This is a genomic window from Olivibacter jilunii (assembly GCF_900607235.1).
GTDB lineage: Bacteria > Bacteroidota > Bacteroidia > Sphingobacteriales > Sphingobacteriaceae > Olivibacter > Olivibacter oleidegradans.
The window spans coordinates 57,672-173,014 of sequence record NZ_LR027850.1; the positions used below are offsets into that span (position 1 = coordinate 57,672).

Consider the following 115,343-nt stretch of genomic DNA (forward strand, 5'->3'; position numbering starts at 1 on the left):
TCGAGCCAGTAATCGCTCAATTGTTTTTCACCTTTTACATTGGCAAGTTCATCATAAGCGCTTTTCAATACATTCCTACCGGTCACATTAGCTATGCCATAGTACATTTTGGTCATGTTAAACACATCATAGCCTAACCAACTGCGGAGATAGATGCTGGCGTCCCAATTTTTATAGGATATGGCATGATTCCAAGATAACTGTAATTTCGGGATACCATTGCCGATGAAGCGTTTATCATCGAGTTTTTTATCACTTGCCGGAATGACTTCGTTGTTTTTGTTATATAACAGCCATTGACCATCGTCGGTGAAGCCTGCAAATTGCCAGATATAGAATTGGCCAATCGCTTCACCGGGATAAAGGCGTACTGCAGTACCCGGAGATCCAGGTGCGGGGAAGTTTTTATCGTCCATAAAGGTCTGGCTGCCCCAGAGTGTGCGCAAGTTACTTTTATTATGAGAGGCCACAAGGGAAGTAGTGTAAGTCCAATCGTTCTTGTTTACTACATTGTAATTTAATTCAAACTCGAAACCTTGGTTTTCCATGCTGCCCACGTTCATGGTTGTTTTATCATGGATGGCGGGCGGTTGTGATACACTGATTTCATAAATCAGATTGTCTATAACCCGCTTATAGTAGTCGAACCGACCACTTAATTTATTATTCAGAATGGTGAAATCCATTCCGACATTATATTCTTTTTTGATTTCCCAACGGATATTCGGGTTTTGGTTGTGTTTAACACCAAAAGTACGGTTCCAGTTTCCGGCGAACGGCCACCAGGTGTCGGCCGAATACATCCGGGTTGATACCTCGGCACCGAAACCTTCGTTGCCGGTTTCACCGTAACCAGCGCGGATCTTGATGTCGTCAATAAAAGAAAGCTTACGCATGAAAGGTTCCTCGCTGAGTCGCCAACCTGCCGATACACCGGGGAAGGTGCCCCAGCGATTTCCGGGAGCGAATTTGGAAGAGCCCTCGTGACGGAGATTGGCTGTGATGATATAACGATCTTTGAACGAATAATTAACGCGTCCGAAGAAAGCGGCCAGTTTAACCCATGGGTCCTTCCAAGAGCCTAAACCCGCACGGCCATCAGCCAGCCAGGTACCTGAACCCATATCGTGTTCTTCCAGCCCATCAACCGGAAAGTTGGAGTTTTCCGCCCAGAACCCCTGTCCGTTGAAGTCCTGATAACTGTAACCGGCTACCGCGGTGATCTGATGGTTTTCGAAACGCTTGCTATAGTTTACTGTCCACTCGACTATACGGTCTTGCCAACGTTTGTATTCTTGTTTGGCATAGCCATCCACATTTTGTTCACGCGAGACACGGTGCTGCGCCGAACGGAAGAAGCTGGGATGTTCGCTGTTGTTTTTGATACCCACCATAGCGGTTGTATAAAGGTCTTCCGTCAGGTTTACTTTTAAGGTGGCATTGGCCAGTAGGTAGCGATATTGATTTTGTTTTTTACGTAACATCACTTCTGCCAAGGGATTCCAGGTATTATAGCCTCCGGTTAAGACATTATAGCCAGAGGGATCCGATGGGTCGTATGGTGAGATAGTGGGGTCTAAGCCAATGGCGATATTATAGAGGCTGTTGTTTTCATCACGGAAGTTGCCTGGCGCACTGTTCCCGGGGAAATCGGCATCTACTTGATTGTAACTGGCATTGGTGCTCAATTCCGCACGTCCATCGAAGAATTTGAAATTGGTATTGACCCTTCCACCAATTTCCCCGCGTTGCGAACCAATTGATATACCTTTGGCGTCGCGTTTGAAAAAGGTGGTGTATACATTGGCGTTTTCGGAACCACCACTTACATTTACCACTTGGCGGTGACTGAAGGGATTTTTATTTGTGATGACGTCATACCAGTCGGTACGAGCGCCATTGTCTTCTCCAAGGCCATGGGCAAGGTATTCTTCTGCTGAAAGGACATCGGGTCGTTTACGAACACTTTCAATAAAATACTCCGATGTAAAGTTAACGGTTGCCTTACCGGGTTGTGGTCGCTTGGTAGTAACCAAAATCACGCCACCGGAGGCTCGTGTACCGTAGATTGCAGCAGCCGATGCATCTCGAAGTACGTTAATGGATTCAATATCTTCTTTGGCAACGGAATTGATATCGCCCCCGGGAACACCGTCAATAACGACTAAAGGTCCTTGTGAGGCCTTGACCGAATTGACACCACGGAGCTGAATGGAAACGCTGGCGTTCGGATCAGAGCCATTATTGGAAGCGATGTTTAGACCTGGAACCTTTCCCTGAATGGCCAGTAGTGGCGATACCGTACCGGCAACCAAATCACGCTGCTTTAAGTTGGATACTGCGCTGGTAAGCTCACGTTTATCCAACGAGCCATAACCAACCACCACCACTTCTTCCAAGTTGTTTGCATCTTCTTGTAATTGAATGTTTAGATTTTGCTGATCGGTAACAGCAACTTCTTTGGTAATGTAACCAAGCGATGAAATAACGAGGGTTACCGGTACCTGGGGTAAGGCGAGCTCAAAGAGCCCATCTTGATTGGTTGATGTACCTCCCTGCATGCCTTTAATTTTAATACTGGCACCGATCAGTGGCATTGTTCCGTTTACATTCGTGATCTTTCCACGGATCGTCCGCTGCTGAAGCGATGTTTCATAAGCTGACCGAATAACCGGTCGGGCAGCTGCATAAAGGCTTTCCCTAGCCACTGCGCAGCTGAGAATGGGAATGCTGCATAGCGCAATCCATTTGCTGTGTTTTGTCATAAATTTAAGATTTGTTTTGTGTTTATAATGATGTTTAACTAATGGGCACCAAGTTGTTATTCTTCGTAATATGCAATAGAAAATGCTTGAAATCGGTTAAAGGGTCGGTTACAAATGAGGTAATTCGTCGGTTTTTCATTTCGTTCTAAAAAGCTTGGTTAGCTAGCTTACATATGTTGATTCGCTACGAATAGTTTCTTTTTGTTCCTAATTCGATTTAGCAAATGTTTTGCAATATTACGAATTATTTCTTTTTGCCGAGGATAAGGTGTGCCTCTAATCAAATTCCCATATCATTTTTACATTAGCGATCAGTATGAGAAGAGGTTAGGACCTTATGTATATCGATTGGTTAATGCCTCCGGATCCGCTGCCTTAAAATGAAAAACGCCCAGCTTTTGGGGATGCTTGGACGTTTTTCTATTTTTAATCAACCTAAACCTTACTAATAACTAATCAAAGCTTGTGCCAAAAGAAGAATCGCTTTTGTAACAGATTTGTAGCAATCTGCTGTCGGCGATCAGCCATCGGCAGTCAGCTTTGGTTTATGTTAGTCTACTTGCCAGTAGGCAGGTGTCACTGTCACTGCTACTACTTCACTACTTCCAAATACCGTCCGAGCCAGTACGGGAGTAACCAAATATCACCCGCACTAAACTCTTCCGTTCCGTTGCTATCTTCATCCAAAATAAAGGTTGTTCGATTATGTCGGTGGACGGGGCGCTCTTTGGGCGAAAGAACGGCATCCGTGCTTTGATTCATAAAATTCTCCTCCAAGTGCCTGATATCTTTTCGGACACTGTTCGTCACTTGCCAGTTGATCAGATCCAAGGGGAATTCGCGCAAAAACCATAGGGATGCATCCCTGTCAAAGTTCTTTTCGCCAACCATAGCAGCGAAGAAATTCCACAGCGCATCTTTTTCCGGTCGTTCGAATTCCCAGTGATCCAGAATTGCTTTTCGAAAATTATTCTTTAATGTATCATTTAAGGCATAGCGATACAAGCCCCAATAGCCTAAAAAATACATCTCATCGTCGGAGTGATTCCACCTTTCAGAAAGCATCTTGCTATAATCATCAGCTTTTTCATCGGCTTGTCCAATACCTTTCATCGGCCGCATCAGGTTTTCATAGTATCCGTGCCTGTCCATTAATTCCCACGCCTTATCTCGGTATTTTTCTTTTTTAGTGAAGTAATAGGCTGATTGTAACATGGATATGATGTTGGACGAGTTTAATTTTCGATCGCCTATGTTTGTCGGAAATTGATTGACATAAGCGGGGTTCCACTTCCCCCACAACGTCGGCTTTCCGTCATGGTCGACAAGATAAAGATCGTTAGCCACAATATGCGACATCAGGGAATCCATCAGTGTAACGGCTTTTTCTTTCACCCAAGGGTCGTTTACCACCTCGGCCAGCACCGAAAAAACAAAAAGATGACCAATTGCCTCATCACTACTGGTAGTGGATTTCCAGCTCCACCGACCATCAGGCGCATCCAACCAAACCTTGCTATCGGCAAGATCTGTCTTGTGACCGATTCGTTCGAATGATCGTGATGGAAAGCCTTTTAAAGGATTCACGCTATAAAGGCGCTCCATGGCCAATAAAGATTCGCGGCAATTCAGCAAGGCATCGGAATCTTTGGTCGTAGCGTAACGGAAGGCCTCCGCTGCCAGATACATAGACGTCCATAAACCGTCATTATCAGAATCGGACAAAATGCCTGTTCGTAAATTTCCTTCCTTCAAGCCTTTCAGTGTTGCATTCAAACCGTATCGAATATGCCGCTCGCGCACTTGTTTGTCATAATAGGCGGCTTTCTCTTCCAAGCTCATTGCTTTATGGTGCAAGCGGGCCAAACCTTTGTTCGTAGCTATTAACACCGTTGATTCCGGCCCTTTGGCAAGCGAATATACCGTGTCGCCGGGCAACCAGCGGCCACTTTGATAATAATCAAAAGCCCCATTCTCCTGTTGCCTAAAGGCCCCGTGCATCGATCCAAACCAAAGCGTTCCATCGACATACTGAACTGTGTTCACCGGTTGCGCCGGCAGCCGATCATCCCAGTTGCGTTGCTGTATCATCCTCACTTGTCCATCCGTTGACTTTTCTATACTGAATAGGCTATACCGATCTGATTTGGCAAGGACCAGTAGTTTTCCGGTTTCATTAAGCGTAAAGCAGCTAAAATCACTCCCCCGATAAACGGTGTGTACCTGCTTGTTTTGTAAACTATAATTATATAGGGCCTGATTACTGAGCATCCAAAAAAGCTGATTTCGCGTGTCATAGTGTACGGCTTTAATTTTATCATCTACGCGAGCATTTGCGAGCACTTTTCCATCCATCGCATAACATCTGATCTGTTGCCCATCGGTCAGAAAAACGTTTCCCGTTTCGTCCATTTCCAAAAATTTTGCCTTTGGCAAGTGATGTTTAAATAAACAGGTTCCTGCCCAGGCATTGCTATAAACCAGTTGGTTGGTCAGGTACACAAAATTGTTTTGATATAGGATGATATCTCTAAAAGTTTCCAAGGAGTCGTAACGATACGTGATGTCGGCCGATAGCCTGCCTGGAAAGAGCAATTTGCCATCAAAAGGTTTTAATAAACGACCTGCCTGCAAAAATTGAATCCGCCCATTTCGATCACTCAAAACTTTCGCATTATTCGTTTTTCGATCATGGGTGTAATATTTTATGGCATATTCCTGTTTGAACCGATCCTGGGCAATAGCCGTTCGCCATCCAAAAGGTTGAAGAGCCAAACATAGAAGCAACACTTGGTAAATCTTCTTTTTATTTAATATCATCGGGAGAAATTTTTAAATACTTTATTGATTTTTTATCGCTTGTCACATGGTAAGAATAGCTGAGGTGGATAAAGCCATCGGTCGATTGGACGATTGACGGGTAAGAACAGGAAAGTTTTTTCTTGTCGTCTGCTTCAAGCGGGGTGCTGAGTTTCCAGGAAGTGCCTTCGTCCTCGGATAAATACAAACTGAGTTGATAGCGTCCATCATCCACATCGTTACCTACCAATAGCCACCGCCCATCGAGCAAGCGAATGACCTCCACACTGGCGGTATTGGGAATCTCCGTTTTTCTTGCTACCGTCCATGTTTCACCGCCATCCATCGAGATGCTTTGTTGAATTCGTGCGGGTGCATCCCCGCTGTCGCGCATATAAGCTATAATATCGCCCTGTTTCCGTCTTATTAATGCGGGTTGGATGTTTCCCCGGCCCGCGATAGGTTTACTTGGTCGCCAACTTTTTCCATCGTCTTCGGATATGGCGATGAGAGAGCAGTTAAAGCCATCGGAATATAAAGGCAACAATATTTTATGGTCGGCCAATAGCAGGGGTTTAATGCGTGTCATCCAACCGAAGCTACGTTTGGCGGGATCTTGTGCATTGGTTACGATCATTTCATCATAACGTGGTGCGTAGGCTGCCCAGCCATGTTGTTGATCGGACAACATCGATAACTTCTCCTTAAGTTCCTGCACAAAACTGCTATCGGGTTTTAAGAGTATATTGTCCTGCCAGCCCCAGTTGGGGGCCGCACTACCTTCATATTTATCAGCTACGCGATAACGCAAGATCGACTGCTCCCAACGGTTCGCCTGTACGGCAATCCACGCGAGATACAACTGCTTTTTGTGATTCAAGAACAATACAGGATTGCAATCCGGGATACCTTTCGTATCGGCCATTAGAAAAGGCGTGGACCAAGTTTTGCTTCCTGCGCGCTTTCTGGATCCCATAATGCAAACATCATCGGCCCCTCGTTCTCCACTGCCATAAAACCAGGCAGCCAATACATCTCCGTTCGGTAAAACGGCCAAACTACTACCATGGACATGTTTTGCCTGCAAAGGAAAAATCAGGGTCGCTTCCGCCACTTTAGGTTGTGCTCGAAGCGTTATACTGAATAATAAAAAGATCGCATAAAAAATGAAATGATGTCGCATCATATGCAGGTTTGTCTTAAGTTAGCACCTTCACCAATCGGATGCTCATTATATCATACGTGGCAATATTCAAATCGGGCTACTTGAAATCAAAATTTTAGGATTGACGCAGATTGAGGTTTATTAAGCGCAAAATGCGTCACCAAGGAGGAGCTTTCACCGATAATTTCGTTGAACAATCAAATTAAACAGCTTATGTCAACGGACCTACATGTAACGCTCCTGCAGCAGGTGAAGCAGGGCGACAACAATGCCTTCAATCAATTGTACAAAGCCTACAAACTGGATGCTTTTAAATTTGCCATGCATATGCTTCGCGATACGGAAGAAGCAGAAAATATGGTGCATGATCTCTTTACCAAGATCTGGCATAACAAAAACAGGATAAAGCCCGAACAGAACTTCCGTTCCTTTTTATTTACTTGCCTGCGTAATCTCGTGCTCGACCACATCAAGCGCGAAAAACGAAATCGCATTGCTTTTCAATCCTATATCAACGAAAGTTGCCAAAAAGAGGACCCCATTGGTGTAAGGGAGCGGCGTTATCGTATGATCCAAACCGCGATGAATGCCTTAAGCGATAAACGACGGGAAATTATTTATATGTGTTTTGTAGATGGTAAATCCTATCAGGAAATAGCGGACAGTTATTCCATCTCCAAGAATACGGTCAAAAATCAGCTGGTAAAAGCAAAGCAGTTATTACGCGATCAGCTAAAACCTAAAATGCTCATTGCTTAACGTTAATATTATATTAACAAAACAACAACGTATTGTTAAACAAGTAATTATTTCAAAATTACCATTGTATTTGATAGCCTTTTTTTACTTATCCGTAGTAGTATAATTGATCAGCTAACAAAATCATCTGCTGTAAAAAGGGAAAAAATCAAAATAAGGAATTTATGAAATTCAATTTACCAAGCACGCCCAAACTGCTCATTTGTTCGCTAGCGGTGCTGTACCAGCTCGGACTACCGATAAGCGCGTCGGCTTCGGTTGGGAACGGAGCCCTGACTACCGCTGCGCACGCAGATGCCGTTTCCGTCAACCGGCAGGCTATCTCTATTCAGGGCGTGGTAACTTCGGCCACCGATGGCCGGCCGTTCCCTGGTGTTAGTATTAAAGTTAAAGAAAACGGAAGCACCACTACGACCTCCATGAACGGTACCTTCCGTATTGAAGTACCCGATGAACAAGCAATTCTCGTATTCACGTTTGTCGGTTATAAAGAAGAGGAAGTACGCGTAGGTAGCCAACGTATGTTGCGCGTGGCCTTGGAAGAACGGACGGAAGGGCTGGATGAGGTGGTGGTTACCGCCTTAGGCATCAAGCGTTCGACACGCTCATTGGGCTACTCGGTAGGGGAGTTGAGCAGCAAGGATATTAACAAAGTGGCACAGGATAATGTACTCAATAGCATTACCGGTAAGGTGCCAGGCGTTAGTATCAGCTCTACGGGCTCAACCGGTTCTTCCGTTAGCATGGTCATTCGGGGAGCAAAATCCTTGAGTTCGGATAACCAACCGCTCTTCGTAGTGGATGGTGTACCGATTGCCAACACGATTAATAATGTCAGTCAGGTAGGTACCGACAACAACGTAGATTATGGTAATGCCTTGGCCAGCCTGAATCCAGATGATATTGAAAGCATTTCGATCTTGAAAGGGCCGAGTGCCGCGGCGCTCTATGGTTCACGGGCGGGCAATGGCGTGGTATTGATCACCACCAAAAGTGGTAGCGGTTTAGATAAGGTGCAAATTAATGTGACCAGCAATACGGTATTCGATGTGCCGTACAAATACCTGGATATGCATCATCGCTTCGCCGCAGGGGTTATTCCTTTTACGCCGGAAAGTACTCCTAATGGGACGCTCACCATTGAAGAAGGATCGGCAGGCGCTTTAGGCCCCGAACTTGACCGTGGCTATCAAGCCATTCAATGGAACAGTCCGCTAGACGCGGAGGGTAACCCTGTCGCCATGCCGTTGGTCTCTCATCCGAACAATATCAAAGAATTTGTACAAACGGGTATTACCTCTATTAATGGGGTGTCCATCGCTAACAATACGGAGAAGATTACTTATCGGATTTCTTATTCTAATATGATGAATCGAGGCCTTATTCCGAATAGCGATCTGAGTCGGAATTCACTGAACCTCAATAGCAGCTTGAAATTGACCGATAAACTTAAGCTCAGCTCGCAAATTGATTTCAGTCGTAATGGCTCTGATAATCGGCCCGCAGGTAACCGAGGTACCAATCCCCTTCAATGGGCTTATGCCGTAGCACCTCATATTAATATTTTGGATTTAAAAGACTATTGGCTGCCCGGACAAGAGGGGGTGGTGCAGCGTTCGCAAAGTTTGGGCGACTATGATAACCCGTATTTTCTGGCCTATGAAGTGAACAATGCCTTTAAGCGCGATCGCGTTTTCGGTAATATACGTGCCGATTGGCAAATTACGCCCGAAATAAGTTTAATGGGACGCTATGCACTCGATCTTTATCACGAAAAGAGAGAAACCAAAGTTCCGTATAGCTATTCCAATGATCCGAAAGGAGCCTACGGTATCACTAACTTAAATAACCTGGAACAGAATATTGATTTCCTCGCTAGTTATCAGAAACGCTTTAACGATGTGAGCTTTAATACGTCAATAGGCGGAAACACCCGCTATCAGCGCAATGAAAATGTCATCAATGCCTCGATTAATGGAAGCGGTTTAACAATACCCAACTTATATACCTTATCCAATATCGCTCCGACAAGTTTACGTTACAACAGTTACATCGGTGAAAAAGCCATTCACAGTATATATGGATTAATTAACGTAGGTTACAAAGATTTCATTTATCTGGATTTAACTGCGCGAAACGATTGGTCGAGCACCTTGCCAAAAAACAATCGTTCCTATTTTTACCCTTCCGCCTCCTTAAGTGTATTATTGAATGATGCTTTTAAATTACCCGATCAGATCGATCTGTTGAAATTGCGCGGTGGCTGGGCGAGAGCCGGTAATGACACGAGTCCCTATAACTTGATCAACGTTTTACAAAATATGGACCCCTGGGGTAATGTGGTTCGCCTTGGCTCTTCGAGCGCTTTACTCATCCCCGACCTGAAGCCGGAGCAAAGTACATCCTACGAAGGTGGTTTGGATTTTGCCTTATTTAATAATCGATTACGTTTTGCCGGCACCTATTATAAAGTGGATAATCGGAACCAGATTATTCCCATTCAATTGCCCAGCTCCAGTGGTTATACCTCTAAAAACATCAATGCCGGCTTATTGGTAAGCAAAGGGTGGGAACTCAGTTTAGGCGGCACACCGATCAAGTCGACCAACTGGAATTGGGATATCAATGTCAACTGGTCGAGAAACAGAACACGCATTATGGAATTATCAGATGGCTTGGAATACTATGAGTTATGGTCGGACGCCAAGGGCGGTGCCCGTACCTATATAGGGGATGAAATTGGTGATCTCTACGATGCGGAACTCGTTACAGTGAAAGACGTTAATTCGCCTTATTATGGTTATCCGATCCTCGACGAAAATGGCTCCTGGCAGAGTATATCGATGACCAATACACGCACCAAAATCGGTAATTTCAATCCCGATTTTAGCATCGGCTTACAGTCGGGCCTTAGCTATAAACGCTTTAGCCTGAATTTCTCACTCGAATGGCGTAAAGGAGGCAAATTCGTTTCCCAAACCTATCGCTATTATGAATCGGACATGAAAACGCAGCGCTTCCTTGACCAGCTGATCAATCCAAATGGTATGAGCGGGCAAGCGCTACGTGATTACCTGGTGAACAATGACCTGGTGGTTGTGCGTGGCAACCAGTTCCGCATTGTGGGCGGACCAACCCCCGAAAGCGGTGGGCTTCCTTTTACAATGGAAGGGCAGACCTATAACTTCGGCGCTTTTAACCCCGGTGTTATCGCACAATATGATGACGATGGCAATATTGTTGGCTATACCGAAAATTTGGGGGGCGAAGGTACTAAAATCATACCCTTGAGCGATAATTACCCTTGGGACTTTATGAGCGCTGCTACCTTTGATGCCGACTTTATAAAGCTCCGGGAAATCTCGCTTGGTTATGAGCTACCTGGCAACTTCGTTAAAAAGCTGGGTATGCAATCGGCCAACGTTTCCATCTACAGTCGTAATATTATCTTATGGACGAAATCGAAAATCGGGATCGACCCCGAAACGGCTTTTCAACCCGGAGCCGGAACACAGGCAGGTACCCAGTTCAAACAAGGGATTGAACGCTATAATGTAAACCCGTGGGTCATGCCGATCGGTTTCAAAATAGCAGTGGTTTTTTAACCTAATTAGTTATCCAACAAGAAATAAAGCCATGAACAACGTAATAAAAACGCCGGTCGCTTACTTACTCTTGATAGCAATACTCTTGTTTTCCTGTAAGAAGCTGGACGATCTGAATGTGAATCCCAATGGGGTAGATGAAACGGCGGTGAATCCTAACCTTATTTTGCCAACGATATTGAGCGAAACAGGGAAGCTGTATACCAATTTAGGCTATCAGGATATCGCCGGTGTTGTGCAACATACGCAGAAAGATGCTTGGTTTGAAAGCCACAACGATTATGATTGGGCGGGCAGCCAAAGCTGGACAGACTACTACAATATTTTACGTAACACCCAACTTCTCATGAACCGTGCCGAAGAAAGTGGACAGGCCTTTCATCAGGGCGTTGGCTTGGTGATGAAAGCCTATGTCTTTGGGCTTATTGCCGATTTATGGGGTGATGCGCCTTACACCGATGCGTTAAAAGGGAATTTAAACGACCCACAGTATCTTACGCCCAAATATGATACCCAGGCCGATATTTATCATGGCATTTTAGCCGAATTGGAAACCGCTAACAATTTACTCTCGCAACCGGCTTCTTCTTATACGGGTATCGAAGCGGCGGCGGATCTGTTCTATAATGGTGATCCAGCGGCTTGGCGGCGTTTTGCCAATTCACTGGCCTTGCGTTATTATATGCGTCTTTCGGCTAAGGAAGCCTCTTTTGCGCAGGCAGGCATAGAGAAAATCGCAACGAATCCGGATCAATACCCGCTGATCTTAGCGGCGGATGAAGATGCTGCGATGAGCTACCCCGGTACCACAAGCGCCAATGCCTGGCCTAGTAATACCGAGATTGACGATACGGGTGGGTCGAATTTCCGTCGATTGAAGATGTGTGCCACTTTGGTAAACACCTTGCAGCAACTGGATGATCCCCGCCTGACGATATGGGCCCAAAAAGTGGAGATTCCTTTGGTTGTTGATGCCACTTTACCCCCGCGCACCGATCGCATTAGCAATGGGAAGCGATACTTGTCGCCCGATATGGTAGCCAATACCTCCGTTGATACCGATCCGGATTATGTAGGTATTCCGCCTTCTTACTCCAATTTGCCATCCAGTTATAATTTAAACCCAACACCGGGGCAGACCTCATTTAATCCCCATGTTTCTTACTTAAACGAGCGCTATCGGAAAGCTTCCGGACCTTTACTAAAGGCACGGCTCCTTTCAGCAGCCGAGGTGCATTTTATACTGGCTGAGGCTTCACTGAAGGGATGGAATACGGGTAATGCCGCCGAACATTATAATGCGGCCATTGAGGCTTCTTTAGATGCCTGGCAGCTAGCCGCCAATTATAATGCGTATATTGAAACAGAAGGAGTTCGTTTTGATGGGTCGCTTGAACAGCTGATTACCCAAAAGTGGATTGCTAGTTGGACGGCCGCAACGGAGGCTTGGTTCGATTTTCGAAGAACCGGTTACCCTCGGTTGCAAGCGGGGCCGGTAGCGCTTAGGCGGGCCCTTCCCTTGCGCTTTTATTACATGCAGGATGAAATCAATATGAACGGGCAACATGTACAAGAGGCTTTAGATCGATTATCGACCACCGCTTTTTCACAGGCTGATGGTAAAAACAGTGCTTGGTCGAAATGCTGGTTGTTACAAGATACCAATAATCCTTACTAATTAAATTGCGAGAATGAAACAGCGCTTACTGACGGGAATTTTTCATGTGTTTTTTTATATAGGGCTCAGTTTTGCCCAAACTGCTGTGACGCCCCAAAATGCGTTGCAGCAGTATCTAAAGAAAGAAGATGATACGTATAGATGGATCATACACGATACCTTGAGCCTTGGCAACGAGACGAAGGTATATCGCTTGCTACTCACTTCTCAAACCTGGCGAAACATCGTTTGGACGCATCAGCTCAGTGTAATTGTACCGAAAAATTTAAAGCAAAGTGCTGCCTTATTATTTATCAGTGGCGGTTCGCTGGATAAGGGACAGCCAAGATGGACCGATAAGCAGGATGCGTTAACAGTGAACCTAAGCTCCCTTGCAGAAAAAAATGGAGCCTGTGTAGCGCTATTGAAACAAACACCCAACCAACCGCTATTCAATGGGCTGACAGAAGATGCGCTCATTTCTTATACCTTTCATCAGTTTCAGAAAGAGGGCGACTACACATGGCCTTTACTTTTTCCCATGGTAAAAAGTGCTGTTAAAGCCATGGATGCGGTTACGGAATTCACTGAAAAACATACGATGGTGCCTGCTGATCGTTTTGTGGTGTCAGGCCTTTCCAAACGGGGATGGACAACTTGGCTGACAGGGGCCAGTGATCAACGCGTCATAGCAATTGCTCCAATGGTGATTGATGTGCTGAATATGCCCGTAAGTCTGGATTATCAAATTGAAACCTGGAAAGAATACAGTGTTGAAATTCAGGATTATGTAAACTTAGGTATTCCGCAGCAGGCAAAAAGTGAAGCCGGCGCTACACTCCTGCAAATGGTTGATCCCTATAGTTACCGACAGGCGTTGAAAATGCCTAAAATGATTTTTATGGGTACCAACGATCCTTATTGGGTGGTTGATAATATAAAACACTATTACGATAGTATCCCGGGAACCAATTTGCTGCATTATGTACCTAACGTAGGGCATAATTTGGGAGACGGACAAGATGCCTTTAATGCGTTGAATGCCTTTTTTGCCTTAACGCTCCGGGATGAAGGATACCCGCCTGCCGAATGGCAAATCAATACTGAAGGGAAGAAAGTAAATTTGGCGTTGAAAATTCTTCCCGATAAGCTACAGGGTATAAAAGTTTGGGAAGCCTCCTCTAAAGATGCTGACTTACGCAATAATGTATGGTTATTCAGCCAAAAGAACTACGTGGGAAACGAGGCTCAGCTTCATTATTCCTTTGACTTTCCCAGCGCGGGCTATAAGGCATTTTTTGTGGAGCTGCTCTATCCCGATCCTACGGGAAGCACCTATGGGCAGTCGAGCCGGATCTTTGTAATGGATAGCCTTGGATTGGTAGAAAGTCATCAACACGGTCATCTGGAAGCGACGCTGAAGGCTTTGGCGGAACCACATCGGAATAAAATCTTAGTGGCCGCGCATCGCGGAGTACATCACGAAGTACCGGAAAACTCGCTTGCAGCCATTGAAGCCGCCATTAAACAGGGTGTAGATATTGTTGAAATAGACGTAAAGGTAAGCAGCGATGGTATTCCTTTCTTGATGCATGATCAAACCATCGACCGCACAACGAATGGAAAGGGGGATGCGGAAGGCTTTACTTTTCAGGCGCTAAGCCGATTACAGTTGAAGCACCGGGGCAAACAAACCAGCTACCATATTCCCACCTTGGAAGAAGCTTTACAGCTCGCAAAGGGGAAAATTGTACTGGATCTGGATCTTAAAACAGATAAGTTGGATCCCATCCTGCATACCGTTGCCAAAGTAAAAGCACAGCGGGAAGTGATCTTTTTCGACAGTGATTACAAGCAGTTGGCAAAAGTAAAGGCTGCCAACTCCTCACTTAAACTAATGCCGAGATCACATGATCTAAAAGAAGCCGACAAAGCGCTCGCGCTGTTTGAGCCAAGCATTGTGCACCTGGACGAAAGTTTTTATACCAATACCGTAACAGCTCATATCAAAAACAAGGGTGCCAACGTTTGGATGAATACCTTGGGTGATCTGGATAAAATGATCGCACAACAAGCGGACCTAAGCGAGTTGGACAAGTTTCTTGCAAAAGGCGCCAATATTATACAAACAGACGAGCCCGAAAAACTATTACGCTATCTCAACGGTAAAGAGAAGCGATAAAAAAACAAGAAAATGAATAAAAGATTTCTATTTTTCTTCCTTTGCGGCTTTTATTGCTACAGCTGCTTTGCACAGACGGAGGCGCTTAAACGACCAAAACTAGTGGTGGGCTTGGTTGTCGACCAAATGCGCAGGGATTACCTTTATCGTTTTTATGATCGCTATGGAGAAGGCGGCTTCAAACGCATATTACGAACCGGTTTTAGCCACGGGAATGACAGACATTCGGCCTACGTTGGCAGCACTATTACATATACAAGAACCCAACGGGAATGTTGGCCACCCGTTGATTGATTTATTAAACCTACCCTAATGACGTCTTTTTCGACTGTATTGAAATTACAATTTGGCCTCCTAGCTTGTCTGCTAACGGCTAGCTGCAGGCAAGCTTCAACCGCATTGCCTATTGCCGAAAATGTGCTCGATTCAGGCTGGGTGATGGCTCCGAGCCAAGTGGTCGGCGACGAAGTGGACAAGGTATTGGAACACACGGCGGAAAATGATTGGTATCCGGCCTTGGTACCAGGCACCGTGCTTGGGGCATTGGTAGAAGCAGGTGTTTACCCCGATCCTTTTATAGGCACGCGCATGGATAGTATTCCTGCGCAAGTCTTTCAATCACCTTGGTGGTTCAAAAAGTCGTTGTATATCCATAACTTAAATTCGGAAGAACAGGTCATCCTTTATTTAGACGGCATCAACTATCGCGCGGATATTTGGCTTAACCAGCAGTTAATTGCCGATAAGGACAGCATCTACGGTGCCTTCCGACAATTTGCGTTGCCGGTGAGCCGCGCCATTAAAGAAGGCGAAAACCAACTGCTCATTAAGATTTATCCACCACAGGTGCGCGATTTTTATATGGGCTTCGTAGACTGGGCGCCCACACCGGCCGATCACTTTATGGGCATCTTTCGCGATATCCGGCTGAAGCGCAGCGGATCCGTTTTTATAGAAGACGTTTTTGTTGAGAGCGACTTTGATGTTTGCGATACCAGCAATGCGGAACTCAAGGCGCAAGTTGCATTAAGAAATGCAAGCGACAGGCCCGAGCAAATCACCTTGGCCCTTCGTATTGCCGGCCAGCAGCTAAAAAAACAGATCGTTCTCGAACCCTTCGCCCATCGGATAGTTTCGTTTGACCATCGTGACTTCCCACAGCTTCAAATAAAAAATCCAAAGCTCTGGTGGCCTAATGGCTTAGGAGCACCATCTCTTTATAAAGCAGCTGTAAAACTCTACAATAAAAACCAAGAGCTTTCTGATAGCAACTACCTCACGTTCGGGATCCGCAAAATCGAAACTTATCGAAACAGCAACCAGGGGCGACATTATAAAATAAACGGTCGTGATATACTCATCAAAGCTGCGGGTTGGGTAGATGATCTTTTTTTGCGTTATCTTCCCGATAAAGATCGTGCACAAATTCAATATGTGCAGGATATGGGGCTTAACGCCCTTCGTTTGGAAGGGGTATGGGCTAATAATCAGCATCTATACGATCTTTGTGACCAGTACGGCATTCTAGTGATGCCCAGATGGAGCTGCCAATGGGAGTGGCCGGATTATTTGGGTCTGCCACTCGAGATGAAAGCAGGGGACGAAAACCTGCCCATCAATGAAGGGGTTGAGCGCTACGCCATCAAGCTGATGCCGAAAGAAAAAGATTTATTAGCGACTTATTTCCGCGATCAGGTCAAATGGTTGCGCAACCATCCAAGTATTCTCACCTGGCTTGGTGGAAGTGATGCCATGCCTCCTCCCGATCTGGAACAACGTTATCTGGACACCTTGGCAAAATATGCGCCTACTACGTCGTTTCTGATCTCTGCGGGTGAGTTTACCAGTACAATATCGGGAAAATCGGGCATGAAAATGAACGGACCCTATCAATACGTGCCTCCCGTATACTGGTACGAGGACAAAAAATTAGGAGGTGCCTACGGTTTCAACTCGGAGGTCGGTCCAGGCCCACAAATCCCGCCCATTAAAAGCATCGAAAAAATGATTCCACCGGCATACCGTTGGCCGGCTGACAATGCGGTATGGAACTACCACTCCGGACGCAAGGATTTTGCTAGCCTGTCTATCTACCTAGAGGCCTTGCAAAAGCGATATGGCCCTAGTCCTAATCTGGCAACGCTGGCTTTTAAAGCACAACTGTTAAATTATGAGGCGATTCGCCCAATGTTTGAAGCACATGTTATGAATAGAAAACAGGCAGGAGGTGTGGTTCAGTGGATGTTAAACTCGCCTTGGCCCGAATTTTACTGGCAGCTATATGATTATTACCTGATGCCAAATGCTGCTTACTTTGGTACGAAGAAGGCCTTGCAACCCATCCTCCCCTTATATAACTATCATGATAGATCGATTTACCTCAGTAATGATACGCGGCAAGATTTACGGAAACACCAATTGCTTGTACAAGTATACAATCTGCAGTCACAGTTGATCAGCCGGCAGGTAATACCAATTGATCAAATGAAAGCAAATCATGTTGTTAAGCTTATAAAGGTTCCATCAGGCAAGCAAGAGCCGGTCACTTTCCTGCATTTAGCCGTTTTGAATGAGCATGGACAAGCCGTAGCCGACAATTTTTATTGGCTGAGTGCGCAGATGGACACACTGGATTGGAACACCTATTCTTGGTTTTATACACCGAGCAAGGAATTTGCAAATTTTCGTCCCTTATCTGAATTACCGCCTGTTAAGCTCGAAATGGCTAAGAAATTTTTACGGAATGAAGGAGCCTATCAAGTATGGCAAATAACACTAAAGAACACAAGTGACAAGCTTTCCTTTTTCAACGAATTACAGTTAATGAATGAGTCATTGACGGATAATGTATTGCCTGTTTTATGGTCTGATAATTACCTTTCTCTTCTCCCATATGAGGTTAAAATGATCACGGTCCGTTATCCAGAGGATCAGAACGCCCGGATTCAATTGCAATCGGTCAATGGGGAAGTAAAGATATTTTAGTTTACCTCCTTAGCTGTTGTCTCTTACGAAAGACGAAAGGGCTGCAACCATAGATCTGTTTAAACTGGCGTGCTACATTTTTGCTGTCCTCGTAACCCAAATCGAGCGCAATCTCATAAATTGCATGATCTGTTTGTAGGATTTTTTCGGCAAATTTTTCCATCCTTAAGGTCGAAATATACTTGTAGATAGGCATTCCCGTACATTCCAAAAATCGTTTCTCCAATACACGCCTGGATAAAGGAATCACCTTTAATACATCTTGTACACACAGGTTTTTCTCAATATTATGATGGATATACTTTAAAGAAGCCGCCACTTGGATGTCGTTAGTTGCATAAATATCGGTGGATTGGCGAGTAATAATCTGCAGTGGTCCGACATAAATATCTTCACCATTATAGGTGTCTGTCAGGATCATTTGTTCCATCCTATGTGCCGCTTGATACCCGCCCTTCTCTGCATTTAGTGAAATACTTGATAAGGGCGGATCGGAGAGTTCACAGATCATTTCGTCGTTGTCAACCCCTAATACGGCAATATCTTCGGGAATACGGATATGGGATAACCGACATGCTTCCGTAATATGTTGTCCCTGATTATCATCGCAGGCCATCAAAGCAATCGGTTTCGGTAGCGATTTGAGCCACCGACTCAACGCGCTGGGGCGGTAGTACCATAATTCATCGGCAGTAGGCCCGGTATGTTCAAAATAGTGTACCGAAAATCCCGCATATGCCAATCGCTGTTCAAATCCTGTAGCCCGTTCTCGCGACCAGACAATATCTTTGAACCCATAAAAAGCAAAGTGGGTAAAGCCCTTTTTTAAGAAATATTCTGCGGCCATGGCACCTGCTTCAAAATAGCCTCCGGTGATATTGGGAATGTTATGAAAACGCTCCTTAAAATCCTGCGCGATAACTTTAATATTGGCATCCAGTAACCGGTCGATTTCCGGATCATTGTATAGCTGACCAATGATTCCGTGCGCTCCCCACTCTTTTGCCCACCGCAAAATCCCTGACATGCCCAAAGTTTCCCGATGAAACAAAGGCATGGAGCAAAACAGCCATTTTCCGGACTCTTTAGCATAAGCCTTTATACCTTTCAACAGGCTCTTGCTGTATTCTTCGGCAAAATCGAGGAGCAGAATCACTTTGTAAACCATCGCTATTTAAAAATTAGTTCTTTGCCATCTATGCATCACCTCTTATGTTATTTATTGAATCAGGTTTATATCGGTAGGATTCATTTGCATGTATTTCGATTAAAAGCTTATAAATCCCGATACGCAATACGTACAATAAAGTTAAACATAAATGGCCAACACCGATCTTTTTCCCGCAAATTGTTAGACCTAAAAATTATTACATTTATGTATCTCCCATTAAATCCTAGTTCCCTTTGCAAGTACATTCATATCAAATTGGATTAAGGAGGCTGCGCCCAAAAGTGCAATATGCGAATGCTCGGAAGCCAACACGCGCACCTTTTGTAAGGTGTTGGAATAAGCAAAAGACCTCATTGACTCTTCCATGCTTTTCTTAAAAAGAGGGTAGGCCTTGGAGATGGACCCGCCTAATACGACCACTTCGGGATCGTAGGCGTAAAGCATTATTTTCAGTGCCTCGCCAACGTGAAGGCCAAACTCTTCCCAAAGCCTTATTGCCTCATGATCACCTCCAATAGCTTCTTTTGCGATCTCTTCTGCACTTTTTTGCATACGATCCATAAAAAACTGACTGCCTACATATTCTTCCAGTGTTTTATTCAGGTACGGTAAGAGTCCGATTTCGCCGGCCCCGCAATTATGGCCCATATAAAGCTGATGATTGAGTATCAGCCCTGCCCCCATACCCGTTCCGATTGTAACGCCAATAAGCGATCCTATCCCCTTTGCTACACCATAGTGATATTCGCCTAAGGTAAAGCAATTCACGTCGTTATTTATCTTCACGGGCAGGTGAAGCCGTTCCTGTACAATTCGTTTCAATTCAAGCCTTTTCCAAGCAGGAATATTCGCTACATCATATACCACGCCCTGTTCAATATCCACGACTGATGGAACGCCAATCCCGATTCCTTCAACGGCTTGGGTGGTTAGTGGTTTAATTGTTTCTATAAGTTGGTAGAGCGTAGCATCCATTGAATCCTTGTTTTGCAGTGCGCATTGATTTTGATGAATAACAACACCATTTTCTATCAATCCGGCACGAATATTAGTGCCTCCTATATCTACACCTATTACCATTTTTTCGCTGAGTTACAAAGGTTTTTGTTCATACCTTTATAATACGGGCGCATCTTCAAAATGTACTATTCAATACCTATAAATTTATCCCTTAGCGTGGTTATGCCGTTGGCACTTTCGCTTGATCATTGGATCGATTAGATTGTTCGAACAAAGAAAGCCCATTGACATGATGTTAACTTTACGGATAGGTTAAGAAATAGTTGTACGTACCGGGAAATGGCATGTTTAAGCCTGCTTGCTGTTAGCGGTTGAGGCCGCCGTAATCTCGCGTATTTTACTTATGTTTGTGTATCTCGTTATTGTAAACCCAAATATGACCAATCGATGGAATCGCTAAACGGTATTAATGCACTCACCCTCGTTTTTACGTCTATTCTCTTATTTGCCATAGCCTATCGTTTTTATGGCATTTACCTGGCAAACAAAACCTTGAAACTCAATAATCAGCATGTTACACCGGCGATTGAATTTGCAGACGGCAAAGATTATGTAGCAACCAATAAGAATGTCCTCTTTGGGCATCACTTTGCGGCGATTGCTGCAGCGGGGCCGTTGGTTGGGCCGGTTTTGGCTGCGCAGTTCGGCTATTTGCCCGGGACGCTTTGGATACTTATTGGTTGTGTGCTGGGGGGTGGCGTGCATGATATGGTCGTACTTTTTGCATCGGTACGCCATAAAGGGCAGAGCCTGGCCACCATTGCGTCCAAAGAAATTGGTAAGATTACGGGGACAGTAGCGGGCTTTGCCATCTTGTTTATTCTTATTTTAACATTGGCAGGACTGTCTTTGGCTTGTATTAACGCGATGCACGAAGCCTCGTGGTCGCTCTTTACGGTATTGATTACGATGCCCATCGCGATTATCATGGGTTTGATCATGCGCTATAAAGCAAACAGTGTCTTATTTGCGAGCATGCTAGGGGGCGTGCTATTGATTGCCGGAATTATTGGCGGTCATAGCTTGATGCAGCATGAAGCGATCAATAAGCTATTCAGCTGGGACATTGGCACCATTTCCATTGCCATACCTGCTTATGGTTTTATCGCATCGGTATTACCGGTATGGCTACTTTTAGTACCGCGAGATTATCTCTCGACTTATCTCAAGATAGGTACCATTGTGATGTTAGCCATTGGGGTTATTTTCATCCATCCCACTTTAGAAATGCCGGCACTTACTTCTTTCATCCATGGAGGTGGGCCGGTTATTGGAGGACCGGTACTTCCTTTTATTTTCATTGTGATTGCCTGCGGGGCTATATCGGGTTTTCATGCGGTAATCGCGACGGGGACAACCCCCAAAATGATTGCCCATGAACGCGAAATTCTTTTTGTAGGATACGGTGCCATGTTGGTGGAAGGTTTCGTAGCGCTGATGGCGCTGATTGCCGCCTGTACGTTGATGCCCGGGGATTATTTTGCTATCAATACGCCGAAAGAAGGATACGACGCCTTTTTAGCCGCCCATCCTGCCTTACATGGGGTCGATATCGATTACTTTTCGGAAAAGATTGGGGTAGATCTTCACGGTAGAACAGGAGGTGCCGTTTCTCTTGCCGTGGGTATGGCGCATATCTTTAATAAGATCCCGGGGATGGACACCCTTATGGCCTATTGGTATAATTTTGCTATTATGTTTGAGGCGGTTTTTATTTTAACCGCTATTGATGCCGGTACGCGTGTGGGTCGCTTCTTCTTGCAAGAGATGCTGGGCGCTGTATGGCCGAAGTTCAATGATAAGAACTGGATACCGGGAATTGTGATCAGTAGTTTGCTTTTTACTTTCGCTTGGGGTTATCTCGTTTATACCGGCAATGTAAGCAGTATTTGGCCTTTGTTCGGTATCAGCAACCAACTTTTGGCTGCTTGTGGCTTGATTGTGTGTACGACGATGCTGATCCGTTTAAATCGCGGAAAACATGCAGTCTGTGCGGCCGTACCCGGTGTTTTTATGGCTTTTATCACTTTTTGGGCAGGCTATCTGCAAATCGTTGATATCTATCTTCCTCATGGAGAATACTTGCTGGCCGGATTGGCGACGCTGGCGATGCTGCTTATGCTTGTGGTATTTATAGGAGCCTTCCGGAAATGGTATCAATTGCTGCAATTGAATAGCCATCAGACAGACTATTACGGCGAGCAGGTAAAGGAGCTTGTGGAGCGATAAGTTCTACGTTATAAGTTTTAAGTTATAAGTTTTAAGTTAGGGCTTTTGCTATTGCCAGTGCAACTAATAAGGCTGTAAGCTATAGGCGCTAAGCCGTAGGCGTTACCGAATACTGCTGCTGATCGGCTGTCAGAGGTCAGCGTCAGCTTTCAACCGCACATGGCCTATCCAGTTATAAGTTCTACGTTATAGGTTTTAAGTTAGGGTCTTAACGAGCTTTCAGTGATCAGCTATCAGTCGCACTAGCCCTTCTCATTATCACATTGGCTATTAAGCTATAGGCCATAAGCTATAAGCCATAAGCTGTAGGCGTTACCGAATACTGCTGCTGATCGGCTATCAGAGGTCAGCTTTCAGCTTTCAGTCGCGCTAGCCCTTTTCATTATGACATTGACTATTAAGCTATAGGCCATAAGCTATAAGCTGTAGGCGTCACCGAATACAGCTGCTACTGCAACCATTTAACGACTCAACCATTCAACTACTTCTTAGCGACTCAACCATTTAACTACTCAACTATTCAACTTATTCTTAGCGACTCAACTATTTAACTACTCAACTATTTAACGGCTCAACTATTTAACTACTTCTTAACGACTCAACTATTCAACTACTTCCCTAGGCATCCATTGCCCTGCCTTCATTACCCCATCAATTTGATGGGTGTTTCTGATATCCGTTAATGGGTTTGCCTCTAAAATAAGTAAATCGGCCACTTTGCCTTTTTCGATGGTGCCATATTGCTTGTCGATGTGGAGGATTTTAGCGGCATTTTGCGTGGCAATGGAAATGGCTTCTAAGGGTGTTAAGCCCGCGCGTACAAGCAGTTCCAGTTCGCGATGTTCAGCATAACCTTGTACACGGGTCGGCGAGGCACCGGAATCGGTGCCTAATCCCACCAGTATGCCTGCTTTTGCCATGCGCAATACGTTCGCCAGCGCATTTTTGAGGGCCAAGACTTTTCTTTCGTATTGTGGATCTTTTTTTACCTGGCTTTGGTAATCGGGGGCACTGAGCATTTCGTAGACACCCGGTTCCAATGCCTGTTTAAAGAATGGATCGTTCATCCATTCGGGATCCGAGGCATAGGCGATAGCAAACTCATCGAGCGTGAGTGTTGGAATATAGGCCACTCGATTGGTTTTCATTTGGGTTAATAAATCGTCATCCACTAATTGATCGCGAATGCTATGGCCAAGCACGTCGACACCATCGGCAACGAGTTGACGGGCGTCCTCCAGGTTGTACACATGCGCTACTACGGGAATACTGTGCTTATGAGCTTCTTGGATGATGGCTTGGTATATAGAGCGGTCCATTTTTTTTGCGGTACCACCGAAATCGTCTACCCATATTTTGACAGCTTGAGGTTTATATTGCATTAATTGGTCCATCAAGGCAGGTACTTCTGAAGCGTTTGTTGGCCGATAGAGTAGATCCATGGGCGAACCGGTGGGTACCGCTCCCGGAACATTGAAACCAATGCCCGCTGAAAACAGTCGCGCGCCGTCCAATTGCCCATTTTTGAGCGAATCGTATAGTTGATTTTCAAATAACAACGGTCGGTCGGTGCCCATAGAAAGGACCTGTAAGATGCCATATTGTTGATATTTTCGCAACTGGCGCAGTATGTTTCCCCGTGTAAAATTTTCCGCACTGGCTGATGTTCCTTTCAAGGTGCCGATATGTACATGTGCACTGATAAAAGCAGGAAGAACTGTTTTTCCAGCGAGATTGATCACTTTTGCATCGCTTGTATCTAATTGGGAATCAATCGCAGCAATGAGGCCATTGAAAATGGCTATATCGGCTTGACGGGGGGCCGCACCGGTTCCATCAATTACCAAGGCATCTTTTAATATTATTTTTGTGTCATCAGCGGTGTCAGCTTCTTGGCGAGAGGAAGAGCAGGCAAGGAAGAATAAAAGCAAAAGGAATAGCAATAATTTGTCCATAGCTGTCTATATTGGGCGTTTAAAGTTAGCAATTTGTTTTTTTAACGTGCGGGGCAAATCACACATCGTACCACTTGCATAACGTGCAGGGATTGCCTATGTTTGCCTCAATCCGTGTCTATGCATAAATTTATGCAAAGCCGAGTATAAACCCAAAAGCATTTTTAATATTAATTTAATATAAAAGACATCTTTTTTGGCTCATTTTGCCTGTTGATATGGATATCGAAAAGCTAAGCGAAACTCAGCATGCTGAAGGCGTTGGTTGCAAAGCCGGCCCTTCTGACACGGCCTTAGCGGATGCTATTCGGCAGGGAGATACGCGTGCTTTTCAGTTGTTCTATGATCGATTTTACCTGAGGCTACTGGTTCAGCTTAAATTGCTTTCGACTGATTTTCAGTTGGCGGAGGACATTTGTCAGGATGCATTTGTACGGCTTTGGGAAAAGCGCGAGTCGATCGATCCATCCAAATCACTACAGGCTTACCTGCGCAAGATAGCTCACCACCTTTTTATCGACCTAAAACGAAAACAACAACTTCAACAGGTTTGGAATCAGGAAAGGGCTACGGAACCATGCTTGGAGGAAACGGTGCTTGAAAACCTTTATCATAAGGAACTGAACGATAAATTGCAAGAAGCCTTACAGTTATTGCCGGAGGAAAAGCAGCAAATTTTCCGGCTCAGCCGCGAACAACAGTTGAGCTATAAAGAAATCGCTCAGCTTGAAAATACTACACCTAAAGCCATCGAACGTCATATGGCAAGAACAAATGCATTCTTAAAGCGCTACCTACGCGAGTATACTGACTTAGCTTACCTTTTCGTGGTCGGTCTTTTTCTAGGGAAATAAAAAAAATTTAAAGGGAGAGGGGGATGTGAGCTCCTTGTTCGTATACACTTTATCATAAAGACATGAAGTATACGACACACCGATATATCCATAAACTCTTAGCCGGCACCTTGCTGGAGGAAGAGCGGTTGGAATTGATTAATTGGTTTGATAACCTTTCAGCGGAAGAATCTCAGGCTTTTTTCGAAGAGCTGGGGCAATATATGGATCGTTTGGATGACGAGCAAGTAGCTCGTTTAGAGGATGTGTTGCAGCACCTGCGAGAACAATCCATCAGTACCGTGGCGGCAAGCAAATCGAGGAGCTTGTCCTTCTGGAAGGTGGCAGCCATCATCACTTTATTGCTTGTTGGAAGTGTGGTCTTGCTAAATTATTTGAACAAGAGAGAAGCCTTGTCTTCGGAATCCGCAAAGACATTGGTATGGAAGACAATAACGAATCCCGCCCGTACCCGCACCAAGCTGCGTTTGCCCGATAGTTCGTGGGTGTGGTTAAACGCAGGCAGTAAATTGGTATATCCGGAGCAATTTGATGATTCCGTTCGTTTAGTCAAGTTAATAGGAGAGGCTTTTTTTGAGATACAAGAAGATAACCAAAGACCCTTTTACGTGGAATCCTCAAGGCTAGTTACGCAAGTATTGGGAACCGCTTTTAATATGAAAGTTTTTGAGCATGAGCCTTTGGTGGTTACTGTACAGTCGGGCAAAGTGAAAGTAGCCGGTGAAAAGGAGGAGCGGGTATTGGCACCGAATCAACAAGTTGAGTACTTGGAAGGAATGGGTTTATCGGCGGTGAAAGCCGTAGACGCCTCGGTAAGCGCGAGCTGGCGAAATGGGGTGCTCAACTTAAATAATAAAACCCTTTGGCAGGCGACACGCGAAATGGAGCGCTGGTATGGTGTAACGATCCGTATTGATAAAGAAAAATTAAAGAATTGCGTGATAGCCGGGGAGCATACCAATACCGGTTTATATAATGTGTTAAACTCGTTGGCTTTTGTCTTGAAGCTGCGGTATACAACTAACGGAAATGAAATCGTCATTACAGACGGAAAGTGTCCTTAATTGATCAACCTCAAAAATAATAAAATGAAACCGACATAGCATAAAATACATAAAGAAGCGGGAACATCGGATAATGTTCCCGCCGACGGCAGCTTAACAATACTTTGGCCGGTAAGAAAAGCTGCTACGGATTAACGAACTCAATATTCATTAAACACTCAAAATTATGAAATTAATACTACAACAAGTAGTAATTAGGATAGTTATGCGTATCGCAACCATTATTGCGTTTCTTATAATAAGCTTATCCTGTTCTTTTGCCACTACAGGAAAAGCACAGGGACTCGCAACGCTGACCGTTCACTTGGATATGAAACAGGCAACCGTTAAGCAAGTGCTCGAAGTGTTGGAGTCGAAAATAAACTATAAATTCTTATATCCAAAAGCCTTGGATAGTTATAAAAGTCCGGTTTCAATCTCCGGAACTTATGCGGTATCGGATATTTTGGTGGAGCTTGCGACCCAAACCGGATTGTCTTTCCGACAAATTAACCATACCATCGCCGTGTCGCTCAACAATGTGAAGGCTAAGAGTGATGCGATAAAACAACTGCTGGTAAGCGGTCGTGTAACCGACTCCTTGGGAAACGCCTTACCGGGAGCCAGTGTGCTGGTGAAAGGCGGTGGCAAGGGTGCGAATACCGATAGTCAAGGGCATTATCGTATTCAGGCCGCTAAGGGTGATGTACTCTTGTTCTCTTATGTGGGCTATCGACAATTGGAAGTGCCGGTAGAAGGAAAGCAAACGATCGATGTGCAATTGCATGAAGAAGGTGCCGCTTTGAGTGAAGTAGTAGTGGTTGGCTATGGTGTACAAAAGAAAGCCACAGTAACGGGAGCGGTTGCAACGGTTTCGGGGAAAGAGATCAATAAGGCGCCTACGACCCATGTAGCCAATACGCTGGCAGGACGTGTAGCGGGGATTACCGGACTGGAAAAGACTGGCGAACCGGGTTCTGGCGGAGCGCAACTGTTTATACGCGGACAAAGTACGCTGGGCGATAATAGCCCGCTATTAGTTGTCGACGGAGTACCGAGTTTATTGGGAGGACTTGACAAATTGGACCCGAATGACATTGAAACGGTATCGGTATTAAAAGATGCCTCCGCTTCGATTTATGGTGCCAGAGCAGCGAACGGTGTTATCCTAGTAAAAACGAAACGTGGAATTGACGGAAAGCCGACGCTCGATTATAGCTTTAACCAGGGTTTTGTGACTCCAACGAGAATGCCCAAAATGGCTGATGCTCCGTTATACGCGCAACTGACCAATGAGATTCTTGAATATGCGGGGCAGCCTATTAAATTTTCGGCAGAAGATATCCAGGAATTTGCCGATGGTTCTTCACCTTATACCCATCCGAACACGGATTGGATCGATGCGGTTATTAAACCGCTTTCCTTACAGAATCGACATAATTTAGGGTTGCGCGGGGGATCGGAGAATATCAAGTACTTTGTTTCATTGGGCTCCCAATATGAAGATGCCGTGTACAGGAATAGTGCAACCAATTATAAGCAACAAAACTTACGGGTTAATTTGGATGCAAAGGTCAATGAATATATACAATTGAGCTTTGATTTGCAGGGTCGGCATACGAACCGAAATTATGCGCCGCGCGGAGCGGGCGATATTTTCCGGTTTATTCAACGTGGTCGACCAACGGAAACAGCCATTTGGCCAAACGGCCTCCCCGGGCCGGATATTGAAGGGGGTAATAACCCCGTAGTGACATCCACAGAGGAAGCTGGGTATAACCACCATGTGATTAACCTCGGGAATGCGATTATTGGTTATAAAATCAAGATTCCGGGAGTTGAAGGCTTATTTGTGGATGGAACCTATGCAGCGAGTGTAGAGGTGCTGCACCGCAAAAATTTTGTAAAGCCTTGGACCTTGTATTCCTTTGGCGGTTTTGACGAAAATAACGAGCCGAAGTTGGTCGCCGCCCAACGGGGTGTTAATTCGCCGGAACTGACCGAACGTTACGATCAGAATCAGCAGGTTCTTTTTAATACAAAGATCAACTATGTACGCTCTTTCGGCAAGCATAGTCTGAATAGCTTTGTGGCATATGAGCAAAATGTGGATAAGGGAACCAACATTCTGGGCTATCGTCGGGACTTTATATCCCCGGTGGTTGACCAACTTTTTGCGGGAGGTCAGGACATGCGCAGGGTGGAAGGGTATGGCTATGAATTTGCCCGAAGAAATTATTTTGGTAGAGTATCCTATCAATACAATGATACCTATTTACTCGACCTTAATTTTCGGGTAGATGGTTCGCAGAACTTTCCCGCGGGGAAACGTTATGGTTTCTTTCCCGGGGTGTCAGCCGGTTGGGTCTTATCCAATGAATCTTTTTGGACCAAATATGCGAAAACAGTCAATTTCATGAAATTAAGGGCCTCTTATGGGCAAATGGGAAATGATAAAATCGATAATTTCCAGTTCTTAAGTAATTATGGTTTTGAGAAAAATAGTGTTCTCCAGGGAGCAATTTTCGGAGATAACCTAACCTTCAATCCCGCAATTTATCCAGTGAGAGTGGCTAATCCCAATATTACCTGGGAGGTAGCCAATACCTTAAACGTCGGTTTGGAAGCTCAATTATGGAATGGTCGTTTCGGACTGGAATTCGATTATTTCCGTGCAGATCGTGATAAAATTCTTATTCAGCGTGCGCAGTCAATACCACAGTATGCAGGGTTTTCCTTACCTGACGAGAATTTAGGAAAAGTTCGTAACCAAGGTTTTGACGCGGTATTAAGCCATCGGAATACCTTCGGGAATTTACGAATGGACATCAGTGGCACCGTTTCCTTTGCGCGCAACAAGATTCTGTTTTGGGATGAATCCCAAAATATCCCGGCATACCAACAATATACCGGTTCTCGCATTGGATCCGGGCTCTATTACCATGCCATCGGGGTATTCAAAAATGAAGAGGAGCTGGAAAATTATCCTCATTGGTCAGGTGCTCGCCCGGGAGATGTGATCTTTGAGGACTTTAACCGAGATGGCAAAATAGATGCGTTGGATCGTATCCGTTTTGAACCTTCTTTCCCCGAGTGGAATTTCGGATTGAATATTAATTTGCAATACAAAAACTTTGATCTTTCGGCGCTTTTTCAGGGCGCTACCGGAGGCTCGCAATATGTGCGAACCGAGTCGGGCCTGATCGGGAATTTTCCCCTTGCTTTTGTAGAAAATCGCTGGACACCGGATAATCCGAACACGAATGTTCCTCGTGTATACGATACGCGTGAGTATTGGATTACGCAGGGCAATTCCCATTGGTTATGGGATACCGATTATGTTCGTCTGAAGACCTTACAGGTTGGTTATTCCCTTCCGGCACACGTGATCGAAAAAATCAAGCTGAAAGGTTTACGCTTTTATCTCAGTGGACAAAACCTGTTTACTTGGGATAAAATGAAGATTTTTGATCCTGAAATCCATGACAGAGAGGATAATGGAAATCAAGCTCATTATTATCCCCAAATCAAGATCTATAATATAGGTGCTAATATCACTTTCTAAAAGCTAAATCATGAATAAAAGATATAATATTGCGGTACTTTTTTTCCTTTTGGTATTCGGTGCCTGTAAGGACGATTTTTTGGATCGGAAACCCATGGATTCCATTTCCGATGCGGACGTATGGAAGGATCCTGCCTTGGTACAATCGTATGTAAATGAATTATATGTGGACGTGTGGGACCCCTTTATTGATAGTTGGAAGGTGATGCATACCGCCATTACGGATGAAGGGATGTACCTACGTGATAAGGGCACGGACGTCGTTTTAAAAGGGACTTTTACACCGGAAAATATGGGAACCTTAACCCAGTTCGGACGATGGGAACCGTACTATAAGGCGATCCGGAATTGTAACCTCCTTTTTGAAAATATGGATCGTGTGCCGTTTACCGACGAAGCGATGAAAAATCGTTTGTTAGGAGAAACTTATTTTTTGCGCGCCTATTTTTACCTAAATTTGGTAAGTCATTTTGGCGGGGTACCGTTGATTACTAAATCTTTCGGCTTGGACAGTGGTGAGGAAATGTTTGTAGAGCGTAGTTCTTTTGAAGACTGCGTTGAGCAAATTGTGGCTGATTGCGATCAAGCGATTGCGTTATTGCCGGAAAGTTACGGGGCGGATCATAAGGGACGGGCTACCAAGTTTTCCGCCATGGCGGCTAAATCGCGCATCCTTTTATATGCAGCGAGTGATCTATATAATAAAGCTGCAAACAGCAATGCTTTGGTAGGCTATGTAGGTGGTAACCGGCAGGAACGGTGGCAGCGAGCTTATGAGGCGGCCAAAGATCTGTTGGATAACCCAGGGCCGCATCGTTTATACCAACCTACAGATTCTGCTACCGAAAATTACGGACGAGTATTTTTAGACAATCATAATCCGGAGATCATTTTTGCCATTCTGCATAACAAAGAATTGAAAGGTACATCCGTGGATTTATGGAACGGACCAAATGGTTATCATAACTGGGGTGGCAACCTGCCGATAGAGAACTTTGTTTCGGGTTATCAAAAACGGGATGGCTCTCCTTTTGATTGGAATAATCCGGAGGATGCAGCAAATCCATATGTAGGTCGTGATCCGCGATTTTATGCGTCTATTTTATATAATGGTGCCAAATGGCGACAGCGGCCCACAGACGCGGCGGCGCTGGATCCCGACAATGTGATTCAAACGGGGCGTAAGGAAGTATATAATGCCTCCACCAATAAAATTGAGGAAGTATGGGGCGTGGACACCCGTTATAGTCCGATTGAGAATTGGAATGCTTCCATCACGGGCTACTATACCCGAAAATTTCTGGATATCAATGTAGATGGTCAATTTTTTCGCGGAGAGCAGCCTTGGATCATTTTTCGCTATGCCGAAATCTTGTTGAATTATGCCGAAGCCGCGCTCGCTTTAGGTAGGGAATCAGAGGCCCGGGAAGCAATCAATACGGTAAGAACACGTGCCGGCATGCCGACCTCAACGGTCAGTGGACAGGCTTTGGTCGATCTGTATCGTTATGAGCGTAAGTATGAACTGGCTTTCGAAGGGCATCGTTACTTCGATATGCGACGCTGGTTGATTGCTGAAAGTTTAATGAACGTACCGGCAAAAGGAATAGATATCTTGGCGAAGCTCAATGCAGACCGGAAGACTTACACCTATCAATACAAAATAATTGATGTGGCACCGCGCCAATTTAATGTAAAGGGCTATTTTGCGCCTATTCCCATTGGGGAAATACAAAAGAATCCTAAATTACAGCAAAATCCTAATTTTTAATCCTAAAGAATGACTGGCATGACAACAAAATTAAATAGAAGGGCTTTTGTATCGGTGATTTCTAAAAGTAGTGCGATAGGGTTTATTGCTCCGGCCTGGATCGGTGCAGAATCTCAGGCAAACCATGTGTTTCTTACGAAGCCGTACCTGCAAAACCCAATGGCGAATGCGATGACCATCTGCTGGATAACAGCTAAACCGAGCCATAGTTGGGTAGAATTTCAGGAAGTAAAAGGTGGCGAGCAGCGAAAAGCGCAGGCTGTCGTATTGGGTTTGGTGGTTGCGAACAATACCATGCATCGAATTACGCTCCGGAATTTAAAACCTGGCGTTACTTATCGTTATCGCGTGTGTTCGCGCGAGATACAGATGTTTAAACCTTATGAGAAAACATTCGGGGAAACGATCTTTAGCGACTTTTATCAGTTTACTACACCCGATCCTTCCAATAGGGAAGTCTCCATGCTGATCTTTAACGATATTCACGATCGGCCTCTTTCTTTTGGTCAGCTCATGAAGTTAAATGGCACGGATCCTTTTGATTTTGTTTTTTTGAATGGAGACATGTTCGACTATCAGGAAAGTGAACAACAACTGATTGATCACCTGATTCAGCCGTGTACGGAAATATTTGCGTCAGAAAAGCCTTTTTTATTTGTTCGTGGAAACCATGAGACGCGTGGAAAGTTTGCTTACCATCTGGCTGATTACTTTGAAAATATAAATAATCAGCCTTATTTTTCTTTTACCCGTGGACCGGTGCATTTTATTGCTTTGGATACGGGGGAAGACAAGGTAGACGACGATGTGGAATACGACGGGTTGGCCGCTTTTGATGTCTTTAGGGAAGAGGAAGCACGCTGGCTGGAAACCGAGTTACAAAGCAAAAGTGCAAAGGAAGCTGCCTTTCGCGTGGTACTAATGCATATTCCTCCTTTCCATTCAGGCGACTGGCATGGAACTATGCATTGTCGGAAGCTCTTCTCGCCGCTGTTTGAAAAGTACGGAGTTGATATGGTTATTTCAGGACATACCCATCGCTACGGTGTACACAAACCGCAGGAAGGTCACAGTTATCCCATTATCATTGGAGGGGGCCCAAAAGAAGGAAATCGTACATTGATAAAACTAAAGGCCAACGAAAGAGAATTGAATCTTTCCATGCTAGCTGATACGGGAACTGAAGTAGGAATCTACCGCTTGGTGGCACGTAAGAGAAAATAATCACATAGGGGATAAGCTCGAGTAAATTAAAAAGCCTTGGCTTAAGAGCCAAGGCTTTTTCGTGGGAATCGGTCTGATAACTTAATACTTGCTTAATATTACGACCGGTATATTTGCATTGCAACCTGATTTTATTCAGCTTACATTTATGAGCGCACACATCAAATTCTTTTGCTACTGCTGTCTTTTCTTTTTTGTAACGGGCAAGGTACAGGCACAGCTATTTAAACCAACGGTGTACCCGGACCGCGTCATATTGACTTGGGCCGAGGATCCGACTACCACACAGTCTGTTACCTGGCGTACGGATACTTCAATAGTTACCGGTTGGGCGGAAATTGCCGAGGAAATGAGTGCTCCAGGACTCGAACCACCCAAAGCACGTCAACTCCAAGCAACAACGAACAGTCTGATGGATAAGGAATATGCGGCTGCACATTATCATCGAGTGACATTTCGTGACCTCAAACCAAGTACGCTCTATGCTTATCGTGTGGGAAGTGATACTTTATGGAGCGAATGGTTTCAATTTAAAACCGCTCCTGCGAAAGAAGAGGCTTTCTCTTTTATCTACTTGGGTGATGCGCAGAATGATATTAAATCCAAATGGTCTAGAGTAATTCGAAAGGCATTTGCTACCGAAGGCGATGCGCGGTTTATTGTACATGCAGGCGATTTGATCAATCGGTCGAACAACGATGAGCAATGGGGTGAATGGCATTTCGGCGGTGGGTTCATCAATGGTATGATACCGAGTGTGCCGACACCGGGTAATCATGAGTATAAGCGTGATGAACAGCAAATGTTAAGGTTGGATCCACATTGGAAAGCACAGTACACTTTACCTACGAATGGGCCGGAAGGAATGCAGGAAAGTGTTTACTACGTAGATTACGCCAATGTTCGCTTGATTTCGCTGAATTCGCAAATGATTGTACTGGACAGTCTTGCGCGTAGAAAACAATTCGATTGGCTGGAACAGGTTTTGAAGAATAATCCGCAGCGGTGGACATTCTTGACTTTTCATCATCCGATTTACTCGACAGCGAAAGGAAGAGATAATAAGGAGTTCCGAGAATTGTTTCAGCCATTATTTGAGAAATACCATGTTGATATATTGATGCAAGGGCATGATCATACCTATGGGCGTGGTAGAAATTTGCCAGTCGGAAAGTCGAAAAAAAGTGCCGGTGGCCCTATGTATTTGGTGTCCGTGGCGGGGCCAAAAATGTATGAGATGGGCTCGGATAACCAATGGGCTGATAAGCTGGCATCTCATACACAGTTATTTCAGGTCATTCATGTTGATCACGATCGATTAATCTATAAAGCCTATAAGGCATCAGGTGAACTTTTTGACACTTTCGAACTGAAGAAAGGCTCGCGTAATCAACCCGCTACCTATATCGAGCGGATGCGCCCGGATTGATAGACTCCGATTGGTGATGAAAATGTTCCAGAATCATTCGGAATATAGGTAGACGGTTCATAAAATGCTAAAATTGCTGATAGATTAGGTTATATCTTGTAATTTTTTCTCTCCCGGTATAATTAGTTTTGTAACATCTTCGATGGAAAACTAACGAATCGGAATCAAATAACCAATTATGAGAGAGCAATCGGCATGGGATGATCGGTCTATGTGGGATGGACTGGTTGATGGGCAACAAGGGGCTTTCACTGCCCTAGTGAGGCGTTATACAGACACTCTTTACGATTATGGCATGCGCTTGTGCACAGATGAGGAATTAGTAAAGGACTGCGTACAAGAGGTGTTTCTTTTTATATGGAGGCGAAGGCAATACTTGCAGCAGCCGGTTTCTTTGAAATTTTACCTGATGAAGGCTGTTCGAAATAAAATAGGCCGTGAACTTCCGAAGTGGCAAATGAAAGAGCAGCTTCAGGAGTCTGAGTATCAATTTCCCGACTTCTTTATCGAACTGGACGAACAGACTGCGACGCCCCCCGCTGTTCGAAAGCGTTTGAAGTCCTATATCGATCAGCTTTCACCTCGTCAGCGGGAAATTCTTTATTTACGGTTTTATGAAGGCCTCCGACAACAAAAAATTGCTGAAATGATGAATCTAAATCATCAATCGGTTTACAATCTTTTGCGCGGGGCACTGGTTGCGCTCAAGAAAAAAGTGGACTATGAAACACTGATTGCTTACTGGTGTTTCTTTTTCGTATTGTTGTCCTTTAGCTAAAGGAGCAAGCCTGTATCGACAAATAACTAAGGTTGCAAGATCTTGACAATTTCTTTAAATCCTTTGGTTTGTGCATGCTGAAGCGGTGTTACACCTTGATGATCGGGAATATCTAGCTTGGCACCTGCGTCTTTCAGGATCTGTACGATCCGTTGGTATTTTTCGCTTCCGTCACCTAGCAGTACGGCTTCCATCAGGGCGGTCCATCCCAAGCGATTGACATGATCTATCGGGAATCCTTTGGTGTTAGCTAATAGTTGAACGGTTTCGATATGCCCGCGCTCACAAGCGGGAATAAGCGCCGTTCCTTGATAACGATTGAAGATATCGAAACGCGCTCCGTGATTCAGAAATAACTGTACCAGCTCGGTTTGTCCACTGGCACCGGCATAAAGAAAAGGGCTGTCTTGGTTATCTGCTTGTAGATTGACGTCCGCTCCATGCGTTACCAGCAGTTTAGCCAGCTCAGTTTGATGGTTGATTGTCGCGATCAAGAGCAGTGATCGTTTGCTCTTATCTCTTGTGTTTACATCCGCTCCGTTTTGCAGTGCTTTAGAAACGCCTTGTATATCGTTTTTTTCTACTAGGTTTAGAATGTCCTGATTGTTCAAGATCTTTTTTGTACTTTCCGGCATCGTTAAATTACATGAGGTAACAGTCGTTATGAGCATCATTACAAAAAATATTGTTTTCATAATTCAATTAGTTTTGAATGATCGGTCTCCTCAGCACTTTTGTCAAGTGCTGGAAATTTTCAATTTAAAAGACAATATTGCCTTGATAGATGAGTGATTTAACAGGTGAAACCCGCGAAACAGCTTCAGCAGAACAGCTGGCCTCGATGAAAACTATATTAGCATCATCACCCACTTTTGGCCATTGTTGTACCCCTTGATCGTTCAAGGGAAGCGGACCGGCGGTTGCCAGCTTTAAGATTCTCGATAAGTCAAATTCGGTGGTGTATCCGTACAATTGTGCAGCTAGATTCGCTTTTTGCAGTACGCTTCCCGTTCCGAAAGTGTTCCAGTGATCGATAACGCTATCATTCCCGGTCATGATTTTCACCTTGTGCTTTAGTAAGAGGGGAATCGGCATGATCAGTCCTCCGAAAGGTATCGTAGAAACAACGCCTATTACAGCGGCACCAAGCCTTTCAGCGATTTCTTCCTGTTTGCTAGCATCTAGCTTTCCAAGAACGAAACAATGACTCAGGTAAGTTTTTTCTTTTAGCCTCGGATTTTCGATTACCCTATCGATGAGGTATTCTACTGTTCTCAATCCAGATTCTCCGGATTCGTGTAGGTGTGTATCGATGCCTTTGTTGTGGTCGAGCGCAAGTTGTACGGTAAAATCTATTGTCTTTTCGATTGCGCCATCGATTGAATAAGGATCCAGTCCGCCAATAAAATCTATATCGGTTTTAGCTGCTTCTTTCAAGTAGGGAACGGTATCGGTATAAAAAACGCCGTGTTGGGGAAATGCGACCAGCTCGGCTCCGAAACCATTTTTTTTGTTTTCTAATGCGTTTTGAAGATGCTTTAAGGAATCTAGCTTCGACGTTGGTTCGATATTGACATGGCTTCTTGCAAAGGATGTTCCCTTCGATTGAAGAAGTTCAATAAGTTTTTCTGCTTTGTAAGTTGAATTTTTCAACATTTCGGGCAATATTTTCTGCTCAAGGGCAATCATTCCTTTTACGCCCCCGGTCCTTTTTCTTACTGCCTGCCAGTTTTCTCCGTAGAAAGTTTTATCAAGATGAATGTGCATGTCCCTAAAGGAAGGGAGCATAAGTAGGCCTTTGGCATCAATTGCCTCCGCAGTGGACTGATTAGGACTAATTTTTCTGATTTTTCTATTTGCTACTTCAATGGAAAAAAGCGCTGTTTTGGTGGCAACCACTTCGCCGTCTTCGTACTCGAAACCAGTTTCTAAGCGAACATTCTTCAGCGTGTAATTACCGGCCTCCATTAATTTTTCCTCTTTTCTCTCCGCTGCTCCTTTGCTAACCTGTGCATTGACCACACCTGGCGTGAGTGATAAGCCTGCAAATCCTATGGTTGCGTTTTTAAGGAATTCTTTACGTGATAGCATTGAATGATTCATCTTTTTATTGTTTGTTCACGTTCAAATTATACGATACCTAATGACAAAGGTACGATGCCTACTTTTTATAAGGTGTGAAGGATTTCTGCTATTACTTGTGGGATTTATCTATTTCGCGAAAAGCCGAAGGCGTTATTCCTGTTTGGGTTTTAAAAAAGTTGGAGAAATAAGCGTGATCTACGAAACCCAGTTCGAAAGCAATTTCTTTAATGGAAAGGCTTGTGCTTTGTAGCATTCTTTTTGCTTCGATACATACTCGTTGCTGTATGAGCTGTGTTGCTGAAACTTTTAGATTTTTTTTACAAAGGATATTCAGATAATTGGGTGAAATATGTAGCTGTTCTGCATAGAAAGTCACTAGCTTCTGCTCTTTGAAAAATTCATCTATTAAGGTGTTGAATTTAGCTAGCCGGGGATTGGATTGATAAACCTTGAACTCGGTGAACGTGCCTTCTGCTTCTCTACTAACAATTGCGGCAATGACTGCAGCGCGAGCGCTGATCAGATGTACGAGTGAACGATCATTCTTTAATTCATGCTTGATAGCATCAAACTCATATAATAATAATTGGAAGGCCTCATCAGTCAATTGAATAACAGGGTGATTTTGGTAGTTGGTAAAGGAAAACCTGAAATAGGGAGCAAATTGCTCGAAAAATGAACGTTCGATCATCAGTTGATATCCGGTGGTTCCTGTTTCGATATCCCATTTATGCATCTGGCCCGGAAATAAAACGTGTATTTGATGGTTGCCGATTTGATAATCTATCGAATCAATATTGTGTGTTCCCTGTGCTTGATCAAAGAGGATGATAATAAAAAAGTCGTGTTTATGAGGCTTCTCGATTAGCCGTTTACCATGAAGTTCATTGAATATGATTTCCTCACGACCGGCAATCTGTCCTTTTCGAAACCCATGGATTCCGATAATGGGTATTGTATGATCCTCTTTATAGGTAGGCATAAGGTAAATATAGTGAATCATGAATGTTTTTTAATTTCATCCTATTATTTTCTTTTGGTTGATGAGAGCTCGAGTAAATAACCGAAGCGGCAGCGAAGCTCATTGACACCTGAAAATGTAAACACTTGTCAATAATAATTGCCCTGTGTGTACAGACAGTTGCACTAGTACAAGCTCCTGCTTAAAACGTATAACTTAGCACTTATAACTAAAAAGCTATCAGCAGTCAGCTTTCAGCCATCAGCTTTAATAATATATTATTACAGTGGCACGAGTAGTTACAATAGCATAGGCCCTTACTTAATTACGTATAACTTAGCACTCTTAAGCCTTAAACGGACACTGGTAGCAGGACATGGGTAGCAGGACAAGTCATTACAGTTGCACAAGCACTAGTACAAGCTCCTGCTTAAAACGTATAACTTAGCACTTATAACTAAAAAGCTATCAGCAGTCAGCTTTCAGCTATCAGCTTTAATAATGTATTATTACAGTGGAACGAGTAGTTACAATAGCACAGGCCCTTACTTAATTACGTATAACTTAGCACTTATAACCGGCATAGGCTATGTACGACCCATCGCTGACCGAAAGCTAATTCCTAATAACTAACAACTAACAACCAATAACCAACAACTAACAACCAACAACTAACAACCAATAACCAACAACTAACAACCAATAACTAACAACTAATAACCAATACCTAATAATTAACATCCCAAAACTATTTTTATTCAAAAAAAAGCAAAAGCATGAGTAGATTTTGCTTTTTGATGTCTATATAGTTTTAGAGACAGCGCTTGAACGCCACATGCAACATTATAGACATTATAAAACGGTCGATTTTTTAACTGATGACAATTTTGCTGACTGGGTGAGGTTTCCGCGGCCGGATAGCGACCGGCACTGGCAAGAAGTTTTTGTTCTTTTTCCGGCACTTGTTCCCTTTGCAGAAGAAGCGCGACAGATGTTGTTGCATATGCAGATAAAGCCAATAAACGGGGGAACGGACGACTTACAAAAAAATATTCTAGATAAAGCCTTTGATGCCGACAATGTTACAACGAAAAAAATAGGCGCCCTGCAAGGAAAGCTCTATAAATGGGGTGCTGCGGCACTGATCGTCCTTGTGTCCGGACTTATATTGTGGAAGGGATTAGTTACCCGTTCGACCAAATTGGAAGTGGTTATTGCAAAAGATGGAGGCGTAAAGCGAGTGAAGAATTCGGCAGATATGGCCTTACTGGTTCAACTTCCGGATCAGTCTACCGTTATCTTGCAACCAAAGTCGCAACTAAGCTATCAGGTCGACTCCTTTGCTGTTAAAAGAGCGGTGTACCTAACGGGAGAGGCATTCTTTGATATTACTAAAAATGAACAGCAACCTTTTGTCGTTAATACGGATCAATTGAGCACAGTGGTTTTGGGAACGAGTTTTTTCATAGATGCTAAACCAGGCGTAGCAGACCATCATGTGGTAGTAACGAGCGGCTCTGTCCGTGTCAAGGAACGAATACACCGGGCTAAATCGAGACCCGATGAATCCGATGGATTGCTATTAAAAGCGGGCGAAGAAACGCGAACGCAAGGGGATCATTCACTCGTTGCTATACCTTCACGAGAAGCTTTACACATGCAGGATGATTTTGAAAAAGCCTTTGATTTTCAAAATATATCAATGGATAGGGTGGCTAAAATCATACAGGAATATTATGGTGTGCCTGTGCGGATTGAAAGCCAAGTTTTGACGAATCGAACGATTACGGCTTTTTTAGGAAAGGTTTCTTTGCAGGAGAAGCTCGACTTAATTGCCAAAGCTGTTGAAGCGCGGTATCAATTGGAAGACGGTATGGTCATATTTACTTTAAAAAACCAACAATAAAACCGATATGAACAGAATAAACAGGAGAACGTAACCAAGCATGCTAAAAACCCGCTAAAGCTGCTGGAACATCATTAGCGGGTAAGTTTCAGCCCATCAATTTATTACCGCTCGTCAAAGTGGTTTGGGGGCTATTTGTTAAATTTTCAGTAAACCTAACAACCAAATGTATGGAAAAAAAATCAACATTTATTGTTGTCATGAGGACAGGCACATTACAATTATTAATGGCAGTATTTCTTCTGGGGAGCACGTGGGCGGCCAATACCCATGGGCAGGGAATACTCAATGAGCGCATTACATTTTCAAAAAAAGAGGCCTCTTTACAAGTTTTGTTAAAAGACATTGAACAGGCTTTCAACATTCACTTCATTTATAGTCCGGCACTCATTAATGTCGATCAGACTGTAACGATTATTGCTAAGGATCGGCCCTTGGGCGGATTATTGGACGAATTGTTGGATCCTTTACGTATTAGCTATGAGGCGTCAGGCAATAATGTGGTATTAAGGCGTGCACGTGGACAAAAGCAGCTTGCCATAAAGGGAATCGTACGGGATAAGGCGGGGTTGCCCTTGGGAGGCGTTTCCGTGTTGCTGAAAAACGCTGCGGGTAAGGGTACTTCAACGAATGAAACCGGCACTTTTTCCATCTCGGTACCGAGCAATGCGACGCTGGTGTTTCGTTATATCGGCTACCAAGAGCAGGAAGTATCGCTGAATAATCGTAGCTTTTTGGAAGTGGTCATGATAGAGGATCCTGCTAACCTTGATGAAGTAGTTGTAGTGGGATATGGTACCCAAAAGAAAGCGAACTTAACAGGTGCCGTAGCGACCGTGAGTGGAGAAGAGTTGGTGAAACGACCGGTAACCAATGCCGCATCCATGTTGCAAGGACAGGTGCCGGGTCTACGTGTTGTACAGAATTCGGGTGAACCCGGAAACGAGGGGCTGTCTGTCCGAATTCGTGGGCAGGGTACTTTCAGTGGCGCAGGTTCTAACCCATTGGTGTTGATTGATGGGGTAGAAGGAAGCTTAAACGACGTTAACCCCAATGATATCGAGAACGTGTCGGTATTGAAAGATGCTGCCTCGGCGTCGATCTACGGATCTAGAGCAGCAAACGGGGTTATTTTAGTGACCACCAAAGCAGGTCAGTCCGGCGGTTTTGTGGTCGACTATACCTTTAATGGTGCCGTGCACACCCCTACAAGATTGTTCGATCTCATTACCAACTCGGCCGAATATATGGAACTTTGGAATGAGGCAAGATTGAATAATGGCAATACCGCCGGCTTATATCCTCAGGAAGCGATCGATTTATATCGGAATGCAACCGATAGGGTGCAGTATCCAAATGCTGATTGGTTGGATATTATGTTCAATCCTGCTTTTGTACAAACACATAATCTCGGAATCAGCGGTGGTACCGGTGGTACGCACTACAATTTATCATTGGGTTATATTGATCAACCCGGCGTGATGAAGGGTTTTGAATACAAAAGGTACAATGCCCGTTTTAATATTGGTTCTTCTATCAACGACCATATTAAAATAGGGGCTAACATAAGTGTAAAACAAGGCGATGTTTCCCGCCCTCGTCAAGGAGCACAAGATGCTTTTATTGCTACCATATCACAGGCTCCTACGTATTTGCCAAAGCTTCCGGATGGACGTTATGCATTTAAAGCCTATGATTTTGAATACAACAATAAAAATATGTTGGCCATTGTGGAGAACGAGGTATTCTGGAAGAATCGTGACTATTCCGTTAATCTGCAAGGTTGGTTGGATGTGCAGTTGAGTAAAAAATTGAACTGGTATTCTAAAGCGGCTATTGTTGCGGACTTTGACAAATCGAAAGACTGGCGTCCGGTAGTGCCGCTGTATAATTACCAAACAGGTGATTTCGCGACAGATTTAGATGTAGGTGGTAAGGGACTTGGGGTTAACAACAGCGAAAATCGATATACCAACTTATTTACTTATTTAAAGTATGACGATGTTTTTGCAGGCAGTCATCAATTATCGGCGCAGCTTGGTTTCAGCCAGGAAGCGAATAAGCATGAATACTTATACGGTTATCGCCGCGACTTTTTCAGTACGGACTTGAAGGAGTTGGATGCCGGGGGGTTAGCAGTGCAGAATTCAAGCGGTTCTACCTACGAGTGGGCGATGCGTTCATTCTTCGGTCGACTTACCTATAATTATAAGGAACGCTATTTATTGGAAGTAAACATGCGTTATGATGGAACCTCCCGATTGCACAACGACCATCGCTGGGGGGCTTTCCCATCTGTGTCTGGAGCATGGCGGGTTTCCGAAGAATCTTTTGTGAAGCAAGCAGATTTGAGCTGGTTGAATAACCTGAAAATCCGTGGCTCCTATGGGGAATTGGGAAATCAGAATATCAATATTGATATCCGGAGTAGCTCGCCTTATCAATATGCTTATCAGGAAACATACCCATACCCTTACCAGGATATTTTAAATTATACCGGCAATTATCCATTTGATAATGCCAATTTAAGCACCGGTGCGGCGCAGACGGCCTTGGCGAACCAGCTACTTACTTGGGAGACGACCAAAATTGCCGATATTGGTTTGGACTTGGCTGTTTTAAACGGTTTGGATCTTACCCTAGACTGGTATCGGAAAACAACTTCCGATATTCTTCGGCCATCCCAATTAACCGGTGTAGTGGGGCTTACAGCGCCAAATATCAATAGTGGTACCATGCAGAATGAGGGTATTGAGCTTGCGCTGCGTTATAGTAGACGCGTACAATCAGGCGCTTTAGAGGGCTTATCATATAGTTTTGGTGGGAACATTGATCGTTTCCGAAATAAGCTGGTAAAGTTCGGGCAGCGTGAAATTGGCAGTAATACAATTAAGGAGGAAGGTCGTCCTTGGGATACTTTTTATATGTTGGAGTGGATCGGCATTTTTCAAAGCGAAGAACAAATACAGGCATCTCCCCGTCAATATAATGACGATACACAGCCAGGTGATTTGATCTTTAAGGATCAAAATGGTGACGGTATCATCGATGATGATGACCGGACTTATCTCGGGGGTCAATATCCCTCGTTTGAATATGCCTTTACGGGCAACGCTAGCTGGAAGAACTTCGATCTTTCCTTTATGTTCCAAGGGGTAGAGGGGAGAAAAATTTATGTCGCCGATTGGGGCACGGTACCTTTTATTCAGGGATCGCCACCTACAACCTATTGGCGCAATCGGTGGACACCGGAGAACCCGTCGACAACGATGCCGCGAATATATTGGGGTTTTGATGCACCGGCAAAAGTGCGGCGGACATCTAGCTATTATTTACAGGATGCTTCTTATTTACGGTTAAAGAATATCACGATCGGTTATACCTTCCCGGCTAATTTAGTAGAACGGATAGGTTTGAGAAAGCTGCGTCTGTTTTTCTCGGGCGACAACTTGTTTACCCTTACGGATTATCCGGGTTTGGATCCGGAGCGGGGCGGAAATGGTGTTTTCGTAGGCTATCCTCAAAACAAAATCTATTCGTTTGGTCTAAATGTGCAATTTTAAGTTGAACACGATGAAAAAGTATATATTATGGATGTGTACCACCCTTTTTCTGTTAAGCATGGGTGGTTGTAGTAAAGATTTTCTTGATAAAGATCCCTTGGATCGTTTAACGGGTGATCAGTACTGGAAATCGAAAGCCGATTTTGATATGGCACTAACCGCTATTTATGGGCAGTTGCAAAATAGCATCTTTTCCTATGGTAGTCCTAATTGGGATGTGTTGACGGATAATGGCTACGGTCAACATAATTATAACGGCAGCCAAGGCATTGTGCGCGGTGAAATTTTTCCTTCCTCGGGAGGATATATTGTTGATATTTACAATGCATGTTATAGTGGCATAGCCCGGGCCAATATCTTTCTTTCTAAATTAAGTGCTTACGAGGGGGCGGAATTGGATGCAGCTGCCCGTTCGCGCTATGAGGGGGAGGTTCGCTTTATGCGTGGCTTCTACTACTATATGCTCTATGCCTGTTATGGTGCAGTGCCTGTGGTAACGGAGCCGCTCACTTTGGAAAATCAAGTTCAGCCAAAGGCTGCTGAAGCGGATGTATTGGCGCAGACACTTGCTGACTTGGACGTAGCCATTGCCAATTTAGGATCAACTCTTTACGCTAGTGGAGATGGCCATATAGTTAAAACATCCGCACAAGCGTTAAAATTACGGGTGTTACTTTATGCGGCCTATGATGAAAATGGAACGCCTGACCCCGCTTTGTTAAGCGAGGCGAGTACCTTGGCAAAAGAAATCATGGCGGCCGGTTATACATTGACTCCCTCCTTTGAGAGCACCTTTAGGGACGGTACACAAGAGGGTAATCCGGAAATTATTTTTTCCATCAAGTTTCTAGCACCCAATAATGCAACGCCAATGGATCAATGGTATGGTGATTGGGCGGTGGTTAGCCCCTTACCTAACTTTTTTAATGCATTTGAACCAGGTGACATTCGTCGAGACCTGACGATTTTTGATAAGGTGGTGAATTTTGACGGTGTTGTCCATCGGCCTTCCAATAATGTGCCCACCGGCTACGGGTTAAAGAAATTTCTGACGCCGGGCCTGATACCTTATGGTTATTCGACACAAAGTCAGCAAGACTGGGTTATGCTGCGTTACGCGGAGGTATTGCTTTCTTTTGCAGAAGCGGAGAATGAGCTTTCAGGGCCTACACAGGAGGTGTTAGAGGCCTTAAATGCGATACGTTTACGTGCCAAATTGGATCCGCTAGCTGCGGGTTTGACCAAGGAAGCAATGCGAGCGGCTATTCGCAAGGAACGCCGTTTAGAGTTGGCTTTTGAAGGCTTGCGCTATTTTGATCTGAAGCGTTGGCGGATAGCAGAAGAGGTGCTCAATAATGTGAAGGATGGTATCCTTACGTATCGATTTGAAGAGCGCTTTTATCATTGGCCTTTGCCGCAAACGGAAATCGATAAAAGTCAGGGCGTACTGGAACAGAATCCGGATTATTAAGTTATTTATAAATGCATTAGGGCCGTCGCTTGCTAGAGTGGGGCACTTTGTCGGTGCTATGAAATGAGAACGTCCGGCTTTTGGGGATGCCGGACGTTCGTCTTTTTTTAATCAACCTAAACCTATCTTATTATTTTCAAATCCTGTGCCAAATGTTTTCGTCGTTTTTCAGTTAGATTAGCGCGGAATTAGAAATGAAATCCTCGACAGGTATATTCCCTTGTCCTAAAAAATGGACAATTGAGGTTTATCTACGTAATAAAATACCAGACAAATTGTAATGAGTATACCGGACAATTGTAACGAGTCCGTGTAACTTTTACGGATAATAGTAAGTTAACCTACACTTAACATAATAGGGCTATTCTTGCGCCAAATTGAAAAGTTAGCATGAACCGTCCATGTTTAAAATTTCATTTTCATTACACTGGGAAATGTAAATTTTAAATATGGTAAGCTCCATCTTACCGATGGATTAAAACTATTTACAGATGAAACATTTTAAACCCTATTTTTTTACAAGCTTATTGGTGGCAGGCCTCAGTGTTACGAATCAGGTAAGTTTGGCAAAACTAAACAACCACATTCACTTAACAGAAGCACCGCAGGAAGAAATTGCACTTGCAGGCCTAGTAAAGTCGGCCGAAACCGGCGAAACGATTCCCTCCGTTTCCATTATAGCTGATGGTAAGGCCGTCGGGGTGACTGATGTCAATGGAAAATTTCAGGTAAAAGTACCACGAGGAGCGGAAGTACGCTTTCAGTACATGGGTTATCAGCCGTATTCCACCAGATTTACGGAGGATAATCAAAGCTTATTGATTTCACTTGGCAGTGCAAGTACCGACTTAAGCGAAGTGGTGGTAACGGCATTGGGTATCAAAAGGGATGAAAAAGCGCTGGGCTATTCGGTATCTAAGCTCGATAATAAAGACTTGACCGAAGCGATGCCAAACAATTGGTCGGAAGCCCTTAAAGGAAAAGTAGCCGGTTTAAATATTACACAGGCCAGCTCGGGTCCGCTGAATACTTCGCGGATTAACTTGCGTGGCAATTTATCACTCGACCCGGCCAAAAATCAGGCCTTGATTGTGGTAGATGGTATCCCCATGATCAATGGAAATATCAGCTCGGGAGTTGATCAGGCTTATGGTGCGGGTGCAAGTGGTGCGGATAAAGATATTCCAATCGATTTCGGAAACGGTTTAGGCGATATTAATCCAGACGATATTGAGTCGATCACCGTCTTAAAAGGAGCCGCGGCAACCGCTCTCTATGGTAGCAGAGCTGGTAACGGAGCTTTGATCATTACCACTAAATCAGGCGCTAAACATGAAGGGGGGATTGGCATTACAATCAATTCCAATACCAGTATCAGTGATGTTTTACGTTGGCCGGATTATCAATACGAGTATGGGCAGGGTGTACAAAACCGCAACGCCGCAGGTGAGCTTTACTATTCGTATGATTTATCGGAAGATGGGGCGAATACGGGTTCTACCTCCAGTGCGTTTGGACCTAAGTTTGACGGTCAGTCATATTTCCAATACGATCCCGCAACGGGTGCACAATCGGCCACGCGTGTGCCATGGGTACCTTACAAGGATAATATCAAAAGCTTTTGGCGCACGGGAACAAACTTTACTAATAGCGTAGCCTTGGATGGAGCAACCGATCGATTTTCGGCGAGAGCTTCCATTACGCATACCAAAAATAAGTGGATTATGCCGAACACGGGTTTCGACCGTTTAGTGGCGAGTTTGAATACCAGCGCGCAACTGACCGAGAAATTGAAATTGAACGCGAAGTTGTCTTTTACTAATAAGAACAGCGATAACCTCCCGGGTACAGGTTATAACAATCAGTCGATCGGCTATTTTATGATCTTCCAAAATCCGAATGTTGATCTGGATTGGTATCGTCCCATTTGGAAGCCCGGCATGGAAAACATAGAACAAATTCACCCTTTTAGCTCCTTTATTGAGAACCCTTTCTTAATTGCCTATGAGATGACCAATAGTCTGCGCAGTACCAACTTGGAAGGGAACTTGCAGGGTATCTATAGCTTTAACAGTAAATGGGAATTGATGCTCCGTTCCGGCTTAAATATGAGGCAGGATCAGCGCGAGCAACGGCGGCCCTATAATACGGCAAATTTCCCCCAAGGGTATTATAAACAACAAGACGTGTTTTTCAAAGAGACCAATACGGACGGATTGTTGACCTATCGTGATAAATTGAGCGAGGACTTCTCTTTTACAGGGTCGGTAGGGGCAAACTTTATGCATAATCAAATCAGAACCAGTAATGGAGTTGCACGGGGTTTGATGGTTCCGGGTATCTATAAACTGTCTAATGCCCTAACACAGGCTGTGGCCGAAAACCAAACTGTTGAACGTAAAACCCATAGTGTTTATGGTTTGATCAATATCGGTTGGAAAGATAAAATCTTTTTAGATGTAACCGGAAGAAACGATTGGTCGTCTACCTTACCCGATGGCAACAATTCCTATTTCTATCCTTCGGTGAGTTCAAGTTATGTTTTGAGTGATTTATTCGAATTGCCTGAATTGATCTCTTTTGCCAAAGCACGTTTGTCGTGGGCTCAAGTGGGCACCGATACCGATCCGTATCGTACCCGCAGCTATTTTGAAACTTCGCCTTTCCCTGGTTCGGCCGGTGCACCTGCCATCTTGTTCAATGACGATCTTAAGCCTGAAATTTCAACCTCGTGGGAGGGGGGTGTGAATTTCATGCTGTTTAATAACCGCATCAATGCAGATGTAAACCTGTATACGAATAATACGGTAAATCAAGTGTTGCGAGTTCCATTAGATGTGACAACGGGTTATCAAGAGCGCTTCATCAACGCAGGGAAAATCCAGAATCAAGGTGTTGAAATCTTACTGAGCGGCAAACCTATAGTCAGTAAAGATTTCAATTGGAATACCACCATTACGTGGGCAAAGAATGTAAACAAGATTTTGACCTTGAGCGAAGATATGGGAGTAGACCAACAGCTTTATGCCGAAAGTGGTACGGTATATTTCTACGCCACGAAGGGCGGATCGATTGGAGACCTTTATGGCTACGGTTTAGTACGTAATGAGGCCGGGCAAGTGGTATTTGATGCAAAAACGGGCTTGGCGTTACGACCTACTGATATAGAGAAAATCGGTAACGCTTACCCTTTATGGCGTGGTGGTTTTCAGAATGAGTTCTCTTACAAGAATTGGCGTTTAAGCATATCGATTGACGGACAATATGGTGGGATTGTCTATTCGCAAAGTCACCATAAAATGACTGAACAGGGTAAGTTAGGTCATACTTTATTGGGGCGGGAAACCGGTACCGTCGTTGGCGATGGTGTGGTGCAAAACGCAGATGGCAGTTATTCACCTAATACAACACCGGTGGCCATTAATACCTGGTATGCTGATTATTATAGAAGAGCCAATGTAGAAACCAATAGCTTTGATGCCTCGTATGTTAAATTAAGGGAAGCACGTATTGAATACGCTTTACCCAAGGAGTTATGTAAAAAACTTCGGGTGGGCGGTGCGAGTATTGCGGTCTTTGGCCGCGACTTAGCGATAATTTCCAAGTTCCCGATTTTCGATCCGGAGACGGCAGCTTTAAATGGAGCCACGATTATTCCAGGCGTGGAGATGGGACAAATGCCTACACCGCGGACATGGGGAATGAATCTAAATGTAAAATTCTAATTGTTGACTGATGAAACTAAAACCGTATATCAAAACATTGGCTATTGTATCCTTCTTAGGGATGAGCGCCTGTACAAAGGACTTTGAAGAAATTAATACCGATCCTAATAAGTTGGAGGTGGTATCACCAGGTAGTATGCTTACCCCCGTTATCTACAACATGAGCACTTATTTTACCGAGCAGAGCTACAACTTTGATTGGCAGATGATGCAGGTATGCATTCCCCATCCAAGCGTTTCTAATGGGATTCACCGTTATGACTTGAATGAAAATTCAGGAAATGGAACTTGGAATACGTGTTATAAGTGGATGGCCAATATTAGGGAGATGGAAACTGCAGCCGACAATTACAATTTACCTGTCTACAGAGCTGTAGCGGCTACCTTAAAGGCCTATATAATGGGGATTCTCACCGACAGTTTCGGAGATGTCCCTTTTTCTGAGGCAATGAAGGCCGCTGAAGGTATCAGTCAACCACGCTTTGATACACAACAGGAAATTTATGAAAACCTTATTGCACAATTAGAAGAGGCGAACACCATTTATGCGACAGATGACTCCAAGATGTTTGGAGAGGATCTGCTTTATAGTAACGATAAGACGAAGTGGCAGCGCTTTAATAACTCCTTGTTGATGCGTTTATTGCTGCGCATGTCTAAAAGAACGGAAATGAATAGCTATGAACGGTTGCAAACAATAATCGATAATCCGGATCAATATCCGGTGTTCACAAGTAATGCTGAAGCTGCCTTTGTAACCATTACAGGAAATTCCCCTTATGATTATGCCTGGGGCAGAAGGCAGGATTATGCCAATGCTAAGGCTATGGCATCCTTCTTTGTCGATTTACTAAATGCACAAGAAGATCCGAGGCGTAGCTTGTTTATGACAGGAGCGAGCCGTTTAGAAGGGGGTAAGCCTGTCGATATCGGTTATAAAGGCGTACCGGCGGCGCATTCAGGGGATGCCTCACAATTCAATTTCAATCCAAGTCAGCCGAATGCCGACCTCATGGTTTATACCACTTTGGGGACGGAGATTGTTGAAGTGATGATGAGTTATGCCGAGGTGGAGCTTATTAAAGCGGAAGTAGCTTTGGAACGAGGAGATTTAAATGCGGCAAAAGCAGCTTACGAAAAAGGTGTTGCTGCAGGGATCACCCAGTGGAAAAATGGTGTTATGCCCCAAGGCTATCTAAACCATCCCGTGGTAGCATTCAATGGAACGATGAAGCAGTTGATGGAACAAAAGTATATTGCTCTATTTTATAATGATTATCAGCAGTGGTTTGAGTATAGGCGAACCGGTTACCCGGAACTTCCGAAAACAGAGTATATGCTACATGATGGTGTCATGCCAACCCGTTTCATGTATCCAACAGAAATCCGCAGATCAAATCCAACGAATTACCAGGAAGCGGCTAATCGGATCGGTGGTGATGATATCATGACGAAAGTTTGGTGGGATAGATAAAAAATAACTGATCGTATCAAAACAAAGGCGAGGCCCTAATCACTACGTTAGCGCCTCGCCTTTGTTTTATAGCTCTTTTATTGTCTTTCCTGTGAACGCCGATTATCGACGGGTACTTTATAGTATACCTCGCCGTCATCGTTCAATGCATTCAGTGATTTCACGAGGCTATCGACTTCGGTAGCCAATACGTTTTCCATCACCAGCGTCACGACCCCATGATGACGCATGAAAATGTTAAATAACATCATGTTAACTTATTTATACACACAACGCACAGTGGGGATTCTTGTTACTTGGTAAGATTCTGTATCACAAAGCTTTTATGTCATTGAAAGAACCCCTCCCTATAGGTTTTAGAATCAAAGGTAGCGGATAATTTCGAAATACGAAATACCTACAAATTAGGAAATAGAAAGTTGTGCCGATTATGGTCGGCAATATGAAGGTTAGTGAATTTTCAAAGCGATGATCATAGGGCCATGATCACCGCCGTTGTTCAGGTATTCTTGGTTAAATAATTTCTTTGTTTTTTATGCAAGCTGACTGCAACTGTTTCATTAATTTCTTTGAATGAAAAAGCTCGTTGATCATTTGTTGATCATCGGTATTCCGTGCACCTGATCCTACAAAACTTACACGTTCTTCTTTAAATAATTTCTGTGCTACACGCTTTGCGTCGACCCCATTAGATCCAGCTAAGGAAAGTAAATCACTTTCATACAGGCATCCTTGCAAGTGAAGGCGTGTTATATTCCGATAGTTATCTTGCAAGCAGGCGTATTGCTCTGTCTTAGCCAGTACCGGTTGCAGGCCTTTACCGGTGAGATAAGCGACAACATCTTCCAGATCGCGGCTTAAAATATCTGCCGGTGCCTCTAGCAGTACATAATTTTTTCCAAAAGTCTCTAATTTTTCTTGTTGAAGAAGGGCTCCGTCCGTATCCAAACGATAAAGCCTAATTGAATGTATTGGCAAGGCGCTGTTAAACGTTTTAGCATCTATAGCATCCTGACTCACAGCTCCGAAGATGCAAGCATAGCCAGCGTTTTTCAGTTCTTCGGTTACATCAGTGCTATTGAAATAGCCGAAACTTGGTTTCAGTAAATCAATATGTATATCGGCAGCGAGTATGCTTCCAACCCTATTGCCTGTATACGTTGCTGATTGAGTTGGTAAAATTGAAAACATCCTTATATAATTTATACAATACTTGTGATATAATGTATAAATATAATCGTATTTGCTCAACTCGTTTCGCAAGTGTTTTCGTTTTGTGTCTAAATGACGTATTTCTGTGTGTAAACTGATGGATATTTGTTCAGTTTGTTAGGAATATGCTAAACAATCAATAAATTTGATTTGATATCCGCAAAGTAAGTCCGACCTATCGGTATACCGGTGCCATCTTTCAGCTTTAGTTCCAATTGGTTAAAAGAATGAATATGAGAACGATTGACGAGGTACGACTTATGTACGCGTAAAAAAGGGTGTCCTGCCGGTAATTTAGCTTCGAATTCCTTTAAATTTTTTCGAAGGGCTACTCGTCTGGTGCCAATCTGCAATTCCACATAATTACCATTTGCCTTGATAAAAACTAAGTCCTTTAACGATACGTGATGTTTATTTCGACCCATAGGTAGAAACAAGCTTGGTTCGTCTGTTTTTTGAAAATGACTCATGGCAATCTCGATGGCAGCATATAAGTCAATCTTGGTAAAAGGTTTGATAAGGTAACCGTAAGGCCGTGTATCTTTTGCGTTTTCGATCGTGGCGGGTTCCGCGTGTGAGGTCGTAAAAATGAACGGTATACCCTTAATGCGTAACACGCGAGCCACATCAATACCGCTTCGTGCACTGCGTATGCCAATGTCTAAAAGCACGAGATCCGGCGTTTTTTCTTTTACGAAGCTTAATGCTTCCTCGTAATCAGCCGCTATACCACATACGGTGTAACCAACTTCTTCGAGCATTTCCTGCATGTCCAATGCAATGATCATCTCGTCTTCAACTATAAGAATTCGTAAATTTTGCATCTATGTACTTCTGAAATTAATTTTAAAAATGGAGGCTTCGTTAAATTCGTAATGGATCGTTCCCTGTAGTTGTTTTGTAAGGTTGGTTAGCAGGCGTAGGCCCATGGTACCTGTTTGTTCCCAATTGATGCCCGAAGAAATGCCCGGGCCGTTGTCACTGTAATACAAACGATAGTACCCTGCTTCTGTGGGCGTAACCTGGATGGTTACTTGTAGGTGTTCATCTTCTTGTCTCGCATATTTAATTGAATTGGTAATCAGTTCGGTAATCAGTAAACCATACGGTATGATAACATCAGTTTTTACTTTAGCCGCACAGATATTGATTTTTTTTTGTATTTGTTCTTGTCCGCTATAACTCTTTACGATGTAATGGACTAAATCTTTCGTATAATTTGCTAAATCAATGGTGTCATGCAAATTGTCAGTGTATAGCTTTTGGTGCACTAAAAGCATCGATTGAAGTCGCACGGCGCTATCGTGAAGGGCTTTTTTTACTTCGGGGTGCTTACTTGTACGTATGTGCATGTTCAATAAAGAGGACGCAAACTGTAGATTATTCTTGACGCGATGATGTGTCTCGTTTATGAACAGCTCGTGCGATTCTGTTTTGTTGCGCAAAGCCTGATAACGTTCGTCCAACTCAGCATATTCTCGCTTTAGCCTGTGAATACGTTGTCTATTTTTGTGCCGGCTAATAAAAAAGATACTCACAACGGTGAGAACAATGCCAAGGATACCGAAAAAGCCGGCGTCCAAAAGTGCAAACATACCCTTCATTCGCATGGGAATAGGCTTTTTAGGAATATCACTGATTAAAAATGGTATCACAATATCTCTTTCTTTTAGACGTGAAAAAAGCAAAATTCTCTTAGTGGTAAAGAACGTATTGCCTGTTTGCTGAGTATCTTATTTGCAAATTCGCTATTAAATATTAAAAATCATGCCAATATTTTTAATTTTCCACTCGATTTCTTTTTAAAAAATGTAAAAATGTCTTGTTGCGTTTAAAATCGCTTTTTCTTGCTGATATTAAATTTATATTAATTGTGTTAACTCTATGTTTTTGTGCATTTAAGTTGGTTTTTTTCACGATTTTATGAAAAATATGTATGCAATATGGCCTTTTCTTGAATTTTATTTACCGGTATGATGTTTGTTGAGCGCATTTCACAGGAATAAACATTTTTGTTAAATTTTTCTCGTAATTTCCCTTTTATGGATTTAAGCAGCCGTTACCTCTTTCATTTTACACACGTAGTTACCGATTTTTTCTTTATTATCCTTTCCTTTTTACTTGCTGTTCGATTTAGTAACTACGAGTATTTTTATCAGCTGAGCCTTTATGATGCGGGATTTCTACTTTTTTTGCTTTGTGGGTGGTACTTTACCGCTCGTTCCAATCGATTATATGAAGATAAGATCCAGGAAAACCAGATGCGTGAGCTGTTTAAAACAGCTAATACGATTTTATGGCAGGTGATGTTGGTGGTTTTGTTCATTTTTGCTGTAAAGGAAAATGACTATTCGCGAACTTTTGTTGTGATCTATGGCTGTCTGGTTGCTTTCTTCATACCTTTCAGTAAGATTCTGCTTAAGAAGATCTATTTGATGGTATTTCGCCATGGCTACTTACGCCGTCGTGCACTCGTGATCGGAGGAGGAGAGCATGGTCAGCAATTTTGCAGGTATATCAAAGAAAATAAGTATTACGGCTATGAAGTGGTGCGCCATATTCAGGGCGCCTTGACTTTTTCCCAGCCAGCCCAAAGCTTTGGAGAGCGTATGTTGATGGTGGGAGGGCAACCCTTAGGGGATATCAATGACATTGATGAGGTGTTTATTGCAGATGGTCCGGAAACCTCTTATAATACGAAAGAAATCGCTTCTGCCTTAAGTGCCCACGCGGTAAGACTTCGCATTATTCCGGATGTCTTTCAAATGAGTAACTCGGGGATGTATACTTTTAGCATGATTGGCGGTTTTCCGTTGTTAAGCGTACGGAATGAGCCATTGGAAGATATTTATAATCGGGCGGCAAAAAGAGCCTTTGATATTTTCTTTAGTTTGTTTGTGCTCGTCTTTGTATGCTCCTGGCTGTTTCCTCTTATCGCCATTCTCATTAAATTGGGATCGGAAGGCCCCGTGTTTTACAAACAAGAACGCTGGGGTAAACGCAACCGACCTTTTCTCTGTTATAAATTCAGATCAATGTATGTGAAGGCGCCTGATACCAATCAGGCCGGTAAATTTCAACAGGCGCAAAAGAACGATCCCCGGATTACGCCGATCGGGCGTTTCCTTCGTAAAACGAGCTTAGATGAATTTCCACAATTCCTAAATGTACTTTGGGGCGAAATGTCGGTGGTAGGACCTCGCCCGCACGCTTCGCTGATGAATGTCGAATCTACCTATATTGTAAAAAACTACCTGGTAAGGCATCAGGCCAAACCCGGTATTACGGGATGGGCTCAAGTGAACGGACTACGCGGAGAATCCGGAAATCCGAATCTATTAAAAGCGCGGATTGAACATGATATCTGGTATATCGAACACTGGACTTTTTTGCTTGATTTGAAAATTATTTTCTTAACCTTCTGGCGAATGATTATCGGCGATAAGCAAGCTTATTGATTATTGAACAAGGGAGCTTGTTAGTAGGCGATAGGCTTTAAGCAATAAGCTATAGGCGATGAGTGGTGAGTGATGAGTGATGAGTGATGAGTAATAAGCTATAAGGCTTGTACTGCTGTTATTCATCACTTACAACGCGCAATTACACTAACTACTGAACGACTTAACTATTTAACGACTCAACTACTGAACGACTCAACTACTCCCTAACTAGTGAACAAGGGAGCTTGTTAGTAGGCGATAGGCTGTAAGCAATAAGCTATAGGCGATGAGTGGCGAGTGATGAGTGATGAATGATGAGTAATAAGCTATAAGGCTTGTACTGCTGCTATTCATCACTTACAACGCGCAATTACACTAACTACTGAACGACTTAACTATTTAACGACTCAACTACTGAACGATTCAACTACTCCCTAATTAGTGAACAAGGGAGCTTGTTAGTAGACGATAAGCTTTAAGCAATAAGCTGTAGGCGATGAGTGGCGAGTGATGAGTGATGAATGATGAGTAATAAGCTATAAGGCTTGTACTGCTGCTATTCATCACTTACAACGCGCAATTACACTAACTACTGAACGACTTAACTATTTAACGACTCAACTACTGAACGACTCAACTACTCCCTAACTAGTGAACAAGGGAGCTTGTTAGTAGGCGATAGGCTGTAAGCAATAAGCTATAGGCGATGAGTGGCGAGTGATGAGTTATGAATGATGAGTAATAAGCTATAAGGCTTGTACTGCTGCTGCTATTCATCACTTACAAGTAGCAATTACACTAACTACTGAACGACTTAACTATTTAACGACTCAACTACTGAACGACTCAACTACCCCCTATTACGTAAAACATAGGACTTAAAACTTACAACTCACAAACCGTGATTCCTCATACTCATAATTGAACCATTGGTACACATTTGTATGATTATATTTCGTTGATTGTGTTGCTTTTATCCATATTTGCCTTTGGAAAATAAAGATTTTTTATTTTAGGATCAAGGTATTCGCCAATTACACCTGATATCATCTGTACGTTAAAAAATGTTAAAACTCATTGTTTTATACAAAAATATCTAGTGTTAGGTATATATATGAAAAAGATTATTATGTACATTTGTGCCGTAAAAAACAACTGTAAGTACCTAATTGTAAAATTGTTAAATGAATAGTAAAAGTAATGCACCGGCCTTATTGAGGCAAGGACCGAGGCTTCCGTTGAGCGAGAGAGGGCGCTCTGGAAGCAATAGTAAGAAACGAGAAATATTTATTGAAGTGTCGCGGCAATCTCCTTTCATGCCTGTATATGATGATTTTGAAATCAACGATGGTTATCTGACTTTATTTGCGAAATAATTATAGATTAGATTTTTACTTATACCAATCTTTGGACGCGACTGGGTCTACTAGACCCATAGACATAAATTTGAGGCTTGTTTCCAATTTAGTTATCAAAAATTGGAAGCAGGCTTTTTATTTTTAGCGTGTTCAGGCTATAAACCTTCCCCTTTTCTTCTGTACATATTTACACAATATTGTGTAGTTCGTACACAAGTGCCTTATGGCTTTTTGTTTACTGTCATTTTGCGTAGTATTTTCGAAATAAATCAATCAGTTGATCATTTGCTTAACTTTTATTTAACAAACGATCTTGTTTTTTGATAAATATTCATTTATAGCTTGTGCTTAATCTGTGCTCATTTGAGCAAGTTGGCGCATATTAAGGACAGAATTGAAAAATATAGCCCGTTTCTATCATGCGCATCTCATATAAAGCTGATTTTTTCGAGGAAGTTAAAAGAAAAATAACATCCCAGGGCTTCCGGATTGTTGGTCTTGATCATTCGCAGCCGTGGGGTGGTTCAGTAATGATCGACGAAAGCCAGGCACAACGCTTCGCTGACCTATTTTTTCAAGAGGTTATACAGTCTCAAGAGAAAAAGGCCGCTCATCCCTCTAAACCCAAAGTCTTGGTTATTGAACCAAAGCAGGCTATTGCTTGGCAATATCATCAACGTAGGGCCGAATGGTGGCAAGTGATTGTAGGCGAAGTAGGCGTGATTACGAGTGATGATGATGAAGAAAGAAGGCTATTGGTTAAACAGTCAAAAGATATCATCGAGCTGAGACCGGGAAAGCGACACCGCTTGGTAGGATTAGACGACTGGGCTGTTATCGCACAACTTTGGAACCATGTGGATGTTCAGTATCCTTCGGATGATGCAGACGTAATACGATTGAAATTATAGCTCATAGGAGTGAAATAATATAAAAACAATGTAACATATGAAGACAGCATTAATTACTGGTGTAAATGGGCAAGATGGAGCCTATCTTGCAGAACTTTTATTAGAGAAAGGCTACATGGTGCATGGTGTTAAACGCCGTTCGTCATTGATCAACACCGATCGTATAGACCATCTATATCAAGACCCACACAGCGAAAATGTGCGCTTTAAGTTGCATTATGGCGACATGACAGATAGCACCAACCTGATTCGTATTATCCAGGAAACGCAACCCGATGAAATTTACAATTTAGCGGCGATGAGCCACGTAAAGGTAAGTTTTGATACACCGGAATATACTGCTAATGCCGACGGGATAGGAACTTTACGTATTCTAGAGGCCATCCGTATTCTTGGTTTGGAAAAGAAAACGCGCATTTACCAAGCTTCGACCTCTGAGCTATATGGTTTAGTGCAAGCAGTACCGCAAAGCGAAACCACACCCTTTTATCCACGGAGCCCTTACGCCGTAGCTAAGTTATATGCTTATTGGATTACGGTGAATTATCGTGAAGCGTACAATATGTATGCCTGCAACGGAATCCTGTTTAACCACGAGAGTCCCTTACGTGGTGAGACGTTTGTGACGCGGAAAATCACACGAGCGGTGGCGGCTATTTCTCTAGGCCTGCAGGACAAGATGTTCTTAGGCAATTTGGATGCGCGCCGCGATTGGGGACATGCCAAGGACTATGTAAAAGCAATGTGGCTTATCCTACAACAAGAAAAAGCGGAAGATTATGTTATTGCAACCGGAATTACCACACCGGTGCGTGATTTTGTAAAAATGGCTTTTGCGGAAGTGGGCGCCGAAATAGAGTTTAAAGGTGAAGGTGTAAATGAAAAAGGATTTGTCAAGTCACTAAGCAATCCGGAATATGATGCTTTACAGATAGGACAAGAGGTAGTATCTGTAGATCCGGCTTATTTCCGTCCGACGGAGGTTGAGTTGTTGATCGGTGATCCGACTAAGTCGAAAACAAAATTGGGCTGGGAGCCGGAATATGATTTATCTGCTTTGTGCCGCGAAATGGTGGCTTCGGATATCGAGGTGTTTAAAAAGGACAATAAAACGCAGTGGGAGCATTTGGCGGGGTAGTATATAAAATGATTAGATGAAAGACGCTTAATGAATAATGCGAAAAAACTCGTAGCAAAAGGTGTTTTTTGGACGGGCATACAAATGGTGGTTAATCAAGGATTTGGTTTTATCATTCGTTTGGTATTGGCGAAGCTCTTGTTCCCGGAGCAATTCGGTATCGTAGGAATGGCAACTGTGTTTACGGGATTTGTTCAGGTGATGAACGACTTAGGCATAGGAGCTGCGCTTGTCCAAAAAAAGGATGAGACATTGAGCGAGGAGCACTTTCACACAGCATTTTGGACGGGTTTCGGATGGTCATTATTCATTTATCTGATCATTTGCTTTGCTGTAGCGCCATTAGCCGCTATGTTTTATAGTGAACCTATCTTGAAGGCACTTATTCCTGTAATCGGTTTGGGGGTACTATCAAGTCCGATCAATTTGGTTAATAAGGCTCAATTAACAAAGCGCATGGATTTCAAAAAAATTGCGTTTATTGACAACACATCGAACATTCTCTCAGGATGTCTTTCTCTCGGCCTTGCATTTTCCGGAGCGGGTGTGTGGTCGTTGGCCTTTAACTCGGTAGCTTCAATTATTGTAGCGATTCCGCTTTATTTTAAAGCAACCGGATGGAAGCCCAGGTTTATTTGGAATAAGCAAGCTTTTCACGATATCTTCGGTTTTGGTATCTATACGACAGGGACTAATGTGCTTAATTATCTAATTAACAATGTGGACTATTTGTTAATAGGAAAGTTATTAAGCGCACAGCTGCTTGGTGCTTATACATTTGCCTTCATTCTTACTGATACATTTCGGAGCAGGCTTATGGCCGTCATCAACAATGTAATGTATCCGCTTTATGGCAAGAAGCAGACAGACCATAAGGCGCTAAAAAGCTACTATTTGAAAGTCATCAATTATAATAGCTTAATTATTTATCCTATTATGACGGCTTTCTGCGCGCTGGCTGAACCTATAATTCTTGTATTCTTTGGCGACAAGTGGGAAATGGCTATTGAGCCACTTCGCATTTTAGCCATCGCGGTGATGTTCCATATGATGGTTAATAGCAATACGGCGCTGATTAGAGGAGTCGGTAGGCCTGGCTTGGAAATGAAACTTCAATTGGTAAAGGCAGTTATATTCTTACCCATGCTGTTAGCAGGCATCTATTACTATGGAATTATTGGGGCTGCTTGGGCGATACTATTGAACAAAGTGATAGCAGTATTAATCGCTCAGTATACCTTTAATAAGCTACTGGCAATTAAGGTAAGCACCAAAGAGTTCTTAGTAGCCATTAAAGACCCGTGGATTGCATCGTTATTGGCTTATCTGGTGTCAAAAATCACATTTACCCTACTGGGTTGGCCCTTTGTTGTATCGGCTTCCTTACTGATGTTGACTTATATGTTGGTTATTTGGTTGCTCATGGGAAATGAGATTCGTCTACAAATCAATCAACTCAAATTAATGAAGAAATAATAGAAGAATAGCTATGATGAAGGCCCTAAAAGCACCTATTAAACGAATGATCAAAGAGACAATACCGATCTATTGTGCTCGATCAAAAAAATTATCTGTTCTTTATTATCTGCTGTTTGATAAATCTTTTGCCCGAGAAAGCCAAGCTGTATTAGCTGGAAGAGTGAAACATGTAAAGGAGGCGAAGGAAATCAAAGCAAACTACTTTTTATTAGTACGCAATACGCACCGGATTGAAAAGGGCTTATTGATGCGTCCTCGCAGGGCCGTTTTTGGAAAGGATTATATTGAAGAGACGATTGATAGCTTTGAAGGAATTTGCAAATTGCAATCTACGACGGATACAAATTTACAATTGAAGTGGTTTAAGGACGTCTTGTCCGCCTATTTCGAGTCTGCAGGCGAAGAAGACCCCTTCGTCTATAAGTTGGGGCAACGCTATCACCGCATTCTTCAAGAGTGTATGCCGCCTACGAATATACCAGACGGAAAAGCGGAAGCAAAGTCCGTTCCCTATGTCCGTTTGGAAGAACATCGGAGTAACATTTCCTTTGAGGATTTTTATCAATTGTGCCGTCAACGTCGATCCGTTCGTTGGTTTTTAGACATACCCGTTCCACGGGAAATGATCGATAAGGCGATTCTAGCGGCTAATCAAGCACCGAGTGCTTGTAATAGGCAGCCATTTGAATTTCGCATTTTTGATGAGGCCCAGCTGGTAAAGGAAGGGATTAATTTACCTATGGGAACCAAAGGGTACGGTCATTCGATACCTGTCTTTATTGTTTTGGTGGGAAATCTGGATGCCTATTTTGATGAAAGAGACCGTCATGTAATGTATATTGATGCTTCTTTGGCTTCTATGTCCTTTATGTTGGCTCTAGAAACTATGGGTTTAAGCAGCTGCGCTATTAACTGGCCTGATATTGAAAGTCGTGAACAAAAAATGGATAAATTTTTAATGTTGAAGCCTTATCAACGTGCGTTGATGTGTATGGGAGTCGGCTACCCTGATCCGGAAGGTTTGGTGGCTTTTTCGGAAAAAAGACCGTTGGACCAAATTCGTAGATATAATTAATAGACACATGATAATCGAATTACGTGGGGTTGAATTCCACAATAAAGGTGCCGAATTGATGCTACATGCCATTATGGATGTTGTTAAAAAACAAATTCCTGATGTGGTTTTCGTTATGGAGAAACGGCCTAGTGCAACAATTAAACAACAACGTAGCTTGGGTATTTATACCAAATTGAACGTGAAGAAATATGGGATAGACTCGGCTAAGTGGGGTCGATTTATGCCAAAATTCCTGATGCGCAGTTTAGGTTTTGTTCACGAAAAGGACATTCAGGCTGTGCTTGATGGTTCGGGGTTCGCGTTTGGCGATTTTTGGGGCGAAAAAAAGGCGGGTGAACGTTTGGCAAATCATATTGAAAAGTGGAAAAGGCAAGGGAAAAAAGTCATTATGCTGCCACAAGCTTTTGGAGCATTTGAGAATCCTGCATTACAACAGAAAATGAGAATTATTTTAGATCAAGCCGATCTGGTCTTCGCGCGTGATCAATATTCACTTGCTTATTTGAATGGTTTGCAGGTGTCAACCGATCGAATACACCTTAGACCGGATTTTACCAATCTGATCAAAGGAAAGGTACCCGATTATTTTAATCCGAAGGAAACGGAAGTGGCCATCATTCCTAATAATAAACTGTTGGAGTCCAATATTTTTACACACCGTGGTCAATACCTGGAACGTTTACACGATCTAGTCGTATTGATTGAAAGGCATGGTAAGATCCCTTTTTTCCTTATTCACGAAGGAAAAAAAGACCTGCAGCTTGCGGAGGATGTAAATACTCAATTCAGTAAAACCGTCAAAATTATCAAAGAAGATGACCCGCTTAAAGTGAAAGGAATTATTGGCGCCTGTAAAGGTGTTGTCACATCAAGGTTTCACGGCCTGGTCAGTGCACTTTCTCAAGCAGTACCTTGTCTTTGCATTGGGTGGAGTCATAAATATCAAGCCTTAATGGAAGATTACAATTTCAAGGAGGGCGGAATTGGAAAAGAGGACATGGATTTGGAGTCGCTCGAAGCTAAAATCTCATTGATTTTGGATGAGAAGAGCGCTGCTATATGCAAGCAGACATTAGCAGACGCAGGTGCGAAGCAAAAGGAACTATCGAAACAGATGTGGGAGCAGGTGTTTTACGTACTAAGGAATTGATAAAATAAGCAGATAAAGCTATCGTATGGAAATCGCAGTCATTATACCGGTATACAATGCTGAAGCCTATGTGGCAGATGCAGTACAGTCTGCCTTACAGTTTGAGGAAGTGAAAGAGGTCATTCTTATTGAGGACTGCTCACCGGACAATGCTTTGGCCGTATGTAAGGAGTTGGAAAGACAACATGAACGGGTTAAGCTTTATCAGCACGAAAATGGCATAAATAAAGGAGCCGGCGCATCTCGAAATCTTGGCATACAGAAGGCTACTTGTCCCTATATCGCTTTTTTGGACGCTGATGATCTGTTTTTAACGAATCGCTTTGATGCTGAACGGGAGTATTGGCGGGAGGGAAAAGATTTCGACGCCATGTATGGGGCCTTAGGTATTCACTTTTACTCGCAAGAGGCTCAAGAGAAATATGCCAGCCATTTCTCATCGAAGTTTACGGTGGTGCGAAATTTTAAGGCAGGCGAGTCCATGTTCGAAGAACTGCTTGGTATCAATGAGAAACGTAGAGGGCACATTCATTTGGATACGCTTACTGTAAGAAAAGTAGTTCTTGCTCGAATGCCGATGCACTTTCAGGAAAATTTGCGATTACATCAAGACTATGAATTTACTATCCGATTGGGCTATTACGCACAGGTCGTTCCCGGCATTCTTGCCCAGGCGATCGCTACTAGAGGTGTCCATTTGGAAAATCGGTATACGAAGGTGGGGTTTAAGGAGAAAAAGTACTACCGTAACCAGTTACTCGTATGGGAAGCGTTAGATCGATGGGCCCAGGAAGAAGGTTTGGCTGCTCGATATAAGCAATTTATCGCCCGAAAAATTTACGCATATAAAATAGCTGGTTCCTATTTCTTCAGTGCTTGGTCACTCTTTTTGAAATACTTATTGAAGGAGCGGCAAGTATTAAAAGAGTATAGAATTTATTATAGAACTATGTTGAATCGTTAGCCTTATGACGAAAGATATGATAAAAAAGCCATTAGTATCTATTATAGTACCCGTATATAATCGAGCAGATTTTATCGGTGTTACTTTAGAGAACCTCGTGGCAAATCAATATCGCCCATTGGAAATAATACTGGTAGACGATGGCTCTTCGGATACGTCGCTTTCTGTGCTTGAGCGGTTTAGGGAAAGCCAGCAGAACGAGCTCTTTACAGTAAAAGTTTTTACGCAGTCAAACCAGGGAGCGCCCGCTGCTCGGAATTATGGTTTTTTACAGGCTAAGGGGGCTTTTATTCAATTTTTGGACAGCGATGATTTAATTGACACGAATAAGTTCTCCGAGCAGATCCACAGCATGGAGTTAGAAAGTGCCGACTTCGGCCTCTGTGATTTTCAAATGATCTATGTAGATACAAATGAGCAGGTTTATCATTCCAATGCCCATAAGTTAAAGAAAGTACTTAAAACACACGGTTCTTTCGGTTGTGGCTCACCTTTACTCAGAAAAGACTTAGCTGATAAGATTAGCTGGAATGTGCGATTGAAAAGAAATCAAGACGTTGATTATTTCCTCAAAGCTGCCCTTATGTCGATGCGTATTGCCTATGTGCCAAAAGCACTTTATACCTATGTGAGGCATAGCAGCGACCGAATTTCTGCTTCTTACAGTAAAACATCGCCAGTATATGACGAACGTATACGGTCTCTCAGGCAGTTGTTTGGCAGAATACCGAATAAATTCCATGCAGCCATCGCATTAATGAACTTGTATTTAAGCTTATTCAAATTCAAATTAACAAGATAGTATGGTGAAATTATTCTTCGATATTATGATTACGGGGCATCACGTAGAATATATTGACCATATGGTGAATTATCTTCGAGAAAAAGAAGATGGGCACAACTACGTTTTTGTGGTACACCCTCAATTTGAAGAACGCTTTCCTGAAATTGCGATTAAGATAAAAGAAGCGCGCAATTTGCGCCTTGTCTGTGTTAGTCTACATGAATTTGAGAAAACCCAAGGTCGAGGGCTGGTGAAAATGTCTTTTAATACTTATCGGTTAGCCCATCGATATGCTTTACAAGTAGGGGCGGATCATGTCTGCTTTCTCTATTTCAATTTATTGCAATTACCATTAATCTTTTACACGCCAAGCTACAGCGTAAGTGGTATCCTATTCCTTCAATTTTATCGTATGCATCGAGGAAGCTTAAAGGAGCGGATTAAATATTTGCGCAAATATTTAATTACCAAAGGTTATACAGGAAACAAAAAAGTGAATCGTGTTTTTGTTTTGAACGATGAACAAACAGTTTCTTTTCTGAATAGGAAATTTAAAACTTCCATTTTTAAGACGTTGGCTGACCCTATTCCAAACATAGAACCGTTGGAAGCTTTCAGTGTGTATGAACATTATGGTATTTCGAAAGATCGCCAAATATACTTACATATTGGAAGTTTGAGTGACCGGAAAGGAACGATCGAATTTGTGAACTCCGCCACCTATTTAAAGCCCGAAGTGCAGATGAAAGTGGTGTTTCTATTGGTGGGAAAGGCGGGGAACAGCCAAGAGGAAGAAGAACTTCAATTGGCACTTAATGAGCTTCGCATGAAAACGCAAGTACCTATTATTTGGGATAATCGTTTTGTACCGAATGCCATGATGAAAAGTCTTTTTAACCAGTGTTATGCGGTGGTGATTCCCTATAAAAACGCAGAAGCTTCCAGTGGAATTCTCGGCCATGCCGCTGCTTCCAATAAAATGGTGATTACAACGGGTAAAGGATTATTAAAGGATATTGTTAACACGTATCAACTTGGTCTGTTAGTCGATGAGGTTACGCCGGGGGAAATTGGCAGACAAATTACCGTTGCCAGTGGCCACTATAACTTCGTTAGCAAGGCTCGGGATTTTGTTGAATTGAAAAGCGTGGATCATTTTGCAGCTGAAGTTGAGACTGCTTTATAGTAATATAATATATGGAAGAGAACGGAAATAAATTAGTGATTTACCTCTGTATGATCGGAGTGGTCTTCCTTAGTTCCTTCCGTTCGCCGGATCCGGAGCTAGCACTGGATTATTCCGTTCCCTCCTATATTCAGTTTCTCCAGACACTGTCTGTACCCATCGTGTTGCTTTTGATGCTGTTGAGTATTGGATTTATGTTCCGGGTGCCGACAGAAATGGAAAAAGAAGGTGGGAAATCTTATTTGCCGTATTTTTTTATCTTCCAAGTCATTATTCTGTTAACCGAATTTTCACGGCAGAATAATGCGACGGAGTTTTTGATACGTTTGTTATTCGGTATCATCACCTTTATTTATTTCTTGAAGGTAGTGGCCAATTTGCCCATTTATCGAGCAGAGGGGTTTTCCGTTTTAGCAGCTTTTTTCTGGGGCAGTTTTTTCTTCATCGCATTGAACGTGCTTATACACGTTTCAGGAATAGGGCATGTCATATGGAAAGGCCGATTATTTGGAGTGACGGCTCATCCCAATTTTATGGGAATCTGCGCGTCTATTGAAACGATCCTCGCTTTTGTCTTTTTATGGAAAGAACGGAAGTGGAAGAGACGCTCTATTTTCTTGATAGCTTTTGCAGTGGGTATCTATGCGTGTCTCTTGACAATGTCTCGTACATCCATGCTAGGAGTAGCCACCGGGGTTTTCATTTTCTTCATGGTAGGGATGAAAAATTCATCTTTCAAACCGTTTTTTATGATATTGTTAGCGCTGGTTTCAATGCTGTTGGTGGCTAACCTAACTATGCAGTCGTTGGATTATGCCGATCGGGGAAATACCCGAGAGCAGACGTGGCGCGAACTTTACGAAGATGCCTCTGAATTACCATTGATTGGGAAAGGACGAAGCGGTGCTAGCACAAATGCCTATATGTTTGCCATCGTGGCAGGAGGTGTTTTGGGAGCTGCATTTTTTTTCCGGAGCCTGTTTGGGGTGATGGCTTCAGCTTTTACGGATCTATTAAATACACACAACTTTAAGCGGTTGGCTTTCTTGGCTTTACTGACGTTGATATTGGTGACATCTGTTTTTGAAGGATACCTACTGGATACGGTGAGTATCCCATCCTTTACATATTGGATGTTATTGGCGGTTACTAGACAGTTATAATGGAAAAGAGAATTGCAATTGTGAACCCTTCGGTACCTCATTATAGGGAAGACTTTTATCGCTATATAAAAGAACGATTAGCTTGTGATGTGTTCACTTATGAAGACATGAAAAGTACGAGTAACCGCAATTTCAAAGAGAGCCAGTTGATAACGAAACGCTTGAAAAGTATTAAGTTGAAAAAATTTCTGCTCTTTAATATTTTTCCCTTACTCAGTAAACAGTATCAAACATTAGTGTTGATGTGGGACTTTGCGCAAATCAGTACTTGGTTGCTTTTGATTACGAAACCGCTCCACCGTAAAAAAATTATTCTTTGGGGGCAGGGTATTTCTGTAAAACGCTATCTCGTGGAGGAGGTACATCCAAACCGGCTTTTAATGGCAATGTTGAAGCTGGCAGATGGCGCTTGGGTTTATATGGAAAAAGAGACTGTTCAATGGAAGGCAATTTTTCCCGATAAGGCTATCGTTGCGCTGAACAATACGATCTCCGGTGTTGAAAAGGTTTTGGATACGCACTACGATGTAGATGAATTAAAAGGCATTAAGAAAAAGCATAACATCACGGAGGACATCTTATTGATTTACTGTGCCCGCTTTGATAATCCCTATAGACGTTTTGATTTACTGATTCAAACTATTGAATTGCTGGACCCTCGGAAATATGGCTTTATCATTATAGGTGAAGGCGCTTATAAGCCTGATTTTTTACCTTATAAGAATGTGTATGATTATGGAAAAGTGTATGAAAAGCAACTAAAGGATGAGCTTTTTTCGATTGCCGATATTTATTATCAGCCCGGCTGGATTGGTTTATCGGTTGTTGAAGCCATGGCATATGGAAAGCCAATTTTAACATTTAAACGGAGCGAGGCAGTCTTACAATGTGTGGAGTACCATTATATAGAGCATGATCGGAATGGAATTTTATTAAATAATATCGAGGAGTTAAAAGAGACGCTGTCGAAGCTTATGCAACGAGAACTGATAGCAATGGGCATGCAATCGAAGCGAATTGTCCAGGATAAACTACTTATGGGAAATATGGTGCAAAATGCTTTATCCATCTTATAATATGAGAACAAAAATCTTACATGTTATTTCAACTATGGATCCTAAAGCCGGGGGCGTTAGCCAAGCTGTTAAAACCATGGTAAGGGGACTAAAGTTTTACAATATTTCAAGTGCTATTGTTTCGTTAGATGAGGAAGAGATAAAAAGAGATTATCCGGACTTTGAACTAATTACAATAGGTAAAGGAACAACATCTTGGAATTACCATACTAAATTGATCAGTTGGCTTAAAGAAAATCTGGACGCATACGAAAATGTCATTGTTCATGGTCTCTGGCAGTTTCAATGCTATGCTATCCTGAAAAGTATGCCTGCGGCTACTGCCACGAAAATTTACGTAATGCCCCATGGTATGTTGGATCCTTACTTTCAAAAATCAGCTGGCCGAAAACTGAAAGCCTTTAGAAATCAACTCATTTGGTCGTTGGTTGAAAATCGGCTGATTAAAAAAGCGGAAGGGCTATTATTTACTTGTGAGATGGAAAAGACTTTGGCTCATGAGACATTTAATGGCTATAAGCCCAAAAAAGAACTTGTTGTAGGGTTAGGAGTGGAAAAAGATTTAGAGGAAAATGAGGCAATGGCTAACGAATTTAAGATTGCTTTTCCCCAAGTTACTTCTGATGGTTATTTCTTATTCATTAGCAGAATTCATCCCAAAAAAGGATTGGATTTGTTGGTAAATGCTTATTTAAACCTTAAGCAATCAGGTACGCATTCATTAGCTCCTTTGGTTATAGCCGGGCCGGGTTTGGATACACCTTATGGAAGGGAAATTCGAGAACTGGCAGCTAAAGATCCTGATATCATTTTTACGGATATGTTAACAGGGCGTTTGAAATGGGGTGCCTTTTACGGTTGCGGCGCTTTTGTGTTACCGAGCCATCAGGAGAATTTTGGTATAGCGGTGGTAGAAGCTCTTTCTTGCCAGAAGCCGGTCCTGATTAGCAATCAAGTGAACATATGGCGAGAAATTGAGAGAGAAGGGGGAGGGATCGTGGTGGATAATACACAGAAAGGCGTCGAGCGTTTACTCCATAGCTGGACACACTTAGATCCAAACGAGAAAATAAAAATGGGAAGAAACGCAGAGCGAACATTTCATAAGTATTTTACCGTGGGCATGGCCGCGAAGCGTTTAAAAGAAGCGTTGAATTATGACTAAAGTATATAATAATGATACGTACGTAGGAGCGTCCTTTTCCTTAAGTAACCGTTTGATGCGGGTGCTTTGGAGCCTTGTTTATGCCTTATTATTTAAATATTCGCCCCGACCATTTCATGCTTACCGTGCGGCTATTTTGAGATGTTTTGGCGCTAAAGTAGGTAAAGGAGTGCATGTTTATCCCGGGGTAAAGATTTGGGCCCCATGGAATCTGGATTTGAAGGATGAGTGTGGTATTGCTAGCGGAGCCGAATTATACTCACAAGGGATGATTACAATTGGTTATCGTGCCATCGTGTCGCAGGGTTCTTATGTCTGTACGGGTACGCATGATTATACCAAGGTAGGGCATCCGTTATATACCCTGCCTATTGTTATTTCCGCGCGCGCTTGGGTCGCCGCGGATTGTTTTATACACCCAGGGGTTACTATTGGTGAGGGTGCCGTCATTGGAGCACGTTCAGTAGTTACGAAGGATATGCCCGCATGGATGGTTTGCGCCGGACATCCGTGTAAGCCCTTGAAGGAGCGGGTAATGGTCAATGAGCCAATGGAGCAATTAGCTAATTAGCTTGTTGTAAATCGTTGAGTCGAGAAATTGTTGAGTAGGGCAAGGAATAATGAGCCGATGTGATGATGAGCCAATGTGATAATGAGTTGAAGATTAGTGATTAATAGAGTGTATGAATGATAAACTTGCCTGGTAGGCAGTGTGACTGACAGCTGATGGCTGATAGCCGAAAGCTGATAAATAAACAAGAAATAATGAATAAGCCTACGCTTAAGGCCTAAAGCATACTGCCAAAAGCTATGTGACTAGTGGCCGATAGCCGAAAGCTGAAAGCTGTTAAATATGATTTCTGTACTGATTTTAACTAAGAATGAAGAACAAGATTTGCCAGGATGCTTAGCTTCGGTAGCCTGGTGTGATGATGTCCATGTTTTCGACTCTTTTAGCGAAGATCGTACCGTGGAAATCGCCCGGCAGGCCGGTGCTAAGATTACGCAACGTAAATTTGATAATTGGTCGGCACACCAAAATTGGGGTCTGGCCAATATTCCCTTTAAGTACGCTTGGGTTCTTTATATAGATGCTGATGAGCGGGTATCAACGGGTTTGAGGGAAGCACTCATGGCGTTCGACCAGGAAGGAGATGCAGTGGCTTATGAAATTCAACGACGTGATTTTGCCTGGAACGGCCGTTGGTTAAAACATGCTCAGATATCTCCTTTTTATCTCCGATTTTTTAGACCGGATAAAATGCGCTACGAACGTTTGGTCAACCCGGTGTCTTTGCCGGATGGACCGGTAGGCCGATTACACGGATACCTCGACCATTATCCCTTTAGCAAAGGTTTTCGCTACTGGTTGCAACGGCACTTGAGTTACGCCGATATGGAGGCAGCAATGCGCTTGGAAGACATGGGAAAAGGTACCAACTTCTCGTTACAAAAAGCGCTGTTCAGTAAGGATTTTACAGAAAAGCGCTATCACCAAAAGGGCTTATTCTATAAAATGCCAGGACGCCCATTTATTAAGTGGCTGTATATGGTGCTGTGGAGGAGAGCCTTTCTAGATGGCATAGCGGGAACTACTTATGCTACACTACAGTCTATCTATGAATACTTCATTGTCTTGAAGACAAAGGAGTTAGTGAGTAAACAAAATTCCAAATAGAAATGCTATGAAGATATTAATATTTGGTATCAATTATTACCCTGAGCTTACCGGTATTGGAAAATATACCGGTGAAATGGGTGCTTGGTTAGCTGCTCAGGGGCATGAGGTTGCTGTAGTAACGGCACCTCCCTATTATCCGGAATGGGATATCCATCCAGCCTACAAAGGAAAAAAATGGTTCAAAGAGATTATTGATGGTGTAACCGTTTACCGAGTACCTTTATATGTGCCAAAAGAGGTTACCTCAAAGAAACGCATTCTGCATGAATTTTCTTTTTTAGGTTCAGTATTGCCAAAATGGTTTGGTTTACTGTTAAAGAAAAAGTATGATGTGGTCATCAATATTAACCCACCATTTCATTTGGGCTTCTTTGCGTTATTGTATGCGAAAATAAAGAAAGCACGCTTATTGACACATATTCAGGATCTGCAAATCGATGCTGCGAAAGATCTTGGTATGATCCGTAATAAGCGCTTATTGGATTGGATGTTTAAATCTGAACGTTATCTTCTTAATAGCAGTCATGCGGTATCCTCCATTAGCTTAGGCATGCAGCGAAAGATCCTTGCAAAAGGCGTCCCGAAAGAAAAATTTATTATGTTTCCCAATTGGGTAGACGAAACGGCTATCAAACCGCTGTCGATAAACGAGTCGTTGCGTAAGGAATGGAATATTCCAATGGATGATAAGGTTATTCTATACGCCGGAAATTTAGGAGAAAAGCAGGGGCTGGAAGTTATTATTGAGGCTGCGGAAGCATTTAAGCAAAACCATTTTATTCGTTTTTTGATCGTCGGATCAGGTGGTAATAAGGAAAATTTGCAAAAGGCGGTAAGCGAGAGAGGTCTGAACAATGTGTTCTTTTATCCGCTGCAACCGTACGAAAAATTAAGCGCTTTATTAGCTACAGCTGATATTCACTTAGTATTGCAGAAAAAATCGGCCGCCGATTTGGTTATGCCGAGCAAGTTGACGGGTATATTTTCTGCAGGTGGTTGCGCTTTGGTAACCGCCATGCCTAACACCTCCCTATATGACATCGTGGACCAAGGTAGATTGGGCGTGTTGGTAGAACCCGAATCGACCCAAGCACTCGTAGACGGTTTGAATAGGATGTTGAGTGAAGATTTAGCAAGTTATCGTAACGCTGCTCGAGAGTATGCGATGCAACATCTTTCGAAGGAAAGGATTATGCGAAACTTTGAGGATCGCTTATTGGAAATGATCGGTGTAAAAGAAAGGACTAAAAAATGGCATTACGCTTAATTTTTTTATTGATAGTTTGCATGGGATGTATTGGAATAGTGGCGGCGCAGGATTCAGTAAAGCGTTGGCAAGATTCACTAAAACTTTCTGTGGGTACGATAACGACGGTAGCCTCGAAAGATTTTTTACCACTATGGTTAGTTGCAAACCGATACGGAACGATTAAGGATAGGCAAAGTGATGTTTCGACAAATGTCTACCTCGCTAACGAACATGCGTCAAAAAATGGGGATTTTCGAGTGAATTATACCTTAGATGTCTATAATCATAATCATTTTGAGGGTTTTACGATTGTAGAAGGAAATGTGAAAGTTAATTATAAGGGTTGGGAGCTTCGGGGAGGAAGATATCGTGAAGTACTTGGGGAGGTCGACCCGACGCTTTCGACAGGCTCTTTGGGACTGAGTGCTAATGCCTTACCTATTCCAAAAATCGGTATTGCAGTGCCTGCGTATAAAGAAATTCCCTTTACTAACGGATGGGTACAATTTAAAGGTTTAATCAGTCACGGTTGGATGGGGAAAGATCGTTACTACGAATCCTATTTACACGAAAAGGCATTTTATTTACGCGTTGGTAGAGGAAAATTGAAATTATTTGGTGGGGTTGTTCACTTTGGTGAATGGGGTGGAAAGAGGGGAAGGTTTTCATTAGATAGAAGCTGGAAGGGCTTTTGGGATGTTTTCCTTGTAAAAGAGGCAAATGATGGCAGTTTACCATCAAATAGTATACTGCGCCCCAATCGTGCAGGAGACCAGCGTGGAACGCTGGAAGGTGGTTTCGATTTGGAAAGTGGTTATGGTTATTGGCATTTTTATAATCAGCTATTTTTTGAAAGTGGTACGGGTATCGATATCCGTAACATCGACCGCCTTGCTGGCCTTAGCTTAACTTTTAAAGAACCGAAATGGAAAATAAGAAAGGTGCTCGTTGAGTTTATCCATACCAAACAGATGGAAGACTATGGAAAGGAACAGCAAAGCTATTACAACAATGGAATCTATAAAACCGGTTGGGAATATAAAGATATGATCATTGGAACCCCCTTGTTTCTGAACCGGGTAAGAGGGAGTCATTTTCTGCCTGTGAAACCCTTTAACTGGCAGCAAGACGAAGGTCGTGAAGGAAGGATTATGGGGAAGGCAAACATTATTAGTAACCGCGTAGTAGGTGGGCATCTGGGAATTGAGTATGCACCTTTCAAGCACTTTAGCTTCAAAACGCTTCTCACTTATAACGTGCACTTCATGGGGGCTACAGCGATCGAAAAGTATGTAAATAGTACATATAAGCAGTTTTACAGTTTACAAAGTGTAAGCTATGTTTTGAATAGAAAGTGGTGGATTAACGGCGAAATCGCTTGGGATGCCGGTGATTTTTACGACAATGTAGGCTTTAGCCTTGGTGTTAGCTATCGTATTTTTTAACGCTCGATTACGCAATGAATAAAATAATTAATCAGGATAAGAAGATATATATGAAAAAAATGCGCATTGGTTTTTTTTTAGTGTTAATAGCGTTTTTGGCAACTGCTTGCCAGAGTAATAAGACCATTCCTTATTTTAAAAATATTCCTAAGACAGAATATAATAAGATCGAACAAGCAGCATATACAGAACTGAAAATAAAAGAAGATGACATCTTGGATATTACCATACAAACTGCCGATGTCAACGCTGCTTCACAAGTGAACGATGCCGCAACTAATAATAGCATAGCGAGCCCCGGAAGTGGTCAACAACGAGCAACAGGATTTGTGGTAGATAAAGAGGGAGAAGTAGAATTGCCCGTATTGGGAAGGATTAAACTAGAAGGATTAACCAGTTATGAAGCACGTAATCTAATTCGTAAAAAGGCTAACGAATATTTTGTGGATCCAACTGTGCAGGTTCGCTTTGTTAATTTTAAGGTAACTGTAATCGGAGAGGTAAACCGACCTTCGAGCTATACGATGCCATCAGAGCGAGTAACAATTTTAGATGCGATTGGCTTAGCTGGAGATTTGACTATATATGGGAAGAGGGAGAATGTGCTATTGATACGTGAGACGAATACCGGGAAGGAACTCGTGCAGTTTAATTTAAACGATTCGCAATTATTTAAATCGCCTTATTACTACTTAAAGCAAAATGATATTATTTACGTGGAACCTAGTAAGGGTAAAATAGCTGCTGCTGAATCTTCTCGCTTCAGTGTGATAGCCATCATTGCATCATTATTATCCACTGCGGCACTTATTATAACACGACTCTAATTGAACCCGATCAATGAATACATATAATATGGAAGTAACATCTCAATCGAAGCGAAAGTCTGCATTCAGCTATAAAGATTATTTACTACGTTTAATAAGATTATGGCCGTTATTTCTTTTGAGTTTACTACTGTGCTTTGTGGCAGGCTATGTATATCTCCGGTATTACACCACCCCTTTGTATCATGTAGCAGCAAAAATACTGATCGAAGATGACCAGCAATCCACCCCTTCGGCAGCTCAATTAAATCTTGAGAGCTTACTTGGAACTACAAGTGGTGTAGACAATCAATCGGAGATTCTGAAAATACGTTCATTGATGGAGGCACTCGTAAGGGACTTTAAACTTAATATTATGTGGTTTAAGGAAGAGCCCTTGCGCGATGTAGAAGTTTTTGAAGGGCCTTACAAGCTCGTTTTCAACGGCGTAACTGACACCATTAGTCGGGCTTTACTGCTTACTATGCAGCCTTATGACAGTGCCTTTTTCAATCTATCTTACGAAAGTAATGGAGAACAAAAGATTCTACAGAAGATCCCTTTCAATAGTCCATTCGAATTAGCAGGTTATGGCTCCTTCACTATGGAGAAAAATGGCGAATCCAAAGCGGCGGTAGAAGACGTAGAATACAAGATTAAGGTTTTGCCTTTTGATGATGCGGTTTCTTCGTTACGATCAACCATTACAACGAATATTAGTAATAAGCTAACCACAATTATTGATTTACAGATGGATTGCGCCCTTAAATCCAAAGGAGAGTATGTGCTAAATCGTTACATCGATCAATATATTAAGCAGAATATTCAGAACAAAAGCCGAATAGCAGATAGTACGATTTCCTTTATTGACCAACGCATTATTTTGGTAAACACAGAGTTGACGAGTATTGAACAAAAAATTCAACAATTTATGCAAGGGCAGGGTTTGACTAACATATCGGCGCAATCTCAACTTATGCTTCAGAGCAATAAAGAATATGGACAACAGCTAGATGATGTGCAAATACGGATGGAAGTAATGGATGCAGTAGATTCATTACTTAACGTACCCGGAAGCAAAAGCTTGATATCCGGCAATGTATTGAGTAATGGGCAATCGTCAGACCAGGCGTTTAACGCGCTGATTTCGAATTATAATGGACTCATTCTAGAACGCGATCGCTTACTGATGGGATATCGACCGAACAATCCGATTATAAAAAATGTAGATCAGCGGATTACTTCAGTAAAGGAAAATATTTTTGATTACATCAAGAACACGAGACGTTCTCTGGAAATCAATAAGCAGGAAATTGAGCGCAGCACACGATCGATTCGTGGCGATATACGACAGGTACCCGCGCAGGAGCGTGCTTTTCTCGACTTGTCGAGACAGCAACAGTTAAAGCAGGAACTCTATTTGTTTTTGTTGCAAAAGCGGGAAGAGACCGCTTTAGGGAACACATCCAGTATTGCGGGGATTACCATCTTAGATCGGCCTAAGGCAGATAAACAACCTTTTAGTCCAAAGTCAACCTTTGTTTATCTAGGTTGTTTTGTTGTGGCCCTTTTAATTCCTACAGGCAAGATTTTCTTAGAAGATAGTTTGAATACACGGGTGCAGAGTCGTAAGGATATTGAAGAGCGGACTTCGGCGCCTGTTATAGCGGAACTTAGTCATAATACGTCGGGGATCGATTTGTTGGAATTCAGTTCCTCACGTTCGATATTGGCCGAGCAATTTAGAGGGCTACGTACCAATATTCAATTCCTTTTGGCAGAAGACGAGCGTAAGGTAGTGCTCCTGTCTTCCGGTATGCCGGGAGAAGGAAAATCTTTTATTTCGCTAAACTTAGCCAGTGTCTTCGCCCAGTCGGATAAAAAAGTTCTACTCATGGAATTTGACCTCCGTAAGCCAAAATTGTCTAAAACTTATCAGACGCAAGTTGGGCAAAAAGGGATATCCAATTTTATGGTAAATAAGGAGTTGACGCTTGACGATATTGCGCGACCGGTGGATAGTACCGGGAATGTTTATTTTGTGCCATGCGGGCCGATACCTCCCAATCCGTCCGAATTGATTATGCAAGCACGTACCAAAGAGTTGTTTAGAGTCGCACGAGAACGATTTGATATTATTATTATTGATGCACCACCGATTGGTGCGGTGACAGATGCCCAGCTGCTCAGTAACTACGCTGACTTATTTGTGTTCGTGACGCGTGCTCATTACACACCATATAACCTACTTGCGTTACCGGAAGATATGAAAAGGGAAAGAAGGCTGGGAAATTACGCTATCGTCCTCAATGATGTGCGAAAGAGGGGGAATGGTTATAGCTACTATGGATATGCTTATGGAAGTTATGGTCAAGAGGAGCAATCAAATAAGTGGTGGAAGAAGAAGTAAACAGCAAAGAACCTTAACTTATAAAGAATAATCAATGAACATCACAAAAATCTGCTGCATAGGTGCCGGTTATGTTGGCGGCCCAACCATGGCGGTCATCGCCAAACAATGTCCGGATATTCAGGTTACGGTAGTGGATCTGAATGAATCACGTATTAATAAATGGAACGATCCTAATGTGGAAAATATACCGGTATATGAGCCGGGATTAAGTGGAATAGTGGCGGAAGCGCGTGGTCGGAATCTTTTTTTTACAACGGAGGTCGATCGTGCTATTAAAGAGGCCGACATGATTTTTATTTCGGTGAACACACCAACTAAGACTTACGGAGCAGGTAAGGGGCAGGCCGCAGATTTAAAATGGATTGAGCTTTGTGCCCGACAAATCGCTCGCGTAAGCACAAGTGATAAAATTGTGGTAGAGAAATCAACTTTGCCCGTCCGTACAGCTAGCACTTTGAAGGATATCCTAAAACACACCGGGAATAATGTCAAATTCCAGATACTCTCTAACCCGGAATTTTTAGCAGAGGGCACCGCTGTTGATGACTTGCTAACACCCGATCGCGTGCTGATTGGCGGTGATCAAGATGCGGAAGGGAAACAAGCTATAGAAGCACTTGTGAACATATATGCGCGGTGGGTGCCCAAAGAGCGGATTCTAACGACAAATGTATGGTCTTCTGAGCTGTCGAAGCTTACTGCCAATGCTTTCTTGGCTCAACGTGTATCATCTATTAATGCTTTATCTGAACTGTGCGAATTTACAGAAGCCAATATTGGAGAGGTTGCCCGCGCTATCGGAACGGATAGTAGAATTGGTCCAAAATTTTTAAAAGCTTCCGTAGGGTTTGGAGGCTCCTGCTTTCAAAAAGATATTCTCAATTTGGTATATATAGCCAGAAGTTATGGCTTAAATGAGGTTGCCGATTATTGGGAACAGGTGATTATTATGAATGATCGTCAAAAGAGGCGTTTTGCCAATAAGATTATCAAGACGCTTTATAATACAGTGAACGGAAAAAAGATCGCTTTTTTAGGTTGGGCCTTCAAGAAAGACACAAACGATACACGCGAGTCTGCCGCTATCTACGTCGCAGATCATTTACTTTATGAGCAAGCAAAGATTGCCGTGTATGATCCGAAGGTTTCTGCCGATCAAATGTATGCCGATTTAGATTATCTAAATACCAGAACTGTAGAAGAAAACCAGCTGCTTGTTGATGTAGTACAAGATCCTTATGAAGCCTGTCAAGATGCACATGCAGTAGCTATACTGACAGAATGGGATGAATTCAAGGATTATGATTGGCAAAAAATTTATGATGCAATGCTTAAACCTGCGCATATATTTGACGGACGGAATATTTTAGATAAGGGGCAGCTGGAGCGTATAGGGTTTAAAGTGAGCGCTATCGGAAGCTGATTTTATTTCATTTACTTCATCTGTAATTTTTTGCAATGTAGCAATCTACCTTCCTGGATCAGGTTGGTATGGTGTTAATCGTGTTGAGATATCTCACTTCGGTGATAATGGTGTATTTCTCAATATTGCACATTATAATTGTGTATTTGTGATATAATGATTAGTTTAGCACTAAGTTTTGTTTGTTGCATATTTGGTATTGTCATTTGATTTGAAACGTTTTTGCGTTGACTGAGTTTGGTTGTCTTTTGACAGTCATGTGATGCGATACAGTATATAACGAACGGACATTTCAGAAGGATAACACCCTTCGCTCCCTAACTTAATCTTTTATTTTAAATACATCAACCATGCAACAGGTTGCAACCTTCGCAAGCGAAGCAAAATGTCCTAGGTGTGGCGCGGTTACGGATTATCGTATACCCCGCAACAGATTTGTGAAGCTATTTCTGCCTTTTTACAAGAGAAAATTTTGGTGCCCTAAATGTTCTAATCACTTTTATACACTAAAATAATCGAGCACAAAGGTCGATTTGACAATACCTACATGCACCGGACTGTGCATATTTTTCATTTATTTCTTAAAAGGCGTGTATTGATCAACGCTTCTGCACAATTATTGCCAACCGACAAAATCTGCTGAGGTTGTGGTTGGCTTTTTGTGCGAATTAAACGCTCTCCCGCGTTAAAGGCTATCCTATTAAACAGGGTGTAGCAACACAATTATAGATACAAATAATTTTATGAAAAGCTATCGCTATTTTGTATGGTTGCTGAACGTGTTGTTCGTAACCCTACTGATCAACAGTTGCGACAAGGGAAATGGAGACATGGATCCCGTTGTTGATCTTGACAGCGGCTTGGTTTACTACTTTCCGTTTAGCGGAAACAGCATAGATCAAGTCAGTAATGAAACTTATGACATCAAAGAGGCCACTTTTGGTGCCGATCGTTTTAATGTACCCAATAAGGCGCTAAGAATGGTAAATAATGGTTTGTATGGACAAGGCATGGATATAGGAGCAGGATTGGGTGAAGCTGAAGGAAGTTTAGCCTTTTGGATCAATCTGGATGATCTTGAAAAGCTTCATCCGTTGTTTATAAAAGCTTATTTCCATAACTTCAGTGCTCGGGAATATAATATGTTTATAAACCCCGATAGCACCATGACACTCTATTGGACAAATGAAAATATTTGGCCGACGACACCGAAGGTCATTAAGTGCCAACAATGGCAGCATATCGTTGTCCGCTGGTCGAAGAACAAGTCGGTACTTGAAGTTTTAGTTGATGGCAATATTGTTTTAACTAATTATTATCAGAGCGATCGAATACTAGACCCTCAGGAACCACCTCAGAAAATGGGTTATAGTTATAATTATGAGGGGTCGCATACAGGTTCATCTAATTATTTTCGTGGTAGAATTGATGAAATACGAAAATACAACCGTTGGCTTAGAGACGCAGAAGTGGATGCATTAATTGATCAAAATCAGACATAAGAGCGTATCATGTAGGATAGTCTTAAAAGGTTCTGCTTCAAAAGTAGAACCTTTTTGCTATATATACCTAGCCAAGTACGCAATAATCTATCGTTGGTGTTTTCTCCGAGCGGATGGACGTGAGATATTAAGGTTATCAATTAAAGTCCAAGTGAATTTTAATAGCGATTGCTTTGTAGGTAAGCAATTCCCTTCAACGAAACGTTTCGAAATAAAAGGAAAGTTTTGATAATAAAAAAATATCCGCTAATTTGTGCTGACTAATTAATTATTGATGATCGATTATGCCTGTGCCGCCAATAATAGATCCGTTGACTATCCGGAAGCTTCGTGACGGAAATGAACAGGCTTTTCAGCTCATTTATCAACAGTGTCATCAATCCGTATTTCGCTTTGCCTATGCGTTTCTTAAAGATATTGAGTTAAGTAAAGAAGTGACCCAAGAAACCTTTTTAAATTTATGGATTCACAGAAACGATTTGTCGGACGAGTTACCACTATATCCTTATATTTTTGCCAAAGCACGGAACTTGACAATTGATGCCTTCAGACGATCTACGGTTGTAGTACGAATGCAGGAAGAAGCGACAAAATTTTCGATACACCTAAGCACAGAAACAGAGGATACAATCTTACTGAATGATCTACGACAGATCACGCAACAGGCGTTAGATAGATTGCCTAAACAACAAAAACTGGTGTTTGAACTTAGTAGAACCGAAGGGCTCTCTTATGAGGAAATTGCCAGTGAACTACGGATATCTAAAAATACCGTAAAATATCACTTGGTATGCGCCTTAAAAAACCTGCGATTATATTTGGCACAACATGACATCTTTTACTCGGTTTTGATTGTCTATCTTTTGTGGCGAAAATAATTTTTTTAATCTTACCCTACCCTCTTTCGGCTTTCATGCGTTTACCCTTACAATAGTATCATTTTTATATAGTTTAATGACGAAAGATCGCTTGCTGCTCTTACTTACGGCCTATTTAGAAGACAATTTACTTCCGGAAGACTATCGGGTTTTAGTGGACTATCTTCACGAAAAGGGGCACGAACAAGTGTTAGACGAGGCTATAGTAAGCATTATGGATGAGCTTGACCTGACGACAGATATGCCGATCCCCAGTGATGAGATTTATCAGGGAATCATTCAGGATAGTCGTTTTAAAGAATCGGCGCACCTATCTTTTCAAAGGAAGCGGCACCCTAAGAAACGACCATGGCTTCTAGTTGCGACGGCTGCTATTGGTTTGATTTTGGTCTTGTTTGGCGGATGGTTTTTAAGTTATGTTAATAATGGTTCAACGAATTGGCAAACTTCAAGTGTTGCGTCAAGTAATATTACTCCCGGCGGAAAGAAAGCAATTTTAACATTGGCAGATGGTACCTGTATTGCGCTGGATAGCACGGCTAATAAAGAGGTAGCTGTGCAGGGAAACATGCATATACGCGCTACCCGGGGAAGATTGATTTACGCGTCTGATGTTAAAAAAAGCAAAGAAAGTAATCAAGAGCTTTTGAATACCATCGCTACACCAACTGGCGGTGAATATCAGGTTGTATTGCCGGATGGTACGAAGGTGTGGCTAAACAGTGCCTCTTCCATTAGTTATCCACTTGTTTTTAGTGAAAACGAAAGGAGACTATCCATGAAAGGAGAGGTTTATTTTGAAGTAGCCGCCGATAAGAGTAATCCCTTCGTTGTTGATGTAGCAGGTGTACAAATTGATGTGTTGGGGACGCATTTTAATGTCTGTGCTTACGCCGATGATAAGCTGATAAAAACGACGTTGGTACAAGGGAGTGTGCAGGTTAGAAGAGGAGAGGAACGACATCTTCTAAAACCGGGGCAGCAGGCGCAGACCAGTTTAACAGCCGAAAAAACGGAAATAGTATCCGTTGATTTGGAAGAAACATTAGCTTGGAAGAATGGCAATTTTTTCTTTAACAGTGAACCCTTGGAGCGTGTAATGAAAAAAATCAGTAGATGGTATGATGTAGAAATCGAATATAAAGGGAACTTTGAAGGGAAACGATTGGATGGGACCATCTCCAAAGCAGAGGATATCCGACAATTACTTGCCGGGTTTGAAAAAACGAAAATAGCACGTTTCACCATTAAAGGAAGGAGGGTAATCGTTATGAATTAAGCTAACCTAAATGGTGCGAAGGTAAGGAGATCAGGAGCGCACCACCGCCCCTGATCGTGCGACCTGTCGCCGCCATGTTCATCAATTTAAGTTTAAGGACCTAATATTAATAAACCTGTACTCAAATGTATAAAAATTATACTGCATTTGTTTGCGCTATTGCTATGCGCAAACGATTTAGACTTTTCCTGATTATGAAGGGGATTATGATCCTAGTGTTCCTCGCCCTCCACGCTCAAGCTGCGATCTATGGACAAAGCATTAATCTCAATCGAAAAAACGCCCTTTTAAAAGATGTATTTCGAGAAATCCGTAGGCAGAGCGGCTACAACATTTTAATTGATGCTAATTTGTTGGAGAAAACCCGACCTTTTAACGTAACACTTTCGAAAAAAAATATAAACGAAACGATGCAGCAAGTGCTGCAAGGGCAGGGGCTATCATATGAGATTATGCAGAAAAACATCATCGTATCGAAAATTGAAACAACGTATATATCACTTCTTGATAATAAGAATAGCTCAAAGAAGAGACAAAGCATGGTTGATGGTACGGTACGTGATGCAAAGGGAAAACCTTTATCAGGAGTGACGATTGTAGTAAAGGGCTCGAATATCGGTGTGATTTCCGATGAGGACGGTAAATATAGGATAGAAGTTCCGAGTGATGCAACACTCATATTTAGCATATTGGGCTTTGCTTCCGTGGAAGTGAACACGAAAGGCCGCATCAAAGTGGACGTGGTGATGGAGGAAGAGGATAAACAAATGGAGGAAGTGGTGATAACCGGTTACAGTACGATTGAGAAGAGACATATCGCGTCATCTGTTGCCGAATTGAATATGGATAGAGCAACCAATAGGCCTATTTTTAAATTGCAGGAGGCCTTCAGTGGTACTTTGCCGGGTGTTACTTTAATGCAAGGTAATAATATGCCGGGAAGTGTGCCGGGGACTATTTCCATTCGAGGGGTCGGTACTTTGCAAGGCGCCGAACCTTTGGTGATCGTAGATGGCATGGAGCAGAGCCTGACCGACCTTGATCCCAATCAGATTAAAAGCATCAACGTCCTAAAAGATGCTGCTTCAGCTTCTTTATATGGATCGCGTGGTGCCAATGGAGTTATCATTATTGAAACGAAACGAGGCCAAACCGGTCAGTTTAAGGTCGACCTACATTCTTGGACCTCATTCAATGAGCCTATTGATAAACCCAATTTTGTAAGGGCAGCGGATTATATGCGCTTAAATAATGAGGCCCATCGGGCACAGGGGCAATCGCTGCTTTTTACAGATGAGCAAATTGCCTTAGCTGATCAAGGGCAGTATACGGAAATAAACTGGTTGGACCAAGTCATGCAACAGCGGGCGCATGCACAGAACGTTACAGCCAGTATATCCGGTGGCGGAGGTGTAGGGACTTTTAATCTGATGCTCGGCTATATTAACGAAAGCGGCCTTAATCAGTACGAAGGGTCGGAGAAGTTTAGTGCCCGCTTTAATACCAATATCAATGTAGCAGACAAATTTGTGCTATTGGCTGATTTTTACGCACATCGCTTGCAAGTGGACCGGTTACAACTCAGCGATATTGATGATGATCCCAGTGGAAATTGGTTGTATGAGGATGCTTGGAAGATGAATCCAACTCAACCTGTTTTTTATGAGTCGGATAAACCGGAGCATTATATTTTACATAATAACCTAAACCCCTTGGCCTCTATTGCGCATGGAGGAAGAAGAAATAATATGTACGATGTAAGCACGATCAACTTGCGACCCAAGTATTTTTTGAAAAGTAATTTGTTTTTGGAAGGAAATGTTTCTTATACCATTAATAAGTCGGCGAGCAAAATTAAGCGCTCTACTTTTATGTTTTATGATGGAGACGGTAAACCTGCAGCCACCTGGGCCAATTATGTTGGCGCAAAACAGGGCGTAAGTGTGAGCCAACTTACCGCACGGGCGAATATTAATTACGAACAAGATCTAAGGGGGCAAAAGGATAAGCTCTATCTGATTGCAGGTTCAGAAATTATGAATTATAACTACACGGATTATAGGGAAGTTAGCAAGGCCTCTTTTTTTGGTAAGGTAAATTACGCTTTCGATAATCGTTATATCGTCGAGGTTACGGCCCGGGCGGATGGTAGCAGCAAGTTTGCTCCAGGGCATCGTTGGGGAATGTTCCCTTCTGCTGCTATCGCATGGAATGCCCAAAATGAAAAATTCTTTGACAATATACGTTCATCAGGAGCAATTACGAATCTCAAACTGCGGTTTTCATATGGACGCATTGGAAATGAAAATGTAGACCCCTATCTATGGCAGGAAAATGTAAATGATTGGGGTTGGACGATGCGTGTACCTAATCCCGAATTTTCCTGGGAAAAGCAAAAGCAATGGAACGTTGGGTTAGATTTGACTGCATTGAACGATCACCTTAGTTTAACAGCCGAAATTTACAATAAGCATTCATACGATCTTATCTATGGACGTTTTCCGGTGCCACCGCTTACAGGATCTAATAACCTCGAATCGGCTGTCAATATTGGCGAAGTTGAAAATAGGGGGTGGGAAATCAGCGCGCAATGGTCTGATAAATTAGGTGATTTTAGCTATACCATTGGAGGAATGTTGTTTGATAATCGTAATAAAGTCTTAAAAGCTGGATACGGAGCAAATGATACATTAATTTTTAAAGACAATGAGAATAAGATTTGGTATCCTGGAATCGCCTTAGATAATTATTACGGATACCGAAGCAACGGTTATTTTCAAAACCAGGAAGAGGTCAACAATACAACAGCTAAATTACCGAATACCCTGCCGGGAGACATCCGTTATATCGATCAAAATGGTGACGGTATCATCAACGAGATGGACCGGGTAGACTTGGGCGATCCTTTTCCGCACATGAACTATGCAATCAATATAGATCTGCGTTATAAGCGCTGGGATTTTACGGTGTTGGGACAAGGTGTAGGCAAGCGCACTGGATGGGTGAGCGGCTTGGAGGGCTATCCTGTACTAATGGATGGTACAAATAATAGCTTCGGCACACCTCGTCAGGAATACATGGATAACCGTTGGACGCCCGAAACACCGAATAGCCGGTTTCCGAGAGTATGGACCGGTGCCAGTTCTAATGCAGTACTCAGCGATGTTTGGCTAAGTAATGCGGCCTTCTTCCGTATCAAAATGATCCAACTGGGTTACACCATCCCTCGATTGGTTAAGGGAATTCAAAATGTGCGGATCTATCTAAATGCGCAGGATGCTTTCACCTTCACGAAATGGGAAGGTTTAGAACCAGAGAGGAACGGTGGTAATGGAAGTTATCCACGGATGGCTATTTATAGTATCGGCCTTCGTGCCACAATTCTGTGAGCGTTATTTCAATGACAACAAAAAATAAGAGATGAAAAGGAAATTATTTATACTGATTTTATTAAGTTATATAGCGTGTGGCTGCGAGAAATTTTTGGACAAAACGGATCCTACAGCAACAACGTTTCAAGAGTTCTTTGTAGATGAAGATGATTTACGCAGGGTGGTGTATAGCACTTACCTGGATGTTTTTACCAATCGGAGTGATCGTCGTTTATTGTCTTACATGAAAGATGCTCGATCGGATAATGCGTATAGTCGCGCCGAAAGTGACCATCATCAACGCATAGCGAACGGTACCTTTAACAGTAATACAAGGGCCTTTGAATACTATTGGACCATTCATATGAAGCATATCGGTCGGATAAATACGTATCTGGCAAATATCAATGTGCCTTATGTAGAGGACGAAGCGGTAAGGCAAAGATATAAAGCCATTTTGGAAGGCTTACGCATTTGGCATTATTTTGAAGCCGTTATGCGCTGGGGAGATATTCCGTTTGTGTTGGAACCAACTACGATTGAGGGATCCAAAGTAGCTCCTACCCCAAAGGCCCAAGTATTGGATAACTTATTCAGCATGGCTGTTGAGGTAGCGAATCGGTTGCCCGATAATGAATATACGACTAATAAATACATGTTTAATCGATACTCGTTTAAAGCCTTGATTATGCGCTATGCTTTATTCAACGAACGTTATGAATTAGCCGCCCAACTGGCAAAGGAGATCATGGATAGTGGTAAATATCAATTGTATAGCAGCTATCGCGATTTGTTTCAATACGAAGGTGATACAAAAAACAAGGAATTTATTCTTCATATGGAACGGGAGAGCGTGGGAAATGCAGCGACTTATTCATTCCGCGATCTTGGGCCACATTTCCGAACAGGGAATGGTCAATCATATGCAGTGCCTTTGAAATCGCTGGTAGATGCTTACTGGACCTTACAGGGACGTCCGATAGATCAATGTCCATTGCATACAAAAGAAGAATATGAACTCAATCCGGGGTTGAATCGGGATCCACGTTATGCTGCTAGTATTATGGGACCCGGTGATACTTTTTATGGAGAAAAAATTGATATCTACACGCCCGGCAATCCGATGTTCTATGAAAATCAACGCGCCAGTAAATCGGGGTATTGGTTTCGAAAGTTTGTATCGGAGGCCGATGCGTTTAGAGACGGAACCCTGACTTTCGGTTTAATTCGATACGCGGAGGTCCTACTAACTTATGCGGAAGCGAAAATTATGTTGGGTCAAATCGACGAGCTGGCGAAAAGCTGTATTAATCTGGTGCGTGAACGTGCGGGTTTAGACATGTCAGTAGCTAATGTAACTTTACCTGCCTACAGCGCTTATACACAACAACAATGGGTTGAATTACTCCGCAACGAACGACGCATTGAGTTTGCAGGAGAGGGGCTTCGTTATGAGGATATACTTCGTTGGCGCATTGCTGAGGAAGTATTGAGCCAGCCTGCACTCGGACACACACGTTTAGTGAATGGAAAAATGGTGTCGTTGAAAATCGAAGATCGTCACTTTGCACCACATAATTACTTGTGGCCTTTCCATCAAACGGTACTGAGGGTGGAGCCTAATTTAAAACAAAACCCAGGGTATTAACTTATATTGTAATAGATGAGAAGAAAATCTAGTCGATAAGGCTGGATTTTCTTCTCCAATTTAGAGCGATCTATTATAACCTTCGGATGCGGTTCATAATATTCTCCCGATGTTCCAGCATATCTTTCTCGTCTTTTTGAAGATATCGGAGCTGCTGTGCGCGATCTGTTTTGTCAGCACTATCTTCTTCTTCTTTTGATGGAAGATTTCCTAGGCTACGTACTTGATCGAGGTGTTGAAACAGATTGCTAAGTGCCCGATGAACGTTGCGAAGATATTTCTCGTTAATTGAATCGAGGTGTGAATTGGTTAATTCCCCTACGTCCTGAAAGGAAAGTTTCGTGATTTTATTGTTTGTAATTTGAGCAGAAAAATCTTGCGAACTTGGAAAATCCCAATGTAAATCGTGAACAGTAGTTGTTGTAATTTCCATAGTAAATGCGTTTAAAATCAATACTATCCATAATAGTACAATAGCCGTACCAAAGTACCTTTAGCGGGTATCAAATTAGGAAAATATTGACGAGGGATTAATTATCCTAGTGTAATTTACAAAAGTTTTATTTAATAAGGTAAAACCCAGCTTTTCTTCGCATTTTGCATCAGCTATAGTGAAGAAATAAGTAAATGTAAAAATATGATGCTAAAAAAACCAAAAGCAGTGTTATTCGATTTAGACGGAACTTTAATAGATTCAGAGTGGTTTTACTATAAAGCTTGGAAAGCGGTGTTAGCCACTTACGGCTTTATACTGGAAAGTGAATTATGGCTTACATCGCTTGCCGGTAAAACAGATGTTCAGGCAATTGATGTGCTACAAAAACAATATAATTTCCAACCGGATGTTAATGAGTTCTTGTCAAAAGTAAAATCGAAAGTAGCACAGCAGTATGATGAAGAATTAGTACCATTGATGCCTGGGGCAAAAGAGCTGATTAGTTATCTGCATAAAGAAGAAATCGTGATCGCTCTTGTTACTTCCAGCAAGCGGGAAGTTGCTATTTACTATTTGGAAGCCCATGATTTGATGAAATATTTTAGGTGCTTAGTGACGCGTACGGAAGTTAAGAATACCAAGCCACATCCCGAGCCGTACCTTATGTGTGTAGAGCAATTAGGGGTAGACAAGCAGGATTGTCTGGTACTGGAAGATTCTGTAACGGGAACAACCGCGGCAAAGGCCGCCGGGTTGATGTGCTGGGGTGTACAGACACATGAGTCGATTCGCCAATCTTTACTAGTTGATCGTATGTTTGATAATCTTCACCAGGTATTGGAAGAGTTTTTAGCAGTTAGTTAGTAGTTAGCGGTTAGCTAATAGTTGTTAGTTATTGGTTTTTGGTTGTTAGCTTGGGAACTAAAGCCGAATTGCTGCTATCTTTTTCTGATTCCTATTTTATTTTATACCTTTACAGAAAGGGGCTTCTCAGTATACTCCTTTATTATCTAACCAATTATAAACATCGAAATGCATATCGGAGGTGGTCAATGCAATCTAGGTGACAATGCCGTTTTCGAACGGACGTATAAGACCTACTATGCCGCACTTCGTTTCTTTGCAACAAAATATGTGGGGGATGACGAAAGTGAAGATATTATCGAATCGCTATTTCTTCGTCTCTGGAAGCAGAAGAAGGTGTTAACAAATGAGACGCATCTGAAAGCGTTTCTATATCAAGCTACCCGAAATGCCTGCCTAGACTTTATCAAAACACAGGGACGAATACACAAAAGACATAGCGTTTGGCTTGATCAATGTGAAGAAGTTGAACAGGACTATCTCCATGATTTAATCCATACTGAGGTGTTGGCGGAATTATATAGAGCAATTCAGCATCTACCCTCTCAATGTAAGCATGTGATGCAATTAGGATTTGTAGAAGGCCTAACGAATGAAGAGATTGCTCAATCCTTGGATCTATCTGTACAGACGGTAAAAAACCACAAAGTAAGAGCTTTAAGAATGCTGAAAAAGCAATTTGCAGGAAGTGTTTCGGGGCTCTTATTCATTCACCTTTTTCTTTCTTAAAAAAATAAGTAATCGAATAGGTACGTCTTTCTTCGTTTGTCGTATATAAGGTAAAAATTTGCCGAACATGACGAGCAAGGCCTTTTATAAACAGGAACATATTATTTATTTACTTTCGAAACGATTGCAGCAGCCGCTTTCTATAGAGGAGGAAGAGGAAATCGTCGTTTGGCGTCAGACATCCCAAGCCAATCAGCTACTTTTTGAACAATTAAATGATCCTTCCAAGGTGAGCTCGTGGTTAGCGAAAATGAAAGCTTACGACCTTGAAGCTAGCATGGACCGTATTAAGAGGCGAATGGTGGTGAATAGCAAAAGACAAAAACAAAGAACGGTCTATTGGATGGCCGCTTCTATACTGATTTTTCTGTGCATGGGAGGGTTATTTATGTACGAAAAGAACCATAAAGAAGTTAAGCAAATGATTCCGCCTGGCCGCCCGATAGCGCAGTTGAAGTTACATGATGGCTCGACGGTCGATTTGGATCGCCTATCAGCTGGAGAAAGCACTTCGCGTGCCGGGGTGCGGATTACTAAAACTGCTGACGGCCAAATTACTTGTAATTATACAACTGTAAGCGGGAGGAAACCTGTTGCCAATTACAATACCATCGCGACGCCGATAGGCGGTGAGTATCGAGTCGTTTTACCTGACGGTTCGCTCGTATGGTTAAATGCCAATTCTTCTTTAGCGTTCCCTTCGCAGTTTACTGAGCGCAAGCGTAATGTGCGACTAACAGGCGAGGCCTATTTCGAAATTGTACATGACGTTGGACGTCCCTTTATCGTGAATACTAGACAACAGACTATCTATGTTTTGGGAACAAAATTTAATGTGCAGGCGTATCAAGATGAGCTAGCAATGAAAACAACGTTATTGGAAGGTGCTGTTCAAGTCCGAACAGCCCATCAACAACAAGTGCTAAAAGTAGGAGAGGAGGCCCGTTCTTATGTGGCTGATGATCGATTGGATATTGAACGAGCGGACATAGAAGCCGCGCTTGCTTGGAAAAACGGATATTTTGTCTTTAACGATGAAAATATTGTTGATATCATGAAGAAAATAGGACGCTGGTATCAGATCGATGTTACTTATGTGGGAGATATGGAGGATAAGATTTTTGCCGGTACTTTTTCTAAAAGGAAGAGCCTGCAGCATCTGTTAAGCAGTTTAGCTGCTACGGGAGAGATTACTTACGAAATAAAAGGAAGGAGGGTGACGATTATGTCTGAGTAATAGAAAAAGCTGACCGGAAATGCGCTAACACTTCCGGATCAGTAGCTTAAAGCTGAACATTAGGTCAATTCCTTTTCGTATTAAACAAACCTAATAATCAAATGTACAAAAAAAATACTGCATGGAATAGTGTTGCACTTTTGCGCTGTTTCTTAAAATTAATAGCGGTAATGAAGCTCATTTTCATCTTAACCATCATCTGTAGCCATTGTTATGCGATCAGCTTGGCGCAGCGAGTTACCTTAAAGGTTAACAACGTTGCGATAAAAGAAGTAATGCGGCGGTTAGGAAAAATGACAGGCTATGATTTTATCTATAATGTTGATCGTTCTAACACCCTGAAACAGGTGTCTATCGACGTAAAAGAGACGCCCATAGAAGAGGTATTAAAGCAGTGCTTTTATCCTTTAAAGGTAGAAATCGTCTCGAAAGAAGAAAAAACTGTTGTATTAAAACTAAGTGAGCGATCCTCTCTTGGAGGGGTAAGCCTAGGGCCACCAGAGCTGTCACAGTTAATAATAGAAGGACGTGTAACAGACAAAGATGGAAGAGGCTTGGAAGGGGTCTCTGTTTTTGTTAAGGAGCATCCAAAAGTAGGTACGATAACGAATAGTGATGGCTATTATTCATTATCTGTTCGGGACGGAGCCTTCATCGTGTTCTCATTTACCGGCTTCCAACGGAAGGAAGAGTCAATTGGGCAGCGTACACAGATTAATGTGACGTTGGCCGAACAGGAGTCGGCATTAGACGAAGTAGTAGTAGTAGGATATGGTACGGTGAGACGAGGAGATTTAACAGGAGCAGTATCTACCGTAGGGGAGAAGGACATTCGCGCTACGCCAATTGTGGCCTTAGACCGCGCCATGCAAGGGCGGGTGGCGGGCGTCAATGTTACCACAAACTCGGCTAGGCCCGGGGGAGCCACTACGGTACGCATTCGTGGCACAGGTTCCGTTAACGCAGGCAATGAACCTTTATATGTTATTGACGGCTTCCCGACCAGCGATCTCAACTCTATTAACATCAACGACATCGAATCAATGGAGGTCCTGAAAGATGCGTCAGCGACAGCTATTTACGGATCGAGAGGTTCAAATGGCGTCATCATGGTAACTACACGTAGAGGAAAAGTCGGAAGATCCATTGTGAGTTACGACGGTTATTATGGAGAGCAGAGCGTACGACGAAAAATCCCCCTGTTGAATGCCCGGCAGTTTGCAGAATTTGTCAATGATGCCAATGTTAATAATGGTTCGGTGCCCTATTTTGACGGAAGTAGTGACGAACGTCCGTTGCCTTCAAGTTTAGGTGAAGGTACAGATTGGCAAGATGTCATCTTGCGCAAAGCACCTATACAAGATCATCAATTAGGTATATCAGGTGGCTCCGAAAAAACGCGCTATGCCATTTCGCTTGGCTATTATGGACAAGACGGTATCGTTATTGGTTCTGATTTTAAACGTTATTCACTTCGGACAAATGTAGATAGTGATGTCTCAAGTCGGCTGAAAGTGGGCCTATCTGCACAGGGTGTACACACTTCCAGTAATAGCGCGCGTACGGAAATAGCGGGCAATACCGCTTATGAAAGTGTGGTTTCTTCAGCTTTGAACTATTCGCCAACTTTTCCGGTATGGAATTCCGATGGAGCTTACTTTACTAACCAGGGACCCCTCAATGGTTTGGGGGCTGATAATCCCTATGCAATGTCACAGGAATTCACCAACAAAGGTTCTTTGATTCGATTTTTAGCAAATACCTATGCAGAATTTAAAATCAGCGATCATCTGAGATTTAAAACTACATTGGGCGCCGATTTACAGTCCAATAAGGCAAGCAATTATATTTCACGCCGGGTAATTACAGGTGCGAGCTTAGGCGGAAGCGCTTCTGTCGCATCTGCACAAACTATCAACTGGTTAAACGAAAATACCTTGACTTATGAGCGCACTTTCGGATCGATTCATCAACTTAACGCATTGCTAGGGTACAGCTATCAGCAGTCTGATTATGAAACGGCCACGGCCAATGCCAATACTTTCAATGATGACTTTGCTAAATATCATAATTTGGGAGCCGGGTCGACACTTATTCCGGCTAGCTCAGGTGTAAACCAGTGGCGATTGATTTCATATATCGCACGAGTCAACTACGGTTTTGACGATCGGTTCTTACTGACACTCACCGGTAGAAGGGATGGATCCTCTCGTTTTGGCACCAATAATAAGTTCGGTTTTTTCCCCTCCGGTGCGTTTGCTTGGAAAGTACGGAATGAAACCTGGATGCAGGATTTGAAATATTTATCAGACGCAAAACTTAGGATCAGTTATGGACTTTCCGGCAACCAGGAAATTGATAATTACCGTTTTTTGGCAAATATTACACCGCTTCCCTATGTGTTGGGCGGAGCATTATTAACAGGTAATGCACCTCAGGGAATAGCCAACCCGGATTTACGTTGGGAAAAGAACGCGCAACTTGATATTGGATTGGACCTTGGGTTCTTTGATAACCGGCTATCCTTCACCGGTGACTACTATGTGAAAACAACTTCGGATCTTTTGTTCAGTGTAGGAGTCCCCACGAATTCGGGTTTTTCTTCAATGCTCCAAAATATCGGTCGCGTGCAGAACAAGGGAGTTGAGCTAGCATTGAATAGTACCAACATTGATCATGGTGGTTTTCGTTGGACGAGCGCTTTCAATATAACATTCAATAAAAATAAGGTACTTGCGCTTGATAATCGCACAGAGTTTAGAGCGGGTAGTGATGCACAAGTGCATAGAACAAATATCAGTCCGATTTTAATGCGTGTGGGAACGCCGATAGGCAATTTTTATGGGTTTAAAATGGAGGGTATTTTTCAAAATGAAAACGAAATTGCAGCCTCAGCACAACCTAACGCAAAGCCCGGTGATATACACTATGCAGACATTAATGGCGATGGTATTTTTAATGATGAGGACCGTACGATTATCGGGAATGCAAACCCGGATGCTTTTGGTGGCCTTAATAATACGATCTCTTATAAGGGTTTTGATTTAAATATCTTTATTCAAGGCACCTTCGGGAATGAGGTTCTCAATTACGGCACTTTTGACCAAATGAATATGACGGGAGGAAATAACCAGTCAACCCGTGTGTTAGACCGGTGGACTCCTACCAATCCCAGTAATTCGGTGCCGCGGGCCAACGCGGCTGGTGGATCTCGATTGCTTTCCACACTCCATGTGGAAGATGGGTCTTACATTCGTTTTAAAAATATTTCTTTGGGTTATACTTTGCCTACCAGTTGGTTACGGTCACTCTCGGTTAGTTCCTGTCGTATTTATATCACGGGTCAAAACCTCTTTACGATCACTTCTTATACCGGGTATGACCCCGAAGTAAACAGGTTCGGAAGTGATACGATAAGCCAAGGTATTGATTATGGGGCCTATCCGGCGGCGAAAACGTATTTGTTGGGACTGAATGTTAAATTTTAATATGGAAAATATGACATACACGAAACGAGTAGTTTTAGGCTACATAAAAACGATTGTTTCGCTCTCATGCTTGGCAATGATATTGTTTAACTGTGAGAGCCGATTGGATGTAACACCCCTCTCCAATTTAACAGACGCGACGTACTATAAAACCGCGGAAGATGCAAAAGCTGCGTTAGGGGCTTGTTATGCGAGTATAAGTAATCCGGATGTCTTTATTGATTTAGCTACTTCCGATGATGCTGTTCCGTTTTTGACGGGGGACGCTAACCGCCCGCTGTTGTGGCGCTATGATATAACACCCGATAATGCTTTTATTCGCTTCTATCCAGCTGCTTATACGAGCATTAATCGGTGTAATATTGTTATCAATCGATTGCCAGCGATTGCGATGGATGAAAACCTGAAGCAGCGTTATATTGCCGAAGCAAAATTTTTACGGGCATTGGCTTATTTTAATTTGGTACGCCTTTACGGAGGGGTTCCTATTATGACAACTGAAACGGATGGCTTGGAAGGCTTGGAAGTTGCCCGCGCCTCTATAGACGAAGTATATCAACTTATCGAGAGTGATTTGTTAGCAGCGGAACAGGTACTTCCACTATCATATGACGGAATCGATAAAGGGCGGGCGACGCAAGGTGCCGCCCAAGGTGTTTTGGCGAAGGTTTATCTTACTAGAGCGGGCACAGACCGCGGTTCACCTTATTGGCAACAGGCAGCGGCTAAAGCAAAGGAAGTGATGGATCAAGGGGTTTATGATCTTTATCCAACTTTTGCCCAAGCCTTTTCGTTACAGGCGAGGGGAGGTATAGAAAATGTATTTGAAGTTCAGTATTTAACCGACGTACGGGGGCATAGTTTGGGGAGAGGGTACGGTATTCGCTCCGCGCCGATTTATCCAGGCGGTGGTGCCGGTATTGCACGAGTAGCAGCAAATCTTTTTAATTTATATCAAGACAACGATCAACGGAAAGCAGTTTCTTTTATTACCTCTTACAGCTATCAAGGAAAGACGGTTGAATTATCGGTTACTGATCCGAATCCCGCCAATGCGGTATCTTTCCAAAAACTCTGGGACAAAACGGCGACAACAAATGGTGGGGAGGGAACCAGCTTTCCGATTTTACGATTTGCGGACGTATTGTTGATCTATGCCGAGGCGAGTAATGAGCGTGATGGGGCCCCGTCTGTGGAAGCATATGAAGCACTTAACCGAGTGAGACAACGCGCAGGTATTAATGCACTGGGTGGTCTTGATTATGAGTCTTTTCGAGCGGCTGTTTGGCTGGAGCGCCGATTAGAATTAACTTTCGAAAATAACAGACGATTTGATCTAATACGAACCGGCCAATTACTACAAGCCATTAAAGCAGATACCGGCTTTGGACGAAATGCACAAATTCAAGAACATCATACCTTGTTGCCTATTCCGCAATTGGATATGGATGTTAATCCACTACTGGAACAGAATCCGGGGTATTAATTAAAGACAAATTATTAAAAAGAATTTTTATGTTAACACGAAGAGCATATATAAAGAATTTAGGAACATTGACTGCAAGTGTACTCCTATCCCAGAATTTGTTTGGGCGAAGTTTGAGGAAAAAAGTTGTATTACTTCGTTCATCTTGGCAAACGGTCAACATAGGTGATATTGGCCACACCCCTGGCGTACTCGCCTTACTTGAAAAGCATTTGCCGGACGTGGAAGTGCGCTTGTGGCCGATGAGTATCAATAACGGCGTAGAACCAATGTTACGAAAGCGTTTTCCACACGTGAAGATTGTACAAGGTGAAGCCGATCTGGCGCGAGCCTGGCAGGAGAGCGATTTTTTACTGCATGGCTCGGGACCGTCTTTGGTTGCTGCTAAAGATATTGCTCGGTGGAAAGAGGAAACAAGTAAACCTTATGGCATTTATGGAATTACATTTCCCGGATTTTACGGTCCGCCGACTTCCGGACAGGAAGCTGCATTAGCGAAGAATATTGAATTGCTCACGACAGCACAGTTTTGCTATTTCCGGGATTCAACATCACTTCATTTTGCGCAAGAACATGGCGCGCGTTGTCCTGTTATGGAATTTGGGCCTGATGGTGCTTTTGCCGTGGATCTAAGTAATGAAAAGGCTGCCAGGAAATTTCTTGAACAGCATGATTTAGAGGAAGGTAGCTTCTTGTGTGCTATTCCTCGGCAACGTTATACGCCATGGTGGGAACTTCCTGAAAAGAAAGCGAAATTTGATGGACGCAAAAATGCACGTAATGAGGAAATGCGTGAGCATGATAATGCGCCGATTCGGGAAGCGATTATTGAAGTGGTACGTCAGACACCAATGAAGGTATTGGTATGTCCGGAGGATGGAACTCAGGTAAAGTTGGGAAAGCAAATCATTATGGACAAATTGCCACAAGATGTACGTAATAAAGTAGTTTGGAAAGACTCTTATTGGCTAACGGATGAAGCCGTGAGTACTTATAGGCTCTCAGCAGGATTATTTGGATTGGAAATGCATTCCCCAATTATGTGTATCGGAAACGGTATACCCGCTTTGGTTGGTAGGTTTGAAGAACAAACCTCTAAAGGAATCATGTGGAAGGATATTGGCTTGGATGAATGGTATTTCGATGTAGATAAACCGGAGGATGTGAAGCGGATTTTACCGGCAGTTTTAGCACTTGCCAAAAATCCAGAGGAAGCCAAGCAAAAGGCTTTAGACGCGAAAGTAAGAGTGGATACACTCTTTGCAGCTAGTATGGCAAGACTGGCTAATGAACTAGAACAGCGGTAGTATAAAGTCCCTCGGGAAAACAGGAGACTAATTAATAAATGCACAAATTGAGCTCGGTCAGAACATTTGTGCATTTATTATTGTTCAATACGTAACAGCCAATTTGTTTATCAAATCGTTTTATGAGAAAATCAATACTATTAGCATTCATACTTTTTGTTTGTTCGGTTAAAACGGATGTAAAAAGTTGCACACGCGTGGTCTACAAGGGTACGAATGGCACCTTGTTAACAGCTCGTTCTATGGATTGGAAAGATGATATTCTTACAAACCTCTGGATTTTTCCGCGCGGGATGGAACGAAGCGGGGAGGTGGGACCAAAATCCATCCAATGGAAATCAAAATATGGAAGTGTAATTGCTTCCGGCTATGATATTTCCACAACGGATGGCATGAATGAGAAGGGGCTGGTAGCTAATGTCTTGTGGTTAGCCGAGTCTGAATATCCTATTTGGAATCAACAAACACCTGGTTTATCGATTGCACTATGGGCACAGTATGTACTTGATAATTTCGCAACCGTATCAGAAGCTGTAGACGCTCTTCAAGATGAGAAAATCACGATTATAACGGCAAATGTACCTGGACAGGAGCGCTTGACTACCTTGCATCTATCACTTTCGGATGGAACAGGAGACAACGCTATTTTTGAATATATTAAAGGCAAACTGGTGATCCATCACGATACGTCCTATAACGTGATGACAAACTCACCTATTTTTGAAAAGCAGTTAGCATTAAATGAATATTGGTCAGAAATCGGAGGAACTGTCATGCTGCCGGGAACGAATAGAGCAGTAGATCGCTTTGTACGTGCTGCGTTCTATGCGAATTCAGTTCCCAAAACGGCCGATCGCAGAATTGCAGTAGCAAGTGCTTTCAGTGTTATTCGGAACTGCTCTGTTCCATTTGGAATTTCTACACCTGATCAACCTAATATATCCTCTACGCGTTGGCGTTCGGTTTCAGACCATAAGAATTTAGTTTATTATTTTGAAACCGCCCTTACTCCTAACACATTTTGGGTCGATTTCAAAGACGTAGATTTTTCGGAGAATGCAGCGGTGAAAGTGCTTAAAATTAGTAATGGCGAAACTTACGCTGGAAATGCTGCCAAAAAATTTATAATAAGTAAACCTTTTAAATTTCAGGGCTTGTAAACGTATAAGGGACAGCATAGATCTTTTTTGGCCAACGAACACTGCTTGCTATTTCCAGTGCTTAACATATCGTTAACGATTAGAAAACCCTGCTTGCTGTATATTTTATCTTTTCTATTTAAAGACATACTAATTGTTGGAAAAGAACGAAGGCTGTGAATGTTGGCTAAATTAAGCCTTGAATAAAGAAAATCGATATTTAAAGACTAATTTATCGCCGATAACGTTTATGTTATCATAGCCATAAATTATATCATCATGATCTTTATATATAATCGTCAAATTTTTTACTGTATAACTCTTGGTATATTTTTTTCAATGCCTTATCTAGCTTTTTGCCAATTTGGAGGAGGTCTGAGCGTGGAATTGGGAGCCGGAGCCACTCAGCTTTACGGTGAAATGATGCATAAGCCACTGAAATTTGGCTATCATATAGGCGCTGATTATATTGTGATTCCTTTTATGACAGTTGGTGTGCAAGGAATGATGGGTCGACTTGCTGCTAACGATCCGATGGGACGAATGGCCAAAAATAATTACATGGGCGCTAACATCAATGCAAAAGCGCGCTTAGGGTTATTGTGGATCGATGACAAGGAAAATTTCGAGTTGACTTATATCCGTGAACATTTTTTCAGATCCTTGATCCGTAATATTTATGTAGGCACAGGGATTGGTTTATTGCGAAATGAAATTGATGCAAACCGAGGAACGCCAAATGATGCACATTTGGTAGGTGAAGATGAAAGCAGCGCGGTATTTGTGCCATTAAATTTAGGTATTGACATTCCCTTTGGCTATTCGATAAGCGGACCAACTTGGGCTATCAACGCAAATGCTCAACTGGGACTTTACTTTGGGGATGAATTAGACGGTTACGCCAATATGTATAGTCGGCATGATGACCGCCTACTCTATTTTTCGCTTAGTATTAAAAAATCTTTCTTAAATCGTGCGACGCGATGACCTCATGTATTCAGCTTCAAAGTTGTTTTAATTCCGTTAGAATTACTGCCAACGATGGCATTTTTCTACATTTTGTGGAGATTTTTGTGGTTGGCAGGTGCGGGTGAGGATCATCCTCTGTTATTTGTCAAAAAAGAATCAATCGACAATCAATATATCTGTATATATTTTATAACTGGTTAAGTGTTTGAATAACAATTGATAATTTGGAGGCCAGTTAAATGAATCACCTGAATATATAAGCCCTTTTCACCTGCGTAAATTTTTTTATCTGTTTAAACGCATAGTCAGTGCAAGTACGGCAAAATAATTGTTGCTAAAACGTTTAATTCTATTGGGATTAGGTTATAGCTTGACCGGTTTGCGCTATCGGTCCCTCTACAAGTTAAATATTGTAATTTTTAAACTATGTTTCAGTACTACAAAATGCTCCTTGGAGCTGTATTTTTCTTTTTGCTGAGTACAGCTCAATTGTATGCACAGCAAACGATTAAAGGAACGGTGAAAGATGAATCAGGCCCATTACCCGGCGTTACCGTCATGGTTAAGGGACAGCAACAATCCGTTCAGACTTCGCCCAACGGAGTCTACGAAATCAAAGCGAAAAAAGGAGAAATCCTTGTTTTCACCTATATCGGTTATACTCGAAAGGAGGTGGCTGTTGGTGATAATCCAATAATGAACGTTACCCTTGCTCCGGAAACCAATGCGCTGAATGAGGTCGTCGTAAGTGCGTTGGGGATTAAACGCGAATCGAAAGCTTTGGGTTATTCCACCACCCGGGTAGAGGGGGATAAGTTTACCCAATCGCGTGATGTAAACTTGGGTAATGCCCTTACCGGTAAAGTTGCCGGGGTTAGTGTCTCGAATAATGCCACAGGAGCTTCCGGTAGCAGTCGGGTTGTGATCCGAGGTAATGCTTCGATGACGGGCAATAACCAACCGCTGTATGTTATTGATGGTGTGCCGTTCGACAATACCAATCAAGGCAGTGCGGGACAATACGGCGGACTCGACCTCGGTGATGGTTTATCGAATATCAACCCCGATGACATTGCCGACATTCAAGTATTGAAAGGTGCGGCAGCTTCAGCTCTATATGGTTACCGTGGCGGTAATGGTGCTATCTTAATCACCACAAAAAGTGGGAAGGCGGGTGAGGTCTTATCTGTTGAGCTGAATAACAACTTCACCCTGAACAATATTATCGACTTCAGAGATTTTCAAAACGAATACGGACAAGGTACGCAAGGGGTAAAACCTACTTCGGCAACTTCCGCGCTTAACTCAGCTGTTTCCAGCTGGGGGCCTCGATTTGATGGTTCCGAAGCAGTGAATTTATTAGGTAATACTTATACCTATTCTCCCGGGCCGGATAATTGGAAGAATTTCTATAGAAACGGTATCAATAACCAAACCTCAGTTGCTATTGCCGGAAGTAGTGAGAAGGTGCGTTACCGCGTTGGCTTATCGAACTTATATAACAATCCCAACATTCCCAATTCGAACATGAAGCAACAGGGAATTAACACGAATACCAGCTATAAGATTACTGATAAGCTAGAGTTAACCATTACTGCGAATTATATCTTTGAACAGGTAAAAAATCGGGCTTTGTTAGCTAATAACTCTACGAATATTAATGCTTCAACCTTGTATTTAGGAAATGGTTACGACATTCGATGGCTAAATCCCTATCGTAACGCTGACGGGAATGAATTGCTTCCTGGAACAAACCTCTACTTCAACAATCCATATTTTTTAGCCTACGAACATCAGAACAATACGGATCGTAACCGCTTAACCGGGGCGGCGACACTGAAATATGATATCTTAGACTGGTTATCTATTCAGGGACAAGTGAGTAGGGATGGTTATGTTTTTCAATTTAGAAAGGTAACGCCTACCGGAACGGCTTATGCAAATGGAGGCGAGCTGACAGAATATGAGCGTAACTTCCGCGAACTGAACGCCAACTTTTTGATTACCGCGAATAAGAAGATCGGTGAGAATTTTAGTATCAACGCGTCGTTAGGCGGTAATCACCAGGACAACATTAACCGTGCCTACGGCCTGTTAGGCGGTGCCGCGGGACCTTTTATTGTGCCTTATGTGTATAATATTAATAATATCAATGCACCGAATACTAAATATGTGCCCGAGTACGAGCGTTTTCGAGTAAACTCTTTTTATGGTACGGCAGACTTTGGTTATAAGGATTTTCTATTCTTGAACTTCACAGGAAGAAACGACTGGTTCTCCACTTTAAACCCTAGTAACAACAACTATTTCTATCCGTCAGTGAGCACCAGTTTTGTATTCAGTGAGGCCTTCGATTTACCGGAAGCAATCAGCGTTGCCAAATTCAGAGCCTCTTATGCTGAATCGTCCAATGGAACAACTCCTTATCAGAATTTACTGAATTTTTCTTTACGAACTTATGATAAGGACGGAGTGCCATTGGGTTACGTAAAGAATGAGAACGTGCCGAACACGAATCTGCGGCCCGTTCAAATTCGTGAATATGAGGCTGGTTTAAATATGCAGTTTTTCAATAATCGTTTAAGCTTTGATGCTGCAGTTTATCAAAAAGATACAAAGGACGATATTGCCATCATCAGTACGAGTACAGCTTCCGGCTTTAATGCAGCTATTCAGAATATTGGTGAGGTGCGTAATCGGGGTATCGAAGGATTGATTTCAGGAACACCTGTCCAAAACGACAACTTTACGTGGAATACAAGCTTAAACTTGGCCTTTAATGATAGTGAAATTAAGTATTTAGGTGAAGGTGTAAATGCCTTGACCATCCAGGGGTCAGAGGCGGCTTACGGAAGTGGCGTGGTCGTGAGTAATGTGGTTGGTATGCGTTATGGCCAGATTATGGGTTTTGCCTATAGACGGGATGATCAGGGGAATATTATTTATGGTTCGGACGGTAATCCGTTACGTACGGATGGTGTCGTACCATTAGGTTCGGGCGTTTACAAAATAACCGGTGGCTTCTCCAATCAATTCAAATACAAAAACTTCTCTTTGTCTGCATTATTCGACTTTAAGTTTGGCGCCAAATTGTATTCAGCGACCAACTTACTTTTATATAATGCGGGTTTGCATAAAGAAACACTAAATGGACGTGAAGGTGGAGTTATTGGAGCCGGGGTTACCGAAGATGGCAGTCCGAATACCGTGGCGGTACCGGCACAAAATTATTATCAAAATTTAGCCATCAATAATAACATTGCGGAAGAGTTTGTATACGATGCAAGTTTTATTAAGTTGCGTGAGTTATCGTTGGGTTATACCTTGCCGAGTAGCTTTTTGCAAAAAATGCCTTTTAAGGCTGCTACTATCTCACTGGTTACCCGCAACCTGGCGACCTTGTTGAAGCACACGCCGAACATCGATCCGGAGTCTGCTTACAACAATTCAAATGCACAGGGGCTAGAGGCTACATCCAATCCCCCTGTAAGAAGTTTTGGCTTTAATCTTAATGTTAAGTTCTAAAAATATTATCCAATGAGATATTCTAAGTCCATATTGACCTTGGCTTTGGCAGCGACTACCTTTTGGAGCTGTACCAAGGATTTTGAAGCAATCAATACCGATCCGAATGCAATCCCGGAGAATGGGATGGATTATAATTTATTATTCTCTTCAGCTCAAGTGTACCATGCAGGCACTGATTATAATGTTTGGCGAAACGGTTTAATCTATTGTGCTACCATGGTGCAGCACCTCGCTTCTACACAAAGTTATTGGAACGGTGATAAATATACCTATGATGCGGCTTATAATGCTGCACACTGGGATCGTGATTATCCAAATGCTGTGAAAGACATTACCATGGTGCTCAGCAAATTCAAAGACGATCCTGCAAAAGCTAATGCTTATCACATCGCTCGTATTATGCGTGTTGCAATCTTTCAAAAGATGACGGACTTATACGGTGATATTCCGTATAGCGAAGCAGGGCTGGGCTACTTGGATGGTGTTGGCTATCCGAAGTATGATACCCAGGAGGCAATCTATCATGATTTATATAAAGAGTTGAACGAGGCAGCAAGTGCGCTAGACGCCAATGCCGCCAATACTTTATCGACGGCTGATTTAATTTACGGCGGTAACGTTGATAAATGGAAGAAGTTTGCCTACTCTTTCATGGTGCGTTTGGGGCTGCGTTTGTCAAAGGTAGACCCTCAAACCGGTAGTCAATGGGTAAACCGAGCATTAGAAGGTGGTGTATTTACCGGTAATGATGACAATGCCATAATGCAGCATCAGTTAAATACGACAGATGCGGCCAATGCATACGGAAAGGTATTGGTTTATCAAGATGCTAACGCATCGCGGGTGAGCGAGGCTTTTATCAATCAATTAAAAGGCACCAATGACCCTCGACTTATTTATATCGCTACGGTAGCTGAAGCACCTCAATTGGCTTACGGGAATGCAAACTATGATTTGGGAGATACTACAGCTTCCAAGCAATTAGGTATGCCAAACGGTTATGATGAATTGGGCGCTGAAACGGATATTTCAAAAGCGCCGAACTGGCCGGGAAATCTTAACAACTATTCGATTGTGAATCGTTATACCTACGCGCGTTTGGATGCACCAAGCTTTCTATTGACTCATGCAGAAACGCAACTGTTATTGGCTGAGGCAGCAAATCGTGGTTGGATAGGGGGTGACGCCAAGACCTACTACGACGAAGGGGTAAAAGCGGCCATCTTGCAGATGAACCAGTTGGGGGCGTCACCGGCCATCACAGAGTCACAGGCCACAGCTTACTTAACTGCTAACCCATTTGATGCCAATCAGGCGTTGGAACAAATTAATACGCAATATTGGATTGCAACGTTTATGGATGAGTACGAGGCTTGGACAAATTATCGGCGTTCAGGCTATCCAATATTAAAAGAAGTAAACTATTTTAATAATGTGACGAATGGCAAGGTGCCCCGTCGTTTTACGTATCCAACCAGCGAAGCATCGATCAATACCGCGAACTATAATGAAGCGGTTTCCCGTTATCGTAACGGGGATCGAATGACTTCGCGTATGTGGTGGGACGTGGAATAATAGGAGACTTATATACGTAAAAAGTAAGCCACGGTTTTAAAACGTGGCTTACTTTTTACGTATTTGTTTCCTGTTTTCAGACCTTCTGCAAAGGCTTACGACCTATCTATAAGTAGTAGTTACTTGGTTGATCTTCCATCCGTTGCCTTCTCGACATAATTGAACATATTCAACTTTTGTAAAATCCGGGTATTTCATTTCTATCTGCGCAAGCGCAAATTGAGCACTTTGTTCGATTACATTGTATTGGGTTTTACAATTTTGTTTTAAATTTTTGTTCTGTTTTAAAAAATTAATTACCTGTGCTTTGGTGTGGCTATGAACAACACCTTTACCCGGGGTGTTACGTTTAAAGTTTTCGGTAAATAATTCTTCCAGATTTTCTGTACGGCCTAAGGTAATACCATCTATGTATTCATGGATAGTGCTTTCTGCTGTATTTAAGTTTTTATCTGTTGTAGCATTAGCAAAAGCACTTGAAGTAATAACTATAATGGCAGCGATGATGGATTTAATGGAGGTTCTCATGACTTTACGATTTAAAGGGTTAATTTTTTATTATTTGCTGTTATATTTTGTTCTTTGATTCAAAGGTAAAGCAAAGGAACATGCGGCTCGAGTGAAATTAGGTGAGCTATGCGGAGAACTCGGTAAATAGCAGGGATTTTTCGGTGAAAATTGGCGAGTCGTTAAATGGTGGAGTCGTTAAGAAGTAGTTGAATAGTTGAGTCGTTAAATAGTTGAGGTATTATGTTTGAAATAATTGAGTAGTAAGTAGGAAAGTAGTTGAGTCGTTGAATGGTTGCAGTAGTAGCAGTATTCGGTAACACCTACAGCTTAGCGCTTATTGCTTATAGCTTAATAGCCAATGTGATAATGAGAGGGGTTAGTGCGACTGAAAGCTGATAGCCGACTTCTGACAGCTTGTTAATGAGCCAATGAGATAATGAGAAGGGCTAGCGCGACTGAAAGCTGATAGCCGACTTCTGACAGCTTGTTAATGAGCCAATGTGATAATGAGAAGGACTAGTGCAACTGAAAGCTGATAGCCGACTTCTGACAGCTTGTTAATGAGCCAATGTGATAATGAGAAGGGTTGGTGCGACTGAAAGCTGATAGCCGACTTCTGACAGCTTGTTAATGAGCCAATGTGATAATGAGAAGGGTTAGTGCGACTGAAAGCTGATAGCCGACTTCTGACAGCTTGTTAATGAGCCAATGAGATAATGAGAAGGGTTAGTGCGACTGAAAGCTGATAGCCGACTTCTGACAGCTTGTTAATGAGCCAATGTGATAATGAGAAGGGTTAGTGCGACTGAAAGCTGATAGCCGATTTCTGACAGCTTGTTAATGAGCCAATGTGATAATGAGAAGGGGTAGTGCGACTGAAAGCTGGCCTCTGATAGCCGATCACTTAAAACCTATAACATAGAACTTATAACCGACAGACAGACTATCTAAAGCTGAAAACCGAAAGCTGATTGCTGAAAGCTCATGGATAGCAAATATGTTTGCTATCCATGAAATGGTACTACCTGAAAATAGGGGTTTATTATTAAGCTGTATGCAAGAAACAACTGTAAAAATCCGATGTTAGAGCTGCATTTTTACAGCCGGATAAGAAGCGGATTTAATGGTTACAGCTACATTTTTATCGGGCTCTTGTTTATAAATATAAATTAATACTTTCCCGTGATGCAACTGATTACGAAGTGATAAATAACTTGTTAGATTTTGATGATTTCCATTTTCCATTCCTTTAAACTCACCCGGCCCGTCAATTTGTACTTCTATTGCATCATTAGCCATGTATACGGGATTGTCATTTTCATCAACCGCTTGCACCAATATCTCTTTTAATTTATCAGTTTCGTTCTCGTTCAAAATCCGACAAGCTAGTTGAGTCGGTTTGGTAGTAGATCGTAGCGTGTAAGTAGCGACCTGTTTTTGATCAAGATAGGCTCTTGCTTCCAACGTACCAGGCTCAAAGGGGATATCCCAATAGATGTAACCGGTGTTGGAATCTTGTTTTGCTTTTCTTCCTAATGACTTTCCATTTAGGAAGAGTTCTACTTCTTCAGCGTTTGAAAAAGAAGTAACTCTCTGCCGTTTACCATAAGTAGGCTCCCAAATGGGATCCGCTTTCTTGTGACTCCAGATACCGCTATCATCACCATCGGGAATAGGCGAGGTGCCAATGTAAACCATGGGTTTTGTTGCCCATAAGCTCTGTCTGAAATAATACTCCGGCTTTGGCAAACCCGCGAGATCTAATAGCCCTGCGCCATTACTTCTTGTAGGCCATTTGCCAGCCTCGCCGAGGTAGTCAATACCGGTCCATAGAAATTGTCCGGAAATATAATCGTTTGTATCTACTGCAAGCCAAGCTTTATATTGCATACCGTTTTCACTGCCATAGATAACACGTGATGGGTATTTAGCGTGATCCGCTGCATAGCGATACTCTTGATAGTTATAGCCAACTATATCTACGTTTTCAGGATAGGTTGTCGTATTTGACATGACTACACCTGCCAGGGCCGCTGTAATGGGGCGAGTAGAATCGACGCTCTTTGCAGCTTCTGCCAGTGATTTTGAAAGCACACTAAGTCGACTGGCCGGCGGATGGTCAGCCAAATAACCCTTTCCATAAATTTGTGGATTGTTCCCCCCGCTCAGGATTTCATGACTATAAGGATCATTGGGATAATCAACCTCATTACCGATACTCCACATAATAATGGAAGGCCGGTTTCGGTTTCTTCGAATCATGTCTTTGACATCGGTTTGGGACCACTCTTTAAAATGCTGATGATAGCCGTCTTTTCCGGGGCTGCCTACATTCCATCCCGAGATCCATTTGTTTTTACCAAATTCCCATTCGTCGAAAGCTTCATCCATCACTAATAGGCCGAGTTCATCACACAAAGTGTAAAAGAAGTCAGCGTGTGGATTATGGCTCATACGTATCGCATTTACTCCACCTTCTTTTAATGTTTTAAGTCTTCTGCGCCAAACACTCTCAAAAGTAGCAACTCCCAAGGCGCCTGCATCGTCATGAATACAAACTCCCTTTAGTTTCATGTTCTGATCGTTTAGAAAGAAACCTTTGTTGGCATCGAATCGAAAAGTTCGGAATCCCACTTTCTCTTGATAACTGTCGATGGCTTTATTAGCCTTTGTAAGTTCTATAGCCAGGGTATAGCAATAAGGATTTTCTATCGACCATCGATTGGGATTTAAAAGATGTAATTTGGCGGTTGTTTGCTGTTCTTTACTGCCGGTTAAATGGACTTGCTGTTTTTCTTGAGCGACGGTGTTACCGCTTTTGTCTAACAAAGAAACCGTTAGTGTCACATCGGAAGTTAAGGCCTCTTCATTGATTAGATCAATATCCACTGTTGCATTTGCTTCCCTGCCGTTCAGGGTAGGGGTTTGAAACGTAATCCCCCAAGTGGCAAAATGTAGCGGCTGCTGCTTGATAAGATATACGTTACGGTAAATGCCGGAGCCGGTATACCAACGGGAGTCAGCAAATTGACTGTGATCTACCTTTAACGCCAGTACATTTTCTCCACTCTTTAGATACGGGCTAAGGTCATAAAAAAAAGGGATAAAGCCGTTGGGACGTTTACCCAAGTAATGACCATTGACCCAAACTTCTGCATTTTTATAGACACCGTCAAAATAAATACTGTGTTTGCCCTTGACATCTTGTGATGATAGCTTAAATGTTTTGCGATACCAACCGACGCCACCTGGAAGGTAGCCGGTAGCACTTGCCCACCGACTATCAAAAGGGCCGGCGATGGTCCAATCATGGGGCAATACTACCCGCTGCCAGCTTTGATCGTTGAATGATTTTTCAGAGGCCTGCGAAATGTCCCCTAAGTGGAACCTCCATTGATCATTAAAAAGTACTTTTTGTTGGGCCATAGCCGATAATCCGAAGATTATGGCCATCAGTATGCTGACAAATTCTTTCATGAACTGCTGTTTGTTAGTTAAATATAAATTTACCGTTTCTGCTAGTATCCGGGATTTTGCTGCAAGGTGTTATTGGACGCTTGGATTTCCTCCCGAGGGATCGGCAACCAATAGTGTTTCGCCGCAAAACTTCTGCCATCAAGCGCAATTTTACGTGTATAATTAAAGGTGCTTCCGTTTTTGGTGATTTCTATACCATAAGCAGGTACGTTTTCTGTCTGCTCTGCGATTTTCCAACGACGAACGTCATAGAAGCGGTGTTCTTCAAAGGCTAATTCAATTTGCCTTTCATTACGCACAAGTTCTCGGAAAGCCTCTTGACTTAAACCTGCGGGCACAGCAGGCATTTCAACACCCGTCCGGCTACGGATTTGATTCAAAGCTTCACGCGCTGAAAAGCGGGCACCTGCAGGTATTGCATCAGGTCCGGAAAGTTCATTCGCCGCCTCTGCAAAGTTTAAGAGTATTTCGGCGTAGCGAAAATAAATCCACGGTTGTAAACCTGCAATATTCCAAGGGTTATTAATCGGCATGTCTTCATCGATAAATTTTCGTAGGTAATAACCGGTTTTACTGGTATTCCAGTTAGACGGGCCGTCTTGGCTATCACGGCCACCGGGACGGAAAGTCTCAACATTTCGGTCACGATAACCGGCTCCGTTGTAAAAAATAGTTTGATAAAAACGAGGATCACGTCCAATATAAGGATTTTGTGGATCATATCCTGAGGTAGGGTCAGAAATTGACTTTCCATTAGCCATGCGGTAGGCGTCTACTAAATTTTGTAAAGGTACATTGCCTCCCCAACCGTCGTAACCATTAGGGCCGTTGGCAATTTCCATGGGAACATGTCGAGCTCCAACAGAATAATAACGGGCAAAAATGATTTCATTATCATCACTCGTCTTGCGGAAAAGTGCGCGGTAACCATTTTGTGAGATAGTATAGCGATTTAGCGCAATGACAGCGTTGGCTGCTTGAACCGCCGCTTCCCAAGTCCCAACATTATAAAGCGGACTGGCCGCATAGAGCGTTAAGCGAGATTTAAGTGCTAAAGCAGCGCCTCTCGTTGCGCGACCACGAAGCCAGCTATTACTATTATTTTCCGGAAGTCCGGCAGCAGCCTCATCCAATTGGGATAAAACATAAGCTAAGCTGGTAGCTAGGTCTTCCCTTTTAAATAAGCTGGGATCACTGAAATCATCCGTTAACTCGACTACTTTATCACCCAACAAAACGATTCCTCCGTAATTGCGGATCAGGTCGTGGTAGCGGAAGGCTCGGATGAATTTCAGTTCAGCAACCAATAAATTCTTGTGGGCTTCGCTCATCGGAACTTCGTTAATATGAGTTAAGGCGTAATTACATTCACGGATGCTACGATAACTCCGTTTCCAGAAAGTGCCGGCGATACCCGTATTTTCCGGTAAAAGCTGTCCGCGTTGAATAAACCAAGTGTTATCGTCATTGTTGTAAATCGATTCGTCCGATAGCGACGACCACATAGCATACTCAAAACCTCTTCCAAAGCCAGGAGGCGTTCCTTCAGCTTCCTTATCAATAAGCCGTACGCCAAGGTAGCGATTGACGACAAATGCTTCGAATAAGACGGAATCACTTAAAACAGCTGTATCCGACACTTTGTCTGTTGGCGTAACATCGAGGAAATCTTTCTTGCACGCAGCCGTTGTTAGTACCAACGCTGCTAAGGCAACTAATTTTGTTTTATATATGGTATTCATGTTTTTAGCGTTTAAAGGTTAGAAACGTACATTGGCGCCTATGTTGATAATGCGCTGTTGCGGATAAAATTGGCTGCTCTCGCTTGAACCTTCAGGGTCAAAGTCTTTCAGTTTCGTAACGGTAAAAAGGTTAAATCCACTAGCAAAAAACCTTAATGATTTGATGCCTATCTTGTTTATCAGTGTTTCCGGCAGCGTATACCCTAATTCTACATTTTTCAAACGAACAAAAGCCGTATTGAACAACCAAAAATCGTTCTTATATAATCCGCCGCTGATGGAGGAAGAAGCTCGTTCGTCAACGCGTGGATAGCTACCATTGGGATTTTCCGGGCTCCACCGATTTTCTGCCCAGGTATTAAAGTAGTTGCCAATGGTGCCGGCTTCGGCTAAAATGTATTGACGCACCCTCCCTTGACCTGCAAATACGGCGGAGAGGTCAAACTGCTTGTACGAAGCATTTAGCGTTAAACCGAATGTTAACTGTGGAATGTTGCCTAAATTGGTTTGCACCATATCATCGGCAGTAATGACACCATCGCCATTGTAATCTTCCAAAATTAAATCACCCACCTTTGCTCCCGCAACATGTGGGTAGGCGTCCAGCTCCTCCTGGCTACGGAAAATGCCGGCACTACGATACAAAAGATAGCTATTTAGTGGCCTACCGGTTTGACTTTGATGAGGTAAAACTGCGGGTGATTCATCTCTAAAAACTACGTTGCTCTTGACATAGGTGATATTACCTGCAATGCCAAAATTGACCGTGCCATTTCGTTGATAACCTAAAGTGGCTTCTAGCCCGGTATTATCAACTTTACCTATGTTTTCAGAGGGAACAAGAGGCGTGTTGTCGTTGGTTGGAAACGGGTTAACAATACCGGTGCTGCCTGGAATGGAAGCATTACGAGGTAAAAGTATTTTAGAGCGCTTCTCCATGAAATAAATAAATTCCATGTTGAAGTTTTTCAAAAATTGCGCGTTAAAGCCGATATCTGTTTTTTTGGAAACCTCCCAAGTGATGTTCGGGTTGGCCAATTTGTTTAAATCAATGCCAGGATATATGCTATTGCCAAGGGTATAATAATTTCCAAAAATGTAGTTGTTAACAAATTGATTCGCGCCTACATTATCACCGCCCAGCTCACCATAGGAGGCCCGTAACTTCAAGTCATCGATGAATTTGACTCTGTTTTTAAACCAATCTTCCTGTGAAATGCGCCAACCTGCGGAAATACCCGGGAAATAACCATAACGACTGTCTTTTGGAAAGATGGATGAACCATCCACACGGAGTTGGGCTTCTACTAAGTATTTTTCCTCATAATTATAGTTGATCCTACTAATCACGCTTTTGCGGCTTTCCCGCCAGCTTAATCCTGCATTCGTGCGGTCTTCCAACGCAGTTCCTCCCTGTGATAGTTCGGGGGTAAGCGAAGAAGGGAAATTACGGCGTCCGGCTTCCATTCGGTTCAGTGTCCGTTCACTTTGCTCATAAGCCGCAAAAGCTTTTATATTATGGGAGCCAAAACTGCGTTCATAATTTAATTTAATATGCGAGGTAGTTAGGGATGTATTTTCTTGAAATTGTTGTAATTGTGCTTTAGACTCGCCAACGGTGCGTGGTTGATAGATTCCGGTGGTTGCATCATAACTATATACCAGGTAAGGAACAATAAAGTTTTTTCCCGATTCTGTAGAGCGATCGACGGAAAAAAAGCCGTCGAGCATAAGGCCTTCAACCGGTAATTGATAAGATGCTCTAAGAATACCATTAAAAATTTGCTTCGGATTCTGATTCGTTCCGCCGGCATCAGTTACCATCATAATCGGGTTATTGTTCTCTATACCCGTGGTTGGTAAACCATTGGCGTAACGTGGTAATACGGTAGGATAGGCGCGGTATAAATTGCGAAAAATATCGCCTGCCCCGGTCGTGGGAAACAAACGTTTTTCTTCGCGGCCCGCTAAGGACATGCCCACTTTGAAGCGGTCGGTTACATCCAAGTCGATATTGGAACGGAAGTTATACTGCTTGAAATTGGTTACTCCGTTTTTAAAAATACCATCTTGTTTGAGTGTTCCGGCCGAGACAAAATATTTTACCTTCTCTGATCCTCCATTTACAGAGAGATTATGTTGGCTTTGTAAGGCAGTATTAGCCAATACCTCTTGTTGCCAGTCGGTATTCGGATAATTCTCGGGATCGGATCCATTTCTGAATTTCTCAATCTCATCAGCAGAATAGGATTGAAACAGACCACCGGACGGGTTGTTATAATAACTTATTTCGTTGCGTATCGTTGCGTAGGTGGCCGCATCGGCCATCTTTGGCAATCGGGTAGGGGAAGCGAAACCTTGATTGAAACTATAAGAGACCGTGGGTTTGCCGCTGCTGCCTTTTTTAGTGGTTACTAGAATAACGCCATTAGCGGCTCTGCTTCCGTAGACGGCCGCGGAGGCATCTTTGAGTACGCTTACACTCTCGATATCATTAGGGTCCAATCGCTCTAACCCGCCGACCTGACCGGGCACACCGTCTACCACTACCAACACATCGGTATTGCCGGTTGTTGATACACCACGAATACGTATTTGGGAGCCATCGTAGCCCGGTTCTCCACCTCTATTGGTGGCGACCAATCCTGAAAACCGCCCGGCAAGTGAATTGGATACGTTTGGTTGCGGACTTTTGACCATATCAGCTCCCTTTACTTCTGAAATAGATCCAGTCACTGTTGCTCGCTTTTGCGTTCCATAGCCTACAACGACCACTTCATTAAGTGCTTGAGCATCGGGCTGTAAGACAATACGCATGGCCTGATTGCGGACAATGGTTACCTCTTGCGTTAGATAACCTACATAGCTGATCACCAAAGTCGTTTCTGTAGGTGAGAGTTGTATGCTAAATTTTCCTTGCATATCGGTACTGCCCCCACCTTGTCCATTTTTTGCGCGGATACTGACTCCAGGGAGCGGGTTTCCGCTTTCGTCTACCACTGTACCTACGATGGCTTGTTGTTTTACATTAGTCTGTTTAACTCCAAGCTTGGTTGGAATAACAGCGGCCTGTACACTGTGAATGGCAAAGATATAAAAGGTAGTCAGTGCCAAACATGTTCGTGCAAATCCTCGTGTTTGATTGTAAATAGAATTCATAATGCTGTTGGTTAGAATAAACGAAACCGATGAAGCATGCGCTAGGCTTGCTATAATCGATTAGGTTGTGAGGAGCAAATGTCGTTTATCCCCCGTCCGGTAGTGAGGGGTAAAATAAAAAAAAAGGGGGGGCATTCGTAGAACAATCAAAGAAAGTGACCCTAACAGGGTCTATCTGGATCATCTGTGCTTTTTTTTATTAATCGCCTTTTTAAAGTTTAAAGGTGTTTAAGAACAATGTGAAATCCTATTTCGCATGGTAAACGCGGTGAAAAGGTTTTCTGTATTTCTTAATATACTCGGAGGGGTTCATGCCATACTGCTTTGCAAATTGTTCTCTAAAGTACTTGAGATCGCGGATGCCTACTTGATAGGCTACTTCGTAGATGGTATTCTCTGAGCTGAGAAATAGACGCGCGGCAATATCCAAGCGTACGGTTCTGATAAAACTATTAAGGCTGAGGTTATGTATCTCTTTAATGCGGTTACCTAGGGTAGCATAAGTAAAGCCGCAGGCGTCGGCAAGTTTATGTACATTGAAGCTAGGATCGGTAAGGTGTTTTTCTATGATAAGCAAACACTTGTCATGCAACTCCCGGTCTTCGCTACTGATTTTTTGAAATTTGGCATTATCAGTAATATGATGAAAAAAATAGTCTTTTAAATCGCTTCTACTTTTTATTATAGCTTGTATTTTAGCTATTAATACATCAATGTCAAAAGGTTTTGTAATATAGTCGTCCGCGCCACTCTGTATGCCTTCCAATTTGGTTTCTGTATTATGTGACGCTGTTAGCAAAATGATCGGGATATGCCTCCGGGAAGGATCTGTTTTTACCTCTTTGCAAAATTCGATTCCATTACTCCCTTCCATGACGATGTCACAAAGAATGAGATCCGGTAGATTATCGTCTAATAAGCGGTAGGCACCGGATATTTCGTGTTGCACATATACCTCAAAGTAGTTAGATAACATGCTTTCGAGGTAATTGGTTAAGCTCACATCATCATCAATTATCAATATTTTATAAAAGGAAGTCGCTTTGGCGGTCATGGGAAGCGGAGGTTTGTTCTCCTGTTCCATCAGTTGCAGAACCGTTGAAATACTACCGGGGTTTAACTGTACACTGCTAGTGCTCGTGGCTGAGGCTTTCATGGGAAGTTCCATATAAAAAGTGGTTCCTTTACCCAATTCGCTCTCATAGTAAATACGGCCATCATGTAGTTCGATAAGTGATTTAACCATCCACAACCCAACGCCAAAACCTGATCCCAAAGTGCTTTTATTAAAGGATTCATGATGAGCAAAGGGCTCAAACAGTTTCTCTCCAATTTGTTTATCGATACCACAGCCACTGTCTTTTATACTAAGTAAAATCGCCATCTGATCGAGCTTGGCAAGTTTAATTTCCAATATCCCTTCTTTGGTGAATTTAATGGCATTGAATACCAGGTTAAATAGGACCATTTCGATTTTTTCACGATCTATCAATAAGAAAAGCTCGTCAAATTGCGTATGAAAAGTGACTGACAGATTCTTTTGTTTAACTTGGTGATTAAAGCAATTTAATACTTCCAGAATCAGGTTGACCAAGTCTGTCGACTGTATTTGCAAATTTTCTTTGGTTAGATTGTCTTTTCTAAACGTTAGTGCTTGATTCGCGAGCCTTAGTAGGCGGTTGGTGTTTACATAGAGGGTCTTAACAGAAGGGTCTTGATCTGAATTCGCATCCTTTTTGTTTAGTAGCTCCTTAACCGGTTGAAGGATGAGCGTTAAACTGGAACGGAATTCGTGTGACAGTCGGGTGTAATAGTTTATTTTTAAAGCGTTTATTTCTTGTTCTTTAGTCCGTTCCAACTGGCTGATTTTGAGCTGATAATTAAGCTTCTGTTTTTGCAATTGGTGTCGGCGGTAATAATAAAGAATGGCGCCCGCTAAAATAAAATAAATGATATAGGCCCACCATGTTTTATACCATGGAGGTAAGATCTCGAGATGTAGTTGTTTAATGCTGCTCTTAAGGATTTGACCGCCTTGTTCCAGTGCTACCTGAAACGTATAGTTTCCGGGAGGCAAATAGCGATAAGTAGCTGCCTGTTCATTACCGACATAGTTCCAGCGCTCATCTAAACCGTCCAATTTATAAGCGAAACGATGTTGACCCGATTGTCCATACGTTAGTGAAGCATAATGTAGCGTGAAAGTTGAATAGTTATATGGAAGCGTTAGTTTCTTTTTGTCATTTAATGATTGCTCTTGCGCAGCTATTAGCCTATTGGGATAAGAAGTAATCTCTTTGCCCAGTAAATCCAGTCCCGTCAAAATGATGCTTCTCTGGGGTTGCTGATAGTTTACGTTTTTTGGGTTGAAATAGGTTAGTCCTCCGGTACCAGCGAAGAAAAGTTGATTTCTTTTTTCACTATAGATTGCTGCCCGTGGGTTGAAGGTCCCCTCTTGCACGCCGGAGTTAGCACCATAGTTAGTAATTGCCTTTGACGTTAAGTCAATGCTGGATAAGCCCTGTATTGTACTTACCCAACAATGCCCTTGATTGTCTTGCTGAATAGCGAGGACGGTATTGCTTACCAAGCCGTTTCTTTCATGAAAATTATGAACGAAGTGCTTCTTCTCCATATCATACACCAATAGCCCGTTACTTTCCGTTGCGATCCATAAATGCCCATCATGGAGAATGGCCAGATCGTATATAACCTCCGATTTTAATTTGTCAAAGATTCCGCCCTCAGGAAAAAAGGGATGAAAAAGTTCTTTTTCCTGTTCAAAATAGGTGATGCCGGCTCCGTAGGTGCCAATAATAAGGTTCCCGTGTTTGTCTTCAACGATTGAACGGATGTCATTGGAAGGGATGGTGCTATTTTGAGGGACAAAGGTGGTGAATTTTTGTGTAGAGTAGTTTAGTTTGTTAAGCCCGCCTCCGTTGGTGCCTACCCAGAGTTGATGCCGCATATCTTCAAATATAATACGGACATCGTTCGAGCCAAGCGTCCCTTCCTTTGTAGGGTCCGCTTTAAAATGAGTGAAATTGTCCTGTCGAGTATTATAGCGCATAAGGCCACCACGATAAGTGCCGAACCAGAGTTGGTTGTTGTGATCTTTTAATGTAGCCAGTATAGCATTATCCGATAGGGATGATGACTGGTTCTTTTCTTTCTTGTAGTGTTTCAGTAGCTTGTTTTCATAATCCAGTTTAAAGATACCGTGACCGTCTGTTCCTATAAACAGATTCCCTGCAACATCTTCCAGCAAGCCATAAAAACGAACATTTTGATCCGCCTTATTGACGAGATTTAGTTGATTTTCATGAAGATTAAAGAATGGATATATGGGTTTGGCGATAAGGAATACCCCATCGCCGTATGAACCTACCCATAAATTCTCGTCTCGATCAAAAAATAAGCTTGTAATTGACCTTCTATGTAGGCCATCGGGTTTTGAATCATTTTCATCTACCCGTGAAACTTTCTTGATAACAATCCTATGATCTGTGCTTTCCTCAAAATGTATATGGAAAGCCCCGCCGTCTAGGATGCCTAAGTAAAATTCTTTATTGTTATGGCAAGCCACACTTAAATAGTGGTTATGAGGCGTACCTAAAGCTTGGGCAGTAATCCATTGCCCCTTCGCACTATGTCGACGGTAAGTAAAGAGGCCACTGTCGGTTGCCACCCAAATGTTTCCTGTGGGATCTTCGAATATGTTATGTATACGGCAGAAAGGTTTTTGGTTTAAGGCAGA

At 42.7% G+C, this 115,343-nt stretch carries 72 protein-coding genes and 1 pseudogene (2 of these 73 cut by a window edge); 54 read left to right on the top strand and 19 right to left on the bottom strand.

The features are described 5' to 3' along the window. The 3 genes from E0E36_RS11650 to E0E36_RS11660 all read right to left on the bottom strand — a co-directional run. Window positions 1-2,765 carry the 5' portion of a SusC/RagA family TonB-linked outer membrane protein gene (locus tag E0E36_RS11650; protein WP_130856099.1) on the bottom strand. The gene continues 238 nt to the left of window position 1, outside the view, so 2,765 of the gene's 3,003 nt are visible here — the first part of the coding sequence; its start codon is at window positions 2,763-2,765; its stop codon lies beyond the left edge, outside the window. Window positions 2,766-3,356: 591 nt separating this feature from the next. Then, on the bottom strand, window positions 3,357-5,585 hold the full coding sequence (locus tag E0E36_RS11655; protein WP_130856100.1) for a ligand-binding sensor domain-containing protein: 2,229 nt from the start codon (window positions 5,583-5,585) through the stop codon (window positions 3,357-3,359). Continuing rightward, entirely contained in the window at window positions 5,572-6,750 is a 1,179-nt protein-coding gene (locus tag E0E36_RS11660) for a sialidase family protein (protein WP_242627191.1), read from the bottom strand. The genes E0E36_RS11655 and E0E36_RS11660 overlap by 14 nt, the downstream gene beginning before the upstream one ends. 192 nt (window positions 6,751-6,942) lie before the next feature. Between E0E36_RS11660 and E0E36_RS11665 the strand changes: the two genes are divergently transcribed. From E0E36_RS11665 to E0E36_RS11690, 6 genes and pseudogenes are all read left to right on the top strand, one after another. Then, the gene (locus E0E36_RS11665) at window positions 6,943-7,488 is read left to right on the top strand and encodes an RNA polymerase sigma factor (RefSeq protein ID WP_130856101.1); all 546 of its coding nucleotides are present in this window, start codon (window positions 6,943-6,945) and stop codon (window positions 7,486-7,488) included. Window positions 7,489-7,652: 164 nt separating this feature from the next. Then, a complete protein-coding gene (locus tag E0E36_RS11670; protein ID WP_130856102.1) occupies window positions 7,653-11,093 on the top strand; it encodes a SusC/RagA family TonB-linked outer membrane protein in 3,441 nt (1,146 codons plus the stop codon). 31 nt (window positions 11,094-11,124) lie between these two features. Continuing rightward, complete coding sequence (locus E0E36_RS11675; RefSeq protein ID WP_130856103.1) at window positions 11,125-12,771, top strand: SusD/RagB family nutrient-binding outer membrane lipoprotein; 1,647 nt, start codon at window positions 11,125-11,127, stop codon at window positions 12,769-12,771. A 13-nt stretch (window positions 12,772-12,784) separates the two neighbouring features. Further along, window positions 12,785-14,932 carry a PhoPQ-activated protein PqaA family protein gene (locus tag E0E36_RS11680; protein WP_130856104.1) on the top strand — a complete coding sequence of 716 codons (2,148 nt, stop codon included), beginning with the start codon at window positions 12,785-12,787 and terminating at the stop codon, window positions 14,930-14,932. Between the two features lie 12 nt (window positions 14,933-14,944). Continuing rightward, a pseudogene (locus E0E36_RS11685) lies at window positions 14,945-15,148 on the top strand (alkaline phosphatase family protein); the annotation flags it as partial. A gap of 96 nt (window positions 15,149-15,244) precedes the next feature. Continuing rightward, on the top strand, window positions 15,245-17,917 hold the full coding sequence (locus tag E0E36_RS11690; protein WP_130856105.1) for a glycoside hydrolase family 2 protein: 2,673 nt from the start codon (window positions 15,245-15,247) through the stop codon (window positions 17,915-17,917). A gap of 1 nt (window position 17,918) precedes the next feature. Here the strand turns inward: E0E36_RS11690 and E0E36_RS11695 are convergent, their stop codons facing one another. Continuing rightward, the gene (locus tag E0E36_RS11695) at window positions 17,919-19,085 is read right to left on the bottom strand and encodes a DNA-binding transcriptional regulator (protein WP_013665192.1); all 1,167 of its coding nucleotides are present in this window, start codon (window positions 19,083-19,085) and stop codon (window positions 17,919-17,921) included. Between the two features lie 219 nt (window positions 19,086-19,304). Beyond that, complete coding sequence (locus E0E36_RS11700; protein WP_130856106.1) at window positions 19,305-20,168, bottom strand: ROK family protein; 864 nt, start codon at window positions 20,166-20,168, stop codon at window positions 19,305-19,307. A 327-nt stretch (window positions 20,169-20,495) separates the two neighbouring features. Here E0E36_RS11700 and E0E36_RS11705 point away from each other — a divergent pair, with 327 nt between their 5' ends. Beyond that, window positions 20,496-22,337 (top strand): carbon starvation CstA family protein, encoded by a 1,842-nt coding sequence (locus E0E36_RS11705; protein ID WP_130856107.1) that lies wholly within the window; start codon window positions 20,496-20,498, stop codon window positions 22,335-22,337. Between the two features lie 602 nt (window positions 22,338-22,939). Here the strand turns inward: E0E36_RS11705 and E0E36_RS11710 are convergent. Then, on the bottom strand, window positions 22,940-24,292 hold the full coding sequence (locus tag E0E36_RS11710; protein WP_130856108.1) for an amidohydrolase family protein: 1,353 nt from the start codon (window positions 24,290-24,292) through the stop codon (window positions 22,940-22,942). Window positions 24,293-24,510: 218 nt separating this feature from the next. Here E0E36_RS11710 and E0E36_RS11715 point away from each other — a divergent pair, with 218 nt between their 5' ends. The 7 genes from E0E36_RS11715 to E0E36_RS11745 all read left to right on the top strand — a co-directional run bounded on the left by E0E36_RS11715 (window position 24,511) and on the right by E0E36_RS11745 (window position 34,956). Next, on the top strand, window positions 24,511-25,146 hold the full coding sequence (locus E0E36_RS11715; RefSeq protein ID WP_130856109.1) for an RNA polymerase sigma factor: 636 nt from the start codon (window positions 24,511-24,513) through the stop codon (window positions 25,144-25,146). A 62-nt stretch (window positions 25,147-25,208) separates the two neighbouring features. Further along, entirely contained in the window at window positions 25,209-26,210 is a 1,002-nt protein-coding gene (locus tag E0E36_RS11720) for a FecR family protein (RefSeq protein ID WP_130856110.1), read from the top strand. Window positions 26,211-26,376: 166 nt separating this feature from the next. After that, window positions 26,377-29,754 carry a SusC/RagA family TonB-linked outer membrane protein gene (locus E0E36_RS11725; protein WP_130856111.1) on the top strand — a complete coding sequence of 1,126 codons (3,378 nt, stop codon included), beginning with the start codon at window positions 26,377-26,379 and terminating at the stop codon, window positions 29,752-29,754. 10 nt (window positions 29,755-29,764) lie between these two features. Continuing rightward, the gene (locus E0E36_RS11730) at window positions 29,765-31,525 is read left to right on the top strand and encodes a RagB/SusD family nutrient uptake outer membrane protein (protein ID WP_130856112.1); all 1,761 of its coding nucleotides are present in this window, start codon (window positions 29,765-29,767) and stop codon (window positions 31,523-31,525) included. An 18-nt stretch (window positions 31,526-31,543) separates the two neighbouring features. Continuing rightward, complete coding sequence (locus tag E0E36_RS11735; RefSeq protein ID WP_130856113.1) at window positions 31,544-32,749, top strand: purple acid phosphatase family protein; 1,206 nt, start codon at window positions 31,544-31,546, stop codon at window positions 32,747-32,749. Between the two features lie 148 nt (window positions 32,750-32,897). Then, window positions 32,898-34,178: a purple acid phosphatase family protein gene (locus tag E0E36_RS11740; protein WP_130856114.1), complete on the top strand. Its 1,281-nt coding sequence runs from the start codon at window positions 32,898-32,900 to the stop codon at window positions 34,176-34,178. 178 nt (window positions 34,179-34,356) lie between these two features. Further along, window positions 34,357-34,956: an RNA polymerase sigma factor gene (locus tag E0E36_RS11745; RefSeq protein ID WP_130856115.1), complete on the top strand. Its 600-nt coding sequence runs from the start codon at window positions 34,357-34,359 to the stop codon at window positions 34,954-34,956. Between the two features lie 26 nt (window positions 34,957-34,982). On the opposite strand, the gene E0E36_RS11750 is transcribed toward E0E36_RS11745, so the two are convergent. The 3 genes from E0E36_RS11750 to E0E36_RS11760 form a co-directional block, all read right to left on the bottom strand. Continuing rightward, window positions 34,983-35,651: an ankyrin repeat domain-containing protein gene (locus E0E36_RS11750; protein WP_130856116.1), complete on the bottom strand. Its 669-nt coding sequence runs from the start codon at window positions 35,649-35,651 to the stop codon at window positions 34,983-34,985. 64 nt (window positions 35,652-35,715) lie between these two features. After that, window positions 35,716-37,059 carry an amidohydrolase gene (locus E0E36_RS11755; protein WP_130856117.1) on the bottom strand — a complete coding sequence of 448 codons (1,344 nt, stop codon included), beginning with the start codon at window positions 37,057-37,059 and terminating at the stop codon, window positions 35,716-35,718. 91 nt (window positions 37,060-37,150) lie between these two features. Beyond that, the gene (locus E0E36_RS11760; RefSeq protein ID WP_130856118.1) at window positions 37,151-38,044 is read right to left on the bottom strand and encodes an AraC family transcriptional regulator; all 894 of its coding nucleotides are present in this window, start codon (window positions 38,042-38,044) and stop codon (window positions 37,151-37,153) included. Between the two features lie 793 nt (window positions 38,045-38,837). On the opposite strand from E0E36_RS11760, the gene E0E36_RS11765 reads away from it, so the two are divergent. The 5 genes from E0E36_RS11765 (at window position 38,838) to E0E36_RS11785 (ending at window position 50,141) form a co-directional block, all read left to right on the top strand. After that, window positions 38,838-39,908, top strand: coding sequence for a FecR family protein (locus tag E0E36_RS11765; RefSeq protein ID WP_130856119.1), 1,071 nt, complete (start codon window positions 38,838-38,840; stop codon window positions 39,906-39,908). 170 nt (window positions 39,909-40,078) lie between these two features. Then, a complete protein-coding gene (locus E0E36_RS11770; protein WP_130856120.1) occupies window positions 40,079-43,471 on the top strand; it encodes a SusC/RagA family TonB-linked outer membrane protein in 3,393 nt (1,130 codons plus the stop codon). Between the two features lie 10 nt (window positions 43,472-43,481). Next, the gene (locus E0E36_RS11775) at window positions 43,482-44,942 is read left to right on the top strand and encodes a RagB/SusD family nutrient uptake outer membrane protein (protein WP_130856121.1); all 1,461 of its coding nucleotides are present in this window, start codon (window positions 43,482-43,484) and stop codon (window positions 44,940-44,942) included. 491 nt (window positions 44,943-45,433) lie between these two features. Beyond that, window positions 45,434-48,667 carry a SusC/RagA family TonB-linked outer membrane protein gene (locus tag E0E36_RS11780; RefSeq protein WP_130856122.1) on the top strand — a complete coding sequence of 1,078 codons (3,234 nt, stop codon included), beginning with the start codon at window positions 45,434-45,436 and terminating at the stop codon, window positions 48,665-48,667. 10 nt (window positions 48,668-48,677) lie between these two features. After that, the gene (locus E0E36_RS11785) at window positions 48,678-50,141 is read left to right on the top strand and encodes a SusD/RagB family nutrient-binding outer membrane lipoprotein (RefSeq protein ID WP_130856123.1); all 1,464 of its coding nucleotides are present in this window, start codon (window positions 48,678-48,680) and stop codon (window positions 50,139-50,141) included. 77 nt (window positions 50,142-50,218) lie between these two features. Here the strand turns inward: E0E36_RS11785 and E0E36_RS27745 are convergent, their stop codons facing one another. From E0E36_RS27745 to E0E36_RS11800, 4 genes are all read right to left on the bottom strand, one after another. Continuing rightward, window positions 50,219-50,392: a hypothetical protein gene (locus E0E36_RS27745; RefSeq protein WP_013665216.1), complete on the bottom strand. Its 174-nt coding sequence runs from the start codon at window positions 50,390-50,392 to the stop codon at window positions 50,219-50,221. A 262-nt stretch (window positions 50,393-50,654) separates the two neighbouring features. After that, the gene (locus E0E36_RS11790) at window positions 50,655-51,332 is read right to left on the bottom strand and encodes a CpsB/CapC family capsule biosynthesis tyrosine phosphatase (RefSeq protein ID WP_130856124.1); all 678 of its coding nucleotides are present in this window, start codon (window positions 51,330-51,332) and stop codon (window positions 50,655-50,657) included. Between the two features lie 149 nt (window positions 51,333-51,481). After that, window positions 51,482-52,177: a LytR/AlgR family response regulator transcription factor gene (locus E0E36_RS11795; protein ID WP_130856125.1), complete on the bottom strand. Its 696-nt coding sequence runs from the start codon at window positions 52,175-52,177 to the stop codon at window positions 51,482-51,484. Next, window positions 52,178-53,008, bottom strand: a complete 831-nt coding sequence (locus E0E36_RS11800) for a sensor histidine kinase (RefSeq protein WP_130856126.1) — start codon at window positions 53,006-53,008, stop codon at window positions 52,178-52,180. 387 nt (window positions 53,009-53,395) lie between these two features. Here E0E36_RS11800 and E0E36_RS11805 point away from each other — a divergent pair, with 387 nt between their 5' ends. From E0E36_RS11805 to E0E36_RS11925, 25 genes are all read left to right on the top strand, one after another. Then, window positions 53,396-54,811: an undecaprenyl-phosphate glucose phosphotransferase gene (locus E0E36_RS11805; protein WP_130856127.1), complete on the top strand. Its 1,416-nt coding sequence runs from the start codon at window positions 53,396-53,398 to the stop codon at window positions 54,809-54,811. Between the two features lie 1,166 nt (window positions 54,812-55,977). Continuing rightward, a complete protein-coding gene (locus E0E36_RS11810) occupies window positions 55,978-56,169 on the top strand; it encodes a hypothetical protein (protein WP_130856128.1) in 192 nt (63 codons plus the stop codon). A 401-nt stretch (window positions 56,170-56,570) separates the two neighbouring features. Continuing rightward, window positions 56,571-57,062 (top strand): cupin domain-containing protein, encoded by a 492-nt coding sequence (locus E0E36_RS11815; RefSeq protein ID WP_130856129.1) that lies wholly within the window; start codon window positions 56,571-56,573, stop codon window positions 57,060-57,062. 37 nt (window positions 57,063-57,099) lie between these two features. After that, window positions 57,100-58,200, top strand: coding sequence for a GDP-mannose 4,6-dehydratase (gene gmd, locus E0E36_RS11820; RefSeq protein WP_013665224.1), 1,101 nt, complete (start codon window positions 57,100-57,102; stop codon window positions 58,198-58,200). Window positions 58,201-58,230: 30 nt separating this feature from the next. After that, window positions 58,231-59,676: a lipopolysaccharide biosynthesis protein gene (locus tag E0E36_RS11825; protein WP_130856130.1), complete on the top strand. Its 1,446-nt coding sequence runs from the start codon at window positions 58,231-58,233 to the stop codon at window positions 59,674-59,676. A 13-nt stretch (window positions 59,677-59,689) separates the two neighbouring features. Beyond that, window positions 59,690-60,754 (top strand): nitroreductase family protein, encoded by a 1,065-nt coding sequence (locus E0E36_RS11830; RefSeq protein ID WP_130856131.1) that lies wholly within the window; start codon window positions 59,690-59,692, stop codon window positions 60,752-60,754. 7 nt (window positions 60,755-60,761) lie between these two features. Further along, a complete protein-coding gene (locus tag E0E36_RS11835; RefSeq protein ID WP_130856132.1) occupies window positions 60,762-61,907 on the top strand; it encodes a polysaccharide pyruvyl transferase family protein in 1,146 nt (381 codons plus the stop codon). A gap of 25 nt (window positions 61,908-61,932) precedes the next feature. Further along, window positions 61,933-62,871 carry a glycosyltransferase family 2 protein gene (locus E0E36_RS11840; protein WP_130856133.1) on the top strand — a complete coding sequence of 313 codons (939 nt, stop codon included), beginning with the start codon at window positions 61,933-61,935 and terminating at the stop codon, window positions 62,869-62,871. A 4-nt stretch (window positions 62,872-62,875) separates the two neighbouring features. Continuing rightward, window positions 62,876-63,673, top strand: coding sequence for a glycosyltransferase family 2 protein (locus E0E36_RS11845; RefSeq protein WP_130856134.1), 798 nt, complete (start codon window positions 62,876-62,878; stop codon window positions 63,671-63,673). Window position 63,674: 1 nt separating this feature from the next. Continuing rightward, window positions 63,675-64,841, top strand: coding sequence for a glycosyltransferase (locus tag E0E36_RS11850; protein ID WP_130856135.1), 1,167 nt, complete (start codon window positions 63,675-63,677; stop codon window positions 64,839-64,841). Between the two features lie 11 nt (window positions 64,842-64,852). Continuing rightward, window positions 64,853-66,004, top strand: a complete 1,152-nt coding sequence (locus E0E36_RS11855) for an O-antigen ligase family protein (RefSeq protein ID WP_130856136.1) — start codon at window positions 64,853-64,855, stop codon at window positions 66,002-66,004. Further along, entirely contained in the window at window positions 66,004-67,080 is a 1,077-nt protein-coding gene (locus E0E36_RS11860) for a glycosyltransferase (protein ID WP_242627192.1), read from the top strand. The genes E0E36_RS11855 and E0E36_RS11860 overlap by 1 nt, the downstream gene beginning before the upstream one ends. A 1-nt stretch (window position 67,081) precedes the next feature. Beyond that, window positions 67,082-68,245 (top strand): glycosyltransferase, encoded by a 1,164-nt coding sequence (locus E0E36_RS11865; RefSeq protein WP_207303754.1) that lies wholly within the window; start codon window positions 67,082-67,084, stop codon window positions 68,243-68,245. After that, entirely contained in the window at window positions 68,238-68,816 is a 579-nt protein-coding gene (locus tag E0E36_RS11870; protein ID WP_130856138.1) for a WcaF family extracellular polysaccharide biosynthesis acetyltransferase, read from the top strand. The genes E0E36_RS11865 and E0E36_RS11870 overlap by 8 nt, the downstream gene beginning before the upstream one ends. 282 nt (window positions 68,817-69,098) lie before the next feature. Next, entirely contained in the window at window positions 69,099-69,923 is an 825-nt protein-coding gene (locus tag E0E36_RS11875; protein WP_130856139.1) for a glycosyltransferase family 2 protein, read from the top strand. Between the two features lie 7 nt (window positions 69,924-69,930). Beyond that, on the top strand, window positions 69,931-71,193 hold the full coding sequence (locus E0E36_RS11880) for a WcaI family glycosyltransferase (protein ID WP_130856140.1): 1,263 nt from the start codon (window positions 69,931-69,933) through the stop codon (window positions 71,191-71,193). Further along, the gene (locus tag E0E36_RS11885) at window positions 71,178-72,620 is read left to right on the top strand and encodes a capsule assembly Wzi family protein (protein ID WP_130856141.1); all 1,443 of its coding nucleotides are present in this window, start codon (window positions 71,178-71,180) and stop codon (window positions 72,618-72,620) included. Before E0E36_RS11880 ends, E0E36_RS11885 begins: the two co-directional genes overlap by 16 nt. 14 nt (window positions 72,621-72,634) lie before the next feature. Further along, window positions 72,635-73,447 carry a polysaccharide biosynthesis/export family protein gene (locus E0E36_RS11890; RefSeq protein ID WP_242627193.1) on the top strand — a complete coding sequence of 271 codons (813 nt, stop codon included), beginning with the start codon at window positions 72,635-72,637 and terminating at the stop codon, window positions 73,445-73,447. Between the two features lie 13 nt (window positions 73,448-73,460). Continuing rightward, entirely contained in the window at window positions 73,461-75,836 is a 2,376-nt protein-coding gene (locus tag E0E36_RS11895; RefSeq protein ID WP_130856142.1) for a GumC family protein, read from the top strand. Window positions 75,837-75,870: 34 nt separating this feature from the next. Next, window positions 75,871-77,262, top strand: a complete 1,392-nt coding sequence (locus tag E0E36_RS11900; RefSeq protein ID WP_130856143.1) for a UDP-glucose 6-dehydrogenase — start codon at window positions 75,871-75,873, stop codon at window positions 77,260-77,262. A 743-nt stretch (window positions 77,263-78,005) separates the two neighbouring features. After that, complete coding sequence (locus E0E36_RS11905; protein ID WP_130856144.1) at window positions 78,006-78,764, top strand: LamG-like jellyroll fold domain-containing protein; 759 nt, start codon at window positions 78,006-78,008, stop codon at window positions 78,762-78,764. A gap of 284 nt (window positions 78,765-79,048) precedes the next feature. Then, window positions 79,049-79,642 (top strand): RNA polymerase sigma factor, encoded by a 594-nt coding sequence (locus E0E36_RS11910; protein ID WP_130856145.1) that lies wholly within the window; start codon window positions 79,049-79,051, stop codon window positions 79,640-79,642. Between the two features lie 76 nt (window positions 79,643-79,718). After that, window positions 79,719-80,921, top strand: coding sequence for a FecR family protein (locus E0E36_RS11915; protein WP_130856146.1), 1,203 nt, complete (start codon window positions 79,719-79,721; stop codon window positions 80,919-80,921). Between the two features lie 125 nt (window positions 80,922-81,046). Then, window positions 81,047-84,310 (top strand): SusC/RagA family TonB-linked outer membrane protein, encoded by a 3,264-nt coding sequence (locus E0E36_RS11920; protein ID WP_207303755.1) that lies wholly within the window; start codon window positions 81,047-81,049, stop codon window positions 84,308-84,310. A gap of 31 nt (window positions 84,311-84,341) precedes the next feature. Beyond that, entirely contained in the window at window positions 84,342-85,940 is a 1,599-nt protein-coding gene (locus E0E36_RS11925; protein WP_130856147.1) for a RagB/SusD family nutrient uptake outer membrane protein, read from the top strand. A 73-nt stretch (window positions 85,941-86,013) separates the two neighbouring features. Here the strand turns inward: E0E36_RS11925 and E0E36_RS11930 are convergent, their stop codons facing one another. Beyond that, window positions 86,014-86,373 carry a hypothetical protein gene (locus E0E36_RS11930; RefSeq protein WP_130856148.1) on the bottom strand — a complete coding sequence of 120 codons (360 nt, stop codon included), beginning with the start codon at window positions 86,371-86,373 and terminating at the stop codon, window positions 86,014-86,016. 204 nt (window positions 86,374-86,577) lie between these two features. On the opposite strand from E0E36_RS11930, the gene E0E36_RS11935 reads away from it, so the two are divergent. The 10 genes from E0E36_RS11935 to E0E36_RS11980 all read left to right on the top strand — a co-directional run bounded on the left by E0E36_RS11935 (window position 86,578) and on the right by E0E36_RS11980 (window position 102,698). Beyond that, window positions 86,578-87,240 (top strand): HAD family hydrolase, encoded by a 663-nt coding sequence (locus tag E0E36_RS11935; RefSeq protein WP_041387246.1) that lies wholly within the window; start codon window positions 86,578-86,580, stop codon window positions 87,238-87,240. A gap of 168 nt (window positions 87,241-87,408) precedes the next feature. Then, window positions 87,409-87,969 (top strand): RNA polymerase sigma-70 factor, encoded by a 561-nt coding sequence (locus tag E0E36_RS11940; protein WP_130856149.1) that lies wholly within the window; start codon window positions 87,409-87,411, stop codon window positions 87,967-87,969. Between the two features lie 67 nt (window positions 87,970-88,036). Then, window positions 88,037-89,206 carry a FecR family protein gene (locus E0E36_RS11945; protein WP_130856150.1) on the top strand — a complete coding sequence of 390 codons (1,170 nt, stop codon included), beginning with the start codon at window positions 88,037-88,039 and terminating at the stop codon, window positions 89,204-89,206. 101 nt (window positions 89,207-89,307) lie between these two features. Next, a complete protein-coding gene (locus tag E0E36_RS11950; RefSeq protein ID WP_130856151.1) occupies window positions 89,308-92,694 on the top strand; it encodes a SusC/RagA family TonB-linked outer membrane protein in 3,387 nt (1,128 codons plus the stop codon). Window positions 92,695-92,704: 10 nt separating this feature from the next. Further along, a complete protein-coding gene (locus tag E0E36_RS11955) occupies window positions 92,705-94,180 on the top strand; it encodes a RagB/SusD family nutrient uptake outer membrane protein (RefSeq protein WP_242627194.1) in 1,476 nt (491 codons plus the stop codon). Between the two features lie 29 nt (window positions 94,181-94,209). Beyond that, window positions 94,210-95,487 carry a polysaccharide pyruvyl transferase family protein gene (locus E0E36_RS11960; RefSeq protein WP_130856153.1) on the top strand — a complete coding sequence of 426 codons (1,278 nt, stop codon included), beginning with the start codon at window positions 94,210-94,212 and terminating at the stop codon, window positions 95,485-95,487. Window positions 95,488-95,609: 122 nt separating this feature from the next. Next, entirely contained in the window at window positions 95,610-96,647 is a 1,038-nt protein-coding gene (locus tag E0E36_RS11965) for a linear amide C-N hydrolase (RefSeq protein ID WP_130856154.1), read from the top strand. Between the two features lie 318 nt (window positions 96,648-96,965). Then, complete coding sequence (locus tag E0E36_RS11970; RefSeq protein ID WP_130856155.1) at window positions 96,966-97,613, top strand: hypothetical protein; 648 nt, start codon at window positions 96,966-96,968, stop codon at window positions 97,611-97,613. A gap of 408 nt (window positions 97,614-98,021) precedes the next feature. Further along, on the top strand, window positions 98,022-101,120 hold the full coding sequence (locus E0E36_RS11975; RefSeq protein ID WP_130856156.1) for a SusC/RagA family TonB-linked outer membrane protein: 3,099 nt from the start codon (window positions 98,022-98,024) through the stop codon (window positions 101,118-101,120). A gap of 12 nt (window positions 101,121-101,132) precedes the next feature. Continuing rightward, window positions 101,133-102,698, top strand: a complete 1,566-nt coding sequence (locus E0E36_RS11980) for a SusD/RagB family nutrient-binding outer membrane lipoprotein (protein ID WP_130856157.1) — start codon at window positions 101,133-101,135, stop codon at window positions 102,696-102,698. 102 nt (window positions 102,699-102,800) lie between these two features. On the opposite strand, the gene E0E36_RS11985 is transcribed toward E0E36_RS11980, so the two are convergent. The 5 genes from E0E36_RS11985 to E0E36_RS12005 form a co-directional block, all read right to left on the bottom strand. Further along, complete coding sequence (locus E0E36_RS11985; protein ID WP_130856158.1) at window positions 102,801-103,226, bottom strand: nuclear transport factor 2 family protein; 426 nt, start codon at window positions 103,224-103,226, stop codon at window positions 102,801-102,803. 1,065 nt (window positions 103,227-104,291) lie between these two features. Further along, window positions 104,292-106,685, bottom strand: a complete 2,394-nt coding sequence (locus tag E0E36_RS11990; RefSeq protein WP_130856159.1) for a glycoside hydrolase family 2 TIM barrel-domain containing protein — start codon at window positions 106,683-106,685, stop codon at window positions 104,292-104,294. Window positions 106,686-106,726: 41 nt separating this feature from the next. Then, window positions 106,727-108,427 carry a RagB/SusD family nutrient uptake outer membrane protein gene (locus tag E0E36_RS11995; RefSeq protein WP_130856160.1) on the bottom strand — a complete coding sequence of 567 codons (1,701 nt, stop codon included), beginning with the start codon at window positions 108,425-108,427 and terminating at the stop codon, window positions 106,727-106,729. An 18-nt stretch (window positions 108,428-108,445) separates the two neighbouring features. Then, window positions 108,446-111,586 carry a SusC/RagA family TonB-linked outer membrane protein gene (locus E0E36_RS12000; protein ID WP_130856161.1) on the bottom strand — a complete coding sequence of 1,047 codons (3,141 nt, stop codon included), beginning with the start codon at window positions 111,584-111,586 and terminating at the stop codon, window positions 108,446-108,448. Window positions 111,587-111,833: 247 nt separating this feature from the next. Beyond that, on the bottom strand, window positions 111,834-115,343 hold the 3' portion of the coding sequence (locus tag E0E36_RS12005) for a hybrid sensor histidine kinase/response regulator transcription factor (RefSeq protein WP_130856162.1). 648 nt of this gene lie beyond the right edge of the window; 3,510 of the gene's 4,158 nt are visible here — the last part of the coding sequence; its start codon lies off the right edge, out of view; it ends in the stop codon at window positions 111,834-111,836.

Excerpts from the sequence above, each read along its gene's own strand:
- E0E36_RS11655 (WP_130856100.1), bottom strand. The coding sequence starts at position 5,585 with ATGATATTAAATAAAAAGAAGATTTACCAAGTGTTGCTTCTATGTTTG.
- E0E36_RS11660 (WP_242627191.1), bottom strand. The coding sequence starts at position 6,750 with ATGATGCGACATCATTTCATTTTTTATGCGATCTTTTTATTATTCAGT.
- E0E36_RS11665 (WP_130856101.1), top strand. The coding sequence starts at position 6,943 with ATGTCAACGGACCTACATGTAACGCTCCTGCAGCAGGTGAAGCAGGGC.
- E0E36_RS11670 (WP_130856102.1), top strand. The coding sequence starts at position 7,653 with ATGAAATTCAATTTACCAAGCACGCCCAAACTGCTCATTTGTTCGCTA.
- E0E36_RS11675 (WP_130856103.1), top strand. The coding sequence starts at position 11,125 with ATGAACAACGTAATAAAAACGCCGGTCGCTTACTTACTCTTGATAGCA.
- E0E36_RS11680 (WP_130856104.1), top strand. The coding sequence starts at position 12,785 with ATGAAACAGCGCTTACTGACGGGAATTTTTCATGTGTTTTTTTATATA.
- E0E36_RS11690 (WP_130856105.1), top strand. The coding sequence starts at position 15,245 with ATGACGTCTTTTTCGACTGTATTGAAATTACAATTTGGCCTCCTAGCT.
- E0E36_RS11695 (WP_013665192.1), bottom strand. The coding sequence starts at position 19,085 with ATGGTTTACAAAGTGATTCTGCTCCTCGATTTTGCCGAAGAATACAGC.
- E0E36_RS11700 (WP_130856106.1), bottom strand. The coding sequence starts at position 20,168 with ATGGTAATAGGTGTAGATATAGGAGGCACTAATATTCGTGCCGGATTG.
- E0E36_RS11705 (WP_130856107.1), top strand. The coding sequence starts at position 20,496 with ATGGAATCGCTAAACGGTATTAATGCACTCACCCTCGTTTTTACGTCT.
- E0E36_RS11710 (WP_130856108.1), bottom strand. The coding sequence starts at position 24,292 with ATGGACAAATTATTGCTATTCCTTTTGCTTTTATTCTTCCTTGCCTGC.
- E0E36_RS11715 (WP_130856109.1), top strand. The coding sequence starts at position 24,511 with ATGGATATCGAAAAGCTAAGCGAAACTCAGCATGCTGAAGGCGTTGGT.
- E0E36_RS11720 (WP_130856110.1), top strand. The coding sequence starts at position 25,209 with ATGAAGTATACGACACACCGATATATCCATAAACTCTTAGCCGGCACC.
- E0E36_RS11725 (WP_130856111.1), top strand. The coding sequence starts at position 26,377 with ATGAAATTAATACTACAACAAGTAGTAATTAGGATAGTTATGCGTATC.
- E0E36_RS11730 (WP_130856112.1), top strand. The coding sequence starts at position 29,765 with ATGAATAAAAGATATAATATTGCGGTACTTTTTTTCCTTTTGGTATTC.
- E0E36_RS11735 (WP_130856113.1), top strand. The coding sequence starts at position 31,544 with ATGACAACAAAATTAAATAGAAGGGCTTTTGTATCGGTGATTTCTAAA.
- E0E36_RS11740 (WP_130856114.1), top strand. The coding sequence starts at position 32,898 with ATGAGCGCACACATCAAATTCTTTTGCTACTGCTGTCTTTTCTTTTTT.
- E0E36_RS11745 (WP_130856115.1), top strand. The coding sequence starts at position 34,357 with ATGAGAGAGCAATCGGCATGGGATGATCGGTCTATGTGGGATGGACTG.
- E0E36_RS11750 (WP_130856116.1), bottom strand. The coding sequence starts at position 35,651 with ATGAAAACAATATTTTTTGTAATGATGCTCATAACGACTGTTACCTCA.
- E0E36_RS11755 (WP_130856117.1), bottom strand. The coding sequence starts at position 37,059 with ATGAATCATTCAATGCTATCACGTAAAGAATTCCTTAAAAACGCAACC.
- E0E36_RS11760 (WP_130856118.1), bottom strand. The coding sequence starts at position 38,044 with ATGATTCACTATATTTACCTTATGCCTACCTATAAAGAGGATCATACA.
- E0E36_RS11765 (WP_130856119.1), top strand. The coding sequence starts at position 38,838 with ATGCAACATTATAGACATTATAAAACGGTCGATTTTTTAACTGATGAC.
- E0E36_RS11770 (WP_130856120.1), top strand. The coding sequence starts at position 40,079 with ATGGAAAAAAAATCAACATTTATTGTTGTCATGAGGACAGGCACATTA.
- E0E36_RS11775 (WP_130856121.1), top strand. The coding sequence starts at position 43,482 with ATGAAAAAGTATATATTATGGATGTGTACCACCCTTTTTCTGTTAAGC.
- E0E36_RS11780 (WP_130856122.1), top strand. The coding sequence starts at position 45,434 with ATGAAACATTTTAAACCCTATTTTTTTACAAGCTTATTGGTGGCAGGC.
- E0E36_RS11785 (WP_130856123.1), top strand. The coding sequence starts at position 48,678 with ATGAAACTAAAACCGTATATCAAAACATTGGCTATTGTATCCTTCTTA.
- E0E36_RS27745 (WP_013665216.1), bottom strand. The coding sequence starts at position 50,392 with ATGATGTTATTTAACATTTTCATGCGTCATCATGGGGTCGTGACGCTG.
- E0E36_RS11790 (WP_130856124.1), bottom strand. The coding sequence starts at position 51,332 with ATGTTTTCAATTTTACCAACTCAATCAGCAACGTATACAGGCAATAGG.
- E0E36_RS11795 (WP_130856125.1), bottom strand. The coding sequence starts at position 52,177 with ATGCAAAATTTACGAATTCTTATAGTTGAAGACGAGATGATCATTGCA.
- E0E36_RS11805 (WP_130856127.1), top strand. The coding sequence starts at position 53,396 with ATGGATTTAAGCAGCCGTTACCTCTTTCATTTTACACACGTAGTTACC.
- E0E36_RS11810 (WP_130856128.1), top strand. The coding sequence starts at position 55,978 with ATGAATAGTAAAAGTAATGCACCGGCCTTATTGAGGCAAGGACCGAGG.
- E0E36_RS11815 (WP_130856129.1), top strand. The coding sequence starts at position 56,571 with ATGCGCATCTCATATAAAGCTGATTTTTTCGAGGAAGTTAAAAGAAAA.
- gmd (WP_013665224.1), top strand. The coding sequence starts at position 57,100 with ATGAAGACAGCATTAATTACTGGTGTAAATGGGCAAGATGGAGCCTAT.
- E0E36_RS11825 (WP_130856130.1), top strand. The coding sequence starts at position 58,231 with ATGAATAATGCGAAAAAACTCGTAGCAAAAGGTGTTTTTTGGACGGGC.
- E0E36_RS11830 (WP_130856131.1), top strand. The coding sequence starts at position 59,690 with ATGATGAAGGCCCTAAAAGCACCTATTAAACGAATGATCAAAGAGACA.
- E0E36_RS11835 (WP_130856132.1), top strand. The coding sequence starts at position 60,762 with ATGATAATCGAATTACGTGGGGTTGAATTCCACAATAAAGGTGCCGAA.
- E0E36_RS11840 (WP_130856133.1), top strand. The coding sequence starts at position 61,933 with ATGGAAATCGCAGTCATTATACCGGTATACAATGCTGAAGCCTATGTG.
- E0E36_RS11845 (WP_130856134.1), top strand. The coding sequence starts at position 62,876 with ATGACGAAAGATATGATAAAAAAGCCATTAGTATCTATTATAGTACCC.
- E0E36_RS11850 (WP_130856135.1), top strand. The coding sequence starts at position 63,675 with ATGGTGAAATTATTCTTCGATATTATGATTACGGGGCATCACGTAGAA.
- E0E36_RS11855 (WP_130856136.1), top strand. The coding sequence starts at position 64,853 with ATGGAAGAGAACGGAAATAAATTAGTGATTTACCTCTGTATGATCGGA.
- E0E36_RS11860 (WP_242627192.1), top strand. The coding sequence starts at position 66,004 with ATGGAAAAGAGAATTGCAATTGTGAACCCTTCGGTACCTCATTATAGG.
- E0E36_RS11865 (WP_207303754.1), top strand. The coding sequence starts at position 67,082 with ATGAGAACAAAAATCTTACATGTTATTTCAACTATGGATCCTAAAGCC.
- E0E36_RS11870 (WP_130856138.1), top strand. The coding sequence starts at position 68,238 with ATGACTAAAGTATATAATAATGATACGTACGTAGGAGCGTCCTTTTCC.
- E0E36_RS11875 (WP_130856139.1), top strand. The coding sequence starts at position 69,099 with ATGATTTCTGTACTGATTTTAACTAAGAATGAAGAACAAGATTTGCCA.
- E0E36_RS11880 (WP_130856140.1), top strand. The coding sequence starts at position 69,931 with ATGAAGATATTAATATTTGGTATCAATTATTACCCTGAGCTTACCGGT.
- E0E36_RS11885 (WP_130856141.1), top strand. The coding sequence starts at position 71,178 with ATGGCATTACGCTTAATTTTTTTATTGATAGTTTGCATGGGATGTATT.
- E0E36_RS11890 (WP_242627193.1), top strand. The coding sequence starts at position 72,635 with ATGAATAAAATAATTAATCAGGATAAGAAGATATATATGAAAAAAATG.
- E0E36_RS11895 (WP_130856142.1), top strand. The coding sequence starts at position 73,461 with ATGAATACATATAATATGGAAGTAACATCTCAATCGAAGCGAAAGTCT.
- E0E36_RS11900 (WP_130856143.1), top strand. The coding sequence starts at position 75,871 with ATGAACATCACAAAAATCTGCTGCATAGGTGCCGGTTATGTTGGCGGC.
- E0E36_RS11905 (WP_130856144.1), top strand. The coding sequence starts at position 78,006 with ATGAAAAGCTATCGCTATTTTGTATGGTTGCTGAACGTGTTGTTCGTA.
- E0E36_RS11910 (WP_130856145.1), top strand. The coding sequence starts at position 79,049 with ATGCCTGTGCCGCCAATAATAGATCCGTTGACTATCCGGAAGCTTCGT.
- E0E36_RS11915 (WP_130856146.1), top strand. The coding sequence starts at position 79,719 with ATGACGAAAGATCGCTTGCTGCTCTTACTTACGGCCTATTTAGAAGAC.
- E0E36_RS11920 (WP_207303755.1), top strand. The coding sequence starts at position 81,047 with ATGTATAAAAATTATACTGCATTTGTTTGCGCTATTGCTATGCGCAAA.
- E0E36_RS11925 (WP_130856147.1), top strand. The coding sequence starts at position 84,342 with ATGAAAAGGAAATTATTTATACTGATTTTATTAAGTTATATAGCGTGT.
- E0E36_RS11930 (WP_130856148.1), bottom strand. The coding sequence starts at position 86,373 with ATGGAAATTACAACAACTACTGTTCACGATTTACATTGGGATTTTCCA.
- E0E36_RS11935 (WP_041387246.1), top strand. The coding sequence starts at position 86,578 with ATGATGCTAAAAAAACCAAAAGCAGTGTTATTCGATTTAGACGGAACT.
- E0E36_RS11940 (WP_130856149.1), top strand. The coding sequence starts at position 87,409 with ATGCATATCGGAGGTGGTCAATGCAATCTAGGTGACAATGCCGTTTTC.
- E0E36_RS11945 (WP_130856150.1), top strand. The coding sequence starts at position 88,037 with ATGACGAGCAAGGCCTTTTATAAACAGGAACATATTATTTATTTACTT.
- E0E36_RS11950 (WP_130856151.1), top strand. The coding sequence starts at position 89,308 with ATGTACAAAAAAAATACTGCATGGAATAGTGTTGCACTTTTGCGCTGT.
- E0E36_RS11955 (WP_242627194.1), top strand. The coding sequence starts at position 92,705 with ATGACATACACGAAACGAGTAGTTTTAGGCTACATAAAAACGATTGTT.
- E0E36_RS11960 (WP_130856153.1), top strand. The coding sequence starts at position 94,210 with ATGTTAACACGAAGAGCATATATAAAGAATTTAGGAACATTGACTGCA.
- E0E36_RS11965 (WP_130856154.1), top strand. The coding sequence starts at position 95,610 with ATGAGAAAATCAATACTATTAGCATTCATACTTTTTGTTTGTTCGGTT.
- E0E36_RS11970 (WP_130856155.1), top strand. The coding sequence starts at position 96,966 with ATGCCTTATCTAGCTTTTTGCCAATTTGGAGGAGGTCTGAGCGTGGAA.
- E0E36_RS11975 (WP_130856156.1), top strand. The coding sequence starts at position 98,022 with ATGTTTCAGTACTACAAAATGCTCCTTGGAGCTGTATTTTTCTTTTTG.
- E0E36_RS11980 (WP_130856157.1), top strand. The coding sequence starts at position 101,133 with ATGAGATATTCTAAGTCCATATTGACCTTGGCTTTGGCAGCGACTACC.
- E0E36_RS11985 (WP_130856158.1), bottom strand. The coding sequence starts at position 103,226 with ATGAGAACCTCCATTAAATCCATCATCGCTGCCATTATAGTTATTACT.
- E0E36_RS11990 (WP_130856159.1), bottom strand. The coding sequence starts at position 106,685 with ATGAAAGAATTTGTCAGCATACTGATGGCCATAATCTTCGGATTATCG.
- E0E36_RS11995 (WP_130856160.1), bottom strand. The coding sequence starts at position 108,427 with ATGAATACCATATATAAAACAAAATTAGTTGCCTTAGCAGCGTTGGTA.
- E0E36_RS12000 (WP_130856161.1), bottom strand. The coding sequence starts at position 111,586 with ATGAATTCTATTTACAATCAAACACGAGGATTTGCACGAACATGTTTG.